Source organism: Nitrospira sp., from assembly GCA_037045225.1.
In the GTDB taxonomy this organism is placed as follows: Bacteria; Nitrospirota; Nitrospiria; order Nitrospirales; family Nitrospiraceae; genus Nitrospira_A.
This window is the reverse complement of the sequence record JBAOHZ010000009.1, coordinates 3,554,695-3,670,037: the sequence shown is the minus strand read 5'-3', so window position 1 is coordinate 3,670,037 and position 115,343 is coordinate 3,554,695. Positions and strand designations below refer to the sequence as shown.

General features: G+C 59.5%; 82 protein-coding genes and 1 tRNA gene (2 of these 83 only partly in view). 38 read left to right on the top strand and 45 right to left on the bottom strand.

The window, feature by feature from the left end; all coding sequences use genetic code 11:
- The 6 genes from V9G17_18105 to V9G17_18080 form a co-directional block, all read right to left on the bottom strand.
- On the bottom strand, positions 1–316 hold the 5' portion of the coding sequence (locus tag V9G17_18105; GenBank protein MEI2754510.1) for a Na-translocating system protein MpsC family protein. It extends 128 nt beyond the left edge of the window; only the first 316 of its 444 coding nucleotides appear in the window; its start codon is at positions 314–316; the stop codon falls past the left edge of the window.
- A 483-nt stretch (positions 317–799) separates the two neighbouring features.
- Positions 800–2,206, bottom strand: coding sequence for a sigma-54 dependent transcriptional regulator (locus tag V9G17_18100; protein ID MEI2754509.1), 1,407 nt, complete (start codon positions 2,204–2,206; stop codon positions 800–802).
- A gap of 1 nt (position 2,207) precedes the next feature.
- Positions 2,208–4,181: a PAS domain S-box protein gene (locus tag V9G17_18095; GenBank protein ID MEI2754508.1), complete on the bottom strand. Its 1,974-nt coding sequence runs from the start codon at positions 4,179–4,181 to the stop codon at positions 2,208–2,210.
- A gap of 116 nt (positions 4,182–4,297) precedes the next feature.
- Positions 4,298–4,621: a P-II family nitrogen regulator gene (locus V9G17_18090; protein ID MEI2754507.1), complete on the bottom strand. Its 324-nt coding sequence runs from the start codon at positions 4,619–4,621 to the stop codon at positions 4,298–4,300.
- Positions 4,622–4,730: 109 nt separating this feature from the next.
- The gene (locus V9G17_18085; GenBank protein ID MEI2754506.1) at positions 4,731–8,060 is read right to left on the bottom strand and encodes a DUF2309 domain-containing protein; all 3,330 of its coding nucleotides are present in this window, start codon (positions 8,058–8,060) and stop codon (positions 4,731–4,733) included.
- Positions 8,050–9,768 carry a proton-conducting transporter membrane subunit gene (locus V9G17_18080; GenBank protein MEI2754505.1) on the bottom strand — a complete coding sequence of 573 codons (1,719 nt, stop codon included), beginning with the start codon at positions 9,766–9,768 and terminating at the stop codon, positions 8,050–8,052. Before V9G17_18080 ends, V9G17_18085 begins: the two co-directional genes overlap by 11 nt.
- Positions 9,769–10,150: 382 nt before the next feature.
- Between V9G17_18080 and V9G17_18075 the strand changes: the two genes are divergently transcribed.
- The 6 genes from V9G17_18075 to V9G17_18050 all read left to right on the top strand — a co-directional run bounded on the left by V9G17_18075 (position 10,151) and on the right by V9G17_18050 (position 17,489).
- Positions 10,151–10,642, top strand: coding sequence for a hypothetical protein (locus V9G17_18075; protein MEI2754504.1), 492 nt, complete (start codon positions 10,151–10,153; stop codon positions 10,640–10,642).
- A 104-nt stretch (positions 10,643–10,746) separates the two neighbouring features.
- A complete protein-coding gene (locus tag V9G17_18070; protein MEI2754503.1) occupies positions 10,747–12,006 on the top strand; it encodes a TolC family protein in 1,260 nt (419 codons plus the stop codon).
- Positions 12,007–12,064: 58 nt separating this feature from the next.
- Entirely contained in the window at positions 12,065–13,237 is a 1,173-nt protein-coding gene (locus V9G17_18065) for an efflux RND transporter periplasmic adaptor subunit (GenBank protein MEI2754502.1), read from the top strand.
- 7 nt (positions 13,238–13,244) lie between these two features.
- Positions 13,245–16,349 (top strand): CusA/CzcA family heavy metal efflux RND transporter, encoded by a 3,105-nt coding sequence (locus V9G17_18060; GenBank protein MEI2754501.1) that lies wholly within the window; start codon positions 13,245–13,247, stop codon positions 16,347–16,349.
- 204 nt (positions 16,350–16,553) lie between these two features.
- Positions 16,554–16,919, top strand: coding sequence for a response regulator (locus tag V9G17_18055; protein ID MEI2754500.1), 366 nt, complete (start codon positions 16,554–16,556; stop codon positions 16,917–16,919).
- 201 nt (positions 16,920–17,120) lie between these two features.
- Positions 17,121–17,489 carry a VanZ family protein gene (locus V9G17_18050; GenBank protein ID MEI2754499.1) on the top strand — a complete coding sequence of 123 codons (369 nt, stop codon included), beginning with the start codon at positions 17,121–17,123 and terminating at the stop codon, positions 17,487–17,489.
- A 2-nt stretch (positions 17,490–17,491) separates the two neighbouring features.
- Here V9G17_18050 and V9G17_18045 read toward each other — a convergent pair whose 3' ends face one another.
- The 6 genes from V9G17_18045 to V9G17_18020 all read right to left on the bottom strand — a co-directional run bounded on the left by V9G17_18045 (position 17,492) and on the right by V9G17_18020 (position 24,649).
- The gene (locus V9G17_18045) at positions 17,492–17,908 is read right to left on the bottom strand and encodes a glycine zipper family protein (GenBank protein ID MEI2754498.1); all 417 of its coding nucleotides are present in this window, start codon (positions 17,906–17,908) and stop codon (positions 17,492–17,494) included.
- An 84-nt stretch (positions 17,909–17,992) separates the two neighbouring features.
- The gene (locus V9G17_18040; protein ID MEI2754497.1) at positions 17,993–18,850 is read right to left on the bottom strand and encodes a hypothetical protein; all 858 of its coding nucleotides are present in this window, start codon (positions 18,848–18,850) and stop codon (positions 17,993–17,995) included.
- Between the two features lie 58 nt (positions 18,851–18,908).
- Complete coding sequence (locus V9G17_18035) at positions 18,909–20,675, bottom strand: SagB/ThcOx family dehydrogenase (protein ID MEI2754496.1); 1,767 nt, start codon at positions 20,673–20,675, stop codon at positions 18,909–18,911.
- 48 nt (positions 20,676–20,723) lie between these two features.
- Complete coding sequence (locus tag V9G17_18030) at positions 20,724–21,419, bottom strand: VIT1/CCC1 transporter family protein (GenBank protein ID MEI2754495.1); 696 nt, start codon at positions 21,417–21,419, stop codon at positions 20,724–20,726.
- A gap of 32 nt (positions 21,420–21,451) precedes the next feature.
- The gene (locus tag V9G17_18025) at positions 21,452–21,709 is read right to left on the bottom strand and encodes a hypothetical protein (GenBank protein MEI2754494.1); all 258 of its coding nucleotides are present in this window, start codon (positions 21,707–21,709) and stop codon (positions 21,452–21,454) included.
- A 450-nt stretch (positions 21,710–22,159) separates the two neighbouring features.
- Positions 22,160–24,649 carry a response regulator gene (locus V9G17_18020; protein ID MEI2754493.1) on the bottom strand — a complete coding sequence of 830 codons (2,490 nt, stop codon included), beginning with the start codon at positions 24,647–24,649 and terminating at the stop codon, positions 22,160–22,162.
- Between the two features lie 647 nt (positions 24,650–25,296).
- Here V9G17_18020 and glgX point away from each other — a divergent pair.
- A complete protein-coding gene (glgX, locus tag V9G17_18015) occupies positions 25,297–27,435 on the top strand; it encodes a glycogen debranching protein GlgX (protein MEI2754492.1) in 2,139 nt (712 codons plus the stop codon).
- Positions 27,436–27,675: 240 nt separating this feature from the next.
- Here the strand turns inward: glgX and V9G17_18010 are convergent, their stop codons facing one another.
- Both V9G17_18010 and V9G17_18005 read right to left on the bottom strand, forming a co-directional pair.
- Positions 27,676–28,533 carry an HDOD domain-containing protein gene (locus tag V9G17_18010; GenBank protein MEI2754491.1) on the bottom strand — a complete coding sequence of 286 codons (858 nt, stop codon included), beginning with the start codon at positions 28,531–28,533 and terminating at the stop codon, positions 27,676–27,678.
- Positions 28,534–28,735: 202 nt separating this feature from the next.
- Positions 28,736–29,305 carry a thioredoxin family protein gene (locus tag V9G17_18005; GenBank protein MEI2754490.1) on the bottom strand — a complete coding sequence of 190 codons (570 nt, stop codon included), beginning with the start codon at positions 29,303–29,305 and terminating at the stop codon, positions 28,736–28,738.
- A 211-nt stretch (positions 29,306–29,516) separates the two neighbouring features.
- Here V9G17_18005 and V9G17_18000 point away from each other — a divergent pair, with 211 nt between their 5' ends.
- From V9G17_18000 to tadA, 8 genes are all read left to right on the top strand, one after another.
- Complete coding sequence (locus V9G17_18000; protein ID MEI2754489.1) at positions 29,517–29,939, top strand: hypothetical protein; 423 nt, start codon at positions 29,517–29,519, stop codon at positions 29,937–29,939.
- Between the two features lie 86 nt (positions 29,940–30,025).
- Complete coding sequence (locus tag V9G17_17995; protein ID MEI2754488.1) at positions 30,026–30,793, top strand: tetratricopeptide repeat protein; 768 nt, start codon at positions 30,026–30,028, stop codon at positions 30,791–30,793.
- A 66-nt stretch (positions 30,794–30,859) separates the two neighbouring features.
- Positions 30,860–31,177, top strand: coding sequence for a tetratricopeptide repeat protein (locus V9G17_17990; GenBank protein MEI2754487.1), 318 nt, complete (start codon positions 30,860–30,862; stop codon positions 31,175–31,177).
- Positions 31,178–31,191: 14 nt separating this feature from the next.
- Positions 31,192–31,392, top strand: a complete 201-nt coding sequence (locus V9G17_17985; GenBank protein ID MEI2754486.1) for a hypothetical protein — start codon at positions 31,192–31,194, stop codon at positions 31,390–31,392.
- Between the two features lie 56 nt (positions 31,393–31,448).
- Positions 31,449–32,528, top strand: a complete 1,080-nt coding sequence (locus V9G17_17980) for a hypothetical protein (GenBank protein ID MEI2754485.1) — start codon at positions 31,449–31,451, stop codon at positions 32,526–32,528.
- A 137-nt stretch (positions 32,529–32,665) separates the two neighbouring features.
- Complete coding sequence (locus V9G17_17975) at positions 32,666–33,319, top strand: sigma-70 family RNA polymerase sigma factor (GenBank protein ID MEI2754484.1); 654 nt, start codon at positions 32,666–32,668, stop codon at positions 33,317–33,319.
- Positions 33,316–34,332, top strand: a complete 1,017-nt coding sequence (locus V9G17_17970) for an anti-sigma factor (protein MEI2754483.1) — start codon at positions 33,316–33,318, stop codon at positions 34,330–34,332. Before V9G17_17975 ends, V9G17_17970 begins: the two co-directional genes overlap by 4 nt.
- A gap of 127 nt (positions 34,333–34,459) precedes the next feature.
- On the top strand, positions 34,460–34,948 hold the full coding sequence (gene tadA / locus V9G17_17965; protein ID MEI2754482.1) for a tRNA adenosine(34) deaminase TadA: 489 nt from the start codon (positions 34,460–34,462) through the stop codon (positions 34,946–34,948).
- On the opposite strand, the gene V9G17_17960 is transcribed toward tadA, so the two are convergent.
- The 3 genes from V9G17_17960 to V9G17_17950 form a co-directional block, all read right to left on the bottom strand.
- The gene (locus tag V9G17_17960; protein MEI2754481.1) at positions 34,945–35,640 is read right to left on the bottom strand and encodes a 4'-phosphopantetheinyl transferase superfamily protein; all 696 of its coding nucleotides are present in this window, start codon (positions 35,638–35,640) and stop codon (positions 34,945–34,947) included. The two genes, tadA and V9G17_17960, sit on opposite strands and share 4 nt — an antisense overlap.
- A gap of 100 nt (positions 35,641–35,740) precedes the next feature.
- On the bottom strand, positions 35,741–37,438 hold the full coding sequence (locus V9G17_17955; protein MEI2754480.1) for a cyclic peptide export ABC transporter: 1,698 nt from the start codon (positions 37,436–37,438) through the stop codon (positions 35,741–35,743).
- Between the two features lie 27 nt (positions 37,439–37,465).
- Complete coding sequence (locus V9G17_17950) at positions 37,466–46,828, bottom strand: amino acid adenylation domain-containing protein (GenBank protein ID MEI2754479.1); 9,363 nt, start codon at positions 46,826–46,828, stop codon at positions 37,466–37,468.
- Positions 46,829–47,104: 276 nt separating this feature from the next.
- Between V9G17_17950 and V9G17_17945 the strand changes: the two genes are divergently transcribed.
- Positions 47,105–47,192, top strand: a tRNA-Ser gene (locus V9G17_17945).
- Positions 47,193–47,355: 163 nt separating this feature from the next.
- Positions 47,356–47,490: a hypothetical protein gene (locus V9G17_17940; protein MEI2754478.1), complete on the top strand. Its 135-nt coding sequence runs from the start codon at positions 47,356–47,358 to the stop codon at positions 47,488–47,490.
- On the opposite strand, the gene V9G17_17935 is transcribed toward V9G17_17940, so the two are convergent.
- Positions 47,487–48,992, bottom strand: coding sequence for a DUF2779 domain-containing protein (locus V9G17_17935; protein MEI2754477.1), 1,506 nt, complete (start codon positions 48,990–48,992; stop codon positions 47,487–47,489). The two genes, V9G17_17940 and V9G17_17935, sit on opposite strands and share 4 nt — an antisense overlap.
- Positions 48,993–49,087: 95 nt before the next feature.
- Here V9G17_17935 and V9G17_17930 point away from each other — a divergent pair, with 95 nt between their 5' ends.
- Positions 49,088–50,425: an MATE family efflux transporter gene (locus V9G17_17930; protein ID MEI2754476.1), complete on the top strand. Its 1,338-nt coding sequence runs from the start codon at positions 49,088–49,090 to the stop codon at positions 50,423–50,425.
- Positions 50,426–50,430: 5 nt separating this feature from the next.
- On the opposite strand, the gene V9G17_17925 is transcribed toward V9G17_17930, so the two are convergent.
- On the bottom strand, positions 50,431–51,798 hold the full coding sequence (locus V9G17_17925; protein MEI2754475.1) for a 2-dehydropantoate 2-reductase: 1,368 nt from the start codon (positions 51,796–51,798) through the stop codon (positions 50,431–50,433).
- 89 nt (positions 51,799–51,887) lie between these two features.
- Between V9G17_17925 and V9G17_17920 the strand changes: the two genes are divergently transcribed.
- Positions 51,888–52,619: an NAD-dependent deacylase gene (locus tag V9G17_17920; GenBank protein MEI2754474.1), complete on the top strand. Its 732-nt coding sequence runs from the start codon at positions 51,888–51,890 to the stop codon at positions 52,617–52,619.
- Here V9G17_17920 and V9G17_17915 read toward each other — a convergent pair.
- Complete coding sequence (locus tag V9G17_17915) at positions 52,605–53,330, bottom strand: HAD-IA family hydrolase (GenBank protein MEI2754473.1); 726 nt, start codon at positions 53,328–53,330, stop codon at positions 52,605–52,607. The genes V9G17_17920 and V9G17_17915 overlap by 15 nt on opposite strands.
- Positions 53,331–53,548: 218 nt before the next feature.
- Between V9G17_17915 and V9G17_17910 the strand changes: the two genes are divergently transcribed.
- The 9 genes from V9G17_17910 (at position 53,549) to V9G17_17870 (ending at position 65,162) form a co-directional block, all read left to right on the top strand.
- A complete protein-coding gene (locus tag V9G17_17910; GenBank protein MEI2754472.1) occupies positions 53,549–54,697 on the top strand; it encodes a response regulator in 1,149 nt (382 codons plus the stop codon).
- Between the two features lie 505 nt (positions 54,698–55,202).
- Complete coding sequence (locus tag V9G17_17905; protein ID MEI2754471.1) at positions 55,203–57,953, top strand: valine--tRNA ligase; 2,751 nt, start codon at positions 55,203–55,205, stop codon at positions 57,951–57,953.
- Positions 57,898–58,821, top strand: coding sequence for a carboxylating nicotinate-nucleotide diphosphorylase (nadC, locus tag V9G17_17900; GenBank protein ID MEI2754470.1), 924 nt, complete (start codon positions 57,898–57,900; stop codon positions 58,819–58,821). The genes V9G17_17905 and nadC overlap by 56 nt, the downstream gene beginning before the upstream one ends.
- A complete protein-coding gene (locus tag V9G17_17895; GenBank protein ID MEI2754469.1) occupies positions 58,805–59,677 on the top strand; it encodes a biotin--[acetyl-CoA-carboxylase] ligase in 873 nt (290 codons plus the stop codon). The genes nadC and V9G17_17895 overlap by 17 nt, the downstream gene beginning before the upstream one ends.
- A gap of 35 nt (positions 59,678–59,712) precedes the next feature.
- Positions 59,713–60,483 (top strand): type III pantothenate kinase, encoded by a 771-nt coding sequence (locus tag V9G17_17890; GenBank protein MEI2754468.1) that lies wholly within the window; start codon positions 59,713–59,715, stop codon positions 60,481–60,483.
- A gap of 134 nt (positions 60,484–60,617) precedes the next feature.
- A complete protein-coding gene (gene grpE, locus V9G17_17885) occupies positions 60,618–61,172 on the top strand; it encodes a nucleotide exchange factor GrpE (protein MEI2754467.1) in 555 nt (184 codons plus the stop codon).
- A gap of 89 nt (positions 61,173–61,261) precedes the next feature.
- The gene (gene dnaK, locus V9G17_17880) at positions 61,262–63,193 is read left to right on the top strand and encodes a molecular chaperone DnaK (protein ID MEI2754466.1); all 1,932 of its coding nucleotides are present in this window, start codon (positions 61,262–61,264) and stop codon (positions 63,191–63,193) included.
- Between the two features lie 82 nt (positions 63,194–63,275).
- The gene (gene dnaJ / locus V9G17_17875; GenBank protein ID MEI2754465.1) at positions 63,276–64,388 is read left to right on the top strand and encodes a molecular chaperone DnaJ; all 1,113 of its coding nucleotides are present in this window, start codon (positions 63,276–63,278) and stop codon (positions 64,386–64,388) included.
- A 36-nt stretch (positions 64,389–64,424) separates the two neighbouring features.
- Entirely contained in the window at positions 64,425–65,162 is a 738-nt protein-coding gene (locus V9G17_17870) for an RsmE family RNA methyltransferase (GenBank protein ID MEI2754464.1), read from the top strand.
- Between the two features lie 24 nt (positions 65,163–65,186).
- On the opposite strand, the gene V9G17_17865 is transcribed toward V9G17_17870, so the two are convergent.
- The 3 genes from V9G17_17865 to V9G17_17855 all read right to left on the bottom strand — a co-directional run bounded on the left by V9G17_17865 (position 65,187) and on the right by V9G17_17855 (position 68,548).
- On the bottom strand, positions 65,187–66,155 hold the full coding sequence (locus V9G17_17865) for a YCF48-related protein (protein ID MEI2754463.1): 969 nt from the start codon (positions 66,153–66,155) through the stop codon (positions 65,187–65,189).
- A gap of 11 nt (positions 66,156–66,166) precedes the next feature.
- Complete coding sequence (locus V9G17_17860) at positions 66,167–67,843, bottom strand: IPT/TIG domain-containing protein (protein MEI2754462.1); 1,677 nt, start codon at positions 67,841–67,843, stop codon at positions 66,167–66,169.
- A gap of 243 nt (positions 67,844–68,086) precedes the next feature.
- Positions 68,087–68,548: a RidA family protein gene (locus tag V9G17_17855; protein ID MEI2754461.1), complete on the bottom strand. Its 462-nt coding sequence runs from the start codon at positions 68,546–68,548 to the stop codon at positions 68,087–68,089.
- A 283-nt stretch (positions 68,549–68,831) separates the two neighbouring features.
- Between V9G17_17855 and V9G17_17850 the strand changes: the two genes are divergently transcribed.
- Positions 68,832–69,113 (top strand): hypothetical protein, encoded by a 282-nt coding sequence (locus tag V9G17_17850; protein MEI2754460.1) that lies wholly within the window; start codon positions 68,832–68,834, stop codon positions 69,111–69,113.
- 2 nt (positions 69,114–69,115) lie between these two features.
- A complete protein-coding gene (locus V9G17_17845) occupies positions 69,116–69,316 on the top strand; it encodes a hypothetical protein (GenBank protein ID MEI2754459.1) in 201 nt (66 codons plus the stop codon).
- Positions 69,317–69,486: 170 nt separating this feature from the next.
- Here V9G17_17845 and V9G17_17840 read toward each other — a convergent pair whose 3' ends face one another.
- The 9 genes from V9G17_17840 to V9G17_17800 all read right to left on the bottom strand — a co-directional run bounded on the left by V9G17_17840 (position 69,487) and on the right by V9G17_17800 (position 79,259).
- Positions 69,487–70,641 (bottom strand): phosphopentomutase, encoded by a 1,155-nt coding sequence (locus V9G17_17840; protein ID MEI2754458.1) that lies wholly within the window; start codon positions 70,639–70,641, stop codon positions 69,487–69,489.
- A 91-nt stretch (positions 70,642–70,732) separates the two neighbouring features.
- Positions 70,733–71,422: a deoxyribose-phosphate aldolase gene (gene deoC, locus V9G17_17835; protein ID MEI2754457.1), complete on the bottom strand. Its 690-nt coding sequence runs from the start codon at positions 71,420–71,422 to the stop codon at positions 70,733–70,735.
- Between the two features lie 74 nt (positions 71,423–71,496).
- Positions 71,497–72,549: an endolytic transglycosylase MltG gene (mltG, locus tag V9G17_17830; protein MEI2754456.1), complete on the bottom strand. Its 1,053-nt coding sequence runs from the start codon at positions 72,547–72,549 to the stop codon at positions 71,497–71,499.
- Entirely contained in the window at positions 72,434–73,045 is a 612-nt protein-coding gene (ruvX, locus tag V9G17_17825; GenBank protein ID MEI2754455.1) for a Holliday junction resolvase RuvX, read from the bottom strand. Before ruvX ends, mltG begins: the two co-directional genes overlap by 116 nt.
- Before the next feature lie 4 nt (positions 73,046–73,049).
- Positions 73,050–75,680 carry an alanine--tRNA ligase gene (alaS, locus tag V9G17_17820; protein ID MEI2754454.1) on the bottom strand — a complete coding sequence of 877 codons (2,631 nt, stop codon included), beginning with the start codon at positions 75,678–75,680 and terminating at the stop codon, positions 73,050–73,052.
- Positions 75,677–76,102 (bottom strand): regulatory protein RecX, encoded by a 426-nt coding sequence (locus V9G17_17815; GenBank protein ID MEI2754453.1) that lies wholly within the window; start codon positions 76,100–76,102, stop codon positions 75,677–75,679. Before V9G17_17815 ends, alaS begins: the two co-directional genes overlap by 4 nt.
- Before the next feature lie 69 nt (positions 76,103–76,171).
- The gene (recA, locus tag V9G17_17810; protein MEI2754452.1) at positions 76,172–77,284 is read right to left on the bottom strand and encodes a recombinase RecA; all 1,113 of its coding nucleotides are present in this window, start codon (positions 77,282–77,284) and stop codon (positions 76,172–76,174) included.
- A gap of 308 nt (positions 77,285–77,592) precedes the next feature.
- Positions 77,593–78,681: a glycosyltransferase gene (locus tag V9G17_17805; GenBank protein MEI2754451.1), complete on the bottom strand. Its 1,089-nt coding sequence runs from the start codon at positions 78,679–78,681 to the stop codon at positions 77,593–77,595.
- 197 nt (positions 78,682–78,878) lie between these two features.
- The gene (locus V9G17_17800; protein MEI2754450.1) at positions 78,879–79,259 is read right to left on the bottom strand and encodes a PilZ domain-containing protein; all 381 of its coding nucleotides are present in this window, start codon (positions 79,257–79,259) and stop codon (positions 78,879–78,881) included.
- A gap of 181 nt (positions 79,260–79,440) precedes the next feature.
- Between V9G17_17800 and V9G17_17795 the strand changes: the two genes are divergently transcribed.
- Positions 79,441–79,974, top strand: coding sequence for a hypothetical protein (locus V9G17_17795; GenBank protein ID MEI2754449.1), 534 nt, complete (start codon positions 79,441–79,443; stop codon positions 79,972–79,974).
- A 180-nt stretch (positions 79,975–80,154) separates the two neighbouring features.
- On the opposite strand, the gene V9G17_17790 is transcribed toward V9G17_17795, so the two are convergent.
- The 5 genes from V9G17_17790 to V9G17_17770 all read right to left on the bottom strand — a co-directional run bounded on the left by V9G17_17790 (position 80,155) and on the right by V9G17_17770 (position 91,267).
- Positions 80,155–81,132 carry a hypothetical protein gene (locus tag V9G17_17790; GenBank protein ID MEI2754448.1) on the bottom strand — a complete coding sequence of 326 codons (978 nt, stop codon included), beginning with the start codon at positions 81,130–81,132 and terminating at the stop codon, positions 80,155–80,157.
- A gap of 12 nt (positions 81,133–81,144) precedes the next feature.
- On the bottom strand, positions 81,145–81,894 hold the full coding sequence (locus V9G17_17785; GenBank protein ID MEI2754447.1) for a hypothetical protein: 750 nt from the start codon (positions 81,892–81,894) through the stop codon (positions 81,145–81,147).
- A gap of 287 nt (positions 81,895–82,181) precedes the next feature.
- Positions 82,182–86,534 carry a hypothetical protein gene (locus tag V9G17_17780; protein MEI2754446.1) on the bottom strand — a complete coding sequence of 1,451 codons (4,353 nt, stop codon included), beginning with the start codon at positions 86,532–86,534 and terminating at the stop codon, positions 82,182–82,184.
- A 24-nt stretch (positions 86,535–86,558) separates the two neighbouring features.
- Positions 86,559–90,248, bottom strand: a complete 3,690-nt coding sequence (locus V9G17_17775) for a patatin-like phospholipase family protein (protein MEI2754445.1) — start codon at positions 90,246–90,248, stop codon at positions 86,559–86,561.
- An 860-nt stretch (positions 90,249–91,108) separates the two neighbouring features.
- Positions 91,109–91,267: a hypothetical protein gene (locus tag V9G17_17770; GenBank protein MEI2754444.1), complete on the bottom strand. Its 159-nt coding sequence runs from the start codon at positions 91,265–91,267 to the stop codon at positions 91,109–91,111.
- Between the two features lie 1,089 nt (positions 91,268–92,356).
- Between V9G17_17770 and V9G17_17765 the strand changes: the two genes are divergently transcribed.
- The 7 genes from V9G17_17765 to V9G17_17735 all read left to right on the top strand — a co-directional run bounded on the left by V9G17_17765 (position 92,357) and on the right by V9G17_17735 (position 109,740).
- Complete coding sequence (locus V9G17_17765) at positions 92,357–93,976, top strand: ShlB/FhaC/HecB family hemolysin secretion/activation protein (GenBank protein ID MEI2754443.1); 1,620 nt, start codon at positions 92,357–92,359, stop codon at positions 93,974–93,976.
- Between the two features lie 251 nt (positions 93,977–94,227).
- Complete coding sequence (locus V9G17_17760; protein MEI2754442.1) at positions 94,228–102,285, top strand: YDG domain-containing protein; 8,058 nt, start codon at positions 94,228–94,230, stop codon at positions 102,283–102,285.
- A 461-nt stretch (positions 102,286–102,746) separates the two neighbouring features.
- Positions 102,747–103,121 (top strand): CZB domain-containing protein, encoded by a 375-nt coding sequence (locus V9G17_17755; GenBank protein MEI2754441.1) that lies wholly within the window; start codon positions 102,747–102,749, stop codon positions 103,119–103,121.
- A gap of 214 nt (positions 103,122–103,335) precedes the next feature.
- Entirely contained in the window at positions 103,336–103,764 is a 429-nt protein-coding gene (locus tag V9G17_17750; GenBank protein MEI2754440.1) for a response regulator, read from the top strand.
- Positions 103,758–107,027 carry an efflux RND transporter permease subunit gene (locus V9G17_17745; protein ID MEI2754439.1) on the top strand — a complete coding sequence of 1,090 codons (3,270 nt, stop codon included), beginning with the start codon at positions 103,758–103,760 and terminating at the stop codon, positions 107,025–107,027. Before V9G17_17750 ends, V9G17_17745 begins: the two co-directional genes overlap by 7 nt.
- Positions 107,027–108,325 (top strand): efflux RND transporter periplasmic adaptor subunit, encoded by a 1,299-nt coding sequence (locus tag V9G17_17740; GenBank protein ID MEI2754438.1) that lies wholly within the window; start codon positions 107,027–107,029, stop codon positions 108,323–108,325. The genes V9G17_17745 and V9G17_17740 overlap by 1 nt, the downstream gene beginning before the upstream one ends.
- Positions 108,322–109,740, top strand: a complete 1,419-nt coding sequence (locus V9G17_17735) for a TolC family protein (protein ID MEI2754437.1) — start codon at positions 108,322–108,324, stop codon at positions 109,738–109,740. The genes V9G17_17740 and V9G17_17735 overlap by 4 nt, the downstream gene beginning before the upstream one ends.
- 142 nt (positions 109,741–109,882) lie before the next feature.
- On the opposite strand, the gene V9G17_17730 is transcribed toward V9G17_17735, so the two are convergent.
- The 8 genes from V9G17_17730 to V9G17_17695 form a co-directional block, all read right to left on the bottom strand.
- A complete protein-coding gene (locus V9G17_17730) occupies positions 109,883–110,566 on the bottom strand; it encodes a hypothetical protein (GenBank protein ID MEI2754436.1) in 684 nt (227 codons plus the stop codon).
- 54 nt (positions 110,567–110,620) lie between these two features.
- Positions 110,621–111,130 carry a peptidylprolyl isomerase gene (locus V9G17_17725; protein MEI2754435.1) on the bottom strand — a complete coding sequence of 170 codons (510 nt, stop codon included), beginning with the start codon at positions 111,128–111,130 and terminating at the stop codon, positions 110,621–110,623.
- A 17-nt stretch (positions 111,131–111,147) separates the two neighbouring features.
- Positions 111,148–112,224 (bottom strand): hypothetical protein, encoded by a 1,077-nt coding sequence (locus V9G17_17720; GenBank protein ID MEI2754434.1) that lies wholly within the window; start codon positions 112,222–112,224, stop codon positions 111,148–111,150.
- Positions 112,225–112,256: 32 nt separating this feature from the next.
- Positions 112,257–113,027 carry a twin-arginine translocase subunit TatC gene (gene tatC, locus V9G17_17715; GenBank protein MEI2754433.1) on the bottom strand — a complete coding sequence of 257 codons (771 nt, stop codon included), beginning with the start codon at positions 113,025–113,027 and terminating at the stop codon, positions 112,257–112,259.
- Positions 113,028–113,132: 105 nt separating this feature from the next.
- Entirely contained in the window at positions 113,133–113,348 is a 216-nt protein-coding gene (locus V9G17_17710; GenBank protein MEI2754432.1) for a YdcH family protein, read from the bottom strand.
- A 68-nt stretch (positions 113,349–113,416) separates the two neighbouring features.
- Positions 113,417–113,917: a ribosomal protein S18-alanine N-acetyltransferase gene (gene rimI, locus V9G17_17705; protein MEI2754431.1), complete on the bottom strand. Its 501-nt coding sequence runs from the start codon at positions 113,915–113,917 to the stop codon at positions 113,417–113,419.
- Between the two features lie 27 nt (positions 113,918–113,944).
- Complete coding sequence (gene tsaB, locus V9G17_17700; protein MEI2754430.1) at positions 113,945–114,769, bottom strand: tRNA (adenosine(37)-N6)-threonylcarbamoyltransferase complex dimerization subunit type 1 TsaB; 825 nt, start codon at positions 114,767–114,769, stop codon at positions 113,945–113,947.
- On the bottom strand, positions 114,766–115,343 hold the 3' portion of the coding sequence (locus V9G17_17695; GenBank protein ID MEI2754429.1) for a hypothetical protein. It continues 226 nt past the right edge of the window; 578 of the gene's 804 nt are visible here — the last part of the coding sequence; its start codon lies beyond the right edge, outside the window; it ends in the stop codon at positions 114,766–114,768. Before V9G17_17695 ends, tsaB begins: the two co-directional genes overlap by 4 nt.

The window sequence follows — 115,343 nt, the reverse complement described above, 5'->3', positions numbered from 1 at the left end:
AGACGGGATCCAAACTCGTCACCATCGCACGCACTCGCTTCCCAACCACCGGCTCAATCCGCGCCTTGAGTACATCCTGACAGGAGAGAAACATGGCCTCATGGACACGACGAAGTAACGCTCGGCCATCCTCTGTTTGAGCCAACCGTGCCTCGGCGGGGATGATGCTGTGCCTGATGAGCGTGGCATCAATGACATCGTCGGCGATCCGCACCTGAACATGCGCATAGTTCGACTTCATGAACTCGGTGTGAAAGTTCAAGATCGCGAGCATCACGGCATATTCAATATCCGCCTGATTCCGGAACTGCGCCATACTGACCTCTCATCATGCAATGCATACCCGATCCCCGCGGTCCTCGCGTTTCCGATAGCTGAGCGTAGACCTCGGCAGACATCGGACGGTGACATCACAGGCAATTCATCTCGTCTCCGTGAGGTATCTCACTGGTGCTGTGCGGCCTGAATTTCTGGAGAAAGACAGTGCAAACCTCAGTCCACAACAGAAGTCGATGTAGCCCGCCTCCTGCGCACTCTGATTTCTCAAGAAAACCAGCGGCTCCCAGCCCTGGTCTCACTGATCGTGCCGGCCCCCCAATTCGGACCAAGCCGATCTCTCTGCACCAATGGTGTGCGCGTGCACAAATGCGCGAGGAGTCGTGCACGGGCACCCACAAACTTGCACTCACGGGCAGTCATGAGCCAAGAGGGAATTTGATGGTTTGAGAGCTGAAAACGACCACGACTGAGGGAACCGGGTGGGATTACATTCGATCCGATCGGGAGATGAAGCAGCGCATCATAACCGGGCTTTGCGACGGCGATCCAACATCCAACGTGTCACCCCCAACTGCCTCGCGGCTAAGGTTTTGTTGCCGCCGGATCGGGCCAGCACCGCTTCGATGATTTGATCCTCCAGATCAGCCAACGATTGGTCTCCGACCCGGAAGCTGATATGGACATCCCCGGAATTCGATGCGCCCGCCGGAGCGCAAGCGGGAGCCATGGTGGCCGTGGCCGGTATTGAAACAGCCCCCTGAACATCAACGGGGAAATTCGCCGTCTCCAGCGTCGTCCCTGCACAGAAGAGGACCGCCCGCTCAATGAGATTGCTGAGCTCACGCACGTTCCCGGGAAGGTGGTAGCCCCGAAGCAAGGCTTGGGCACTTTCACTCAGCGTCCGCACCGGCTTCTTGAGCGCCAGCGCAGAACGGGTCAAAAATTGCTCTGCCAAAGGAATGATGTCCTCCCGCCGGTCGCGAAGCGGCGGCACCGTCAGCGTCACCACATTCAGTCGGAAGTACAAATCCTCCCGAAACTCACCCTTCGCCACGGCTTCCTTTAAATTCCGATTTGTCGCCGCCATCACCCGCACATCGATCGCAAGATTTGACGCGCTACCGACCCGTCGAATCGTACGTTCCTCCAGCACACGCAGCAATTTGGCCTGGAGGGGAAGCGGGAGATCGGCAATCTCGTCGAAAAAGACCGTCCCGCCTTCGGCCATCTCGAGCAATCCGCACTTTCTGCCAGTCGCCCCTGTAAACGATCCCTTCTCATGCCCGAACAGCTCGCTCTCGAAAAGGTCACGCGGAATCGACGGACAGTCCACTTCCACACAGGGTTTGCCCGCGCGTGGGCCGTTGTAGTGGATCACACGCCCCATATATTGCTTGCCTGTCCCCGTTTCGCCCTGCAGAAGAACCGTCACGCGGTCGTTCGTGATGAGTTCCTGCACCTGGGTGAGGAAACTCCTGGTCACGGGACTGTTGGCAATCACACGATCCAGCGCATACCGTGCGGCATCTTGTCCGCTATGCAACTGCACCTGGCGTTGAAGCGTCAAGACCTCCGTCGCCCGGCGCAGCGTATGAAGCAGATCGTCCATATCGATGCTCTTGGCCACAAAATCGAATGCCCCCAGCCTCATGGCCTCCACCGCATCTTTCACCGTGCCTCTCGCCGTCAAGACGATCACCGGCATGGCCGGCGACAGCTGTTTCACACGGGCCAAGACATCCAACCCGGAGAGATTCGGCATCACCAAATCAGCCACCAGCACGTCCGGTTCGAACGATCGGAGCAGACCCAAGGCCTCCTCGCCAGACCCTGCCGTCTGCACCACGTACCCCTGATCGCGCAAACGCAATGCGAACGCCTCCCGAACCGAAGCCTCATCTTCTAACAATAAGAGATGCCAGGGCATGCTACGCCTCGTGTCTCACGGGAAGCCACACATCGACCACCGCGCCACTCCCCGGCGGACTCTGAATGATGAGTTGCCCATGGTGCCGCTCCACGATGTCGCGGGTAATGGTCAACCCGAGCCCGACCCCCTTGGCTTTGCCGTTCGTGAAGAAGGGCTCGTAGATCCGCTTAAGATCTTCGTCGGCAATCCCTTTTCCCGAATCAGAAAACCGCATCAACACTCCTGCGAGACGCCGGATTTCGGGCGTGACCGTCACCTGCACGCTCCCGCCGCCCGGCATCGCATCGATCGCATTCATCGCAATATTGAGACAGACCTGCAGAATATGCGCTCGCGACGCATCGACCGCCGGCAGGTCCGGGGCCATCGAAGACTTGACCAGAATGTGATTCTTCATCAAGTTCGGTCGAAGGAGTGTCCACATATCATCGAGCACCGAGGCAAGATCACAGGGTGCGATATCGAAAGGGCGTGGCCGCAGCTGCCCCAAATGCGATTCCAGGAGTTCATCGATTCGCGCGGCCTCTCTGGCGATCAACCGACAGCGGTCGCGCGCCTCTTGCGGCAGCGAGGCCTGATCGGCCAGATGCGTGGCCAGACTGCCCAGGCCAATGAGCGGATTCCGCACCTCGTGTAATATGCCGCCGGCAAGTTGGCCGACCAGCTTCACCTGCTCGGTGTGGCGCAACGCTTCAAGCATTTGTTCCCGTTCACTGAGATCGGTCAGGATCGCCATGAAGTACTGCGTGGTCCCATCCGAAGCCTTCACCGGGCTGACACGCTCCCACACCAGAAACTCCGACCCGTCTTTCCGTCGATTAACGAACCGTTCGACAAAGGGATGCCCCGAACGGATCGACGCCCACAGACGCTCATAAAACTCGGGGGGATGTTTGCCCGATTTCAGAATCGCCGGGCGCTGGCCCAGCGCCTCCTCGCGCGTCCATCCTGTCATGCGCTCCAGAGCCGGATTCCAGTCCACGATTGTGCCGGTCGTGTCCGTCATCATCACGCCGTCCTGCGCGGATAGGAAGAGGCGATGATAAAAATCCATCTGCGTCTCTTCATGGCGCCGGCGCTCCAATACCGTGCCGATGGTATTCGCCATCGTACAGAGAAACTCCTGTTCCTTTTGGTTGAACGTGCGGACCCGCTTGGAATGGGCAGTCATCACTCCATACACCCGGTCTTCGACCAGCATCGGCACACACATGCCCGCGACCGCACCATGTTCCGTAAGCAATTTAGACGCGGAAAACCGAGTTTCCCGGCGGAAATCGTCGACCACAACCGGAATCCGTTCCCGGATCGCATAGCCGGCCTGAGAATGGGTGCCGCCTTCGATCGTGAGTTTGCCGATGAGATCGCGTTGCAGCCCGATCCCCGCCATGATGTAGAGATGGCCGTCCAGTTCGCGCGGCACCAGAATCTTGCAGAGTTCCACTTCCAGCGCCACCGCCGTTTCCTGAACCGCTTCATTCATCAGTGCCTGGGCCGAGACGCCGCTGACCGCCAGGGTACCGATACGCGCCAGCGCGGACTGAAATCGCGCGACATGCGCCGCGTCCTGCGCAAGCAGCACCCGCTCGGTCACATCCTCCAGCACCATCAACACACCACGGTCTCCACGATAGGGCACCACATTGAACCGGCAGGCGTAGTAGCGCGGCCGGCCATCCTGAGCCTCCAATGTATATTCGATCGTCTTTCTGGTTCCGAGCGCACCTAGGTTCCAGGCAATCGCGTCATCCAGCAGGCGCTTCCTCAGGGCATGCTCTTCCGCTCCCACCTGAGGAGAGGCAGACTCCACCAATTCAGAAAAGTGAGAATTTTCGAAGATGAGAAGGCCGTGGCAGACGAAACAGAGGCCTCCGTGGATACAGTCGCTCAGCCAGGCAAGGACCTCAGCGGCGGCGAGCTCAGACCGAACCGGCCGTGACAGCTTGGAGCGACTACGATGAGAAGAGGCCATGACTGTCGCGCTCGCCGGGAATGACAGATGCTTCGTTCAACATGCGCATGCGCGCAGGGGCAGTATACCCAGCAGGTCCCCACCCGTCGAGAGGGAGTCGCCCGTCCAGACGCCTGCTACGGAATTACGAAATGATCCCGGCGGGTCACCGCAATGTCGCTGACGAACATGGCGCCGGAATGTTTGTGAAAAAGCGGGCCCAGCCCAGCCAGAATCGGCTCAATCAGTTCCTCAGGCACGACGGTGAAAATGATCACCTGGCTGCTGGTGTCGTCGAACAGCAGGTGACCTTCATGGAATCCGTGATGCCCCTTGCCGGAAACATTGTTGATGATCGTATAGCCGGTAGCGCCGACTCGATCGAGCAGATTCGTCACTAACTTGAGGTGCTCTCCCTCGACCACGATGCGGATTTCTTTCATCGGATGCAACGTCAGCATACCCCTGCCCCCTCCCCTCTTCCGTCCCCTGTTCCGTCCCACGCCATCTCGAACTTGTACCTGATCCCGATTCATTCCGCTCTGCCCTACGCTAAGGGCCCGAGGCGGCTTATTCCGCTCTCTCCCGTACCACCCCACCAGCCTCCGGTCGGACGCCCGACTCGGCAGCAGGGTGCCCATCTGAGTGCCCTCGAATGTCCGGGTGCATTTCCAGCTCTTCCGACACCGATTGCCAGCCCCGCATGATGTCGTAATGGTAAAACGCCGCTTCGTTCGGCTCACACACCACCAGTGACACCCACTCGTTCTGGAACAACCGTTCGAGTCCGGGATGTTTCGCAATCACCGACTCGACACGAACACGCGGAGCCTCGATCACCGCCAGCAACCGCATCGGCTCATGATAGGGGACCGGGCCGTCCAGGACGGTCTGGGCCGGCAGGCCCAAGCGAAGGTCGCTGGTCGCTCCACTCATCACACCCACTCGTCCGACGATATTGTGGTAGACCTTGCTCCCGCTGCCGTACACCTCGTTGTCGACGGCGGAGAAATAGTGCTCCATATTGATCCATTGAGCCACGATGAGGGGAGCCGTCATGATCGTCTCCAGGAGTTTCCCCGAGGCATCCTGGCGATAATCGTAGGAGTGCAGAAATGACCGGCCCTGGAGATCCAGCGGCCGCGTGAGCTCCCGACGGCCGATGATGAGCAGGTTGTTCTTCGACAGGCCCCACTCAGGGCGAACCTGTGCCCAGTCAACGCTGCGCCGGTACGCCCGTTGCTGCGGATCGCGGCGGCTCGCTGTCGCCGCCGGTCTCTCCAGCGCCATCCCACGCTCCAACGCCGCCTGCGTCCCCGCTTCCTTGAGATCCTCCAACAACCGCACCAGGTCCTTCCGATGCGTCGGGGGAACATCTTCCAGATCTACGATGCGGACATCGTTCCTGGTCGTGTCATGTAATGCCGCGACAAAATGGGTATCGCCTGGGATTTTGAGCCCACGCGACTCCAGCACCTTTCGGACGGCCTGATTGTTGGCCATCGCCGCAAAGGCGCGGGCGTTGGGGAGGCCGCTGTTGCCGCCGCAGGCGCCGCAATCCAGGGCAGATTCATACGGATTATTATCCGAAGTACTCCCGTGGGAACACATCACCACCAGCCGCGAAAAACCGGACGTGAATCCCATGAGACGGAGTGCCGCTTCGACCCCGTAGGCCTGTTCCGCGACAGAAAACCCATGCAAGGTGATGCGCTGCAGACGAGTCGACATACCCCGCGGTGTGAGGGCCAACTCCCGGCGTAATCGTTCGTTCAACGCATCCGCTGCGGAGGAAGCAATTCCGAGCGCGCTCGCAACCACTTCCCTGCTCTGCTCGTTCTGGTTCTCCAACGCCCTGAGACGGATGGTCTCGATCAATGCCGGCGTGATCGCGGAGCCGAGCGCAGGAAACTCTTGCCGGAGCGAAGCGCGGATGGCCGCACGCTGTTCCGCCGCCACCATTTCCTCCGCCTCTTCTCTGGTCAACTTGTCGATCGTCAGCGTCGTCGCCAACGGCGGCAACCATAACCGCTTCACCCAAGAGGTGACACGGTGATACCAGAGTGGGCAGAGGGTCTTGCCGAAGAAGGGAACACTGAAAAACCACCCCAGCGCTTCGACCATGACATAGGGGGTAATGACGTTTTCCTTGAGATCGTGGAGGAGCTCATGCCCCGCCTTGTTGAGGCGCGAGAACAGGCGGTGCCGGCTCGCCGCCGCACCATGATAACTTCGCGGGATCTCTCTGATATGGTTCTTGGGTTTCAACAGCACGGGCGAATGCGTGACCGGATGTTCTTCGCCGAACGCCTGGTACTTGACGGGAATCCCGAAAAATCCCGCCACCCCCAACGTCTCATACCCTCCACGCTGCTCGAGATGTCGCCGCAACACCTCGGATCGAATATCGATACAAAACACCAGTTGCGCCAGGGGACGTGAAGAGCCACTCGAAGCAACCCGTTCATCAGATTCCCGCAATTGCGTCGCGACCCCGCGCAATTGCCGGACGACGTCCCGGCGGTGACGGGCTTCAAACGCTTCCAGCCACCGTTGACTCTGTTGCCCGGCGGGAAATCCATCCAACCAGTTCAAGACTGTCGACACATCGGACAGCGCCGTTTCCCTGATCTGTTCCGGATCGGCACCCATCGCGGTCGACAGGGCGAGTAGCCGTCGGACATCGTGCTTCACGGTTTCTGAGGCGCGCCACCCGGCGGTCTGTTCATAGAGCTGTTTTCCAATGCCATTCCACTCGTCGGGCGTAGCAGTCCGATGAAGCCGGCTCCAGTCCCGCGCCTGGGCGGCAAATGAAGGGGGCAACCCTTCCTCCATCAATTGACGTCGGAGCCAGTGGGCGTAGGGAGCCTGCTCGATAGAGGCCCGAATGGCATCATAGTGGCCGGGGATGCCCAGCAACCGGCGACAGTGCAACGCCACGAATTCGCGCTCATAAAACAACCGAACCGCCAGGTATTTCACCAGATCGACCGGATACCGCGCCTGCCAGGGATGATGCTGCTCCTCAGACCGCCACTTGATATACCCAGTCCATCCGGGGAGGGCGGACAGATGCAAGGCAAAATACGACTCCCAAGCGGACTTCGGAATGCCCATCACGGCCAGACTGTCGAGTACGGCTTCTTCCGGCCGGTCGCCCAATGCATCAATCTTCGGTGCAACGTCCGCCACACCTAGTAACCGCAGGCTGGCGTCATACCGTACCAGACGTTTCCAGGCGCGATAAAACGTAAGCTGCCGATCCGGCATGGTCCAGGATGCTTCCCCTTCATCCAGAAATGCGCTGCACCATTTGATCATCTGCTCGTTGATATCCGACACCAGCGATGTCCCCAGCGTGCGATCGCACCAGGTCGAGAGGGTCTCGTGAGACAACACCTCGACGGGCGCCCGAGGAATCAACGCCTCCGCCTGGCCGGTTCTCGCCTGCCCCACTACAGTGGCAAGCCACGAGGTCAGCTCATCCGGGTTGCCCTCCGCCGAAACAGAGCGATCGGCCTGCGACGGCAGCGCCTCACCCAGCCCATGCACCATCGAAAGCCGGAGCACGTCCTGATGGGACACCTCACGCCCCGCGAACAGGACCCGCCGCTCGCTGGCCAGCGGGGCGAGCACCTGAGTGAGGTCCTCCGGACAAATTCGACCCTGTTCGAAGAAGCGGCGATACAAGGCGTCGGGCAAATAGCCTTTTCCTCCAAGCAGTTGTTCACCGCGCTTCACCGCTTGATCGAACGGAAGCTCTTCCAACCCATGTAGAGGATTGTGGTGAATAAACGTGCGCATGGGCCAGTAGGATGAAATCGCCTCCCCGGCCAACTCCACATGGGAACGCAACTCCATCCGCTCGGCATCTGTGAAGGTGCGTGTTTTAACCACCATGCCGCCACTCCGTTTTGGTTCGACCACGCGCAGACGGGGGGTACCGGCGAGATGCGATCCGGCCGATCATGCGAATGAGATCTTCAACATAGAGGCCATTGAGGAACGTGACGTAGGCCCGGACACGCAAGGTCTCGGTCCAGGCCGGCATCAGAAGACTGACGCCTTTGGCCTTGCCATAGATCATGCCCCAGGCGCCAACAATCACAATCGCGGCGAGCCCGATGACCACTTCAAAGAAAGAACGATTCCATTCAGCCGCCCGCAGATAGGACTCCGCCATTCCCGGGCTCGGATACAAGAAATGCGTAAACGCCTCACCCGCCCACAGGTACGTGAGCCCGATGAATGCCAGGGTTCCGAGCATGGTCAGCGACACGGCCCAGGAAGCGCCGGTGTGCAACCGATACAAGGTAAACATCGCCTGCGAGGTCGTCACCCATCCGAAGAACAGGAAAATGACCGCCCCTTGCGCATCCTGCAAGGGAATACTGACGACGCCATGCACGACGAGCAGAATCACCAGCGGCAACACCAACGTCGCAACCAATCCGGTGGTCCAGGTCATGGGTGAAAAAGTATGCGCGTCATCCGCGCGGCCGACAGGCGGCAGCTTATATTCTGTCCTCGCCTTATGAATGATGGAGCCGGAATTGAGGAACAGCGTCGCCTTGAACAAGCCATGCGCACAGAGGTGGAACACGGCGAGAGCAAAGGCGCCCAAACCGCACTCCATGACCATATAGCCCATCTGACCCATGGTGGAATAGACCAGCCGGCGTTTCACGCTGGTCTGCGTGAGCATCGCCGTAGCGCCGATCAACGCGGTGATGCCCCCGATGACGAACATTAGATGGAGCGTCGTCGGCGCGAGACCGAACAGAGGCGCCAACCGGTTCACCAGAAAACCGCCGGCATTGACGATCCCCGCGTGCATCAGGGCCGAAACAGGGGTCGGTGCTTCGATGGTGCCGATCAGCCAGAAATGAAACGGAAATTGCGCCGACTTCGTCATGACAGAAAGGAGCAAGAGCAGGGTCACGACGGTCGGCACATCGCAGTCCCATGGCAGGCCCGGCCAGATCGTCAGCGGCGCCGGTCCTGTCTGCAAGCGGGCGAAGAGGTCGGTCATATCCCACGTCCCGTACGATCCGTACAGGACCAGCAAAGCCACCGCAAAAGCCACGTCGCCGAGGCTCTGGACCCAGAAGGTCTTTTGCCCTGCATCCCTGGCGGCGGAGCTCGCAGGATTACACACCAGCAACATCGCTAGTAACCAGGTCACCAGGTGCCAGCAGACAAACATCCACAGCAGGTTGCCGCTGCTGACCAGGCTCAACAACACGAACGTCAGCGCACCGAGCAACGCAAAGAAGCGGACATACCCCGCATCGCCGACCATATACCGCTCGGAATACACATGAATGATCAGGCTGACGAGACTGATGAGGGCCAGCATCACCGCGGCCAAGCGATCAACCAAGATTGTGTAGGTCATGGTGCCTGATGACGTGCCCACCAGGGACAGCCGGATTGTGTCTCCCGACAACACCACCGCCAGTGTGACAAGCGAAGCCAGGGCGGAACACCAGAGCGCAGCGATGCCGAGACGCGCAACCCGTTCCCCCAGGTCCCGCCAGAACAACGCGATCAGGAGCGTACCGAGAAGCGGCGCAAAGATCGTGACCAGAGGAAATATCGCACCCATCACACGAGGATCTCCCACACAAGGCTTACCAAGGCACTGCCAACCTGTTCGAGCTCTTCAGCAAGAACAGAGCCTGGCAGGCGAATCAGGAAAAGATCGCAACATTCATTGAATTGTGATCTGCAACCGACGCAGTGGCCGATTTGATTTCCAAATCCAACGTGCACCGATGCACGAACGTGCATATATGCACAGCATGATTATTGAGGTGACCGAATCGAAGGACGCCACCACAAGAGCATAGTCTCACATCTTGCCCCCAAAGATCAGCAGGTGTGGCAGGTGACTTAGTTGCCCGCGACCTGCAGGGAAGAGTTCGTCCAGCTTCCTGCCCGCTTCTTGATGTGTTTCCCTCGCTGTGATAGCGTCTACTTAGAAGCATATGCACCAGCAGACCACCTACAGCAACCGCCTCCGACTCGACAGGATGCTGCGCGCGTGGGCAGTCGTATGGCTGCTGGCATTCCCGCTCTTCCATATCCATCCCGAAACCGATCCCCATCATGGAGAAGCCGGTCACATCCACGCCGCTGCCGTACACACCGTCTTTTCGGCTGACCTGGAAGGCGAATTCGAGGGCCATCGAGACACGCATCACCATGCGCCGGAGGTAGCATCGTGGCCGGCCCTCTCGATGGAAGGCCCGCATTTCTGGAACGCTGATCCCGAGCTGAGCTTTTCTCTGCTGAACGATGCCACCGACCGCAAGCTCGTGAAACCGCTGCTGCCCCATCTGCTGTTCGTGACTCACAATCTTCTGCCCGTTCCGAAACATCCTGACCAGCCAGCAGAACAGCACACCGTGCCTCTCCCAAGCACAGTCCTCGCACGTGCTCTACCTGCTCGCGCGCCGCCATCCACTCTCCTTAGCTAACCGTCGTCCGTCCTGACATCCTAGATCCTGATCGCACAACGCTCGCAGGTTGAGGTTTGCACCTCGCATCATCGCGAGCCGATTGCGCAGGGAGGAGGCTCCTGATGATTGCTCGTCTTGTCTGTTCCCTAGTCCTGGCGATGGCTACCGCCGGCCCCCTCGCGGGCGGCCCCGTGACCTGGGCAGAAGCGCCACGCACGGCCACGTATTCCTTGCCGGATATTCTGACTCTGGCGGTGCAACACAGCCCCACGCTGGCCGGCGCTGAGGGCGTGGTGAAACAAAGCGAGGGCCAACAGATTGCCGCGGGTGCCTATCCGAACCCCTCCGTTTCCGGCAGCGCCGGGCGTGGCGCCATTCGCGACCCGAGCACCGGCACGCACGTGACCGAGCGCACGTTCATGGTGGAACAACCGCTGGAATGGACCGGCAAGCGGCAGGCCCGCCAGGAAGCGGCCGATGCCGGAGTAGCCGGAGCGACTGCGGCATTCGAGGACACCCGACTCGCCCTGCTCGCCGATGTGAAAGTGGCCTTCTACCATCTACTCTTTGCCCAGCGTGATGTGGAACTCGCCGCACAGAACGTCACCAGTGTGGAAGAAGTCCTACGGACGGTGCACGCGCGCGTCGCGGCCGGCGAAGCAACCTCCTTCGACAGCATGAAAGCCGGCGTGGAAATGCAGAAGGCCAAGAAGGACGTCGCCCGTGCGAACAGTACGCTGTTGGTCGCCAAGGCCCGCTTGAATACTCTGACAGCCGGGTCCCTCGGAAAAGAGTTTTTCATCCAGGGCGATTTTCAATTGCCCAAGCCGGGCGTGAATGCGGAGGCCTTGGCGACGCAAGCCATGGAACAACATCCGTCCATACGCCGACAGAGCAAGTTGGCGGAACAGGCGGAACATACCCTGCGGTATGAGCGAGAAGCCCGCGTTCCCAACATCAGTCTGCTGGGTAGTTATCACCGGGAGGCCGGTGATGAATCGCTCACCGCCGGACTCAGCGTGCCCCTCCCCCTCTGGTACCGGCGACAGGGAGAAATTCAATCCGCGCTGGGTGCCAAACACCGCGCCGATGCGGAACGGCTGCGACAACAGAACGAGCTGGAGCAGGCCATCACTCAATATGCGCAGGAAGTCCGCACGGCGCAGGATCAGTTGCTCGTGTTTGAAACCGGCCTCTTGAAGCAGGCCGAACAGACCTTGACCGTGGCCCGCACGAGTTTCCGGCACGGCGCCGCCAGTCTGTTGGACGTCCTGGATGCACAACGTGTCTATCGGCAAACCCAGCTGGAATATGCGCAGGCACGGGCCGATCTCTCCATTGCGCTGGCCCGGTTGGAGCGGGCATTGGGAGCATCTCTATGAGCACGCCTACGAGCACCCTTGCCTGGTTCGCACATCAGCCCAGGATAGGAGTGAGCCGATGATCGGACGCGGCGTAACGACCGGAATCATCGTGACCATCCTCAGTTGTCTCCCCGGATGCGGAGAGCAGGGAGCGGAACCGCCCAAACCGCCCTCCTCCGCCGAAGTGGCGCCGCATGCAGCCGTACCCCATGCGATTCACCCCCCGCCGGCCGTCCGGGAACGTCTCCGCACCGAGCCCGCCACACGACGTGCCGTTCCGGAACTCGTGACCGCCCCAGGCGAGGTCGCACTCGACTTAAAAAAAGTCGCCAAAATTACCTCCCGCATTGAAGGGCAGATCGAACGTATTCACGTGCAGTTGGGAGACCGGGTCACGCCCAGACAGCCGCTCGCCGCCGTCGGCAGCCTCCAACTGGATCAATTGGTGGAAGAATATCTCGTTGGGAAGGCGCAGGCCGACGTGGCGGAAAACAATCTCAGACGGACAGAGAAGCTGCGCACGGATGACATCGTGCCGGAGCGAAAGCTCATCGAAGACAAGGGGGCCCACTTGGCGACGAAGGCACGCTACCAGCACGTCCGAGAAAAACTGCTGGCCATGGGCATCTCGAAAGCCGAACTCGCCGGGCTCGAACGCGGCGGACATGAAGAAGGCCATCACTACACACTGACGTCTCCCATCGCCGGGACGGTGGTGGCACAGAATGCGGTGCGTGGACAGGGTGTCACGCCTGGGGCGGAACTCTTCGAAGTCGTCGATACCAGCCGTGTCTGGGTCATTGCCAACCTCCCCATCGAGCAGGCCCGCCATTTCAAAGGGGGCGACCTGGGCACGATCACCCCCAAGGGCGGCGAGACGATCACCGCCCCACTCACCTATCTGGCGCCGGTCGCAGATGAGACCACGCGCACCATCCACGTACGCTTCGAGGTGGAGAACCAGCAGGGACAGCTGAAGCCGCACGAATATGTGGAAGTGGCGCTCGCCCTCTCAGGGGTACCGGTGGTGGCGGTTCCTGTGTCTGCTCTCACCACTATCGACAAGACTCGCGGGGTCTTCATAGAAGGCCCGGACGGGTACACCTTCGCGCCGATCGACGCAGGACGTGAAAGCGGCAGCTGGGTCGAAATTCGAACGGGTGTGAAGGAAGGCACCCCGGTCGTGATCGACGGGGTTTTTGATCTGAAAAACGTGCTGCTGAAAGAACAGATCGGATCGGGCGACTAAGGACCTCATGGACCACCTGCTGACATTCTCGCTCCGCTATCGATTCTTTACCCTGGTGGCGATCGCCGTCGTCATAGCCACGGGTATCTGGTCCTTTAGGAACCTCACCATCGACGCCGTCCCCGACCTGACACCGGTGCAAGTCCAAGTGCTCACCCGCGCGCCGTCCCTAGGTCCGGTGGAAGTCGAACAGTTCGTGACGTTCCCCATCGAGGCTTCGTTGAATGGCTTGCCTGCGTTACGGGAGCTGCGCTCCGTGTCACGTTACGGACTTTCCGCCGTGACGGCAATCTTCGACGACCAGACCGACATCTACCGGGCGAGACAGTTCGTGACCGAACGGTTGGCTCAGGCCATGGAACGCATCCCTCCGGAATATGGCCGGCCGGCCATGGGTCCCTTAACCACCGGACTGGGCGAAGTGTATCAGTTCACCGTCAAGGGCCCAGGCTACAGTCCCATGGCCCTCAGAACGCTGTTGCAGTGGGACATCGGAATGAAATTACGCGCTGTGCCCGGCGTGGTCGAGGTCAACATCTGGGGAGGCGAACCGCAACAGTTCCACGTCATCGTGGATCCCTCGAAACTTCTCTCCTTTAAATTGACCATGAAGGAGGTCTTCAACGCACTACAACGGAACAATGCCATCGCCGGGGGTGGGTACATCGAACATCAGCGTGAGCAACTTCTCATTCGGGGGGAAGCGCTCGCCACGCAGGTGAGCGACCTGGCCCGGATCGTCGTGGCCCACGGATCGGGCGGGGTGCCGGTCTACATTGCCGACGTAGCCGAGGTGAAGGAAGGTGCAGGACTCCGGATCGGCGCAGCCACAGCGATGGGCGAAGGCGAGACAGTAATCGGAATGGTCCAGATGCTCGCGGGTGAAAACGCTCAACAGGTCGTGACCCGCGTCAAAGCCCGCGTGCAGGAAATCCAGGCGACCCTGCCGTCCGGTATCACCATCGAACCCTACTACGATCGCACGATTTTTGTTTCCAAAGTCATGACGACCGTGCGCAACAACCTGATTGAAGGCGGCCTGCTCGTCATCGCCGTGCTGTTACTCTTTCTCGGCGACCTGCGGGCCGGCCTGATCGTTGCCTCTGCCATTCCCCTGGCGATGCTGATTGCCTTCATCGGCATGATGCAGGCCGGACTTTCCGGCAATTTGATGAGCCTGGGAGCCATCGACTTCGGTTTATTGGTCGACGGCTCCGTGGTCATGATCGACAACATCCTGCGCCGATTAGCGGACAAGCCCGCACGTACACAGGAAGAGCGACTCGCGACCGTGCTGGCGGCCGGACGGGAAGTCCTGCGTCCCATGACCCTGGCCGTGAGCATCATTATTCTAGTGTATGTACCTATCCTGGCCCTGACCGGAATCGAAGGAAAGATGTTCCGTCCTATGGCAGTCACCGTGATCATGGCCTTGGCCGGATCCCTGGTCCTCGCAGTCACCGTCACGCCGCTGCTGTCGTTCTGGTTTGTACGAGCAGGGAGCCACCAGGAAGAAACCCGAGTCATTCGTGTACTCAGAGGCATCTATGCCCCCTGGGTCCGCAGAGCGGTCGCACGGCCGGTCTGGCCGGTGACGATTGCGGTGGGACTGTTCATCATCAGCCTGGGGGCTGGAAGCAGGCTCGGCATCGAGTTTGTGCCACGACTGGAAGAGGGCGACCTCGCCGTGCAAGTGTGGCGCTTGCCCAGTATCTCGCTGACCGAATCGGTGGCCACCGCACTCGAGATCGAGCGGGTGCTCCGCCATTTTCCCGAAGTCACCCAAGTCGTCACTCGCACAGGCAGCCCTGAAGTGGCGACGGATGTGATGGGGGTCGAGATGTCGGACGTCTTCGTCATTCTCAAACCTCAACGGGACTGGGTCACAGCCGACAACCGCAACGCACTGATCGAGGTCATGAAGCGGCGCATCGATGAACAGGTGCCCGGGGTCGGCCTCGGATTCACTCAACCGATCGAAATGCGGTTCAACGAGTTGATTGCCGGCGTGCGATCGGATCTGGCCGTCAAGATTTTCGGTTCCGACCTGGAGATCCTCAAGCAGCAGGCCGAACGCGCGGCGCGGGCGCTCCAAAACGTGCCGGGCGCGGCAGACGTCAAAGTCGAACAGGTTGCGGGGTTACCGCTGCTCCGCGTCATAGTCGATCGTGCAGAAATCGCGCGGTACGGGATCACCGCCGACGACGTACTCACGCTCATTCAATCGACCCGTGTGGGAACAGTGGTCGGCACTGTGGTGCAGGGCTCTCGTCGGTTCGAGTTGGTCGTGCGGCTGCCCGACCGGGTGTCGCAAGATCCGGCCTCGTTAGGCCGCCTGCTGATCCCGACCATGCATGGCGAACTGGTGCCACTCTCGCGCGTGACCAGTATCACGGTGGATTCAGGCCCGGCGCAGATCAGCCGGGAGCATGTGCAACGGCGGATCGTGGTGGAGTGCAATATTCGAGGTCGAGATCTGGGCGGGTTTGTGGCTGAAGCCCAACAGGCGGTCTCCCGGGCAGTCACACTTCCCGCCGGCTACGAAATGCGCTGGGGTGGACAGTTCGAACACCTGCAGGAAGCCGCTCGCCGGTTGACCATGGTCGTGCCGGTGACGCTGCTGCTGATCCTCGGAATGTTGTCGGTGATCTTCGGTGCGATGCGGCCGGCATTGCTGATTTTTCTCAATGTGCCGCTGGCGCTCTCAGGTGGCATTCTGGCGCTGTGGCTCAGAGGCTTGCCGCTCAGTATCTCCGCCATCATCGGTTTTATCGCGCTCTTCGGGATTGCCGTGCTCAACGCCGTCGTGCTGGTGAGCCATATCCGCCAACTTGAAACGGACGGCGCCTCGACCGACGAGGCGGTGGTGCAGGGGGCCATGGATCGACTCCGCCCGGTACTGATGACAGCCCTGGTGGCGAGCCTGGGATTTCTCCCCATGGCCTTGGCGACCAGCATGGGCGCGGAAGTCCAGCGCCCTCTGGCGACCGTGGTAATCGGAGGCCTTCTGACGTCGACTGCCCTGACATTACTGGTCATTCCGGCCTTGTATCCCTACTTTGTGCGTAGCGAGACAATGGGGCCGCAGCCCGTTGCCACAGAAGAGAAATAGCCGCATCCAGCGCGTAACCTCCTGGCCGATTAAGGTCAACCGATACGGGATCGAATCAACGGCCGGCAGCTTCCGACTCTTTTCTGGACAGACTTTCGTCAGCGCGGTAAGCTTTCACTACGAGCTGAACTGTCTGCAATCGAGCCCGAACACTGCGATTTTCCCCGCTATACGCAGAACCGGCGCCCATGCTGAGGAGTAGTTATGGCGACCATCCTGGTGATCGACGACGAACCATCCATCCGTGGTCTCCTGCGAGACGTGTTGGAGCGCTCAGGACACACGGTCGTCGAAGCCAAGGACGGGCGGGAAGCATTGGACCTCTATCAGAAACACAAGGCCGACCTGCTCATCATGGATCTGCTGATGCCGGTGGTCGATGGACTGGAAGCCACCTTGCAGCTGACCCGCGAGTACATGGACACGAGAATCATCGCAATGACCGGTGCCCAAGGTGATCGAAACTTCCTGGATATCGCAAAACTCTTCGGTGCCCGCCGCACTTTCGCAAAGCCCTTCGACTTGAAGGAAATGCTGAACGCCGTGGAAGAGGAACTGGCCCAAAAATAATCCGCGTCCCCCTGCACTCTGGCCTTTCCTGGAACGCCATTCACGAAGGAAATTCTGCTGGCAACCCCACCGCTGCTTCTGCAAGAATCGACCGATGCAGCGGACAACCACCACCAAACACCCGTGTTGCTAACCCCCACTCGCGCAGGACGTCTCTGGTGCGCATGGAGCCTGCTGATCGTACTCGTAGGCATCCTCCCGTTGCATAACTTTGTCGGCCATGCGCATTGGCAGTACATCCGCTGGGTGCCGACACCGGACCAGCTGAGTTCACCGGCCGTCCTCTTGGATCTCGGCATCGACGCCGTGGCCAACATCATTCTCTTTATCCCGTTCGGCCTGCTCTATACCCTGCGCGGATTGGGTGGGAAATCCTTCTCGCCCGGCCTTCTGATGCTCATGGCCTTCACGCTCTCATTCGGCATTGAGTACTACCAGGTCTATTGCCACAATCGCAGCACGTCGCTGCTTGATCTGCTGGATAACGTCCTCGGCGCGTACATCGGGATGAGACTGGGAGAGATGTATCTCAAAAAGAAGTCGGCGGATGTGATGGAACCCGCAACGTAAACCTACTGCCATCCTGTCGGATCATATCCTCGCTCGCGCAAACAACGATCCACATAGTTCGTAAACGCCCCGCTCGGCGGCGATCTCTTGAACAAGCCACGCAGAAACCCGGCCGTTGCGCCACTGGCTGCGCCGACCATGGCCCCTCTCCCCGGATGTCCCAGAATCGCCCCGCCCACCGCACCGGCGGCCGAGCCGATCGCTCCTCCAGCCACGGTGCCGGTGGCAACCTGGGAGGTCTTCCCTTCGCTGGGAGAGGCCCCGGCTTGCTCGGCCAAGGTCATGCAGTCTTTGATATCCGATTCCGCCGCGTCGGCGCCGACCTGTCGATAATGATCGTTCGGATAGAGAATCGGTTTAGGCCCCGCACAACCGGCAAGAAGCAGACACCCGGCGCAGATGAGGATCGTTGGCTTCATGGCTGACAGGTTTTCTTTCCTACACGAACCACGGCGGACAAGGTTGGCCGGCCGGATCAACCAACGCCTGATGCCTGCTCAGGCTTAGATCCGTCCCCCCAAATCCTTCCGCTGCAACGTTCGCATCATCACTGAATCGTTATAGGCCACTTCGCTCAGGGCATCCAGGATATGCAGCCCTTTGCTCACCGCCAATTCCTTGGCCTTGGTGTAATTCTTCGCACTGAAGCGGGCGACTGCCGGCTGGCCGTTGACGATCTGACAAGCGAGCACTTCTCCGCCGGCCACATCCATCGTCCCCCCCTCCTCCACGAGTTTCTTCGCCTGTGGCACCGTAATCTGGTGCAGCTGTGCAAACTCTTCCAGCCCGCCCGTCTCCACGAGACGCCCGTCAGGCATAATGCAGAGCCGCTTGAAATGAGGCGACCAGTCTTTGCGGAAGTCGATGAACTTGATATCGCCACCCTTCGCGACCGCGCGGTCGAGGGTCCGGTAATCGAGTCCGAGATTCTTTTTCGCCAGCTTGGTTTTTAATTCTTCGGGAAGCGTCCGATAGAACACCTCTGTCGCCGCTTCAACCAACGGCACGGCGCGAGACCGGGCCAATTGCTCCGCCTCGGCGAACTGCATCAGGTCGAGTACCCAGGTCTGCTTCGGCGTGGCGCCGGTGGGGTCGATCCGACAGGCAAAGAGGCCACGGGTCAGCAATCCGCCGACTTGCGGATACACATACACACCGCCCTCCGTGAGCAGCTGTGTCATCTGCCCCAACGGCACGTCGTAACTTTCGGCTAGAATTTTCGCATGCACCGCCAAATCTTCCGGCAGCGTCATGGCGCAGGCCGTCACATTCCCCGGCGCATCGAACTCCGAGTAATCTTCGATCACGTTATACAAAACCGGCGGCTTCGGCTTCTCAAGCTTCTTCTTGATCTTGAACATAATCAGCTCGTTCCTCGTATCTCGTCGTTCGTGTTTCGCTCAGAATGGGCTCCCGCGATCACTTATTCTGGAGATGATGATACGGCGGCAGTGTCATGAGCCGCTGATCGTCCACCGGCCCACCGATCGTAAAATGATACAGCGATTGAATGGACAGATCCTTGATGCCGACGATCTCATGGACCGGATCGTCGAAAAAGCAACCGATCCCAGTGCCCCGCACTCCCGCTGCCTCCGCTTCCAAATAGAGCACCTGCCCGAGCAGGCCGGCCTCCCAGAACAGGCGTGGATACCACCACGCCCCGCCCTGGCGCAAGCGACCTTCGAACTCCGCCAGCATCCCGAGCGAAAAGGCACTGTCTCCGGCAATCCCCTGTTGGCAACTGACTTGCGCCGCCAGACGTTGCGCATTGCCCTGCAACAGCCAAAACAAGGGAAGATCTTCCGGGCAACCGGGCGCCGGTGTCCATTCCAACTCAGGATTCATCGACTGCCGGAGCAACGGTAGCTTCTTCGGGTCACGCGCCAAGATATACAGCCCGGCCTCCAAGCCTTCGACGCGATGCACAAACAGCATGAGATGAATCGCCGGATCCCAGGGAAGGGCATCCCAGGGCATGGGCCGCTGCAATTGCGGTCGCTCCGCACAAGGCATCACACGCCGCAGGATGTGAAAGAATGTGGCGGCTGAAATAGCAGTGCGGCCATCGAAGGAGACGGCGCTGCGGCGCTGCCTGATGATCGCCGCTGCGACACTCGTCGTTTGTGAAGCAGGACGTGTCTCGACCGGGACAGTGCAGGTGCTGGCAAGCGGTACGAACGGGCGCTCCGCTCTGGTCTTCCAGGAGGCTTCAGCTACCTGGTCGATGACATCCCAATGCACGCCATGGTCGCGACTCAGCTCATTGGCCTTTCCATGCCACGGTCCCACAGCCACATCGGAGACGGCTGCCTCATCCAAATACAACGGGAGATCCCGAATGTCGCGCGCCGAGCCCGACGAGGGATGAAGCTCGTCGGCACCCGGCCACATTACCGCGAGACAATCGGGATGCTCCGGCTCCACGCCGCTAAAATCGTCTACGCGATGGGTCCCCAATACTTTCGCGATCTGATTCTGATCGACACCATCCAGCAACACCATCTTCCAACCAAGGGTCGCTGCCGCAAGCCGTGCCGACCCGATCGCGTGACCGACATCGTGGTTGCAGTAGCGAAACGCCCGCTCGCCATACTTCCAGGCTTCCCGCCAATGGACGGAGGTGAGACCGAACAGAAACGCACCCGATGGAAACGGCGTCAGTAGGCGCGAGACGGCAGCCGGTGAACAATCAGCGCGCAACTCCAACCCATGCTCTTTGGGTGCGTAATGATAGAGTCCGGGCTTCACATCGAGCCCATTAATCGACGGCAGAAGGACGTAGCCTTCCGTCGGATGGAGATTGCCGGACGAAGGATTGTTCCGCAACGCCCATTCCGACTCCCCGGCCTTCTTCCAGGCCGAAAGCCCGAGGGCCAGCTCGAAGAACCGTGACAGGGTCCCACTCGTCATCGGCTGCACAGGAACAGCCCCCGGTTCATAGATGTCCTGGTATGAGGGCGAACGTGGCTCGTCGTCCGGCTTCAGCAAGGGCAAACGGACCAGTTCCGCTCCATCAAATCGTCGAAAGGGATTGGGCTGATTCGCCCAGTCCAGATACCCCAACGACCGCGCGTATCGATTGAAATGGTGTTTGGTGCGAACGTGATAGGCAATCACACGATCGACCGAATCGGTTGAAACCGGCTCGGTCGGAATGGCGGAAGACGGCTGTTCAGGTGTCATGGCGGCAGTCTAACGAGGCGGAGGAAGGAAAGTAAACGCGTGGCCGCATCAACCCAGCAGCCGGGCGATGCCAAAGGCAGCCGCTGCGGCGAGGCCGCCGACCAACACGGTTTGGAACCCGCCGCGCCAGGGCGGCACGCCGGTAAACCCACTCTTGACGTAGCCAAACAGAAATAACGCCACGGGAGTAACCGCCACCGACCACCAGAGCGCCGTGTGGATATCGGCGAACAACATGTAGGGGAACAGTGGAATGAGCCCGCCGACCACATAGGACAGCGCGATCGTCCAGGCGCTGATCCGCGCGCGCGTCGGATCCGGTTCATTCAACCCCAACTCGAACCGCATCATAAAATCGACCCACTGCGTCGGATTGGCCTGCAGTGTCTCGATCAAGGGAGCGATCTGATCATCGCGCAAGCCGTAGCCACGAAAAATCTCGGACACTTCCTCGGCCTCCCGCTCCGGAATATGCTGCGTCTCCCGCAACTCCCGCAGACGTTCCGACGCATAATGTTCCAGATCCGTCTTCGCCGCGAGATACCCGCCCAATCCCATGGCAACCGAACCGGCCGCGATTTCAGCCAAGCCCGCCGTGACGACCAAACCAGACGAGGCCACTGCGCCGGACAATCCCGCTGCAAGTGCAAACGGCACGGTCAATCCATCGGCCATGCCGATCACGATATCGCGGACGGTCGCGGTTGCGGTGAAATGTTTTTCAATGTGGGGAGTCACAGGCATGGGTGCACTCTTTTCTGAGAACACATCACCGTTTACGCCTCTTGAATACGCACAAACTCCCGCGCATTGCGCAGATCTTCCTGCGTGCAGAGTTTCAGTTCCAGCAAGAGATGCTCCAAAGCCGCCACCCGGGCGGCTACCTCCGGCAGCACCACATCGATCCGCTCTACGAGATCTTGCAACCGGCGGGTCATCCCGGCCTCACCGCTTTTCGGCGCCGCGCCCTTCCGTTTCTGTCCGACCGAACGATTGCGGCCCGACTGGCGTGGCACTTTTCGTTTAGGTGGCATACGTCCCTCCTGGTTAGGGCGCTTCTCTACGCGCCTTCCTGTCGACAGTCAAGCAGAGGATGGGAATAGTGTGCGTCGGGAGGCAGGACGGATTCTTCCGAATGACACGGCTCCACACGTCCGGGGCATGTCTACTTCTAGTATGGAAGCGGTCGGGGCGAATGGAGCGAACCCATGAGCTGATAGACGCTGTCGCGAAACCTGCTCACCTGGCCCCTACCACGGTGCGCCGGCTGGTTATCGAACGGTCCGACATGCCACAGCACGACGGATCAAAGGAGAGGAGGAGCCCTCTACATCGCTCGAAGGCGGCTTGAGGGAAAGATGCCGGGATCGAAACAAGCCGAGATAACGCGTCATCCGAATACCCCACAGCGTTCTCTCGGATCACCGACGGGGCTCACCACAGGCACGTCGGATGCTTGCTACGGTAGGTATCCTTGAGGATGCTTACTCTTTTAGCGGTGGATGGATGGGAATCCATTTCGCAATGATCGCATCGAGCTCCCCTTTCTTGACCGGCTTGCTCAGAAAATCGTCCATATCGGCCTTCAAGCATTTCTGGTGGTCCTCGATCATGGCGCTCGCCGTCATGGCGATGATCGGAATTCGTCGGCTGCCCTGCTCCCGTTCGCCTTTGCGAATCACGGCCGTAGCCTCAAATCCGTCGAATTCCGGCATTTGGCAATCCATCAGGACCAGTGCGTAGTTGATGCGCGACACCGCCTCCACAGCTTCGAGTCCGTTCGCCACGACATCGGCCCGGTACCCAAGCTTATCCAACTGACAGGCCGCCACTTTTTGGTTCACGATATTGTCTTCTGCCACCAGAATGCGTGGGCGAGTCGACGACTCGACTTCCTTGAGCACGTGGCGAGTCAGCAACGGCTCTTCAGACCGGTTCACGGTGCCGGTTCCGGGGTGATCACCAGGGGACGGTGCCGGCCGATCCAGAATCAAGGACAGGCAATCGTGGAGGTGTGAGCGATGCACAGGTTTGGTCAGGTAGGCGACAATCCCCGAATCCTGTGCCTGCTTTGCCTGCCCTCGAATCCCCATCGAGGTCAGCAAGACGAGGCGCGTCGCCACCAGATTCGGATCCGCGCTGATCGTGCGCCCCAATTCCAGTCCGTCCATCCGAGGCATCTGCAAATCGAGAACCGCCACATCGAATGGCTCTCCCCGCCTGGCCGCATCTCTGAGAAGAGCGAGCGCTTGAAATCCATCCGACGCGCTCGCACTTTGGAGCCCCCACTGCAGGGCATATTGCTCTAGAATGCGCCGGTTGGTTGCGTTGTCATCGACGATGCATATCCGCCGACCCGCGAGCGCCGCTTTCGACATGAAGTGATCTTGTGACTGCGACGGTTGCTTGGCCAGTTTCACCGTAAACCGGAACGTGCTCCCCTGTCCGAGCACACTCTCAATACCGATCTGACCGCCCATCTGTTCCACAAGCTGTTTACAAATGGCGAGGCCCAGCCCCGTGCCGCCGAACTTTCGGGTCGTCGAGGTATCGGCTTGGGAAAACGGCTTGAACAGCACATTCTGTGACGCAGGGGCGATACCAATACCGGTATCGGTCACGGCAAACTCAATGACGGCATGTTCGTCGGTCTCTGCCCCGCGCGTGACGTACACCATCACCTCTCCCTGGTGCGTAAACTTGAGCGCATTGGCGACCAGGTTGACGAGGATTTGCCGCAAGCGGCCGGGATCGCCGCAGAGCGCCATGGGCACATCCGCATGGATGAGGCACCCCAATTCCAACCCCTTGCTCTGCGCCGGCTCGGCAAAGAGATCCAACGCTTCTTCCACCATCGTCCGTAGGTCGAAGTGGATCACCTCCAACGTGAGCTGGCCCGCCTCGAATTTCGAGAAGTCTAAAATGTCGTTGATGATGTCGAGCAACGCATCACTCGACCGCCGCACGGTATCGGCGTAGTCGCGCTGCTCGGGCGTCAAGGGTGTATCCATGAGCAGGCCGGTCATCCCGATGATGCCGTTCATGGGAGTACGAATTTCGTGGCTCATGACGGCGAGAAAGGCAGACTTCGCGCGGGTGGCCGTCTGGGCATCGATCAAGGCCTTGTCCAAACGAGACGCCTGTTCGTGAACAGTGTGTTCATACACATCCATCAACTGCGTATGCACCAGCGCTTCCGACATCAACAGCTCGATGCTCGGCGCGGACGGCACCGGTCGGCTCGTCCCCGAAAAAATCGCGCCGGTTCGGTCGAACGGAAGGAGTGCTGATTTTACGGCCAGCGCACAAGGCGCAAACAACTCCGCCGTGTCATGGGGGATACGAGTTCGACTGAAGAGCACCATGGCAAACAGCTCTCCCGAGGGAAGCAACCCACCGAATCCCAGCACCGACTGGACATGAAATGGGAGGACAAATCCTTCCTGCCCGGGGATATAGGGACTTCCCACGGCCTCAGGAATGTGAAACACGTTATACGTTTTCTGCTCGGCAGCCAGCAGCAGCTCCGGATTCGGTCGCAGAACACAATTCACATCTACCCCGAGCTGGCTGATCAATTGCGAAATCATCGGGATGCTGGCGAGAATCTGTTCACTGGGGAGTGGAATGGCTTGATGCCCACACGACTGCTGCCTGCGGTTCCACTCAGGTTGATCGCCCGCAGTGCCTAACAACACCAGACACTTATGCGCCGGCGATTCCGGTACCGTGCCGAGCAACATTCGAGCCTGACTCTTCAGTTGGTCGTCTAACTTGCCGAATGGCTGGGTGATGAAGAGTCGTACGAGAGGACAGGCGTGTTGGGTCGTTCCTTGGAGAAGAAACCGGTCATACAGATAGCGAACCATTCGATTCGCCGTCTCCTCCATGCTTGCGGCACCGAGACCAAACTTGCGCAAGGTGGTCAAATTCTCTGTCAGTTCCGATAGTGTAAAGTTGGCTAAATCAAACATGGCCTTTCTCCCGAATGTTCAGACGATGATGGTTGTGCTGGGAAACCATTCTTTGCAACGACCGCGGACGTACCACGTCGAGACGCTGAGCCGGCCTCAATGACGCCAGCTCGATCGAACCCTGAGCAGGAGGGACATCAGTTCTGATTTCCAGGAGAAGGACGGGCCGTCGCCATCACGCTCCGCGAATCTACCAATAGATAGAACACGTAGTGTTATGTAGTACATATTGAGTATCATAAATCGATCACCGCCTTACGATGCCATTCTCCGTACAGGAAGTAAAGATTTCGATTAATTCTAAATCCAGCGTGCGCAACTGCCTACGCCATCCTCGAACCGTGGCACTCGTGGAGCGCCACGAGACGGCACATCACGCCGATGTAATGACTGCGCACACGACTTTCATCACACAGGCCGGCAGGCTGCGAAACAACTCTGCTGATGGGCCGGAACGTCGTGCGCCGACACGTCTAGCATCGTAGGCAAACATCCCCACCGGACGCTCACAATGAACAGCCGGTAAGGCTACAATCCGCTCGCCCCCTTGAGCCTCCGGATCTTGTTCGTTGTATGATACGACTCCCGATGCGACCGCCAGAGGCACCCCCTCTGCACCCGTCACGCACAAGGAGCCTGATTACTGCATGCGAATTTGGCCCGGGCATCCCTACCCTCTCGGTGCCACATGGGATGGCGAAGGGGTAAACTTCGCCCTGTTTTCAGAAAATGCGACGGCCGTGGAGCTCTGCTTGTTCAACAGCTCCTGCGCCACCGAAGACTCCCACCGGATCATGGTCGAGGAATGCACCAACCACGTCTGGCATGTGTACCTGCCCGAGGTTCGCCCTGGCCAACATTACGGCTATCGCATTCATGGTCCTTACGAACCGGAGGCCGGGCATCGGTTCAATCCCGCCAAACTGCTGCTGGATCCCTATGCGAAGGCCATAGCCGGCACAATGGATTGGACCGAGGCCTTGTACGGATACCAACTAGGCGCCTCTGAAGCGGATCTCTCACGCAACCACGACGACAGCGCCCGACATATGCCGAAATGCGTGGTCATCGACCAGGCCTTCACATGGGGCGGCGATCAATTGCTGCGGACGTCCTGGGATCGGACCGTGATCTACGAACTGCACGTGAAGGGCTTTACCGCCAAACACCCGGAGGTGCCTGCGAACTTGCGCGGCACCTATGCCGGACTTGCCACGCCGGTCGTGATCGAACATCTGCAAAATCTAGGTGTCACGGCCATTGAATTACTGCCGGTCCATCATTTCGTCCGCGACAAACATCTGATCGATCGTGGCCTCACCAACTACTGGGGCTATAACTCCATCGGATTTTTTGCGCCGGATAGTCAGTATGCCACCACCTCGGACCGGGCCCAGCACGTGTGGGAGTTCAAAACGATGGTGAAGGCGTTCCACAGCGCTGGCATCGAAGTCATTCTCGACGTAGTCTACAACCATACCGGCGAAGGCAGTCACTTGGGACCGACCTTGTCCTTTCGCGGCATCGACAACGCCTCCTACTATCGGCCCATGCCGGACCAGCCGCGTTATTATCTGGACTACACCGGCTGCGGCAACACGCTGAATGTGCGTCATCCGCGGGTGCTGCAACTGATTATGGACAGCCTGCGGTACTGGGTGCTGGAGATGCACGTGGACGGTTTTCGATTCGACCTGGCCTCCACGTTGGCCAGGGAGTTACACGACGTCGACCGGCTCAGCGCATTCTTCGACATCATCCACCAAGATCCGGTGCTCTCGCAGGTAAAATTGATCGCCGAGCCGTGGGATCTGGGTGAAGGCGGTTATCAAGTCGGCAACTTCCCTGCAGGCTGGGCCGAATGGAACGGCCGATATCGTGACACGATCCGACGCTATTGGAAAGGCGACGGAGGCCAGGTGGCGGAACTCGCCTATCGTCTCTCCGGCAGTAACGATCTCTACGAGGGCGACGGCCGGCGGCCCCACGCAAGCATCAATTTTGTGACCGCGCACGACGGCTTCACTCTGCACGATCTCGTTTCCTACAACGACAAGCATAACGAGGCCAACGGCGAGGACAACCACGACGGCACCGACGACAATTTGAGCTGGAACTGCGGGGTGGAAGGACCGACGACAAAACCGTCGCTCATCGCGCTGCGAGAACAGCAGCAACGCAACATGCTGGCCACCTTGCTCTTATCACAAGGCGTGCCGATGCTCTGCGGCGGCGATGAACTGGGACGGACTCAGCACGGCAACAACAACGCCTATTGCCAGGACAATGAGCTCAGCTGGGTCGAGTGGAAGTTAACCAAACATCAACAAACACTCGCGGCCTTCACCAAAGGCCTGATCCAACTGCGGCAGCAGCATCCCGTGTTTCGGCGCCGCCGTTTTTTTCAAGGCCGCCGCATCCGTGGCGCGGAGGTGAAGGATATTTCCTGGCTTCGCCCGGATGGGAAGGAGATGACGGATGAGGACTGGGCCCAGGGATATGTGCGCTGTCTCGGTGTCCGCCTGGCCGGTCACGCCATCGCGGAAAAAGACGCGAAAGGAAAAACCGTCGTAGACGACACCTTCCTGATATTGCTCAATGCACACCATGAACCACGGCCGTTTACGCTGCCCGCGCACAAGCCCGGGGTGCGGTGGCAACCGGTGCTCGACACGGCCATCGCACCGGGTCACGAAAAAACCGTCACGCTGTTAAAGGGAGGACTGCTCTACGATCTGGAGGGCCGCTCACTCGCCCTGCTTCGCCTGCACGAAAAGCATTTCTGAGTTCGCCTGACCAGCCGATTCGCGCGCCTTGTCCGGACCACAGCATCCGATGGCGGTCTTGCGCTACAGGGGATATTCCCAAACCACCCAGTAGGGCAGACAGGTGGGTACCAGCACAGCTCGAAGCCTCTACAGAATCCGTCGGAAGCCGTTCACACAGTCGGTCCAGCCAGGGCCGAGACCTGAAGAAGAAGGAGCGCACAGGTGAGCACGACGACGGCGGATGATCTCAACAGTCTGCTAGGCGGCCCTTGTCAGAGGGGTAAACAGGGCCACCGTTTCCTGCAATTGGTCCTGCGCCTCGTTTAATAAGACCGGCCGCTCGCTGACGTTGAATCGGGTCGACTGCAATGCGGCCGCATGAAACGACAGCTCCTTCGGAGCCACGGAGGGATGTAATTCATGGTGGTCGGCAACCACGCCGGCCAAATGCACGATCGAGGCATGCAGCGCATACTCGCCCGCCTCGCCAGGACACAGCTGATGGCGGATGGCCTGCTCGATTTGAGGCGGCATCCCCCAGGAATGAATCAGTTCCGCGCCCACTTCCGTAAAATCACAGCCGAAGTTGGATTGCTCGACCTCGGCAAGCGGGCTGCCCAGATTGTCGGCCTCGATGAGCGCCGATTGAGCGCGCTCCGGAATGGTCTGATACAACACCAGATGCCCGATGTCTCGCAGCAACCCCTCGATAAAGAACCGCTCACTGTCATCGATGCCGCAGGCCTTGGCAATCTTGCCGGCCATCAAGGCACAGAGGACACTCTTGCGCCAATAGGCGGACAGATCCATGATCTGCACCGTCATGCCACTGAAACTGCGGCCGATGGTGGTCGCCGTCACCAGATCGCGGATCGCCTGCATCCCGAGCAAATTCACCGCACGGGTCACCGTATCCACCTGCTTGGGCACCCCATACAGGGGGCTGTTCACAATCTTCAGCACACGGGCTGAAATGGCCGGATCCATCTTGAGCACCTTCGCCAAATCATCCATGGTCGAGTCCGGGTTATCCACAACATCGCGCACGCGATAGTAAATTTCAGGGAGGGTGAAGACGTTTGAGCAGGATTGGACGAGTTCTTGCGCCGATGCCATGATAGACGATCCTCCTTGGTACGCATCACACATGCGCCCTGTGCAGGGAGCCCCGGCTATCTTTATCGGTTGGAACCGGCCTTTCCTGAAGCGAGGGGGCGGAAGCGTGACGGGACCGGGAGCATTCCCCTCTGAGGCGCATTCGGCCCCACACTCAGAGCAGCGAAAGCCTCACGATAGCTGGGTTCGAGGTCGTATAGGCCTACAACGGGGCGTTCCCCGGCTTCCATTTGATACTGCAGCCGATGCTGGCTTGCTGATTGGGATTCACGGGCGTTTCGCCCAACACGGCATCGATCGCGGCACGGAGGTCTCGACCGGTCACCGGCCGGTGGTTGCCGGGGCGCGACTCGTCCAATCGGCCTCGATACACCAGCTGACGCTGCCGATCGAACAGGAAAGAATCCGGCGTGCAGGCAGCTCGATAGGCCTTCGCCACCTCCTGCGTGTCATCGCAGCAGAAGGGAAAGGTGAAGGCGAGCCGCTCGGCCATTTCCCTCAAACGACGAGGTGCATCGTCGGGGTACGAGTTCGGGTCGTTGCTGCTGATCGCAATTATCCCAAGCCCTGTCTTGTGATAGTCTCGCCCAATCCTGGCGATCTCCTGTTCCACATGTACCACATAGGGACAGTGGCGGCAGATGAACATCACCAACAAGGCAGATGAGCCGGTAAAGGAATGGAGCTCATAGACCTGGCCGCTGACCACATCGCGCAAGGTAAACGACGGCGCACTGGCGCCCAACGGCAGCATGAACGACTCGACGGCCATCTCCACCTCACCAGGCAAAACATCACAGGGGTTTGACTTCGTCTCCTCACCACCCGTTCACTCTACAAGCCTCGCGCCGTCGACTCAAGCGCGAGACCTCATTGACCTGCTTTTCACTCCCCGCGTATGCTGAGGCCAGACGTGCCCGCATCTTCAAGAAAGGCACCACGCCAAATCGATCCACAGCTCACGCTTCAAGAAAGAACCAGTTATGCAATTCGATGCCGCTCTGGCCGCACAAGATACACTCCAGGAATCAGAAACCGAGCTCGGTGCCGATTGGGACCAAGCCATTGAGCTCGAAAGTACTTTTTCTTCCAATGCCGGTTCCACCGCCCGCGAGGCGTACGAGCAATTGCTCGCGTTGGCCGGTCGCCACCCCAACGCCCATCGTTTCCAGGCCTTCTGCATTTACATCACCTGGCAACAGGTCACAGAGGAGACGATCGCTCGTCACTTTCAAACCGGCATGACACTCGCCGAGGCCTATCTCGCCTCACCTGAGGGCAAAGATCCGCGGCACCTCGCCTACGTCACTGAATTACTCGATTCCTTTCGCGCCGGCTTGGGCCTGGATGAAGAGGACGACATCGTGGTGGAATTTCGCAAAGACACGCCCAAGGGCGGCGACTAACCCAAGCCGTGCCACGCCACATGTGAAGCATGACGCGTTTCGAACACGAGGGTCGGGCAACGAAAGGCAACCGACGGTTCTAAGACATGGCTGAAAACGACAAACACCGCGCACGCATTTTTCTCCATCGTGGCGACCTCGTCCAGGCACGCGCCGCCTGGGAAGCGGCCGTCAAGGACGACCGGCTGACCGGAACTCCACGCGAGCTCTCGAACAGCCTCGGCAATCTCGGGAACACCTACGCTCTGGGCGGAGAACTGGAGAAAGCCGACGCCTGTTACAAAGAAGTGCTGTCGATCCAACGCGTCGAACAGGATCCACACGCCATCGCCCACACCCTCGTGAATCTCGGCAACCTGTATATCGGCGCTGATCGGCCTGAAAAGGCCCGTCCCTACTATCTCGAAGCGCTCGACCTGCTGAAACCCCTCAACGACCATCGGGCCCTCGGCATCCTCTACCACAACCTGGCCATGGAAGAGGCCCGGCAGCATCAATGGGATGAGTCCGTCCGGTTGTTCACACAAGCACTGGACTCCCACCGGGTAGTCGGCAACGAAGAGGGACTCGCCGGCACCTACAGTCAGCTGGGGAAGACCTTCCTGGACAGCGGCCGGACGGTCGAAGCCGAACGGTGCTTCAACAACGCCTCCGAACATTTCATCAAACTCGGGAATCCGACCGGCGAAGCGGCGGTGATCCGGGAATTGGCCGATCTCTACGAACAACGGCGGGACACCATCGCAGCCATCCGCTGCGTGGAGCGGCTGCACCATCTGGCGCTGGGAACCGGTCGTGCGCCCGCCGCCGCCGACCGCGAGCGCCTCGCGCGACTGCGCGCCGCCCGTAGCTGAACGAGTAACGGTGATGGTAGAATCCCGCCGCAGCAAGACAGTTCATTACGCTTCATAAGGAGCCTCATGGATATCAGCGCATTTCGCCAAATGGTCGAGAAGAACCCCAAAGGATTCCTGGGCCGCTATGGTCTGGGCAATAAGATTTTGCAAGAAGGCGGCAGCGCCGAAGAAGCGGCCGAACACCTCACCGTCGCTACTCAGCTGGACCCGACCCATGTTGCCTCGCATCTCGCCCTGGGCCGCGCCCTGGTGACGCTGGGCAAGAAGGAAGAGGCGAAACCCGTGTTGAAAGCAGGCATCGACGCCGCCGTCTCCGGCCGATCCAACGGTGGAGTGGATCTGGTGCCGGAGCTGCAACAACTGTTACGGACGCTCGGGTAAGCGTGGGAGGAACGATGAATCTTGACGCAGCCAGACAACGGATCGAGTCAGCGATCACACAATACGGCCAACATGCGGCCATGGCTATCGAACTGGTCATCAATGAAGTGCGCTCCGACATGGGCCGGGAAGCCGTGAACGAATTGATCGACGAGTTCGACCTCGAACTGATGTACAACATCGCCCCGATGGAATCCGACTTCTCGAACAGCTGAGCCGGGATGAAGAACTTCGAGGTCGTGTCGACAGAGTACGTCGTCAGCATCCCACTATGCCGCTGATCTGGTGTTCGATTTCCGGCCACGGCTTCGGGCACGCGGCGCAAGTAGTACCGGTGCTCAACGCATTGGGACGATTGGTGCCCAATCTCAGCGCCGTTCTTCGAACGACGGTACCCGCAGACTTCTTCGAACCTCGTCTCGACGTTCCCTGGCAACTCACGCATGCCCAGCAGGATGTCGGTTGTATCCAGGATGGCCCGCTGACCATTGATGTCGCCAGGACCTGGTCCGCCCATGCTGCGCTGCACACCGACTGGGACAACAAGATCGAGGCGGAAGCCGCACTCATCCGCGAGACTCGCCCCGACTGTGTGCTGTCGGACATCTCACACCTCGGCATCGCTGCGGGAGCAGCCGCAGGCCTCCCCACCATCGCCCTCTGCTCGCTGTCCTGGGATCTTGTCTTGGATCCATTCGTCGATCCCAATCAGCCGGAACACACCGCCATCCTCCAGCAGATCCGGGAGGCGTACGGGAGAGCCGACTGCTTCCTGCGCGTGGCGCCGGCGCTCGCGACGACTGCGTTTCCGAATGTCCGGGAGATCGGTCCCATCGCGGAACCGGCCGCTCCCCAAACCGCCATCCTCCGCACAGCCATCGGCGCGGAGGAATCGGAGCGGGTCGTGCTGGTTGGGTTCGGCGGCATTGCCCTACGACAGCTGCCCTTCGAGCAGATGGAGCTCATGCGCGGCTTTCGCTTTATTGTGGATGGCCCCGTGCCGGCCCACCTCACCCGTGTCCGGTCACTGGCCTCCCTGGGCCTGGCGTTTAAAGCAGTGATCGCGTCCGTAGATCTCATCCTGACCAAACCCGGCTACGGCACCATCGTCGAAGCCGTGGCCCTGGGCACCCCGGTCGTCTACGTTCGCCGATACAATTTCGCCGACGAGCCGCCTCTGCTGACCCACCTGCATCGATATGGTCGCGGGGCGGAGCTTTCACTGGTCGATTTTCGCCGTGGACAATGGGAAGCCGCCATCGAACAGGCCTTCGCACACCCCCTGTCCGAGACACCGCCTCCGCTTTCCGGCGCGCACGAAGCCGCGCAGTTCCTGACACACTACGTATGAACACGCGCTGATCGCCGACCGTCGTGTCGTGGCTGCACACGGTTCAATGTGAGCACGACACCCTCCTGACGGTTGTTTTGCTTCAATCGACCAATTCTCACATCCGATTAGTCGTTTTTCTCGGACAGTGTTATAGTGTGCCCTATTCTGATCTGGAGAATGGTGCCCGCGCCCAGGCCGACTGCATGGAAGCTGCCTCCCGACAAGCTGCATCGACGATCGATCCCAAACTCCTGGCCCGTGTCGCCAAGGGAGATCCACAGGCCTTCGAGCAACTGTACGATCAATCCAGCACCCTGCTCTTCACCCTGTCCTACCGCATTTTGAACGATCGTGATGAAGCCGCGGAGTTGCTCCAGGAAGTCTACCTGGAAGTGTGGCGAAAAATCGCGAAATACGATGTCGGCCGCGGCAGTCCGATCGCCTGGCTCGTGACCCTCACGCGAAGTCGTGCCATCGACCGGCTCCGCTCGCGAGCGTCACGCGGGCAACAGGCCGTGGCCGATTCGTTCGAACATCCTCTGGTCTCGGTCACCCCCGACGTCAGCCCGAACCCCTACGAAGCCCGGGAGGACACGGAACTAAGACAGCTCATGGCGAAAGCCATTCTCGATCTCCCGCTCCCGCAACAACAGGCCATTGAGATGGCCTTCTACCAAGGCCTGACCCATACAGACATCGCCGCCAAATTGAACCAGCCCTTGGGCACGGTGAAGACACGCATCAAACTGGCGATGACCAAGCTCCGCGCGTCGTTGCAACAGACATTGCCGCAGGGTGAGGGGGTATGACCCACGAGGAACTCGAAGAAGCGGTTCCCCTCTATGCGATCGGCGCCCTCGAACGCTCGGAGCGGCAAGCCATCGAAGCGCATTTACTGTCGGGGTGCGCAGCCTGCCATGCCGCGCTGAAGGACTATCAAACCGTGGCGTCCCAGCTGCCATTCGGACTCACACCGACGACACCGCCCAACACGCTCAAAGCCGAGATCATGATGGCGCCGGTGCCGATCCCCGGTGCGATAGAGGCGGATCAAGCCGCGCCACGATCGAGCCTGGAGCCGGGTGAATGGATGAACCATCTATTCCCGCCCATCGCCCCGGCTCGTTCCCTGCCGCTCCGTCTGGCGATGGGATTGGCCGCTGCCGTCATGGTTCTGGGAGGCGGGTATTTCGCCTGGCTCTCCTACACACAGACGACCGAGCGGGCGAGTGAAATCCGGCAACTGGAAGCAGCGGCACAACAAGAGACCGCCCGCGTCGCGGCGCTCCAGTCGGAGCTGCAACAGCGCGAACAGACTATCACCACCCTAAAAACGGGTATGGAACAACGGACGACAGAAATCGCGGATCTACGGGACCAGTTACTTCAACGGGAAGCGGAACTGGACGATGCGCATACCCAGCTGACGAAGAACGATTCTTCGCTCCAGCGGCTTGCCCGTCAAAGCGAGGAGTTCGTCGGGCTGTTCAAAAATCCAGCATCGAAAGTCGTCACGCTGGCCGGTTCAGAGATCGCGAAGTCAGCCGGTGCCTTTCTCCTATTCGACCCGGCAACCGAAAAGGCCTGGCTCTATGCCTATAATCTACCGGCCTTGCCGAGTGGCAAGGTGTATCAACTCTGGGCCATCGACGACAAGCCGGTGAGCCTGAGTGTGTTCGGACTCGATGCCGGCCTCAAGGCCCGCCGGTTCATCAAAAATCTGGCTGAGTTCCCACGAATGAAGAAATTCGCCGTCACCGTGGAGCCCGACGGCGGCCTCCCCGAGCCAACGGGTGCACTCTATTTGATCGGACAAAACTAACCGGCCACTGAATCGACCTGCGCCTGTCTCGCGTCGATGCCCTTTCAGGCAACAATCGTGTTAGCATACCGCCACGTGGCCGACGGCCGGATCCTCCTGCTCATCACCCGAATCGGCCTACGACACCATGCCCTCCCTCAATGATCTCGATATCAGCTTCATGCAGCAAGCCCTGACGCTCGCGCGTGCAGCCCCGCTCATCGGTGAAGTCCCGATCGCCGCACTGTTGGTACACGACGGCACCGTGATCGCGCACGCCCACAATCTCCGAGAAACCAGGCAAGACCCCACGGCCCATGCGGAAGTGCTGGTGATTCAGGACGCAGCTCGTCGGACAGGCAGCTGGCGGCTCATCGACACCACCCTCTATGTCACCCTGGAACCCTGCACCATGTGTATCGGCGCCATCGTGCTCGCGCGCATACCACGGCTCGTATTCGCTGCCACCGACCCCAAAGCCGGCGCCTGTGGATCCATCATGAATATTCCCCCTGAGCCGCAGTTGAACCACCGCGTGGAGGTCATCGGAGGGGTCTGTGCCGAGGAGAGTCAGACGCTCTTGCAGGAATTCTTTCGACAGCTAAGAAAAGACGCTGCCAGGAGAGAGACGGCCTAGCGAGGGAGAGACTGTCCCGAAGCAAACGTGCGTGTTTGCCAGGCATCCCCTTCAACGGCCAAGGCTCCCGATACATGATCGCCCAGCGAGAGAGACTGCACCTGCCAGTTCGTATCGAGAGCGCCGGAGTCGGCCACGCGGACCTGAGCGCGCGGCGACCGCCCGTCAAACAGGATTTCAAATCGATCCAATCCCAGCGACAGCCCAACCCCACGCCCTTTGAGATAGGCCTCCTTCGCCGTCCAGTATCGATAGAACAATCTCGACTGCGCATCACCCCGAGCCTGAGCAATCTGTTGTGATTCCCCTGCCGCAAAAAACCGCTCGGCAAGCTGAAGGGCGTCCACACCCGGCCTGCAGACCTCCACATCCACACCGACGGCCCGACCGGCCGCCACCGCCACCAACGCATACGCCCCTGAATGAGACAGACTGAACTGAATGTCCTGGGCGGCACAGGAATGACCGCTTAGAGCCGGCTTTCCATGTACTCCGGCTGAAAATTCGATCCGTGAGGCGGCTCCCCCGACATACCGGGCCAGAATCGTTCTCAGCAGACCATGCGAGGTGATGAACCGATGGCGATCCCGCTCGAAGGCAAACCGAGCCGCACGCGCCCGTTCCTCGATCGAGAGAAGCGAGGCCAGGGCTGGCCGGTCCCCCTCGTGCAGGACCAGATCGCAGAACCACACATGCACCTCCTGCCGACTGAGCGGTGCTGAGGGTGAGGAATCTGTAGAAAAAGTCTGCAACCCGGACATGATTCGAGTCAGACGATGGGTCGATGCTGCATTAGGCTGAGGTGCGAATCACCGGCTTTAACAGCGGAGCCGTTCGGCGCATGTCACCGGCAGTAGCCCCTTTCGGAGACTCCACGATCTTGCCTTCTTCCAGTTTTAACACGCGATCACCCACATGGAAATACCGGTCGTCGTGGGTCACCACGATAACGCCTTTCCCTCGCGCCCGCAACTCAGGCAACAGTTCCCCGTAGAAGACTTCCTTGTATTGAGGATCCTGATCAGCCGCCCACTCGTCGAACACATAAAAGGGTCGATCTTCCAACATGGCCGTGACTAACGCCAGGCGTTTTCGCTGCCCCTGCGACAGATTGATCGTGGAGTACTGGCCATCCTGGATCGTCACCTTGTGTTGAATCCGGAGTGTCTTCAACCAACCCTCCGCCTGGCGCTGAATCAAGGCCGGATCCAGTCCCAACAGTTTCTTAAAGAGATAGAAATCGGAAAACACCGCCGCAAAATGTTGCCGATACCAGTCCTGGGTTGCGGACACAATCATTTCGCCGTTGAGCGACACCGCTCCCTGTTGGGGAAGATACAACCCCGTCAGCACTTTCACAAAGGTCGATTTCCCGCTCCCATTTCCACCGATGATGAACACCAGTTCTCCGGTCTTGATCGTCACATCCAAGGGCCCGAGGCTGAACGACCGTTCATCCTCACCCTTGGAGTCGTACGAAAAGAGCGCCTTCGAAAACTCCAGCGTGTGTGTGCCAGGCGTGACCGGGCGTTCAGCCCCTCCCTCTCGACTGCCCTCATCCAACGCGAGCCCTAATGATTCGATCTTCTCCAGCGCCACCTGCCCACGACTCAAGGTCGGCACCATTCCAAGCAAACCCCACATGGGGCCGATCATATAAAGCATGGCGAAGGCATACCCCGTCAGAGACTCGCCGGCCAGGGAGAACATCCTCGGAAACAGAAGGAGAATCACGCCGATCAATCCGTAGAAGAGAACTTGCGTCCAGGAATCAGTGGTGAGGTACTGTTTCGTCGTCACCAGATTGTAATGGCGGAGCGCTTCGGCTGCCTGCCGGATATCCGAGTCGACGAACGTTTCACGACGTCCGCGATGCAACATCAACTCCTTCATCCCCTCCGTCAGGCTGCGAAAATGCTCAAAGAGGGCCCCTTTCGCATCACGCACCGCCAGCGACGACCGGAGCACCCGGTTATAGAGGTGCCGATATCCCAGCAACCCGAACACTGCCAAGAGAACCACGCCGAGAAACGCCTGCCAGGAGAGCCACGCGAGATACAGCGAGCAACCCGCCAGGATGGCGACATTGATCGCCAAACCAGGCAGGCCATTGACTGCCCAGGCCATGGCATTGGTGTCCTCTGTCAGAGTCGCCAAAATTTCATGCGCGCCGCGCCGTTCCAATGTGCGATAGGGAGCGCGGACCACTTTCCAGCAGAGATCCATCCCGAGGTTCAGGATCGTTTTCTGTGCGAAGGTGACGAGCAACAATTGAGAAAGGTAGTTCGACAGGACTTTCAGGACCGCCAACCCGATGAAGGCCAGCGCAAACTGCTCGGAGGTCGCCCCGGCTCCGTTGATGAGTTTATTGATGACGGCGAGCAACCCCACGCTCGAAAGGCCGGCCAGCAGACCGGTCAGCACCATCAACACCATCATGGTTCTGGCGCCGCGTAACAGGAACAGGAGGAACCGGTACATTTTTATCATGGTGAGGTGACTGCTGTTTCGCCCGCCTTAGGCGGCTTTAGAGGAAGGCCCTTTCCCCTGCTCATTCGACTTGTTGCGGAACACCGGCAAGGTATCCTCCCAGAACACCTTGAGCTGGTGCGCCAGCTCCTGCACGTGCGGCGCGACAAATAACCGCCCCGAATCTTCGGCCGGCAGATAGATCGTGCGGCTCATTCCCGTCGCAGCCTCGCCGAAAACCAACCGCGTATCCTCACTCGAATTCGTCAACGGGTGTTTGGAGGCGACCACGTTCAACACCTGCCCATGAAACGGTTTCAGATCATACCGCGCCACTGCGTGGAAGGTGGCGTAGGTCACTTGGTCCTTGTACAGAAACTCGTCGTGATGTTCGGCCGCGTCGGTATGGTGCATGAGGTTCCAGAGCCGTTTCAACTTCCCTCTCCAGAATGGCAGCCACTCACGGGCCGGCAGTCGTCGCATGAGGCGAAGGTACGTGGTGATCTTCATCCACACGAATAGGATCGGCCACAGCAAATAGGGCGGCCGACTCCAGTGGGTCAGGTAGGACCGCGGGTGCCAGGATTCCATGACCGTCAGAATCACCTGCTCTCCTTGCGCCGTGAGTTGTTGGGCGATCTCATACGCTGCCAGCCCGCCTGTGCACGTGCCACCGATGAGGTACGGTCCGTGTGGCTGCACCGACCGGATTTCCTCGATGTAGTGCGCGGCCATCTCCTCCACACGCATGAACGGTTTCTCTCTGCCATCGAGACCTCTGGCCTGCAGTCCATAAAACGGCTGGGCTTCCCCGAGCAGCCTGGCCAGGCGGGCAAAAACGAGCACATTCCCACCGACCCCTGGCACGGCAAAGAATGGAGGATTCTTCCCCTCGGGTTGAATAGCCACCAACGACCGCCAGCGCACCGTACAACCCTCATCGGCCAGGACAGCCGCCAACTGCTCGATCGTCGGCGCCTGGAAGAGCATCGCCATCGGCAGGCGGATGCCGACGGTCTGCTCGATGGCGCTGAACATTCGCAGCGCCAGCAACGAATATCCGCCCAGGGCGAAGAAATTGTCTCGCACGCCGATAGGCGCAATTCCCAGAACCTGCTCCCAGATCGCCACCAATTGCAATTCCACTCGTGTCCTAGGCTCAATCGCCTGAGCGCTATCATGCACCGGCTCCGCCGACGGTGCGGGTAAGGCACCACGATCCACCTTCCCGTTCGGTGTCAGGGGAAACGTCTCCAGCGGCACGATCGCGGCCGGCACCATGTAGTCCGGCACCATGTCCTTGAGGGCACGTCGCAGGGCCAGCGGATCGCAGCTGCGGCCCTCTCTCGCCAGCACATACCCCACCAGCCGTTTGTCGCCCGGCACATCTTCCCGCACGATGACGACCGCCTGCCTGACGGTCGGATCATCCGCCAGCAACGTTTCGATTTCTCCGAGTTCGATCCGGAATCCGCGCAGCTTGACCTGATAGTCGATTCGGCCGACATAGTCGAGCCGTCCGTCCGGCAACCACTTGACCTGGTCGCCCGTACGATACAGCCGCTCACCCGCATGGAATGGACTCGGGACAAAACGCTCGGCCGTCAACTGCGGCGCCCCTCGGTATCCGCGCGCCAACCCCATCCCGCCGATATACAATTCGCCCGGAATCCCTACCGGGACCGGCACTCGATTCAGATCCAACACGTAGACGTGGGTATTGGCAATAGGGCGTCCGAGAGAGATCGTGCGCTCGGCGGCACGCACTCGCTCCAACGTCGACCAAATCGTGGTCTCGGTCGGTCCATACACATTCCAGACCGAAGCCGCCCTGGTAAGGAGCTCCTGCGCCAACTCCCGGGACAAGGCTTCTCCTCCGCATAACACTTTCACAGAACGCCCGCCGCGCCATCCCGCCTGCAACACCATTCTCCACGTTGCCGGCGTCGCCTGCATGACCGTGACCGTCCCTCGATCCAGTTCGCGCTGCAGCCACACCCCCTCCATCGCCTCCTGACGGCTCGCGAGAATAATACGCGCCCCGACCAGCAGCGGAAGATAGAGCTCCAAACCGGCGATATCGAACGACAGCGGCGTGAGCGCCAACAGTACGTCCCGGCTGCCGATCCCCGGCTCCTGTTCCATGGAGCGGAGGAAATTCACCAGAGCACGATGTTCAATCTCCACCCCCTTCGGCTGTCCGGTCGATCCCGAAGTGAACAGGACATACACAAGATGATCCGGCCTGGCGAGGGGGACCGGATTATCCTCCGGATACCGCGCCAAGAACTCTGCCTCCTGATCCAGACACACGACACGAAGCTGATGCTGAGGAAGTCCGCCAAGGAGTGTCGAATCCGTGACCAGCACCGCCGCATGACTGGCTTCGATCATGGCCGCCAATCTGCGGATCGGTAATCCAGGAACCAAGGGCAGGTACGCGCCGCCGGCCTTCATGACCGCCAGAAGGCTGATCAGCAATTCGGGAGACCGTTCGAGAAACACCGGCACCACGACATCCGGCCCTACACCCTGTTCCCGCAAGTGGTGCGCCAGCCGATTCGCCCGACGATTCAATTCGGCATACGACAATTCAGTGCCTTCGAATACCACGGCGATCGCATCGGGATTGCGGCCCACCTGCGCTTCAAACAATTGCGGGAAGCAGAGGTCGCGCTCCACCGACCGCTCCGTCGCGTTCCATTCACGAAGCATGCGATGCTGTTCCTGCTCAGTGAGAATCGCCACACGTCCGATCTTCTCCTCAGGATGCTCCGCAATGGACTCCATGAATTGCCGATACTCTGCCAACCACCGCTCTGCCGAGGTGCGATCAAACAGGTCGGTATTGAACTCCAGATAGGCTTTTCGCGAAGCCAGCGGGTCAATGGAAAGACCAAGATCCAATTGAGCCGCGCCTCGGCTCACCTCATAGGGCGTCCATGAGAGCTGCTGAAATTCCGTCCTGGCAAAGGGCGTATTGGCAAAGTTAAATAGCACTTGCACCAGCGGCAACCCGCCCTGGCTCCGGTCTGGGCGCAACTCCTCGACAAGTTTTTCAAACGGAATGTCCTGATGCGCATAGGCATCGAGCGACAGGTCTCTGACCTTTCCCAGCAATTCACGAAAGGTCACCTCTCCCGTGACATCCGTCCGCAATACCAGCGTATTCACGAACGTGCCGATCAGATCCTCGATCTCCAGCCGATTCCGATTCGCAATCGGCGTGCCGATGACCAAGTCCCGCTGTTGCGTAAGGCGATGCAGAAGACCGAAGAATCCCGCCAGGAACACCATATACAACGTGACGCCTTCCCTCACACTGAGCTGCTTGAGGCGATTCACCAGGGACCAGGACAGATCGAGGGAAACCTGGTCTCCCTTGAACGAATGAATCGGCAACCGCGGACGATCGGCCGGCAGGGTCAGCACCGGCAAGTCGGCCAACTTGCGCTTCCAGTGCGCAAGTTGGTCTTCGAGGACGGGGCCAGTCAGCCACGTCCGTTGCCATTGCGCGAAATCGGCATATTGAATCGGGAGATCAGGCTGGATGGGGGCAGGCTTCCCCCCACAGAAGGTGTTGTAGCACTTCACGAGTTCACGCGCGATCACGCCATACGACCATTGGTCGGAAATGATGTGATGCGTGCTGACAACCAACACATGATCCTCTTCACCCAACTGAACCAGCAGAATGCGGAGCAAGGGACCCAGCTCGAGGTTGAATGGAGCACGTGCTTCGGCGGTTGCCAACTCCAACGCCCGCGCCTCACGCATCTCCCGAGGCAACCCCCGCAGATCTTCTTCGACCCAGTGCGGATCCAATGAGGCATGAATGATTTGCCGCGCCTGCCCATCCACCGTGGCGAAGGTCGTACGCAGCGAGTCGTGCCGGCGCACCAGCTCAGCCACACTCCAGCGTAAGGCCTCTCGGTTGAGCGGCCCATGCAAACGCACGCTGGCCGGAATATTGTACGCCGCACCGGTCGGCGATAACTGATAGAGGAACCACATCCGTTCCTGCGCAAACGACAGCGGTAACGGTCCCTCTCCTACCGCCTTGGTCAACCCCTGCCCACCACGGGTCTGTTGCTGCCATCCGCCCGCTTGAGCCTGCGCGATCACCTCTGCCAATGTCGCAATCGTCGGCCGTTCAAAGACTTGCCGCAGCGGCAGGACCACTCGAAACAGGGCTTGGACCCTCGACACCAGCTGCGTTGCCAACAGCGAATGGCCGCCCAGTTCAAAGAAGTTGTCATGGACCCCGACGTCCTTCACGTGAAGGATCTCCCCCCAAATGTCGGCCAACACTTGCTCGGTGGGACTCCGCGGCGCGAGAAACTCAGAGGTGAGATCGACTTTACTGGCGCGACTGTCCGTGGCGACTCGCAGCGCAGCCCGATCTACCTTTCCATTGACAGTCAATGGAAGCGACTCCATTTCGACAAAGGCGGACGGAATCATGTGTGCGGGAAGCTGGCCACGCAATTGTTCACGCAGTTGTACCAGTCCCAGCCGGTTCTGCGGACGCGGGACCATGAAGGCGACGATCCGCTTATCGCCCGGCTGATCCTCCCGTACCTCGACCACCGCACGTTCCAACTCCGGATGCCGATTCAGGACCGCTTCGATTTCCTCTAATTCAATTCGATACCCGCGAATCTTGACCTGGCGATCCACACGGCCGCGATAGTCCAGCTGCCCATCCGGTCGCCAGCGGACCACGTCACCGGTCCGGTACAGCCGGGCTCCCGTACGACCGGAAAACGGATCGGGGATAAACTTTGAATCAGTCAGCTCCGGTCGGCCACGATAACCTCGCGCCACCCCGATTCCGCCGACGTACAGTTCCCCGGCCACTCCGACCGGAACCGGTCGGCGATGCTGATCCAACACATAGACGGAGCAGCGGCGAATCACCCGGCCGATCGGAAGATCTCCACACACCTCACCCTGCAGGCCGAAGCCCGTGAGATCCGACCAGGTGACGGCGACCGTCGTTTCGGTCGGTCCATAGGTGTTCAACAATCGAACGGTGCGACCGACCAATGTCGCCCATCGCTGCACGATCTGGGGAAGCACACGTTCGCCACCGATGATCACCGTCCTCACCGATTCCGGAAAGACGAGCCCTTCGAGTTCCATGCGGGTGACAACTTCATGCCAGTAGGCCGTCGGAAGGTCCAATAGCGTCACGTGCCATTCGCGGCATCGATCCAAGAACCCCGACACCGAATCAAGCATCACCGGCGTGCGCAACACCAGCGTCGCACCGGTCGTCAGGCACGGGAAGATTTCTTCGGCGGCGGTATCAAAACTCATCGAGGCGAATTGCAGCACCCGGTCAGGTCCTGAGACACCGGCGATCTCGGTGATCGCGCGCACATAGTTGGCAATCGATCGATGCTCGATCAGTACCCCCTTAGGTCGGCCGGTCGAACCAGACGTGTAGATCACATACGCCAAATTGTCGGGACTATCCGTGCCCTCGATCACACTGTCCGGAAAACGGGCAATCTGGTCCCATTCGGAATCAAGGCAAATGGTGTGGGGATTCGTCGCGGGGAGCCGGCCCAGTTGATCCTGCTGCGTCACTAACACCTGAACCTGGCTGTCTCGCAGCATATAGTCCAACCGGTCAGTCGGATAGTCCGCATCCAGCGGCAAATAGGCCCCGCCAGATTTCAGAATGCCGAGCATGCCGACGATCAGGTTGAGCGAACGCTCCAGGCAGAGCCCAACCACGACACCAGGCGTGACCCCTCGCCGACGGAGATAGTGCGCGACTCGGTTCGCTCGCGCATCCAACTCTCGGTAAGTCAACAGTTGATCGCCCTGTTGAACCGCAATGGCGTCAGGCGTGCGCACCACCTGCGCTTCGATCAGGCGATGGAGGCAATGATCCGCTTCCATCACGTCCGGAGATTGTCCCCACATCACCACCGTCTCACGCAGCTCCGTCTCCGTCATGAGCGGCAGAGACCCGATTTTCGCGGCAGGCTCGTCGACGAGCCCTTCCAACACACGCACGAAATGCTGGTGCATCCGCGCCACCCGGTCAGGCGAAAACAGTTCTTCCTTGTATTCGAAGTAGCCGGTTACGCCTTGCTCCGATTCCGACAACTCGAGACAGAGGTCAAACTGCCCGCTCTGCTGGGGAATCACATAGGCCTCCCACTCCGGCAGGCGAGATTCCGCCAATGCGGAGGGCGATCGGCCCATCTGCCGGTCGAGCTCCGCCAACAACTTGAACTGTTGCAGCACGAACAGGATTTGCGCCACAGGCGCCCGCTGGCGGTCGCGCGCCGGCCGCAAGTCCGACACGAGCCGCGCATAGGGGTAGTCCTGGTGATCGAGTGCTTCGAGGATGCTGTGCTTAGTCTGCGCCAGAAGTTCGCGGCGGCTGGACTCGGCCTGAACCGATTCCCGCAGCACGAGCATATTCACAAAATCGCCGACGGTCTCGGAAAATCGAGACCGGCTTCGACCGAATACCGGCGTGACAATGGCGGTGTCTTCGACGCTGGTGTAGCGATACAACAGGGCTTGCAGCGCCGTCAGGCAGACGGCGTACAACGTCGTCCCTTCCGCCAGCGCCCACGCCTTCAGTCGCTCGGTCAATACCCGATCAATATGGACCGCCTGCCACGCATACCGGCTTGGCTCCACCGTCGTCGGGGGTCGATCGTAGAGCATGTCATAATTCGGTAGTTCACCCGCGAGGCGCGCCTTCCAATAAGAACCCAGCCGCCGACCTTCCTCGCCGTCCAACAGCCCCCGATGCCAGCGGACGAACTCCTGATAGGGAACCGGCGGGTAGTCGTCTCCGTCTGGGAGATCCTGAACGGTCCCCTCGCCGGAGGTGAAGTGCCGCTTGAGCTCATCCACCAGCTGGATCATCGACCAACCATCCACGGCAATATGGTGTGCGACCAACAGCAGCCACGCCTGGTGTTCGCCCGTAAATACAGCCGCCCTCCACAACGGGCCCTTCGTCAGGTCGAACGGAACCGCCGCAGCCTCCATGATTGCCTGCCGCAAGCGCACCCAATCCCATGTCGCACTATCCACGACGCTCCAGCTCAGAGGCAGCCGATTGTGGATTCGTTGAACCGGCTTATCGTCCTGCATCTCATAGGTCGTGCGAAGGGTCGCGTGCCGCTCACCAAGTCGATCAAGCGCCTGCCGCAACGCGGCTTGATTCATAGTCAAAGGCAGCGGCAGTAGAACGGACACGTTGGCGGCGGAACTCTCCGGCGCCAATTGACTGAGAAACCAGAGCGCGGCCTGATTCTCGGAGAGCTCGCCGACCGGCCTCTCCGAGAAATTCGAACCATCGGTAGGCATGGATTCCGTATATCCCCGGACCATGCCCTCTTCAATGGTTACGGCCAGATCACTAAGCGTCGCACCTCCCAGCAGACGCTGTAACGAGAGCGGCACATGGAAGGACTCCTCCACACGATGCGAGACTTCCGCAGCCATCAATGAATCGAGCCCCAACAGATGAATCGGACGGTCAGGGGTGATGGCCTCTCGGCTGCATCTGAGACGATCGGCAAGTATCCCCTGCACTGCCCGCTCAATCTGCTGCCGCCGTGCATCAGGCGAAAGTAGGCGCAGGTCTTCTAGCTTCACGACTGTTACTTGCGCCGGTAATAAGGACACCGATACGACACTCTTCCCGATGATGGAAAGTTGGCCGGCCAGAAATTGATCTCGGCAGGCCCGCCGTTGGACTTTTCCGCTCGACGTCTTCGGCAAGCTCCCGGCCTTGATGAAGATGATAGTGAACACGTGGAGGTCATGCTGCTCGGATACAGCCGAACGCATCGCGGCGACCAGCTCATCGATGGCCAAGGCCGCTCCCTGACGCTCAACTTCCTGCACGACCACCACGGCTTCTTCTCCAGCCTCTTGCACGGAGAAGACTGCCGCGCCCCCGCCACGAAACAGCCTGTGGCACTGCTCCACGGTTCGCTCAATATCCTGAGGATAGTGATTTCTGCCTCGAACGATGAGCAGATCCTTCAACCGTCCCGTGACAAACACTTCACCGTTACGGACGAATCCGAGATCGCCGGTTCTGAGGAACGGCCCTTCCCCTGTATCACGAAGCGTTGCGCCGAACGTGCGCGCGGTTTCTTCCGGATTGTTCCAATATCCCTGCGTGGCGCTGGCGCCGGCCAACCAGATTTCGCCGACCTGCTGCGCCGCACAGCGAGACAAGGTGTCCGGATGAACGATGACCACCCTCGTATCTCCCACCGGAACACCGCAGCCGACGACCTGCCGTTTCGGAGCCATACCCGCCTGGGCCTCGGACACCAGTCCTCGCTCCAATGCCGTCGGGTCAAGCGCCTCTACGGTTGGTGCCACACCTTCTCGCTTCAACGAGATCAAGAGCGTGTACTCCGCCATCCCGTATGCAGGGAAAAATGCCTCGCGTCGGAACCCGGACGGGGCAAACGCGTCCACAAATCGCTCGATGGTATCGTGAGCGATCGGTTCCGCCCCGCAACTCGCCACCTGCCAACCGGAGAGATCCAACCGTGAACGATCCTCGAGAGCGATGGCCTCCACACAGCGACGATAGGCAAAGTTGGGCGCGCCGCTATGCGTCACCTGATATCGTTGAATCGCTTCAAGCCATCGAAGGGGGCGCTTCAGGAACGTGAGCGGTGACATGAGATACGAGGGGCGACCGATCCAGGCGGGCTGAATAATTCCCTTCACCAAACCGTAATCGTGGAAATGCGGCATCCAGGACAGCGTGACAGAATGGGCATCGTAGCAGCCGGCTTCGGTAATGCACCGACTCTGCGCGGTCAGGTTTCCGTGGCCGACCATGACGCCTTTGGGAGCGGCGGTCGATCCGGACGTATATTGCAGATAGGCTAGCGTAGAAACGAGCGGTTGCGTCGATGTCCATTGAGCCGTCGAGTCCAGAGTGGCAGCATCACACACCAGCCACTGTTCCGACGGAATCGCAAGCTCTTGGGCCCGAACCAGTTCTAGAATCTGGGTGGTGCTCAAGGCTCCGGCCACACCGGCATCCTCGGCAATACGTCGAACGCGCGCGACACCGATCCTTGGGCGAAAAGCATCCGGCGGAGGCACCGGCACGGCAACTAACCCCGCATACAACGCTCCCCAAAAGGATTGAACGAATTCAAGCCCGGGCGGATACACCAGCAGCAGGCGGTCTCCCGACGCGAATCTGGACTGCAGATAACCGGCAATCGAGCGGGCTTTGGTATCGAGATCTTTATAGGTCAGGACGGCATCGGGACTGATCCCATCGCGTAGGAAGACGTATGCTGCTTGGTCGGGCTGGTGTTCGGCCCGCCAACGTAGGATATCGAGAAGAGTCTCGCCGGGAGGAATGCTTACAGGCGGATGTCTGACCACAGAATGCTCAACCCCAGTGAGACGAGAAGCACCAAGAGGTCATGGGTCGTAGACTGATGATGAAACCGCGAAACACTCTGATCACATCACTGTCTCCGGCCGGTCTCAGATACCAGGTGAGTCTACGGCGGAATGTATACATTACAAAACAGAATCACCTTTTCCTCAATCGTGAGATACCCGTAGTGGCGGGAGAAAGTCTCTTCCAAGCATATGATTTCGTTTGAATCTGGAGTGCGACCAAGGTAAGCTGCACCTCTTCGTCGGCCATGGAGCGGAGAGGTGCGAGAGCGGCCGAATCGGACGGTCTCGAAAACCGTTGTCCTGAAAGGGACCGTGGGTTCGAATCCCACCCTCTCCGCCACACGCCATAGAACATCCTAGAACACCCACTCCTCTGCCTATTTCCCTTCTGTCTCAACGACTTATGAATTCCTTACCTACCGAGGCAAGGGACTCCCCCGCGTCTAGTGGTCTGTCAGACTCCGATGGTCCAAGCTACTCTCTGGCCCACACAGGAGGGCTGCATGTTTGAACAAACGGAAGCTGCGGTGGTGATGACGCTGTTGGCGCTGGGGGGAATTGCGTTGATGGCGGATGAGTCGATCGGAACGACGTGCATGCAGATGGTGAAATGGATTCGTACTCGTGGCAGGCGTTAACCGGCTCGTTTCTTCAACTCCCTCCGCAATTCGACCATCGCCAGGGTATCGCGTTCGCAGTACCGCAGAAGTGCCTCTTCGATCTGCGCCTTCTCGATCCAATCACTGACCGTGAAGATCATGCGGGCATATTCACAGGCTGCCACTCCCCCATCCCCGATAGCTAAATCGGCATAATTCAACGACGGCACCACGGCCGGCAGCACGGACTTGATCGAGTAGCTCCCCTCGAAACCTGGATGGTAGTAGTGATCCCTGATGACAATGTGCAGGTCCCACAATCTCGCGATCACCCGCTTCAGGTCCTTTCGCAGTGATGGAAAATCTTCCGCCAACCGCTCCAACACTGAGCGTTCATAACTCGAATACACACAGATACTACCCGCCGATCCCAACGACTCCAATAATGTGACGGTCAGTTCTTCACGCGGATCACGCCCGTCGCGGCAGAGATACTCGCCATGCGTGAGCGTCCCATCGAGGTATTCGATGTGGTTGGACCATTGAGTGGGAATCACCTGATAGGGCCGGGTCCCTACGAATTTGGGCACCGCCGGCATGAATGTCTCGAAATCCAAATGATGCACGGGATACTCGATCTGCTCCAGCGCCGACCGCAAACCCTCGCCAATCCATTCCCGATTGTCCCTTACACGTCGCTGAACCGGCGTCAACGTCACGTGGTCGGGAATGTCGTCGATAGTCTCCACACCCAACTCGCGCAGCTGAACGACCGTCTTGCTGCTCCCGGGCAAATGATAAATCCAGCGAGGCGGCTTCGTCTCTGTGCAATGCGCCCAGAAGGGACATTCATAGGGGCTGTGACAATGTTCATCCGGGGGAATGGCCGGCGCCGACATCTCGCTCAACGCAGCGTGCATCGAGGCCAGACGTGCAGACACGTCCGGCAAGCGCGGACGTATCGTGTCGTTCAGGGAACGGATGCTGAATAATTGGCCCAGGTCGAGTTCCACGCCGTCAAACACATACTGTGTATTCACATGCATGAGACAGATGTCGTCGAGCACCAGACCGGCCCCTTCGAGGACGTAACTCTGGATCGTCAAATCCTCCACGTGGGTCGCCTTCAGTTTGGTGGAAGATTTCACTTCCACCAGCCGCCAGGTGGATTGCCCGGACTCGTTCACTCCGACGCGCTCCAGGACATCGACACGGATCAAGACCTGGTCGAACTGAAACGCGCCTTCGAAGATGGCCGGCACCGTCGAATCCTGGAGCAGCTCCGCCGTCTGCGCCAGAGCCTCCTGCGATTGACGGTACCCGGCCGTGACGAGGCGCCCGCCGGGAAATCGCCGGCGGGCCAGTTCGCCGAGGTCCGTCCCCATGTCGAGAATGGCCTGCGTGGCCGCATCCGGCTTCGTGGCCAGCGCCGGAGCGTGGATTTCCAAATACAGCCGCTTGTGACACTGCAGCCCCGACAGATATCGTGATTTTGACAGCCGATAAGAGGAACGAGCGGCCGGTTCGGGCGTGATCAACATGGATGTTTCCAGGCTACCGAAGCAGTACTCCTCTTGTCCAGTCCCCGGAGAAGGACCTCCTCGCCCGCAACCGAGTTCTGATAGGATGACGCCCCATGGCCAACGGCGTCGCACAAATCAGACGATCAGTCATGACCCTCGCGCTCCCGGTCACGGTCAGCAGCCTGCTGCAACGAACCGAGGGCATTGTCGCGGTCTTTCTCGTGGGAGGGTTGGGCGCGATTTCCATCGCCGCCGTCGGGTTAGGACAACTGCTTGCCTTCATCGCGACGACGCTCGTCTCGGGCCTCTCGGTCGGAACCAACGTCATCATCGCGCAACAGTGGGGCGCCCGCCGGTATGACGAAGCCGGCCAGGCTGCCCGGCATTTTCTCGGCTTGTCGGTGTTGGTATCCTTCGGCCTGGCTCTGCTCGGCCTCTCGGCGAACTGGCTCATCATGCAGCTTCTCGGTGCCCAGCCGGAGGTCATTGCCCTCGCACTGCCCTATTCAAACCTGATCTTCCTGGTCATCCCCTTCACCGTGCTTCTCGCGGTGCTCTCGTCGATTCTCCAGGGCACCGGTGACACCAAGACACCGATGTACGCCATGATCCTGGTCAATGTGTTGCACATCGCCATTGCCTATCCGCTGATCTATGGTCGATGGGGACTCCCCGCATTCGGCATCAAGGGCGCTGCCGTGGCCGTGGGGATTGCAGAGGCAACGGGAGCGGTCTATCTCCTTGCCCGCTGCCGAACAATTCTCAAACCGTCGAACCGACTCAGATGGGATCTGATCCGCACCATGTGGCAGGTAGGCGCGCCGGTATCGGGCGAACGGATCGTGCAACAGGCCGGCATTCTGCTCTACACCAAAATCGTGTTGCTCTACGGCACGGTCTCCTACGCGGCGCACCAGGTCGGACTCTCGATCGAATCGCTCTCATTCCTACCGGGTTATGGCTTTGCCATCGCCGCCGCGACGATGGTCGGACAAAGTATCGGCGCCGGCAAATACACCAGGGCCAAGCTCGAAAACTGGGAAGCGAACCGGTTGGCCACCTTCATCATGTCCCTCATGGGCCTCGTTTTTTTCTTTTTTCCCTACGCCCTGCTGCGCGCCTTCACCAGCGATGAAGCAGTCATCGAGCTAGGTACCGTGTTTCTCAAGATCGTGGCATTGCTGCAAGTGCCGTTGGCCCTGACCATGGTGTTGGCCGGTTCATTACGCGGCGCGGGCGACACACGATTCATCATGATTGCCACGATGATCGGGATGTGGGGCGTACGCATTCCCCTCGCGCTTGTCGCAGGTTACTGGCTCACGATGGGGGTCGTCTACGTGTGGCTGGCGATGATCGCAGACTGGACCCTGCGCATGGCGCTCATGCTCTGGCGGTATCGGTCGGAGCGTTGGAAATCAATCCGGGTGCTCCGTTCCTCGACGACGTAGCCCGCTTAACGCTGGCCTTCGGTCGAACATTCCGGAGGCCTGACAGACGGCCGCGTATCCTTGCCCGATCCGGCCCGCACTTCGATCCGCCCGACGCCTTTCACATTGGCGCACAGATCACCCAACCCCGGCGTCACCAATCGGTAGGGACCACCCTTGCCGTCCGGCAGCGGCTGGCCGTCGAGTTCATACAGCAACAAGCCGAAATCCTGCGCCTGCTGCAGGGTGAGCGTCGCCGCATATTTGCCATCGACGGAATGAAACGTGACATGGTCGGCATCGACCGCGAGGGCTGGAATATCCAACAGGCCTTTGACGCGAATCGCCCGGCCCCGCATCGACGGCATCAGCTGACTGATATCTTCGACATGTTGTTCCTGGGGAAGTTGCGTCAGCGCCGTGCGCGTCAGGGAAACCGGTTGGACGACCGCGCCGTCGATCCGGACGACGCCTGGACCCGACGGTTCCCGCTCCGTGATGGCTTTCACCATCGCCGTTAACGCCTCGTTGACCGGTGTAGGAATGCCCAACTCCCGCCCCGTACGGACAATGTAGCCGTTCAGATAATCGATCTCCGTCGGGCGTTTCGCTTTCCAGTCATCGTACATCGAGGTATGGATGTCACGCAGTTCCTGGGTCCACTTCACCACCTTCTCGGCCATGTCCGGCGCCAAAGGCACCTTCACCGCCGCCGACACCGCCATCACTTCGCCCACGATCTGCCGGATCACACCCGCCATCTCCGGGTGATCCAGCGCCTTCGCCACCTTGTCGTCGATCACCACCGTGAGGGGATTAAAGACACAGTTCCAGCACATCTTTTCCCATTTGCTCTTCCGAATATCGTCGCTGAGCTGGCAGGGGAGGCCCGCCTGTTTGAAAATCTCCGCGATCTGCAACACACGGTCGCTCTTGTGACCCATGAGTTCGCCGATGGCCACGCCGCCCCGCTTGTAATGCTCGATGACGCCAGGTTCAACGATCTTCGAATAGATGAATGCCACGCCGCCGACCACACAATCACGGTGCACCCGGGCAATGATGCGATCCTCCGTATCGATACCGTTCTGAAGCGTGAGAATGACCGTACGGTCGGTCATCACCGGCTCCAGCTGCGCCATCACCTCGTCGAGGTCGTAGGCCTTCACGGCAAGAATAATGAGGTCGGGCTGCGCCAGCTGTCGCGGATCGGAGGCCGCCGGCGGATGCACGGTAAAATTACCCTTGGCGCTCTTGATCATCAAGCCATGGCGCTTCACGGCCTCCAGGGTGCGGGGGCGGAGCAGAAACGAGACGTTCGGATTATTGTTCGCGAGATGCGCCCCGAAGAAACCGCCGACGGAACCGGCCCCGACTACCATGATCTGCTTCATGAAATCCCTCACTCGTTGCGTTCGAAAAGACGGTACTATAGCATGTGGCCGCGCGCCTGAAACAGTGATCGCACCTCGCAATGAGGCCTATGGGAACCGGATCCACGCTCGGTTTAATTCGACACAAGCTGGCCTCGGCACGGTCGGTGACCGTGCTCACCGGCGCCGGGATCTCCGCCGACAGCGGGGTACCGACCTTTCGCGGAGCCGACGGACTCTGGCGAAATTTTCGACCGGAGGAGCTCGCAACCCCCGAGGCCTTCGCGCGTGATCCTCGCCTGGTATGGGAATGGTACAACTGGAGGCGTGAACTCATCGCGACCAAACGGCCTAATCCAGCGCACGAAGCTGTGGCTCAGATGGAGCAACGGTTCGAGCGGTTTTGGCTCATCACGCAAAATGTGGACGGATTGCACCGCGACGCCGGCTCACGCCGGTTATCCGAGATTCACGGTAACATCTGGATGGTGCGTTGCACACAGTGCCGGCGCGTGACTGACAATCGCGACGTGCCGATTACGATTCTGCCCCTGTGCGGCAGCTGTAACGGTCTGCTCCGCCCGCACATCGTCTGGTTTGGCGAATCACTCGCCGCGCAGGATCTCGAGGCCAGCGAGGCCGCGCTGCAATCCAGTGACTTGTGCCTGATTATCGGCACCTCCGGCCTGGTGTATCCGGCTGCAGGTTTTGGTTCGATTGCAAAACAGGCGGGCGCGTTTGTCGCGGAAATCAATCTCGACTCCACCGCGCAATCGGGCATTGTCGATGCGGCGCTCCAGGGACGCGCCAAAGACATCGTGCCGTTGTTATTGCAGGCGTAAGAGTAGCGGCAGCAATTCGTTGAGGGTGGAGATCGTCGTCCCGCTCGAGGGATGCGCGACCTCCCCTCGCGCCAGTAACACCCCCGTCAGTCCGACACCCTGCGCCCCCTTCACATCATCACGCTCACTATCCCCGACATGCAGCGCCTCCTCCGGATCGACCGCATGTTTCTCCAACGCGTGCTGAAAGATACGTGCGGATGGTTTGGCCGCATGCGCTAAACTCGAAATGGTGACCGTATCGAATAGATCGGCAATCCCTAAGCCACGCAGCACGGTAAACAACCGCGAGTCGAAGTTCGAAATGATGCCCAGCTCGAATCCCTGTCCCTTCAGAGTCTTGAGCACATCAACCGTCTCGGGGAAGAGACGCCAGGACTCCGGTTGCTCAAACCGCGCGAACACCTCTTCAAAAAACTCGTCGAAGGCCTCAAACATGCCCACGCGATAAAACACATTGTGCACGATGTCGAACCACCACAACCGCTCAGACTGTTTGATCGCGGCCGGTTCCGTCGCGGCGAACACCGGCGGCGGGGCGTCACGGAACGAACGGGCGAACGCAGATTTAATCGCGACCAATGAGTCGGGAGTTTTCCTGAAGCCATGTTGTTCCGCATGCTGCAGGTAAATTTCAGCCACGGACCCGTGAATATGGAACAGGGTATCGGCCGCATCGAAAAAGACGACTTGAATTCGGCTCTGCGTCATGGTGTGTACTCACTCCTCTGCTCGACCATCCTGACGGCGAGTAGGCCATCCGGCAAGCCGGCCGGATTCTACAGGATGGCACAGAGCACCGCCAGCCTCCAGTGCATCTCCCGTGGCGCAGCCAATGCCCCCGAGCAGACGGCTAATTTCGGCGTTTCCTTTGACAGGGTGCAAGGCCTTTGTTAGCTTCGGCTGAGTTACACACAAGAGGTACCGAGATGGGGTCCACGGTGTTTGTCGTCGATAGCAACCCCGACGTGCGTCGCATGGTGGAGCAACTCTCCCCCCCCGACGGCTATACCCTCGTGGGGTTTTCGGACGGCCCCTCTGCGCTCGACGCGGCTCGCGTCTCCAGTCCCGCACTGATTCTCGCCGACATTCATCTCGAGAAAATGACATTTTCCGGCTTCTGCAATGCGATCAGCCGGCAAGACCATTTAGCGGAAACGCTCATCGTCTCCCTTGTGGATGCAACCGACCGCTTCGACGAGGACAAATTGCGTTCGCTCGGAGTTCGGGCCGTCCTGAAGAAACCGTTTCAGAGCGAGCAATTGCTCTGCACCATCAATGGCATCCTCCGCGCCCCTATCGAGAAGCCGAGTACCGTAAAACCGACCAAAACACGGACGTGGCCCCCGGTCTCCACGGGAACGGACGATGGAGACGACGAATCGCCGGACGATGCGTCCCTCGATATGGAGAAGGAGCATACCCCCATGTCCTCAGCACCAACCCACGCGGCTGCGAAGGCCACATCATCGCCGACCTCAAGCGGGTCGAGCGGGGAGGCCTTAATGAAGGGGTTGTTCGATCACCTGTTGCACTCAGTCACAGAGCAGGCCGACCGGAAAATCAGCGAGCTACTTCCCTCGGCCATGGCCAAGGAAGTTGCGGGACAGGTGGGTCTTGCCGTAGGCAGGGCCGTCCAATCAGAAGTGGCAAAACAACTCACGGAAGCACTCGCACCGGAACGCCTGCAGGCTGCCATGCGCGAGTTGATTCAAGAGGAACTCACACGCCAGGCCCAGACACAACTTGCCGGCGTCGAGACTGCGGTGCGCCAGGCCGTCACGGAGTTGGCCCCTGCGCTTCTGGAGCAGTCAGCCCCCAAAAACCTGGGCGACCTCACGGAAGCCGGCGTGAAGCAACACCTGCCGGAGGCCTTGAAAGCACACCTGGGAATGATCGACCAGCTGGTGAAAAAGGAAGTCGCGCAAGTGGCCGCGAACTGCGCGCGAGAGGCAGCCGATGAAATTGTGCACGAATTGGCAAAAGATCCGATCCAGCAGGCGGTGCAGCGGATCGTTCCAGACGTGGCGGAAACTCAGATACGAGCGGAGATCAAACGACTGAGCTCGCCCGATTAACGTCCCGTTCGCCTATCCTCGCTTGACCTTCTTGGCCGCCGCACGGCGGGTCTTGACCAATCCCTTCATACGCTCCACGTTCTTCCGGTGCTTCTTGCGAGTCTTGCGATCCTTCTCTCGTCCCCTCGGCATAATCTCTCCTTCAACGGTGATGGGCTCTCAAACCGGCGATCTCGATCAACCGGCTGAACCGCCGGATGTATATCACAGGGCTTCAGTCCGCTACAACCTTTAGAACGATCCCGGACGCGCGTCCATTACCTTGTGAGCCCACACGGCACGTGTTAAGATGCGCCCGCGTCGCGCCCCTGGCGCATGAAGACAGCTGGAACCACGCAGAATATTTCCGCAGGATACTCAAAATGGCCGTCCTCATAGTCCATCTTTCATGAAACACCTCTCGTCCCCCGGTACAGCACGGTGGCCGTCCTTGACGGGAGACGCGGCACGCTCCATGGCTGTCGAGAGCTAGACTGGCCGGCTTTTTCAGCATCCTGGTAACACCATGTCCACACCACAACTCGACAAAACCTACAGCCCGCACGCCGTCGAAGACCGCTGGTACCAGCGCTGGATCGACGCCGGCCTGTTTCATGCCGACCCGGCCCATTCCGGGCAACCCTACTCGATGGTGATCCCTCCCCCGAACGTCACGGGATCGCTGCACGTCGGCCATGCGCTGAACAATACCCTGCAGGACATTCTGATTCGTTGGCGCCGCATGCAGGGCTACAATGTGCTCTGGATGCCCGGCACGGACCACGCGGGAATTGCCACCCAGAACGTGGTGGAACGGCAGCTCCAGACCGAAGGCACCACGCGGGAAGCACTCGGACGCGAAGAGTTTCTCAAACGGGTGTGGCAGTGGAAAGAAAAATCCGGCGGCACGATTATCTCCCAGCTCAAACGGCTTGGCGCCTCCTGCGATTGGGAGCGTGAACGCTTCACGATGGACGAGGGACTCTCGGAAGCCGTCCGCGAGGTTTTCGTGCGCCTGCATGCAGATGGGTTGCTCTATCGCGGCGAGCGCCTGATCAACTGGTGCCCACGCTGCCTGACGGCCCTGTCCGACATCGAAGTCGAACATGAAGAGATCACCGGCAAACTTTATACGATTCGTTATGCCCTGGTTGACGATCCCACTCAGGTGCTGTTTGTGGCGACGACACGACCTGAAACGCTGTTCGGTGACACGGCGGTGGCCGTGCACCCGGAGGATGAACGCTATCGTCACCTCATCGGCAAACAGATTCAGCTCCCCCTGACGACACGCGCGATTCCAATCGTCGGGGACTCGATCCTGGTCGACCGTGAATTCGGCACCGGCGCCGTCAAGATCACACCCGCCCATGACTTCAATGACTTTGAAGCAGGAGAACGCCATGGGCTCCGGCGCATCAAAATCCTGGACATCCATGCCAACCTTCGCTTGGAAGGCTCCCTGGCGGAGGCTGGAGTGGCGCAGGCCGTCGAGGGCCTTCCCGTTGCCAAGGCCAGACCGAAGATCGAACAACTGCTGACGGATCAGGGCTTGTTGGAAAAATCCGAGCCCCACAAAATGGCGCTCGGCAAATGCTACCGCTGCAAGACGGTTGTCGAACCCCTGTTGTCGGATCAATGGTTCGTCAAGATCAAGCCGCTCGCTGAGCCGGCGATTCAGGCGGTCGAGGATGGTCGGGTGAGGATCATTCCCGAGGCCTGGAAAAACAACTATCTCGGCTGGATGCGAGACATCAAAGACTGGTGCGTCTCCCGGCAAATCTGGTGGGGCCATCAGATTCCAGCCTGGTACTGCGAAACCTGTTACGGAAGCCCGTTTCTGCGCCGCTCCTCAGACGGGGCACCGCTGATTCCATCGGATGCAGCCGTCATCGTGGCAAAGACCACACCGACCACCTGTCCGAAGGGCCACTCGGGCGCATTGGTGCAAGACCCCGACGTGCTCGACACCTGGTTCTCCTCCGCCCTCTGGCCCTTTTCCACCTTGGGATGGCCGAAGCAGACGCCGGAGTTGAAAACCTTCTACCCGACATCCACCCTGGTCACCGGCCTCGACATTCTGTTTTTCTGGGTCGCGCGCATGATCATGATGGGCCTGAAGTTCATGGGCGAAGTGCCCTTCCGTGACGTGTATATCCATGCCCTGGTCCGCGATGCCGAAGGCCAGAAGATGAGTAAGTCCAAGGGCAACGTCATCGATCCCTTGCATGTGATGGAACAGTTCGGAACCGACGCCTTGCGTTTCACCATGGCCGCAATGGCTTCGCCGGGACGCGACGTCAAGCTGGCGGAAGAGCGAATCGAGGGTTACCGGAACTTCACGAACAAAATCTGGAACGCGGCCCGGTTCCTCCTCATGCACCTGGACGGCGAACGGGTTGAGGTTCCGCCGGCGCAGCGGTCGTTTCCCGACCGATGGATTCTGAGTCGCCTGAACGCCACCATCGGCACCGTCACGCAGGAATTGGAACAGTATCGATTCGACCGCGCATCGAGCGCCGTGTATCAATTCATCTGGCATGAGTACTGCGACAAGTACATTGAGATGATCAAGCCGGCGCTCAAGGATCAGGCGTCCGAACAAGCCAAGACTACGCGTCAGACCCTCGCTGAGACCTTCGAGACCATGATGCGATTGTTACATCCCTTCATGCCGTTTATTTCGGAAGAGATCTGGCAAACCCTGCCCCACGAAGGTGCCAGCATCGTCCGGCAACCCTACCCGACTGTCCGCGCCGACTGGGCTTCCCAAGAAGCCGAGCAGGAGTTCGCCCTGCTGGAGGAGTGCCGAGCCCTGATGAACCAGGAACGCGCGATCCTGAATTATCCCGCCGGCAAACGTCTCCCTTTCAAAGTGCACGGGAAGACGGACCAAGCCGCGGCAACCTTCCAGAAACATCGCGAACTGATCGAGTACATGGAAAACGTCGAGGATCTGTTTGTCGGAAGCACCTCGGACGTCACGGCTCCTCACCTGCTGACCCTGACGAGCGGCTCGGCCGAAGTCGGCACATCAATGGAGGGCGCCGATCTCCAGAAGGCCAAGGACAATGTGCTCAAGCAGATCGCGCTGCTTCAAAAAGAGGTGGCACGCACGCAGCAGAAACTGGGCAATCCCGATTTCGTGGCCAAGGCGCCGCCGGACGTCCTGACCGATCACCATGATCGACTGGCGCGTGAATCCCGCATGATCCAATTGTTTGAACAGGCGCTCCACCAGATCATCAGCGAGCAGAAACAAAATCAAGGCGCTTAACCAACAGACCATCCGCAACGCGGTCCAGCTGGCCCTCGACGAAGATCTCGCCCACGGCGACGTCACCACGAGCGCACTGTTTCCCCGCGCGATTCAGGCCCAGGCCGCCATCGTGGCGCACCAGCCTATGACCGTTGCCGGAGTCGCCGTCGCGCAGGAAGTCTTCCTCGCGGTGGACCGCTCGTTGCGCATCATCAAGACCATCAAAGACGGGACCACCGTCAAGTCGGACACGGAGGTCATCGTTGTACGAGGCGATGTACGGTCGTTGTTGACGGCGGAACGCGTGGCCGTCAATTTCCTCCAACATCTTTCTGGTATCGCCACGCTGACCGCGAAGTTTTGCGCTGCAGTCCGAAATACAGCGACCGCCATTCTCGATACCAGGAAGACCACACCGGGCCTGCGGGCGCTCGAAAAATGGGCGGTGCATTTAGGCGGTGGAAGAAACCATCGCTTCTCTTTGGGCGACGGCATCCTGATCAAAGACAATCATCTCGCCGTGTTGCGCTCCGCCGGCATCGACGTGGCCGAGGCCTGCCGGTTGGCACGCGCCCAAGCTCCGCACGGCCTTCGCATCGAGGTGGAAGCCAAGACGTTACAGGAAGTGAAAGAAGCGCTCGCCGGACGAGCCGACATCATTCTGCTCGACAATATGTCCCCGACCCTCGTGCAAAAAGCCGTAGCCCTCATCAAGAAACGCGCCCTGGTCGAAGTTTCAGGCGGCATCACTCTGCAGACGGTTGCCGACATGGCTCGAGCCGGCGTGGATTACATCTCCGTCGGCGCCCTGACGCATTCCGCACCAGCAGCCGACCTCAGCATGGACCTCACCGGCTATCGAGGGAGCCGTGGGCGAACCCGGTAAGGATCCGCCTCCAGCCGATCGGCTGGACATTGACCGCCTCCAAGCCTCCCTGCAGACACGGGCCTTCGGACGATCGCTCCGATATGCCCCATCAACCGCATCGACCAACGCAGACGCATTGGCATACCTGCAACAAGTGACCGACCCAGCGGCTCCACACGGAACCGTGATGCTGACCGACTGCCAAACAGCCGGTCGAGGCCGCCGTGGGCGCACCTGGCACTCTCCCCCTCAAGGCAACCTCTACATGTCTGTCATTGTCGTGCCTGAGCCAGGCGCCAAACGCGTAGGCCCCTGGCTCTCCTGGATCCCATTGTTTTCCGCCCTCGCGTCGGCCGACTGCCTGGTCAGCTGCACAAGACTTCCCGTCTCGGTGAAGTGGCCGAACGATCTGTTGATCGGCGACAAGAAAGTCGGTGGCATCCTCTGCGAACAAACCACCACCGCTGATAAAACTCTGGCGGTCGTCATCGGCATTGGACTCAACATCAATGCGGCACGCGACAGTTTTCCGGAGGAACTCAGAGCCGGCGTAACCACTCTGGCGGTAGAGGCCGGCCATCAGCTCGACCGCGTGGCGATCCTGACAGATCTCCTACTCCGGCTCGAGCAACGCATGGATCGGTTGTTCCACGACGGACCATCCGGCATGATCGATGAATTCACGCGGCGCTGCTCCACACTCGGCACAACTGTCCGTGTGACCCTGGAAGAAAACGGAATCGTCCAGGGGATCGCGGAGTCGATCGGCCCCGATGGATGCCTCTGTGTACGCGTGACCTCCGACCCCTCCCCCACTCTGCCGCACCGGCTCCTGGAAGTCAGAAGCGCAGAAGTCATCCATGTGCGGGGATGAAATTAGGCCACCTGTTGGGGTAGAGTGGGAACACGATGCTGCTGACCATCGACATCGGGAATACCAACGTGGTGTGGGGCCTGTTCGAGGATTCTACCTTGCGCGGTCATTGGCGCCTCGCGACCGAATCACGGCGAACCGACGATGAATACGGCATTCTCCTGCTCAATCTCTTAGACAACGCCGGCTTCAGCCCGGAACAGATCACCGGCTGTATCCTCTCCAGCGTCGTGCCCGCACTGACCGCCACCTTCGATTCCCTCGTGCAGACCTATTTCCACCAAACGCCCGTGATCGTCGGACCGGATACCGACTCCGGACTCACGTTACGGTATGCGAACCCGAAGGAGATCGGCAGTGACCGCATCGTCAACGCTGCGGCCGCCTATGCGCGGTACCAGTCCGATCTCATTATCGTCGACTTCGGCACCGCCACGACCTTCTGCGCCGTGACCAAATCCGCCGAGTATCTCGGCGGCGTCATCGCGCCAGGTCTTGGGATTTCAGCCGATGCCCTGTTCTCCAGGACCGCCAAGCTTCCCAAGGTGGAAATTATCCGGCCTAAGACCGTCATCGGGACCGATACGATCAGCGGCATTCAAAGCGGTCTCCTCTTTGGCTATGTCGGCTTGGTCGACGGCATCGTCCGACGCATGGAGCGGGAGCTCGGACGGACATCCACCGTCATCGCCACCGGAGGGCTTGCAACCGTCATTGCACAGGAAACCGAAACGATCCAAGAAGTCCTCCCCTTCCTGACACTCGAAGGGTTAGAATTCTTGTACCATCGAAACCGCCTGACGTAGGCCTGGCTCCCCACGAGTTGGCGTGACCTCTCGCCTCAAACCCTTAGGAACCTGAAAAGTCGATGTTTTCTTTCTATTCCCCGTTGACTTCCGTTTGTGGGTGGCTATCTCACTTTCCAGCAAAGGTGTAATCAATGTCTAAAGACGACAAGAATATTCACAGTATCGACAACTTAGACGGTTTTAGCGACGCATCGTTCGGCACGACTGAGGGGGGCAATGACCTTCAGAAGGTGCTGGATGCCAAGTCCGACGAATGCACAGCCCTCAACGAAAAATATTTGCGGCTGGCGGCAGAGTTCGACAACTACAAACGACTGGCCCAGCGCGACCAACGGGATCAAATCAAGTTCGGCAACGAACAGATTCTCAAAGAACTTTTACCCGTTGTGGACAATCTTGAGCGTGCCATTAAATCGTCGAAGGAAGCGCGGTCCGTCGATACCCTCACGGAGGGTGTGGAATTGACGCTGAAGCAACTCGTGAGTGCGCTGACGAAGTTCGGTGTCAAAGCAGTGGAGAGCGTCGGCTTGGCGTTCGACCCGGCCACGCAACAGGCAGTCGCCCAGGTAGCGTCGGATACGGTCCCTGAAAACCATGTCGTGGAAGAATACCAAAAGGGATATCTCCTCCAAGATCGCATCCTCCGCGCCGCCATGGTCACCGTGTCGACCGGAGCCGCAAACTAGGGCCGAATCATTGGTGTGAAGAACAGGTTTCACGAGCACAGCTGACACAATTGTTCACGTATTGATATTTTTTGCGAAGGAGCCAACCCATGGGCAAAGTTATCGGAATCGACCTCGGCACGACGAACTCCTGCGTCGCCATCATGAGCGGTGGAGACCCGGTTGTCATCGCCAATGCGGAAGGAAGTCGCACCACTCCGTCAGTGGTGGCCATCACGGATAAGAACGAACGCTTGGTCGGGCAGATCGCCAAGCGGCAGGCCATCACCAATCCGGAAAACACCATTTTCTCCGTCAAGCGCCTCATGGGACGTAAGTTCCGCAGCAAAGAAGTGCAGGAAGCCATGAAGCGACTCCCCTACAAGGTGGTCGAGGCGGATAACGGCGATGCGCACGTCGAGTTGCGCGGGAAGCGTTATAGCCCGCCGGAAGTCTCCGCCATGATCCTGCAGAAAATGCGACAGACCGCCGAAGATTACCTGGGCGAGAAGGTCACCGAAGCAGTGGTGACAGTCCCGGCCTATTTCGACGACAGCCAGCGCCAGGCCACCAAGGATGCGGGGCAGATCGCCGGATTGAACGTTCTGCGCATCATCAACGAACCGACGGCGGCCTCACTGGCCTATGGTCTTGATAAGAAAAAAGACGAGCGCATCGTCGTCTACGATCTCGGCGGCGGTACCTTTGACGTGTCCATCCTCGAAATCGGCGACGGAGTATTCGAGGTCAAGTCCACGAACGGCGACACCTATCTCGGTGGCGACGACTTCGATGAGCGCGTGATGGACTGGCTCGTCGAGGAGTTTAAGAAGGATCAAGGCATCGACCTGCGCAAAGACCGGATGGCCTTGCAGCGCCTCAAGGAATCGGCGGAACGGGCCAAGATCGAACTCTCCTCGTCACAGGAAACCGAAATCAACCTGCCGTTTATTACGGCAGATGCCAGCGGTCCGAAGCACATGGTCACGAAATTGACCCGTGCGAAGCTGGAACAACTCGTCGGCGACCTCGTCCAACGCACCATCGAGCCCTGCCGGAAAGCCTTGGCGGATGCCGGTGTGAGCGCAAAGGACATCCAGGAAGTCGTGTTGGTCGGCGGTATGACCCGCATGCCGAAAGTCATTCAAGTCGTGAAGGAGTTCTTCGGCAAAGAACCGCATCGCGGCGTAAACCCGGACGAAGTCGTGGCGATTGGAGCCGGCGTCCAGGGCGGCGTGCTCAAGGGAGAAGTCAAGGACGTGCTGCTGTTGGATGTCACGCCCTTGTCGCTCGGTATCGAAACCCTCGGCGGCGTTTTCACGAAGTTGATCGAGCGCAACACCACAATTCCCACGAAGAAGAGCCAGGTGTTCTCGACCGCTGCCGACAACCAGACCGCCGTCACCATTCGCGTGTTCCAGGGCGAACGTGAAATGGCAAACGACAACAAGTTGTTGGGGCAATTCGATCTCGTCGGCATTCCTCCCGCTCCGCGCGGAATGCCCCAGGTCGAAGTCTCCTTCGACATCGATGCCAACGGTATCGTGCACGTCGCGGCCAAAGACCTGGCCACGCAGAAGGAACAGTCCATCAAGATTACGGCCTCAAGCGGACTCAGCAAGGACGAAGTCGATAAGCTCGTCAAGGACGCCCAGTCGCACACCGAGGACGACAAGAAACGCCGTCGGGTAGCTGAAGCTCGGAACCAGGCCGACTCGTTGCTGTATAGCACCGAAAAGAACCTGACCGAACATGGCGACAAGATTGGTGAAGACGATAAGACCAAGATCACCGAAGCCATCGCCGGACTCCGTAAGGCGATGGAAGGCGACGATCCCGCCGCCATCGAAACAGCCACTCAGACGCTGACCACGGCTTCCCATAAGTTGGCTGAGGAGATGTACAAGAAAGCCTCCGCCGAAGCCGGTGCGGCTCCCGGTGCGGACGCATCCGCTTCATCCGGAGACGGCGGCGCCCAGGCCAAGACGGATGAAAAGGTCGTGGACGCGGAGTTCGAAGAAGTCGACAAGGACAAGAAGTAACACCCTCACTGATTGCACGACCGAGCTTCATCTCTTGATGAAGCTCGGTCGTGTTGCACATTTAACCGGGTAAAAATCTTCCGTGGCTAAGCGCGACTACTACGAAACTCTCGGCATCGAGCGAACCGCATCCGACGACGAGATCAAGAAGGCATTCCGAAAACTAGCCCGCCAACACCACCCCGATCTTCACACGTCGCCCGAGCAGAAAAAGTCTGCAGAAGAAAAATTCAAAGAACTCAACGAAGCCTACGAGGTCATCAGCGACCAGGAAAAACGGCGACGGTACGATGCCTTCGGCCACGCAGGCGGACCACAGGGGGCGGAGGGCTTCGACTTCGGCGGACAAGGCGGGTTCGGCGATATCTTCAACGATATTTTCGAAGACTTCTTCGGCCAGCCTCGCGGGCGGGGCCGCGCGGAGCGCGGCAACGACCTGCAATACAATCTTGAAGTGACCTTTGAAGAGTCGGTGTTCGGGAAGGAAGCGAAACTCAAAATCCCCCGGTGGGAAACATGCGCGGATTGCAAAGGCACCGGCGCTCGATCCGCCGCGGCCATCAAGATGTGCCCGGCCTGTAAAGGACAGGGCCAGCTCCGCTTCCAACAGGGATTCTTCAGCGTCAGCCGGCCTTGCGGTCAGTGCGAGGGAGTCGGACAAATCATCACCGAACCGTGCCAAGCCTGCGGTGGGCGGCAGCGTATCCGAAAGGAACGCATGCTCTCCGTGCAAATACCCGGCGGAATTGAAACCGGCATGCGCCTGCGCCTCGCCAATGAGGGGGAGCATGGCGCGCAAGGCGGTCCCCAGGGGGACCTGTATGTCGCCATCACAGTGAAGCCCCATCCTCATTTCCGCCGCGAGGCTCAGGATATTGTGTCAGACCTTCCCGTGAATCTCGTCACCGCGATCCTCGGCGGCCGGGTGGAAGTACCGACGCTCAAGGGCAATACTTTTATGAAGATTCCTGCCGGCACCCAACCGGACAAGATTCTCAAACTGAAAGGCCTTGGGTTTCCGAACCTCAAGGGCGGCCATACCGGCGATCAATTGTTCCACGTCAAAGTCGAGATTCCAACCAAGCTTACCTCGAAGCAAAAAGAGCTGCTGGAGGAGTTTGCCAAGGAAAGCGGGTACACCAAAGACACCGAGGGCGAAGGATTTCTAGACAAGATGAAAACGTTCTTCGAATAGACCGATCACCGTCCCCCGCCTGATCCGCCGACCACCATGCCGGCATTTTTCGTTGCCTCATCAGACATTCATGGAGCAGAGATCACCCTGACGGGCGACCTCTGCCATCATTTGAGGGCCAGCCTGCGCGTCAAACCGGGAGAATCTCTGTGGCTCACTGATGATCAACGCCGCCGGTATCGTGTACGGGTCACGCTGGTCGCCCAGCAGGCGCTCACGGCAGAGATTCTCGAGCAGCGGCAGGGACCCATCGAAACCGCCCCCCCTCTCTTGCTCGCACAGGCGCTGCTCAAAGGCGACCATATGGATTGGGTCGTGCAGAAGGCGAGTGAATTGGGCGTGCGGACGATCCTTCCCCTGATCTCACGCCATGGCGTCGTCCGACCGCAGTCAGACAGGATCACGTCTCAAGTGGCGCGCTGGCAGCGCATCGCCACTGAAGCGGCGCAACAATCGGAACAATGGCAGTCTCCGCAGGTATTGGTACCGCTGGAGTCGAGCCGCTTTTTCTCACGCCACCAGGGGACCTGCTCGCTCCTCCTGGCAGAACGCCACAAGGCGGTCGCTTTGGCCAGCGTGCCGCTGCCGAACCTCCCCTCGGAGCAACTCACCGTGATCATCGGACCTGAAGGGGGATGGGCTGAAGACGAGATCGCGTTGGCCCTGGCGCAACAGTGCCAGGCCGTGAGCCTCGGCGAGTGTATTCTCCGCGCGGATACCGCAGCCGTCACTGCTCTCAGCATTGTGCAGAGTCGATTGGGCTGCTTGGGGTAAACTGGCGATTTTAAATAACGACCGCTACCGGCGACCGGGGCTGATCGAAATGATGATGCCGCCCTCACCTGCCGCCCACCCGGCGGTGGTGTGCGGAAAACTCAGGGCCATCAGGGAGCGTTTCACGGGGCTGGTTTCTTCCACCCAATTAAATCCTGCATCGGTGGTTCGCAAGATCTGGCCATGCTCACCCACGATCCAGCCTTGTTGTGCGTCGGTAAAGCGAATACGAATCAGATCGGTCAGCTTGTTACAGGTCCGGCCGCACGGTAACGTTCGATCAATCCAATGCGTGCCGCCGTCGGTCGTTTGAAACAACGCCCCGGCATTGCCGACCGCCCAACCGTTCGCTTCATCAGCGAAGGCCACATCAAAAAACGTCGCCGAACTCTGGCTGACTTGCGTTGTCCAGGTCACGCCGCCGTCGGATGTCGTGAGAATCGTACCCAGCGCCCCGACGATCGTCCCATGCTGCTGATTGGTCAGCACAATGGAATACAACGCGGCGCTCGTGCCGCTGGCTTGATCCGTCCAATTCTCTCCACCGTCGGTCGTCTGCAGAATGGTGCCGTTCCCGCCGACCAACCAACCCTTCTGAGGCGTCACGAACGCAATTCCATAGAGTGGCGCCTGCGTGGACACGAAAACAATACTCCAGGTTTCTCCGCCGTCCCGACTGGTCCGTACGGTGCCATTGGCACCCACGACCCATCCATGACGAGCATCCTGAAAATAGACGGCCGTCAACAGCGACGTGGTGCCGCTGGAGAGCTTCTTCCATTTACGGCCGCCATCGGTCGTCTTGAGGATCGTTCCACCGGACCCCACGGCCCAGCCGAGCTGAGGATCGTGAAAAAACATCCCCAGCAACGTGGCTTCAGAGCCGCTCTTCTGCATGACCACGTTGGCCCGGACCTCCGGGGAAGCCGCCTCAGTCGTGCCGACGCACAGGAGAGCGATGAACAACCACGATGCAACTGCCAGGATATGCACGGTACGACGCCTCATTGTTGGTGGTGAGTATTCTCTGAACTCGGATTGCGCCAGTAGCTCGCATCCGGCAATCCCGTCGATTGAATGGTAAAGGTACCGGCCTCGAGCGTGACCCACTTCTTCGGCGTGCAGCAGGATCCGTCCGGTAGTAGATCCCATGATCCACGGCGAACGACGAGCGGCCCCGACGTCAGATCGGGATTAAATTCGCCAAGTTTGCCGACTCCATAAGAATGGCGATGAGGAATCTTGACGGTGATCTCCGTGTCCGTCCAGGACTGGACGATTGCGCCGACACCATTGAACAATACCTCGGTCCGGGACACATTCTCCCCCAACTCGGGAGAGGTCCGCGCGTAGACACTGTCCGTAATGACCTTGCTGGGCTCAGCCGTCTTCAGGAACTTCCCGAATCCACTCCCCTTGATCGTCACCACCTCATCCAATCCCCCGGTGGTGGGACTGTAGGACTCGATATTGGGCGTGGTTAGGGTAAATATGCCGACCTCCGTTTCGAGCACCTTCCTGTCGGCGCAACAGCTACCGTCGGGCTTCGGGGAATTCGCGGCACGTTTCACCACCACCGGCCCACTTTTGGCACTGTACGGGACCCACACGTCGATCCGGTCGTTGCCCCACCGATAGACGATCGCCTGAACCCCGCCGATCTCGACGGTATTTTCGCTGAGTGAAAAATCGAGATAGTTATAAGGCGTTGCACCGGCCTCAGAATAGAAGCCGAAGTTATCACCGGTGATCTTCAGCAAGGTTCCGATGGGCGCCTGAGTCGGGGTGAGACCGGTTGCCTGAGGCGTCTGTACCGTATACGTTCCGACGGTACGCTCCTGGCCGCCTCGCTTCATCACCACGGGGCCGGTCTGCGCATCCAGCGGCACGTGCACCACAACAGCCGTATCGCTCCATTGCGACACCGTCGCCAGGCGCCCGCCAAACGAGACCCCATCCTCAGGGTTCCTCGTCGCACCGAATCCCTTGCCGAACAGCACGACCTTCGTACCCACCGGACCACTCATCGGATCCACCCGCACCGACGCCAACACTCGCACCGGCATGGTATTACTCACCACCTGTTTCACCGGTGCGCAGCAGGAACCATCAGGCAGCGGATCGGAAGAGGCCATGCGAACCACGACATCGCCCGTCTGCACATTGGCCGGCAATTCAACCTCGATCTTGTCGTCACGCCACTTGCGCACACGAACGGTCACGTCGCCCACGGCCACACTGTTGACGCCGAAAATGGTGTTCGGATCACGCGGCCCGGCGGTGTTGCCGAAATGTTCACCCGTGATCTCTAGAATTGTTCCTGGTTCGGCCTCAGCCGGAGACAAAGAATGAATGGCAGGCTGTAAACGAGTAAACGATCCGGCCTTCAGGTGCTTCTTCCCGATAACGATATCGACCGGTCCATCGGCCGCCTGCGACGGGACTCGCACTTCAATGAGATCGGACTCCCAGCGTTGAACCAACGCCGGCACACCCTGGAACGTCACCTGATTAAACTTCGTCGATTTATAGGGACCGAACCCCTTCCCGCTGATCGAGAGGGTAGCTCCAGGTACGGCCGCAGCAGGATGAAGGGCCGGCGCCTCCGCCCGGACTTCTCCCGAAACGACCGGCCCCGAGAACAGGGCAACGACGAGCATGACACGAGCGATGTATTTCATGGGATGGCACTCCCTACCGGCAACCTCGGCGTGAGCCTGACCAGCAGGCCTGGGCGAGGCTGAAATGATGACCTACCAGACGAACACCCCGTACGTGGCACAGAAACCCCACGCAACTGAGGCAGCGAGGCCGGATGGGGGGCACGGCAATAAACGAAGGGGCTCACGGACTATAACAAGCGGATTTTTTTGATGTCAAGGCAAGCGGGTGAGGCAGGAAGGGAGTAGACGCAGGAAAGTTTTTTATGGTCGAACCTGAACCAGCAATTCGAGTTCAATCGCCGCGTGCAAGGGCAACTCTGCCGCGCCCAACGCGACCCGAGCGTGGCGCCCCGCTTCGCCGAACACCTGCACCAAGAGGTCGGAGGCGCCGTTGATGACGGCCGGCTGCTGCACAAACCCGGCGGCTGACGCAACATGACCCACCACCCGCACAATCCGCAGTACACGGTCCAACGAACCGAGCTCCTGCCGGATCACCGCTAAAGCGTTCAGCAGTGCCAATCTCGCCGCCTCCGCCCCGCGTTCGACCGTGACCTCCTGGCCGAGCTTCCCGGTGATGACGACTTGGCCGTCTCGAAACGGCAACATGCCGCTGAGATAGAGCAAGTCACCCACAAGGACTGCGGGCACATAACTCGCCACCGGCTTGGGAGGCGCCGGAAGCGTGAAACCGAGGCTGCTGAGTTTCTCGTCAATCGACATAGTCGCGTCCTTTCTGACTACAGGCTCGACCGACCGTCAGGCATGCAAGAGTCAACCATCCAATCATGCCAAGCACGTGGGAGAGCTCGAATGCTCACTCGTACGTATACGTCATCTGAGTGCCCATGGGCAATGGTCAAACCAGCAGGCATGGGCCCACAGCAAAATGGAGCCGGAGTCTGTTATCGTGAGTCCTGGCACGACTCCCGATCCTATACCAATCGACAGCCAATTCTTCCCTATGATATATATCACCTATATATCCGAGTAAGGGAGGCCCTCAATGGCATCCACGATGGTCCAAGTCCCCATCCTCATGAGCCCCAGCCAGAAACGTCGGCTGGCACAAAAGGCGAAAGCCGCCAATCTCACCATGGCAGAACTGCTTCGAGAAGGGGGTGAGCGGTACGTTCCGACCGATGATCCGTCGCTCTTGGATCACATGGCCAAGCAAGTCATCCGGGAGACGAAGAAAACCGTTCGCGCCATCGACAAAACCCTCGCCCTCGTGGCGGAGTCGGAAGCGCGCATGCACGCGCTCTCCAAGACCCGCAAGAAAGGGTGACGATGGGACTCACCGAGCGTGTGTGGGATGCCTTCGCCAATACCATCAAACTGAACGACAAAGTGGACCAACTCAACACCACGGTCGCCAAGCAGCAATCCCATATTGAAGACCTGAACGCACGCGTGATTCGCCTCGAAGCCGCGCTGGAATTTGCCCTCCACGCCAAACGTTCCCGGCGCCTGCCCCCATCACCTCGCTAGTGCGCTTCCACATCTGGTAGGCCCACCGCGTTTGAACTGGTTCCTGGCATCCTTCAGACAATGCTCGCCCGTCTGGATAGGAAAGGATGTGAAGCGCTCGGTGATCAACCAAACACGTGGTGGCAAGCTATCGAAGGGGCTAGCCGACTGAGCGATTCCCAAACTGCCCGTTACCGCGACTGCAACGCGTCCAAGAAACTATCGCCCCAGGGCAATCTGGTTGCACCCAACGCCTCGCCGATCGTTTGGCCCAAGTCCGCAGCAGTTGCCCTGGTCCCAAGGTTCACACCGCGCGCAAGCCGCGGCCCGGTGACAAGACATGGCACATACTCACGCGAGTGACCCGGATTCGGCCTGGCACAATCGAACCCATGATCGCCGGTGATGATCAACACGTCCCCGACCTTGAGGCACTCCTGCAAATCGCGCAGCCGACGATCGATCTGCTGCAGCGTGGACACTGTGGTCTGGAGATCCGGATGGATGACCGGAAGACTCGCATAGATCAAGCCGCGTGGCACCTTGCTGAACATACCCACGACCTCATCCATGACGGCTTCAGCCTGAAACAGCGGCACCGATCTCGTAACCCCGCGCCCGCTGAACAGGTCGCCGACCTTTCCCACCCCGATGACGAGTTGACTGGCGCGACTTAAGTGGTCCAGCAAGGTGAGCCCTGGAGGCTCCACCGCAAAATCCCGCCGCCGCTCCGTCGCAGCAAAAGTGCCTGCCTGCCCGACGAACGGACAGGCGACCACGCGCACGATCGGCACCATGGTCTTGAGCAGCTTCCGCGCTTCACGGGCCAGACGATACAGTTCCTCAGGCGGCACGACCTGCTCGTGCGCCGCCAGAAAAATCGTGCCTGCCATGTCGATCCAGGCGATGGGCATGCCAGATTTCTGATGGGCGCTACCGAACTCGGCGATCGGCTCCTGCGTGACCGCGCGGCAATTACCCAGGGTCTTCTGTCCCAGCGCAGTCTCGAGCGCAGTCGACAGCTCGGTCGTGAAGGCTTCACAGGGGCGCTCGCCTTCTTCGATCACGTATCCGGCGATTTCCCAATGTCCGGAGAGAGAGTTTTTTCCCTTGGTTGAAAACCCGAGAGTCCCGTAGCAGCCTTCCGGCTGGGCCATGGGGCGGATACCTTGAAACTGGCCGAGATGTCCAAGGCCGAGTTGTTCAAAGTTCGGCAGGGCGAGCCCTTTGGAAATGGCGGCCAGCCGTTGCAGAGTATTGCAGCCCGCATCGCCATACAGCTCAGCATCCGGCAAGGCGCCGATACCGAATCCATCCAGCACCAACAACACAATTCGCGTCATCATGGCCGCACTATACCAAATCCACCGGAACGAGCAAGACTTTCACGCCACGCCGGCGCGAAGGTCACGACCTTTGGCAGAGACGTCTGGCGACTCACCGGACTGCCACCCGCGCGGCACGCCATTCGCCGAGGATCTTCAGACTCGCACTGGTGCCGATCCGATCGGCACCGGCTTCCAGCAACTCACGCGTGGCTTTCCAATCTCTGATGCCGCCAGACGCCTTCACCTTCGCCCGTCCGGCCACGGCCTCTTTCATCAAGCGAACGTCTTCCACGGTCGCACCGGCCTGATTGAATCCGGTCGAGGTCTTCACGTAGTCCATCCCGGCCTCGACGGCCAGATGGCACGCGGCGACCTTTTCTTCTCTTGTCAGCAAGCAGGTTTCCAGGATCACCTTGTGATTCACCCCAGGGGTCGCCTGAACGACGGCGGCCATATCGCTCCGTACCAGATCGTAGTCGCCGGATTTCAAGCGGCTGATATTAATGACCATATCGAGGACCCGCGCACCATGCGCGACAGCCTCGATGGCTTCCGTCACCTTCGCATGGGTGGAATGCCCGCCGAGGGGAAACCCGATCGGGATGCCGACCTGAACCTCGCTCCCTGCAACGGCCGACACGGCCTCATCCACATAGCAGGGCGGCACAAAAATCACGACGAACCCCTGCTCCCTGGCTTCCACGCAGAGGCGGAGCACATCGGCCTTGGTCGCCTCCGGACGCAGCACCGTATGATCCAGGTACCGCGGCAACGATTCATTCCACGACATCACACCCATACGAATATCCCTTTCAAACGCTCTGATTCATGGGAAAATGAGGCTCGGCGCGCAGAAACTGGCGCTCGCAACAATCACGCACCGTGGGCAACGAGGTTGCCTCTGGCACGTTTGCGGAAATACTGTTTCTGATATTTCTCCACCGCTTGATTGTGCTCGGCTAGTGTGGAGGAAAACTGATGGGTACCATCATTACGCGAAACAAAATAGAGGTACGATGCCTGGGCAGGAAAGAGCGCCGCGCGCAGTGACTGGGCTCCCGGGCTGGCGATCGGTCCCGGCGGCAGGCCCTGCACACGATACGTGTTGTAGGGGCTCGGGACGGAAAGATCGCGCTTGTGAATGTTGCCGTCGAACGCCGGCAATCCGTAGATCACCGTCGGATCGCTCTGCAGCGGAATCTTTTTCCGCAACCGGTTATGAAACACCGCGGCGATCAATTCCCGCTCATCCTTCGCTCCCGTTTCCTTTTCAATGACGGACGCCAAGGTCAACACCTGATGCAGGGACAATTTCATGCGAGCCGCCTGTTCTTGCAGTTCGGCACCCCAGACACGATGCAGGCCATCGACCATCGCTTTGATGACCTCCTTCGCCTTTGTTTGACGTGGGAAGGAATAGGTTTCCGGAAATAGATAACCTTCCAGGGAATCGGCCTCGATGCCGAGGCTCGAGATAAACGTCCGGTCACGCACAAGCTTGGTGAAGTCTTTCGTATCCGTCACCTGCTGTGCCGCCAGCACCTCGGCAATCTGCGTCAGGCTGTACCCTTCCGGGATCGTGACGGGATGCAGTACGACCCGCCCGGCCAGCAGCTTCGCCAGGATATCCTGCGGCGACATACTGGCATCCAATTCATATTCACCAGGGCGGATCTTTCGATCGATGTCCCGGGTCTTGCCCAGCAGGAGGAACGCGGAGCGGCTGCGGATCAGCTGCTCCTGTTTGAGAATGTTGGCGACCTGCTGAAAGGTGCTGCCTTCCGGGATGAGGACAATGTGGGAGGGAGGCTTAGGAAGTCCGCTCGCGGCGGGACTTTGAGCCCAGCGCAGCACCAGGTACCCCGTAAGGGCCGCCAGCATCACTGCCGCCAGGACCAGGCCCATGATCGCTTTCTTCTGCATCATCGACTCGTGGTTCGTCAAAGGCCCAGGGATCGGTCTCCTCTGGTGCGTTCAGATCATTCGCCGAACCAGTGGCCGGCTGTTCCAAACTCGCCAGATAACTCTGCAGGAGAATCGCCGCGGCAATGCGGTCGACAATCCCCTTTCGCTTCCGGCGGCCGACATCCGCCGCGATCAGCAGATCTTCCGCCGCACAGGTCGTCATCCGCTCATCCCAGGTAATGACCGGAACCGAGAGCGCTGGCTCCAATAACTGGATAAACTCTGCGACGACCTTGGCCGCGGGACCGATCTCGCCATCCAATCGAAACGGCATGCCGACCAGAACCTGTCCGACCTCATGCTCACGAACCAGGTCCTGAATATGCCGGATGTCGGCCTCGGGATTTCGACGGTAAAACGTCTCCAGCGGCTGGGCCGTCCAGCCGAGCTCATCGCTCAGAGCAAACCCGATCCGCTTGGAGCCGTGATCGATGGCGAGAATCCGTTGGCCTTTCATCAGTCTACCCTTCGAGGGCCTTCTGGACCAACCCAAAAACTTTTTCCAACGCGGGGCCGAGTCCGTCGGGATTTTTTCCTCCGGCCTGCGCCATCTCAGGACGTCCTCCCCCGGTCCCGCCCACTTCCACTGCCATTTCCTTAATGAGTTCGCCCGCTTTCAAACGACCCACCAGATCCTTCGTCACCACGACGAGCAGCGATACTTTGCCGTCATTCGCCGCCCCGAGCGCGACGACTCCGCTGCGCAGTTTGTCGCGCAATTGATCGGCCAGCGCTCGCATGCCGTTCACATCGAGGCCATCCGTGCGTTGCGCGTGGACCTGCACACCCTTGATCTCACGGACCTGCGCATCGCCGGAGGAGGTACTTGCCATCTTGAGCTTCACCTCCGCGAGCTCCCGTTCCTTTTCCTTCAGTTGCTCGCTCAACCTGCGGGTCCGGGTGACGACTTCACCCGGCGCCACTTTCAGGAGATCGGACAGTTCACGCACATCCGCGTCCAATCGCTTGAGTGAATCAAACGCACCGCTGCCGGTCAGACATTCGATCCGGCGCACACCGGCGGCGACCCCCGATTCAGACACGATGCGGAACAGGCCGATTTCGCCCGTGCGCCGGCAGTGCGTGCCTCCGCACAATTCCTTGCTGAAGGTGTCGATGTGGACCACCCGCACCTGATCGCCATACTTGTCGCCGAAAAATGCCAGCGCTCCACCCGCCACGGCTTCCTGCACACCCATCACATCGGTTTGCACCGGCTGATCCTGGCGCACCTGCTCATTGACGATCGCCTCGATCTCGTCGATGTCGCGTGACGCGAGGGGACGGAAATGCGCGAAGTCGAACCGCAGGCGATTCGGCGTTACCAGCGAACCGTACTGTTTGACATGTGGCCCCAGCAGATCCCGTAGGGCGGCATGCACCAGATGGGTCGCCGTATGATTGCGGGCTGCATCGTGACGAGTGCGACTATTCACCGACAGTTGCAGCCGCTCGCCTTCACGGATCGAACCGGACGTGACCACGCCTTTATGCACGATCAAGGTCGGCACCGGCCTGGTGGTTTCACGGATCTCCACACGGCCATCGGGGCCGGTCAGGAGCCCTTGATCGCCGGCCTGTCCGCCGCCTTCTGCGTAGAACGGCGTGACATCCAACACCACTTCGATGTCGTCACCTTCACGCGCTTCCTTCACCGGCCCATCACCTTTGAGCAATGCCTGCACGATCCCCTCCGACGTCAACTGCTCGTACCCGACGAAAGCCGTGGTGCCGACACGAGCGGCCAGTTCACTCAAAGCGGGGCGGGCCGTTTCACTCTCGAAGCCGCCCGTTTTCCTAGCGCGCGTGCGCTGTTCTTCGATGGCGGCTTCAAATCCCGTCTCATCGAGTCGGATATCCTGTTCACGGCAGGCTTCCGCAATGAGGTCCATAGGAAAGCCATACGTGTCATACAACTTAAACATGTCGGTGCCCGAGAGCAGGTTCTGACCAGAGGCTCGCACCTTGCTCAGCATATCGTTGAGAATCGGCAACCCTTGGTCGAGTGTCGCGATAAACCGTTCTTCTTCGCCCCGTGTCGCTTCCGCCACCGTACCGGCTGCGGGACGCAACTCGTGATACGCCTCGCCCATGTGATTCACGACCGTCGCCGTCAGTTCATGCAGGAACGGTTCGGTAATCCCCAGCAACCGACCATGGCGAGCCGCACGACGAAGAATCCGGCGGAGCACATAACCCCGTCCCTCGTTCGACGGCAAGACTCCGTCGGCCATGAGGAAGGTGATCGCACGCAAGTGATCGGCAATGACGCGCATGGAACGGTCGGCCTGCTCAGCCGCACCGTACTGCGCCCCGGCCCTGCCACCGATGGCCGCCAGCAAGGGCGCGAACAAATCGCTGTCGTAGTTGCTGAGCCGCCCCTGCGCCACCGCCGTCAACCGCTCCAACCCCATGCCGGTATCGATGCTCGGTTTCGGAAGCGGATTCAGGGTGCCTGCACTGTCACGATTGAACTGCATGAACACCAGGTTCCAGATCTCGATGACCCGGTCACCTTCACCGTTCGGAGTAGCGTCGCCCGGCACAGAAGGGCCTTGGTCGAAGTGGAGTTCGGAGCAGGGACCGCAAGGGCCCGTATCCGCCATTTGCCAGAAATTATCCTTCTCGCCGCAACGCACGATACGGCTCGGAGACACGCCGATCTTTTTCCATAAACGGTCGGCTTCGTCGTCCTCACGAAAGATCGTGATCCACATCCGGTCTTTCGGGAGCCCGACGACGGAAGTCAAAAACTCCCACCCGAACCGGATGGCGTCTTCCTTGAAATAGTCGCCGAAAGAGAAATTCCCGAGCATTTCGAAAAAGGTGTGGTGCCGCCTCGTATACCCCACGTTTTCGAGATCGTTGTGCTTGCCGCCGGCGCGCAGACACTTCTGCACGGTCACCGCCCGGTTATACGTACGCGTCTCCTCGCCCAGGAACACCCGTTTAAATTGATTCATGCCGGCGTTCGTAAACAGCAGCGTCGGGTCTGCCTGCGGAATCAAGGGAGCGCTCGGCACGGCCCGATGTCCCTGCTGTTCAAAGTACCGGATAAAGGCTCGTCGCAGATCGTGTACACTTTGGCTCATAACTCGTCCAACCCCGTCTCCAAATCTACTTGAGTGACTTGCTGAATCGTGTCGTCATCGAACCCACGTTGTCGCAGAAACCGGACCCATTGCACTGGGCGCGTCCGGCTCGCACGCCCTTCGAGTGCCTGGCACGCTAACTCCTGCTCGGAAATCGAACGATAGGCCTGCCGCAACGCTCGCTCAGTGACGCTGGCTTCAAAGCCGCGGTGAAGCAATTCGGCCTTGAGCCGTTCGCGGCCCATCGGATATCGCGACAGTCTCGTTTCCGCCCATCGGGTCGCATAGGCCTGATCGTTGAGGTACCCGCGCTGCTGTAGCTCACGAACAATTGCGCGCCCCTCTGCCCGGCTCGCCCCTTTCTCCTGCACATACCGCTCAACCTGGGCCGCAGTTCGATCGGTTCGTGCGAGATACCTCATGGCCAGCACGAGGTAGTCCGGCGTTGACTTACGCTGCCGGGGGCTGCGTCCTGTCGGCACTGGCACCACCTATGTCGTGACCCTCGCGCTATGGCCGCGCTTCTCGTCCTGGCGACTCTCGGTTTTCCGTTCTGGCTTCTCGTCCTTGGCTTCCTTCGCCTCGACCTTCTTGTCGGTACCGCGGGAAGGCAGACCCGCCAGATCGCGCACCTTGCCCTCGATCTCTTTGGCAATGACAGGATTGGCCTTGAGGAAATCGCGAACAGCCTCACGCCCCTGCCCCAATCGTTCCCCTTTATAGGAGTACCAGGCGCCGGCCTTCTCAACCACCCGCTTTTCCACCCCGATATCAACCATTTCGCCGGATTTCGAAATCCCTTCGGCAAACATGATATCGAACTCCGCCTGTTTAAACGGCGGCGCCATTTTGTTCTTCACGACCTTGACCCGCACGCGACTTCCCGTCACATCCTGACCATCCTTGATCGACTCGATCCGGCGGATGTCGAGGCGCACCGAGGAGTAAAACTTCAGCGCGTTGCCGCCGGTTGTGGTTTCTGGATTACCGAACATGACGCCGATCTTCATACGGATCTGGTTGATGAAGATCAGAGTGGTCTGCGACTTGGAGATCGCCGCCGTCAGCTTTCGGAGGGCCTGTGACATCAGCCGCGCCTGCAATCCCATATGGGCATCGCCCATTTCACCTTCGATTTCCGCACGCGGCACCAGGGCCGCCACGGAGTCGACCACAATCACGTCGATCGCGCCGCTACGCACCAGGGTTTCCGCAATTTCGAGCGCCTGCTCGCCGGTATCCGGCTGCGACACAAGGAGATCGTCCGTCTGCACCCCGAGTTTCTTGGCATAGGTCAGATCCAACGCATGTTCCGCATCGATGAACGCCGCCACACCGCCGGCTTTTTGCGCCTCGGCAATGGCATGCAGAGTCAACGTCGTTTTACCGGACGACTCCGGGCCGAAAATCTCGATCACGCGCCCGCGAGGAAATCCCCCCACACCAAGCGCAATATCCAACCCTAATGAACCACTGGAGATCGCCGGGACATCGGCGGGCCGGTTGTCGGCACCGAGCTTCATCACCGCACCCTTGCCATACTGCTTTTCAATCTGAGCCAGGGCCAGGTCCAACGCGCGCTTTTTGTCTTCTTTTTCAGTCATTTCAAACTCCTTCTCGAAGCGTGACTCGTGAAGCGGTTCTGATATCGAACGCTGTGGGAGACAACGCACCAGCCAACGCTGAGTTGACCGAACGCGAACTGGACCGGGGTCAGTCTCTCAGAACGAAATGAATTGCGCATTATACCGGAGTTAGCAGGGAGAAACCTAGCCCGCAGGAGCGTACGCCTGACCGGGCAGAAAGCGCTGCCCGCAGCGGCCTAGCCCGCCCCAAGCAAGGGGGGAACGGGGGCCTCGCCAGGCACAACCATGAATCGTTCAACCGGATGAATCGCTCTTGGCGGGAGGGTTCAGCAGGTGTGAGCCGCTGCCTGAAAACCGAATTGTGTGCGAATGGTCGTGGCGAGAAACCGATACTGCTCAGCAACCGTGAGAAGGTACTGCTTCCTGGTTCCATCCGGCGTGCGTTCGACCGCCTGGAGGTGTGTGCGCGCGGCGCTTTCGTACACGAGGGCCAAGGCCGACTGAATCTGGAGTTGCCGAGACCGGCGGACACGAATCTGGCCTGACAGCGGTGCCGTGGCGACCACCTGCAAAATCGCCTGCGCCCGATGCAAACTCGTGTGGCAGGCCATCACCGCCTCATACCCCTGCCGTGCGACCGCATCTCGTTCGGCCGGGTGGCCGCAGTAATACTCGACGAGGTCGATCACCTGCTCCACGTTGCCTCTGTCATAGAGGGCGCAATGGATCCGATCCTGGAACAACTCGTTGAATCCATTTCCAATCCGCTCGCCGACCAGCAGCGCCCCGCAAGCCATGGCTTGGAAGGTGCGGAAATTGACGTCATTGGCTGCCGATTGATTCAGTACCATCAAGGAACGATTGAACGGCTCACGATACGCACCCGCCCCCACTGCAATGGGATACCGTCGTTGCAGTCCCTCGATCAATGCGACACGCTCAGGATTCCACTGCCGGTTGAGTGTACCGACAAACGAGAGCGGCGTGTCCCGTAGGCAGCCCGAATCACCATCATCGGGCACATGGCAAAACAGAGGCTGCCACGACACAATCTGCCGGTCCGGATCCACTCGATACCGAGACACCCAATCTCGTTGCGCCACACAGATAACATCGAACACCGCCGCATACTGCTGATGCCAACTGGCATGAAGATGGGAATCGATCGCATACCACACCAGCGGCACATCGAGCGCTTCCAGCCCCAACAACTTCGGTGGCCCGCTATCGTCCCCCACCACAACCAAGTCGGGAGACCATCGTGCCGGAAACTGCACGGAAAGACTATGCATGCTTTCCACGTACGGACTCAGGACGAAGTCCGCCGTGGGATCGTAGGCGGCCCATTTCACATCGTGGCCGAGCTGCCTGAAATCCTGCAGAAAGAACGGATTCCCAAGATGAAGAATGTTCATACCAATACCGGCCTACCCTGTAGGTTCCATTCCATACATCGGTGTATCGGGCTGATAACTTGATGAAATCTTGAAATCGGAAGGGAAACAGGAAGGTTGTCGCGGAGGGCTCACTGGCGACAGTGTCGTGCCGACCAGCATTCCTAGGAATGTTCTTTCACCAACGATGCGTTGCGCACGACGAGAGACCGTCGGCGCTAGGCGTCTTGCTCGGATGCTCCCGACCCATCACCGCCGGCCTGTCGTTTCTGCAACCATTCGATCAGCTCAATGCGAAGCGTGCGATGAAGACGTTGTTGGGACTCAAGAGGCAGGCGAATAAACTCCACACCGAACTGACGACCGTTTACCCACTTAATCGTGCCAAGGTCGATGGGCAGCGACGGTGGTTGATGGTCGAGCAGAACACTCACGCGCACATCACTGCCGCAAAGGACCTCACGATCGCAGGTCACCGAACAGCCCTTCAGCGACAGGTTGGTCAGGACCCCTTCGCCGACGAACGGCGCCCCAGCGAAAATGACGGGGTACTCGAGTGGAAACCGGTAGTACGTTCGAACATACCGACGAGGTGCCATCACATCCTCCCTGTGGGCGGATGGTACCGAGACCGGCCCTGCGATCGATATCCCACCTTGGGAGGGTGAGACAACAAGTCACGCCCGTGCCCCACCTTGTTTTGCCATCCGGATCTGAGTAGGCTTCGGGCCGAACACTCGAATCGAAGTCAGGGCGTTTGCTCCAGAGAGAAAGGGCGCTATGCGCAAGTCTCGACAGATTGTGATCTGGTTGGCCGTAGCCATGATGTTGCAGGGTTGCGTCGGGTTCGGGGCGTGGACGCTGGGTAGCCGGAGTGAATCCAGTGCCCGTCCCAAGATCGATCAACACAGAGGTGCCATCGACCTGCGCACAGGCCAACCCGACGGAACACCCAAGACGGCTGCGGAACTACGCGCACAGTGGGGCGAGCCAGACCGTATCGAATCGAGTGAACCAGGCACAGAAGAATGGATGTACAAGACCGATGGCCTGCGATGGTCAGGGCTCGTATTGTACGTCGTGATTATTCCCCTCCCCGCCATGATTCCCGTCGGCTCACAATATGTGTCGTTCCTCATCCATGACGGTCAGATCGAGAACGCCACACGGAGAGATTGGGCGTTCAAGGCCGGTGCCTATTGTGGATTCTTCGGGATGATGTACGGAGGATGGGGCTGCGGAACGGGCACGTTTGAAGAAGAAAAGAATCCTGGACATCTGCAGTCACTCTCGCCTGGCCCTAGCAAGGGGTAGGGCCGGATGTAGCGTGTCGGCAGGTTCAAAAGGCCCCTTGCCGCAGCGCAAGGAGCAGCATTGGAGAAGAGAACGGCTGCCCGATACAGACATACCAGTTAGCCGACCATGTGGTCGGGCAGGAATCTCGATAGATCGTGCGCAAATAAGACGGAACGGAAAACAGACCGGAGTCCGCCGCTAGAACCCGAGCTCTTTTTCGAGGTCGGCCTTCTTCTTATCGAACTTCTTTTGTTCCGCCTGGCTCTGCTCCGCGAAAGCCCCCTTCACTCTCTCACCGGACTTTTCCAACGCACGACTGGACTCTTCCATCTTCTTTTTGACCTGCGCCAGTTTGTCTTTTGACTTTGGAGAACCGGCGAACTCGTAATACATGACGGCATTCGTCTGAGTGAACGTCGAATCGGGACGTGCCGTGATCGTATCGCCACGCTGCTCGGCCCGTTCCCGCGCCATCTTGTCGCCGGCCGGTAAGAACTTCATCCACCCAGCCGCGGTTCTGAGTTTCTCAAGAGACTGGGCCGTCGCCGTGGCCACTGCAACCGCGCCGCCTGAAAGCCCCTTCGCATCCTGCTCTTCCGCTTTCATCAGCCGATCGGCCGTGGCCGACGCCATCTTCTGCAAGTCCTGACGATAGGCCGAGGGTGAGACGTAGGGTTGCCGCTCACCGGTTTTCGGGTCCGGCGCGCCAGAACGCCCCTGATCCACCCCCCAGGCCGCCGTAAAGAGCGGGAGATCGTCCGGTTTCGCCTGCAGTGCTTTCATCATCACACGATTCGCATCGGCATAATCGCCGATCGCGTCATAATAGCGAAACGCTGAGGTCTGGCCATCGCCCCGAACCGGATCGGCGGAGTACCAGAGCCCTTTCGCTTCGGCGGCCTTCGCCAAATCACGCCCTAATTTCGGCACGCCTACTTTGGCCCGGGCCAGGGCGGTTTTGTCGTAGCGATCGAGACACTCGTTGCCAAGGATGAATCGATAGGCGACAAACAGCTCGGCCGGCCGGCCGGCCTGTTCGGCCTTCGTCAGCACGGCGACCGCCGCCTTAGCACTCTTCTCCTCTTCATCCCCTAAGCAGATATCATCGGCGCGAACCGGAGACACCGTCACAGCAAGCAGCAGTAGGACACAACCAAGAATGTTGATCGCACGCATCCCGCACCTCCCCTATCGGCCGAAGAGACCTTTGAGCATCTTGTTCACTTCAGCCGCAGGCGTCTCGCTCTCCTGGCTCTTGCTCCCGCTGCTGCTCTTAGACGACCGTTTCTCCTTCGCCCGTTCCTGCCCGGCCTGTTTCATCATCTCTTCCATATTCGGCATGCCGCCCTGCCCCATCATCGCACCCATATCGTTTTTCGTCGCGCCGGCAGGCACTTCAAACAGCGCCGGATCCTGCTTCCCGATTTTCAGGTTGGTCAACTCACTGGCCATCCGCATCTTCCTGTCTCCGTCCTTCGCAAGGAGATCCATTTTCACCGTGACCCCGTCTTTCGTGGTCCAGAAAAAACCGCCGAATTTCGACCCGTCGGGTTTCGTCGCGATGATCTTCGTTTTCGTGGTCTTCATCCCGTTGACGGTTTCTTCCCCGACTTCGGTCTGCTCCTGAATGTCGAAGCCGCCCATGTCGGACGCGTTCGACTGATCCATAGGCATCTCCATATACATGTCGCCCATCACCTGCCAGACGACCTTCTTGTCCTTGCGGATGATGGTCACACTGCCGCCCGCCCCGCCCATTTCCATTCGCTGCTTCATGGGAGCGTGATAGACGCGAGACTTCATCATCATCCCACCTTCGGTTTCCATCGTGCTGTCCGCCGAATATTCCACCGTCGGCTCCGGTGGCGGGGCAGCCGCGACCGTCAGGGGCACAAGGACCAACGAGACCAACATTACGGCAGATCGAAAGAGCGACATGGCCTAACCTCCTGGTGAACCGGGTGATTGTCTGGCGGGGACAGAGGCTAGCGGGGATTTAGGGGGGAGTCAATATGGGGGGAGGGGGCTGTCCAGCCACTTTAGAAATGTTCGCTTCATCAAATGGCCTCGAAAGGCCGAGCGGTCGCGAGTGGTCCGACCCGATTTCACGGATGATCGGACCTCGGCTTGACCAACGGCTGTGGACCACGGTCCGGCCAGCGGGGCCGCAAGGCCAGCACAACCCGCGCGTCCATGCCGACCGGGAAGGTGTGGTGGTTTCGATCTCACACTTCCCTAGAAATAGCGGCTCGAATGTTTCCACCGATCAACCGCGGAATTTCGATAAGGAACGCCGGAAGGACGGGCACGAGCGCAATGATCACATCACGAACGTTCTCCTGAGTCACGGCAAGGAAAATGACCGCGGAAAGGAGTCCCAGTAGCAGGGGCCTCGACAGCTTTGCCCAGGTGCTGGGCTTGAGGTCATCCCGCAGGAAGGCCAATTCATCACGGTCTCCAACCTGCTTCACGAAGAGGTGGAAACTCTTGCTGCGAAGCTTGATGTCAGGAGACAGCTTGAGCAGGCCTTTCCAGAGCAAGGGATACAATTTGGAATTGCCGGCGTGCAAGAATCGATCGTTCACCACATGCCAGAGGGCCAGCTTTTCGCTCGGCGTGCAGTCGGCCCACCAATATTCGTACCGACAACGCAACACTCCTAAGGCGTAACGGGCCTTGCTCTCAACCTGCTGATCCGGCGATTGTCCCTTCCCCTCAGTCGTCGTCTTATGAACCCAATTAATCCAGAGTGAGGATTGTGAGTTATTTGGTTCGAGCACCGCCGGCTCTCTCAAAATCGTTTCGACCATCGGGAGATGATCATCAAAATCTTCGAACCCTGAGTAGGGAATGACCGTAAAATCCTTGAAGGCCGCCGCCCAGCGGTCGCGACTCAAGACAAAGGAACGATCTTGCACCGGAATATCGCTTGATTCGAAGGACACAATTTCTGGATCGAAGGGGTGGCGGTGTGAAATCACCAATATCTTGCGGTCATTCTCCAAGGCTAGATGTTCCATGAGTTTCAGCATGTTGATCGCTTGACGACGCTCAGACAAGCGATGGTCAAACCACAAAATGGCCAGGGGGGTTGGTATATCCTTCCCAATACGGGAATCGTTCAATATGCCTTCACGTTCATAATCTCTTAGAAGCGCTGCTATGTTCACTACAGTCCACTTGTCTTGTATCAATTTATCTTCTACCCACTGAGCACCATGCGTCGGAGGGAGCACTAGGAGAACTCGTTTGCTAGCAACCAGTTGGCGGTAACCACTTTTTATCAACGGCTCGGCAAAATCCATCAAGAATAAATAGTGGCTCACAAGCCGCTGACATCCGTAGGTGGTGGCTGTTAACAACGCGCAGCCGATCCCGAGGTGAAAGGCAAACCCGGCAAGCTGCCAAGTGGGCGATGTTCCAGGGTCCTCGGAACGCCACAGCAATACGGCAAATCCGACTATGCCTACGCCAATAGCCAGACTGATCACCCATTTCTTTTTTCCCCGCATCTCTTCGCACAGGCGCATATACAGCAATATGGCGGCGATACCAACGAGGGCAGTACCCGTGAAAACCCAAGGCAGGCTGCCCGTCGCAGCAAACAGGAGAAAGCGCGACGTCCCTCCCATATTGTCCACCGAATGACCAATCCAGCCTCCGAGTTGTCTACCCGGCGCCCACATCCACAAATGTAGAAGCGAACGAGTCCGCTCCATGAACCATTCCGGCGGTTGAGCTGTCAGGTTTACTGTTCCTGATTTCTGAGCCGTGGAGGTCCAATCACAGTTAAACAAAAATTGCCAGTATTCAATGCCAGCAAGAGGCGAGTCGTTGAATCGATCTTTTCCAAGAATGTGTTGATGCCAACGAAAGCTCTCTTCCTTACGCTTCCCAATTTGCATATGAAACTCGTTCGCAGCATAGGACTCATACACGGAAAGGGCCCGTTGAAACCCCACAGTCAAAAATACCCCGGAGGGCATCGCCGACATGAGTAAGATAGCGGTGGTGGCAAGACCAGAGTAGGCCCACCTCGTATGCGGCGACAATGCTCCCCGCTCGCCACGAATCTCGCTCAAGCCCACTTGTTTGTTGGCGGGGTTAGTCCTGAGGCACCACACCATGATGCCCATAGCAATACAGGATATAACCACAGCTCCTAACAACACGCGCACAGGGTGGTCCTCACTACACAAATAAACGACCAATATGATAACCAGTAGGAACAGAATGTTGACGACCATCAGTTTTTCATAGATGCCAAACCGTTGCTGTGCCGGCCACAGCCAGCCCCCCTCCCCGCTGTTGACCGATTGGAAGATCACAATGACGAACAGTCCGCCCAGCAAAATGACAAAGCTGTAGATCGTGAAGAGCGCCACGCCGAAAAACAACGCCTGGTCGGTGACCCAATCCAACCAGCGCGTGTCTCGGTAGACGACCAGGGTCCAAGATAAGGGCTCGAGGAGTCTGCTCACGTTCACGACATGAGCACGGCCGCGATAGTTCACCCGGAAGGTGCCGGTCGTTTGAGCACGGACCAGGCTGGTGAATCGAGGGTCGTTGTCGGTTTCGCTGAACAGATTTTCACGCAGATTCCTGCTCATGTCGGATGCGTAGAGCACCGTGCCATCTGTATCGATGACGGCATAGCCATACCCGACAGGGACCACCGTATTCACCAATGATTGCATGCGAGTCCGAATCGCCAGAACATACTCGCCGGCTGAATACTCTTTAGTTTCGACGGATTCGCCTAATCGAATCCTCGCTTTCGGCACCTCGTCCGGCATCACTTTCGTGGCCAACATGGTGCCGAATTCACCATCATCCCAGGCATAAATCGGCTGAATCGAGAAACCCATCTCATGGTCTGATTCGAGATGTAGCAACCTTCCGGCCCACACATCCTTCACATAGCCACGTTCCCGTATATTCGTCGTCAGAAGGGAAGTGCGCCGAATGGTCTCCAGATGTCTGATCTCGCCAAGGGGATCAATCCAGATGGTCGTCAAGATTAACGGATCACTTAGAGACACCCCGATGGGCATACCAAAACAGACGCCATACTGCTTGGATTTATGACAATTACCCCCCAAAGAGCTCATTGGCTTCTTACGGAGATCCTTCAGTTTTTCCACAAGACTCTTAAGTTCTTTTTTAAAGTTAACTCTCACAGCCTCGGCGGCGACTTTAAGCTTTACGTCCGCCGCGGACTTCACCTGGTCATGTAACGTCCATGAGCCGATGGTGAAGGTGAGCAGCGCGGTCCCCATCATGGAGAACAACATGCACCCGAGGGCGTCGGTGAGGCCGAGCCGGTCCCGCGGCCCCATGGTCGCCAGCTTGATCAACGGCAGCGTAAACGTCAGGGCAAAAGACATGAAAATGAGCGTCAGCGACACGCCATGCGGAATGACCAGGGCCGACCACAACACCTCGCTGACCGGCACCAGACCGGCCACGATCAGTTTCAGCCGACCGGCATCTCCGTGCGGCAGAATTCCGTTGGGGGATCTGGAATCGATGGGAACTGCCTGCGCATACAGATAATAGTCGCTATCCCCAAGCCGAACCGTCTTGCGCAACGGCAGTTGCTCCCACAGAGGGCGTTTCTGCTGGTCAACTGGCGCGGAAGTACCCTGCACAATTGGAGCAGGATCTCCGCGCAGCAGTCCTGCAAGTTGCTCGAAACGTGTATCGTTCGACCGCTCCTTGTCCGCCCGATGTACGATGACATTGCCCTGCTCGTCCGCGACGAACAGGTCCGCAAAGGTGTCAGGCGGAACCAACTCGTCCAACACCGGCTGTAGATCGAAGCGCGCATGGAGTGTCAGTCTGCAATCGGAACACGTGAATTTCTTATTCCCCCATTTAGGAGGCTTGCCCAACCCCTTCTCTAGCTTGAGGCCACGCCTCCCATTAAGTTCCGGCGTGACGCGATAGGCTTTTGAGTCTCGCTCAAAATCGTCTGGAGGAGGGGTCAGTTTCAGAATATCCCTGCCTAGTGCCTTGAACTCATACCCTTCATCCAGGGCTAATTTGAGAGTCTGGTTGACCTTCTCCTTTTGGAAATGACGCAAGTCAACTGCTACAGGAGGTTGGATATCGAGCGAGAGCCCCACGTCGTGCAATTTGGAACTGGCACAGAGATAGGCGAAGGTTGGGGCGAGCCTCCGTAACCAGTCAGTGGCTGCCTCCTTCGCCGGCAAGGATCCCCTGACCTTCACAAATGGTTCCGAAAAGCAGCGCTGATCCTGAGGCAACGATGAGGGCAGTTGTGGAAAGCTGAGGCCAGCTTCGCTACCTCCCCCTATCACATTCTCATAAGCCTTCGTCGCCTCCGAAAGATTCCGCCCGATGGTTTCGAGGTTGCGAAAATGTCGTTTGGTCAGCGAGGCCTCTTGGCCCTTCACATAGGTGTAATAGAGTACGCCTCCCGCGATCAGGAACCCCACGGACAATAGAAGAGTGGTCAACGCGGTCCAGCTGGAAGATCTTTTCAGTCGAATGGCAATCTTCCCCGCTCGCCCACCATCATTTTTTCGCCGTCCTGAAGAACCCGGTTCCGTCATAGGTCGCCTCCACGCAACGGACGCCTAGCTCAACCGCTCATGCGTCTCCGGCCTTCGGCAATATTCGTGAATCATGGGCAACACACGGGCCGTTTCCTGGAGAAAGGGTGGGTTATCAGGATCTGCTGCGCCCCTATTGGCCGCAGCGATGGCTTCGACACTGAACGGACAAGTGCTTTCACGGCGGAACCAGCAGGCACCAGGCTTGCCTTTAATGGCATCCCTATTAAGTCTATGAAGGAAATCTGCGTTGATGCGGCCTTCGACAAAGGCCCCTTCATGTGATTTGACTGCGTCGCCATACCCCCCGCCACTCAAGGTCGCAAAGGTCATGGCGCATCCATGGGCAATACTGGCAGCCTGCTTGTAATAGCGGAACCCGAGCATGCCGTGAAAGGCGAATGTGCCGCACAGCCATTTCGGGACCACTGTCAAGACGTTCAGATCCAGAGGCTGCCAAGACGATCGTTGAGGCATTCCGAAAGTAGACACAATCTTCCGGAAATGCGCTTGCGCCCCTTCGAACATGTCGATCTTGCGATTGTAGTGCAATTCTTTCACGCGCCGAGCCACCTCGTGCCAATCGCGTTGACATACCTCGGCATTCCCCGACTGCGCTTTCGGTTCGAGTGAGGCCGTCAAGAGGAGATGGCGCACTGTGCCCCCCTTTGGCCTTCTCGCGAGCAGCCCCTGCTGTGCGCGTTTGTGCAGAAAAGTCACCACATGATCGAGCGGTAGATTGTCCAGGAGGCCGCCGTCGACAAACCTGGTCGCGACCTCCGCCGATGGATCGGCATCGCACGGATAAACCTCGGAATACCTTCGAGGACGAAATACAGCCGGGAACGCACTGCTCGCCAGCAAGGCTTCCACGAGCAGGGCGTTGCACGGCTTGCCTTCCTGCGCTTCCCGACCGAACACATGAAGTTCGCCTTTCGTGACGTTGGTCGATGTCGCCAACAGAAATTTGTCGTGATGTGTGCGAAAATAATCGAATGGCGTGGAGGAGGGATTGTCCCCGTACGGCGCTTCCAGGTCGGTGAGGATGTGCTCCGCGATCAGCAACCTAAGTGGTTCCGCCCCCAGAAGTTCTAAGCCTGCGCCATAGCGCTCGAAGAAATAGGCAGTGTACCGTCGGAACAATTCCGCCGCTTCTTGGTACCGCTCGTCATGGACGGCACGAACAAGATCCAGCGACTCGAAGGGGCTGATGAATAAAAGGCGTGCGATACCCGCCAACACTGTTCTCGCATTCTCGTTATAGTCTCCCGCCACTTGCAGGTCGAATCGCCGAAGGAACTGGTCGAGGTTCTTCGGCGAAATGCGCACGTCGTTCGCCCGCACCATGAAACGCCGAACAAAATCGGCGAACCGATCCGTCACGACCAGGCGGTCCAGCGAGAGAAAGGTTGCGGCCAAGCGTTGGAGCGCGAGGGTACCGTCTTCGATTGTGAAGAGCCGGGCCGCCATGGCGGCCATAATAGAGCCCACAGAAGCGCCCGCGAACAGCCGAGGTTTGATGGAGGCTTGATGCACGGCGGCGAGCACGCCGATCTGGAAGACGCCCCTGAAGACACCGCCACTCAAGACGAGCGTGACCCAAGGTTCGTCGGGAACGGTCAATGACGAGTCGGTTCTGGCGAGCGTAACGGATGGCTTCGAGGGAGAATCACGGTTTTTCTTGTCACCGTTACGATGCGGCCAGAGCGGAGACGGTTGCGCGGAATCGACCAACCGTAAGGCCTGTTGTTTCGGATTCGCGTGCTGAGAAACCGCCTGATTTGGTTCAGACAGTCGGCAATGTCTGCAGACTTCAGGCAGTCCGGGACCTGGAGAGAGCCCCACACCGGCCATCATCGAGCTGGGATGCCCTTCTCGCTCGAGCAGCCCCCAGACAACATCACGACAGTTGGCGATCGCCGCATTGTCCGCGTGGCGTACGATCTCTTGCTCAAGGATGGTTTCCATAGTCCTACGGCATCCCATGGCCACGGCTTCCAGGACCATCTCTCCCTGCGCCGACGGTGATTCCGCGCTAAAGATGCGTTCGTTGAGATTCAGAGCCCGGCTTGCGTCAATGGAATGAAGATTGGCGGCGATGAAGACATCATCCCCTATCTTTGAGACGGCCTTTGGAAGAAGCTGGTTATACAGCTTGATGAGTCGATGCTCCAACCTGGTATGTTGAGCGCGCTGCAACTCCAGCGCCCGTTCAGCGAAATCCACCACAGAATCTATCGATTTCGCCAAAGGTACCGGTGCATCTCCCGACGGAACCACTCGAACCGGGTAGAGAAATATCGCGGGCACATCCGGATGGGCATGCGCTTTCAAATATTTGATAAGCACCGACACCGGCGCATCGGTCACCGGCGCAGCATCGATGTACCCGTCCCCGCCTTTGTCTCGCCCGAAGAGTTCGTCGTGTGTGATCGGCTGGAACAGAACTGGAATCGCATTGGCCGCCAGCAAGCCGTCGATGACTTGAGCTTCCATCGGAAGGACATCCACGTTGAGGCTGGAGATGTTGGCAGCCACCGGTGCCACATGGATAGCTGGTTCCCCCTTGAGATAATCGACAAACTTTTTAGGGTTCTCCTTCTCGCGAGTGGCTGCCGAGTCTTTCTGTCGAATCGACTGCTCAATCACGCTCGACAGTTTGCATTGGCCATAGTACTGAACCGGGTCCAGCAGTCGGATCAGGAGTTGTTTGAGTGGATATTGGTGCGACAATTGATCTAGAAGATCGTACCGAGACAGGAGTCTTCTTGTGAAACTCTTTCGGATGAAGGTCTTCAGCCTTCCTATAGTGGAAGATGGCCTCAACGGCGGAGTGGGCCGCACCTTGCCCCATGCAGTGCGAATCTCGTCCCAGATCGCGCCACAGAGAGAAATCACAGTCGCGCCCAGCAGAAAGAGGAGGAGGAACGCGTAGAGGACATACAGGAGTGCGAAGCTAGCCACCAAGGTGACTTTGCGTCCCGTTCCGCTAGCACGGTTACGCCAGACGCTAATCAACCTGCTCGCTGATTGTCCTTTGAGTACGCCCTTCGGTCGCAGGCATGTGGCCATAAATGGCGTAAGTCGCCAGAGATTGAAGAAGGCACCGAACAGGACACCAGCAAAATTGATAGTCGTACACCACCACCGTTTGATCGCTGAGGATTGGTTTCCAGCGCCTGCAAGGTTGAGCCATCGATAAAGAGCCTGTACGAGATAGTGAACGTCCACATGCAGAGAGAGAAGATCGTTGATCAGATTGGTCAACCCTGAGAGCGACTGCAAGTACCGCTGGCGATCGTTTCTCTCCACGTTGCAATGGAGCGGAGAATTCATGGTTGCGAGAGGCGCACGACCAGTGAGTTCGAACAGATCCGGCATGAATGCACGACGAAGCTCGCCGGGCGCATCGCGATAGGCATTCAAGAATTCACGAAACCTAGCGACCCGTGCCTCGACAATTTTCTGCGGCGAGGAGAGGTTCGACCCTGCCCGAAGGACTTCTGCCAATGCTGTTGCCGCCAGAGCCCCTGCCGATACCCCTAGCACAATGTCCGGGGCTCGGCGTTCGCTCACCAGCAGCGCATGCACCACGCCTAGATACATCGTGGTATCGAAGGCGCCTCCCCCGAAGGCGAATCCATAGATAGGCTGATCAGGTAGCCCAATTTTAGGGAGATTGGTTCCTTCCTTGAGTCGAGCATTATCCATCATCCTCCTCCAACTTGAGCCAACAGGCACAACCTTGTAACGCCTATAACTACGTAGCCGCAATAGATCTGAATGGCCCTACCAGCTATTGAAATACCACCATTCCAAAAACACATTACGTATGAACACGCGTCCAACATCTGAGCAGAAATGTCGATTTCCATCCATAATCCGCGAAGCGACATAAGGATTTGTCTCAAGATAAGTGGTCGATCATCTTAGCCTGCTAGCCACATCTCTCTTGGATTTCAGTCCGTCCACTCGTTAAGAGTCCATGTATCGTCCACGTTCTGTCACGTTGGATGTACCCACTGCATGATGTTTTGAACGACACCTTCAGTGCAGGCCGCAAAGCATGTGCCAGAAAGGCTCCGAAAGATTCTTCCCTATATTCTTCAGGTGATACGAATGGCCGTATTTTTTGGGGAGGAGAGATCGTTGATGAACTGTATTCAAAAGAATTGCAGGCAGTATCGGAATAGATACGAGCGAGCGATAAAAGTTATCGAAAATATTCGAGGTGAGAGTAGAAGGGAAGGCTAACCTTCTGCTGCAAATCGCATACTGCTCATGAAAAGATTGGACCCATTGCCTTTCTGCCTAGCCCATCTCCTGCACAGGACCAGCTAGCTGCCCGGCAGCTTCACAGCTAGCCCGCATTTTTCATGAGCACTTCTGCTGCAATCGCCGATTCACTGCTACGACGGGCTTTCGGCCGGCGGGCTCGCCCCTCGGTCCGGCCGCCTCACCGACTCGGCGCTTTCGCGACGAACCGTCATGAATAATGCGGGCAGAGATGCAATTTCAGATGAAAGTCGAAATCGGATAGTGGGTTGGTCTTGGCATCTCGCCCGATACAGGCGTCACGGTTTCTTTGCCACCACCTTGCCGTTCTCCCACACATAGATGGGTATGCCGTACATGCGAGCGGTCTTCCGGGCAACCTTGGCCGCCCGGCGCAGCGCGGCACCGACCTGTTCAGCACCAACGCTCGGTTTCGCTTTCCTTCGAGTGACTTTCACGGTTCCTCCTCCTGCAGTCTCGGCATCGGTTCGGAATTGTCGTAGAGGTCCCACTTATCTGCAAGATCCTGATATAGCATCTGAAAATTCCTCAGGCTCCGACGAAATCGACGCACGACATCGGCTCGTGGGACATCATGCCCGCCCCGACGCACCCGCACGGCGATCCGCTGGAGTGCCAGCGCGACGGAAGGCAGGGAGAGACAAGTCGGCAATTGCAGGTCACATATCTGCCTTGCCAATTTTAACGACACCCATCTTCTTCCCAAACCATACACTCCCCCCTACCGGGACGTACTTCACTCCCTCGATCCCACAGACGGCAAACCGCCGATGGTCATGCCGACGACGACGATTCCTAAGCGGCCTTGCCCGTCGGTCTGTTTTTTTCAACGACAGCCTGATCGAGGCTGCGAGCGTACCGACACCCAATGCGAACTACACTCAGCCCAATTGCACGGGCCCACCTTGGAGAAACTCCTTAGCATAGACCGGTAAGATGAAGAAGAAGGCGCTCACATCAAGATTGTACGGCGATGAAATACTGACCCCGTTCGAGAAGGAGTGAGTACCGGCGAGTGCTCCATATCCTCACACTAGGAAAATCATACCAGGCACATCCCTCTAGCCCGGCAGAATTATCTCGCCCCCTTATTGTCACGCGCTCTAAGTACTGCGTGTTTTTCAAGTGTTCTAAGTACTGCACGGCCCATCCCCGCATCACGACTCGCAATTAATCAAATCGTTGGGTGGCCACAGTCCGTTCCCGTGACTCGGCAAAAAATGCCCACTGGTTGTTCATCAGCTGCGATTTCCTGATGGCAACCTAACAGACATGGGTGAAGACGAGGTCGCAGGCAACTTGATGGCGGACGCATCCCGATTCAGACCGTTGCCTTAAGATTCTGTCGGTTGAGGCCGATACTAGACGTGCCCCTACGTATACGCCTTACGCATCTCAACAATGCTCGCGCGAAATCCATGGCACGAAGAGAGGTCTTGAAGAGCTTGCGGCGTTTAACTCGACATAGCAAGCCATGGCCGGTAGCAATCCTGTTGGCCACTGGGATCCTGATGGGTGCGCCTTCGTTGGGTCGACCGCAAACCATTCCGGATGCGGGCGTTCTACAACAACAGCCACAACAGCACATCGAACAAGAACGACGGGAACGTCTCCCAGCCCAAGCTCCCAGTCCTGCTCCTGTTCCCCCCATACATGAACCGTCGCCTCAGGCCGAGACGGTGTGGGTGAACGATTATCGGTTTGAAGGCAATACGCTGCTGACCGATGAGCAGCTCCAGTCGGTGGTTGCGCTCTATGCCGGTCGCCGAGCCGATCTGACGCTGCTGCGGGAAGCGGCTGCCGCGGTGGCCGACCGTTACCGGAAGGCCGAGTGGATCGTACGAGCCTATCTTCCCCAGCAGGATGTGAGCGACGGGCACATTCTCATCGCGATCGTAGAGGCCAGGGTCGGAGAGGTGGCGCTCGACGATCCCCCACCCACCAGGGTCCGGCCCGAACATGTGCTGGGGCCAGTACAGCGCAGCCTGACACCTGGTCACTATCTGAACACCACGGCGCTTGATCGAGGATTACTCCTGGCCGGCGATCTGGCCGGCGTCCGTGTCTCAGGAGCCCTCGAAGCCGGCGCACAACAGGCAGAGACGAATGTGCACGTCACAGCAGCCAATCAACGGCCCGTTCACGGCGAGTTCTCCGTCAACAATGCCGGTCTACGCGCCACCGGCCCGATTCAGGGTCTGGCAAACGTGAGAATTGAGAGTCCGTTTCATCGGGGGGATCGACTGGCCCTCACCGGCCTGTTTTCTGAGGGGAGCCAGTACGGACGTGTCGGCTACACGCGTCCGGTGGGGTATGACGGATGGCAAGTCGGCGCCAGTGCGTCCTGGTTGGGCTACAACCTCGTCGCACCGGAATTCGCATCGTTGAATGCAACGGGCAATGCCCAGAGTCTGGGGCTCGAAGCCCTCTATCCCGTGATTCGAGCCCGCAACTACAATTTGCAATGGTTGATGAACTACGACTATCGACGGTTCTCCAACCATGCGGCGAACGTGCAGCAGTCGAACTACCAGATTCATGAAGGCACGGTCGGGATGAGCGGCAACTGGTTCGAAGAAGTCCTAGGAACGCCAGGGGTGACGTCCGGCAGCCTCAGTCTGGTTACCGGTCAGGTGGATCAGGGGAACCGCCAGGTTGGAGAAAATCCCGCAGTGGCCGGTGCCTTCACGAAATTGCGATGGTACGTCAGCCGGCAGCAACAACTCATTCCCTGGCTCTCCCTGTTCGGGTCGTTCCTTGGTCAAAAATCGTTCAGCACGATGGACTCGGCAGAACGATTCTATCTCGGTGGGCCACAAAACGTGCGGGCCTTTCCCGTCAACGAGGCGAGTGGGTCGACCGGCTGGCTGGCGACGGCCGAGGTGCGGGGGCAGCTGCCCTGGGGATTCGATCTCACCGGTTTTTTTGACACGGGCTACGTCGAGAACTCGGCGACCATCGGTCCAAGTTATACCTTGAAAGGTGGCGGCTTCTCCGTCAGTTGGCATAGTCCCTGGGGAATTGCGTTGAATGCAACCTGGGCGCATCGGCTGGGCGACAATCCGAACCCGACCGCGACCGGCAAAGATCAGGATGGCTCGTTCATGCGAGACCGTGTCTGGTTGTCCGCGAGTTATGCCTTTTAGGCTAGACCGCCGCACCCCCTGATCCTGCAACACGTACGTTCGTTCTCGAAGACCGACCATATCGAGAAGGCCTTTTAAAACATGGCGACGCGTCGACAAGTTCAGTACGAACGGCACAGCATCCCGATGCCCATCACGGATTCATTCTGCTCTCAGCCAGTCACACGGCGCAGGCGCTCGAAGAATTCTTACGGCCGAGTCCGACACCTCCAAGCAGAGTTGTGTCGGTCGTTATTATTGGGAGACGGTTTATGATCTCGCCCACGACTCCGATGAAAGTCGCTAGCCCAGACCACGCAGATCGACGGAATGGATGGTTCGGTTACGCGGGACATCTCACGGGCCTGCTGATGGTCGCACTGGTCGCCGGACATGGTACTGGACTCGCCGAGCCACCGGCGCCGACCCAATTGCCGACAGGAGAACAGGTGGTAGGTGGCGCCGCGACCATCAGCCGGCAGCAGGCCACCATGACCATCAATCAGAGTACCTCCCGGGCCGCCATCGATTGGCACACCTTTGATATCGGCAGCCAGGCCCACGTCAATATCCGGCAACCGTCGACCGATAGTGTCCTCTTCAACCGCATCCAAGGCAACAATCCGAGCCAGATTTTCGGTGGACTGACCGCCAATGGACAAGTGTACCTTTCCAATCCGAGCGGGTTTTATTTTGCGCCGAGTGCGTCCGTCAACGTCGGCGGACTCGTCGCCACCACACACCAACTCAGTCTTGATGAATTCATGGCCGGGCGCGATCGTTTCAGCCGCAACGGGTCCACCGGCGGCATCCTCAACGAAGGCCAACTGAAAGCGGCCTTGGGTGGTTACATCGCCCTGCTGGCTCCCGAGGTTCGTAATCACGGCGTCATCATGGCCGAACTCGGTACCGTCGCACTGGCGGCAGGCGAAGCCTACGAATTGCGTTTCGATCCGGCACGACGCCTGGAGGGTCTTCGTGTCGAGCCCGCCCAGATTCGAACGCTGGTCGAAAACAAACAGGCAGTGCTGGCTCCAGGCGGATTGATTGTGCTCTCGGCACAGGGAGCCAGTCAGCTCCAAGGGAGCGTCGTCCGTCATGATGGAACGCTCGAAGCCTCCAGCTTGGTCAGCAAGGGCGGGCGCATCATGTTGGAAGGAGATGCCATTACCCTGGGGGCACATTCGACCATTGCGGCCTCAGGGGCGACCGGCGGCGGAGAAGTGTTAGTCGGCGGCGGGTGGCAAGGCTCCGGCGAGATGCGACAGGCGACCACCGTGACGATGGCATCCGACTCGCACATTGATGTCAGCGCCACACAACGCGGCGACGGAGGCACAGCCGTCCTCTGGAGCGATGTACGGAACCCAGCCGGCAGCACACGCGTGGCGGGCAGTATTCTCGCCAATGGCGGCCCCGAAGGAGGAGATGGAGGCCGTGTCGAAACATCCGGCTACCACCTTGATGTTGACCAGGCACAGGTGACGGCCGGCGCACCGCGCGGCCAGGGAGGCCGGTGGTTGCTGGACCCGGTTGGTAACACCACCTTATCCGATGCCAGCAGCATCGTCAGTTCACTCAACAGCGGCACCAGCGTCGAGTACTTTGTCGACAACGGTCACCTGACGATGGCCACCAACATCAACAAGACCAGCGGTGGCGACGCCACGCTCACGATAAAGGCCGACGGCAACATCGCCTTCATCAACCAAAACCAGTCGATCACGTCCACCTCCGGCCGGTTGAACACACTGCTGTGGGCCGATCAAGACAGTTCTGTCGGCGGCTGGTTGCTGTTGAATCCCGGCACCAGCATCCAAACCAACGGCGGCGGCCTCTGGATGGGCGGTGGCAGCGGCACCATGAGCTGGACGCCGTATGCCGGCGGCTCCCCAATCACCGTGGGCAGCGGTGCGGCCACCGCGTTCGGCTCGGCCGATATCTATCGTTATGGAGGGATCAACTTGAGCGGCGGCGGCGGGTCCAGCATCAGGCTGAACGCCGGGGCAGGCAACGTGTATCTGAGTGGCACCAACATCTCCACCGCAGACAGTTACCTGACCGGTACGCGCCTCTTCAACACGCAGATTACCGGCGCCGGGGTGACCTTGATCGGCAGCGGCAGCGCCGGGAACAGCACCTTTGCCAATCATTGGGGGGTCAGCCTGGAGTCAGCCTCCAGTATCACCGCGTCCGGAACCGTGACGCTCAACGGCACGGGCGGTGGCAGCAGCGCCAGCGGCGGTAACCATTATGGCGTGTTGCTGGATAACTCGACGATCAGCACCACGAGCAACCCCATCACCATCACCGGTACCGGCGGCAGTTCCGTCGGCGCCAACAACCATGGCGTCAGGCTCAGTGGTACCGCGTCGGTTCACGCCACTTCAGGCCAGATCAGCATCACAGGCACGGGAGGTGGTTCGGGTGGTTCCAGCAACAACGATGGTGTGGCCATCGAGGGCAGCGGGGGCTCGGTGTACACCACCGGCAGCAGCACCGTAGCGCTGACCGGTACCAAAGGGCTCGGCGCAAACTCCGAAGGCATTGCGACCAACCTATCCGTCGGCGGGACGGCAACGTTGGGCCATGCCAGGCAAACCGGTAACCTCGACCTGGTGGCCTCCAATATCTCCTTTGGCAGCACCGGCACCAGCCAGATACTGGGCACCGGTGCGGCGAGCATTACGCCACTGAACGCGACGAGCGCGTTCACCGCCGCCGGCGACTTCAGCAACCTGGCGCTGAGCAGCAGCCTGACAGGCCTGACCATCGGCAACAGGGTGAACACGGCGGACATCACGCTGGGGAGGGTAACCAGCATCGACGGGCCGGTCAACCTGTACGGCGGCAACGTCAACCTCAACGCCAACCTCTCCACCACCAACGCGACCACAGGGGATGTGAGCATCACCGCCAGCACCGGCCTCACCGGCAGCAGCGGCATCACCTTGGCCAATGGACGCACACTCACCGTCACGCAAAGCGGCAATACAACCTACAACGGGGTGATCAGCGGGAGCGGAGCCGGCTTGACCAAACTGGGTATCGGCGATCTCAGTCTCGGCGGCGCCAGCACCTATACTGGTGCGACCACGGTGAGCGGCGGCATCCTGTCGCTGGCCGCGGCCGACCGCCTGCCCGACAGCACCGCTCTCACTGTGGACGCCGGCGCCACCTTCAGCCTGAACGGCTTCAACGAGACGGTGGGCTCCATCGCCGGCAACGGCCTCATCGTCAACGGCGCTGTGGTGCGCGACGGCCTGGTGTTGTGGCTGGACGCGGGCAACACCTCCTCGTACAACGGAACTGGCAACACGTGGTATGACCTGAGCGGCAATGGGTACCACAGCACGATCTACGGGAGTCCTACCTATTCCAGCGCCAATAGTCTCTTCACGTTTGCCAATAACAGTCAGTACGTGCGCCTCTCAACACTTCCGGCCAATTTTCTCGGTAGTACGGTCACTGGCATAACGATATTCAGCGTGGCCAACTTCGGCGCCACCGCCGAGAACTGGGAACGTGTGGTCGATTTGGGCAATGCCGGCGCAGGTGGCAATGCCCCCAACCACAACATCATCCTGTCACGCGCCGGCACTGCCAGCCGGCTGAACTTCGAGATTTACACCGACACGAACTCGGCCAACCCTCACGCAGTCGGCACCAACAGCGCCATTACCAACGGCAAGTCCAGCTATGCCGGCACGGCTGACGGCACCAATTTCAAGATCTTCAAGGACGGGACACTCAACACCACCACCGCCCAAACCGCGCTACCCACCGCCGTGACACGCAACGACAACTTCATCGGCAAGAGCAACTGGACAGGGGACGATACATTCCGCGGAGACATCGGCACCCTGATGGTTTACAACCGTGCCCTCTCAGCGGCCGAGATCGCCAAGAATCACCAGTTGCTGTTCAACCGCAGTGAAGCCACGCTGACGGTGGGAGGGAACAATGCCAGCAGCACCTTCAGTGGTCAGATTGAAAACGGCGTGGGGACGTTGAATCTTGTGAAACAAGGCAGTGGCACACTCACGCTCACCGGTGCCAACAGCTATGCCGGCACGACCACGGTGTCCGCTGGTACGCTGGCAGTGGGCAATGGGGGCAGCACGGGGACATTGGGCAGCGGCGTGGTGACGAGCAATGCGGCATTGGTGTTCAACCGCTCGGGCAACGTGGCACTCAGTACGATGGCCTCAAACGCCGGCGGCATCGGGGGCACCGGCAGCGTCAGCGCCACCGCGTCCGGCGACCTCACGATCGATCGATCCATCAGCGTCGGTGGGCCGGTCACGCTGACGGCCAGCAACGGCAATCTCGCTATCAGCAGTGCGGTTTCCACGCCCGCCAGTACGATCACGCTGAGTGCCGGCAGCGGTGGTACTGTGACCCAGGGGGTCAGCGGCTCGCTGAGCGCAACGAACCTGGCTCTGTTGGGCGGCAACGTCACGCTTGAACACAGCGCCAATGCCATCTCAACCTTAGCGGCCAGTGGCGTCACGACGTTGACCTATGCCGATAACAATGCGTTGACCATCGGCACGGTCGGTGCGACCACCGGCATCAACGCAACGGGGCCTGTCCGCATCGAAACCTTGAGTGGTGACTTGACGGTCGCCCAGAATATCGCCACCACCAACACAGGAACCTCCGCACTGATCCTCAATGCCGGGAAAGCCACGGCTGCTGGGACCGCGACCGGCGGGAACCTGCTGATTAGTGGGGCGCCGACGATGACGATTGGCTCGGGAGGTCGTGCCACGTTGTATTCCGGGAGCATCAGCGGCAGCACCGGACTCACCGGCCTAGTCGGGAGCGGCAGCGGCCGCTTCCGATATAACAGCGACGAATCCACCACGAACTACACGTTAGCGCTCGGCAGTGGGCTGCATGGCATCTACCGAGAAAATCCCACCGTCAGTGTCGCGGTAGAGAATAAGACGATGACCTACGGAGACGCGCTGCCGACGTGGACCTATACCACCAGCGGCATGGTCAACGGCGACCAATTAGCACAGGCGTTTGCGAGTCCGAGTGTGTCAGTCGGTGGGACCACCTCGACCAGTGGTCGCTATACCGCGGGCAACCATACGCTGACCGCATCGGGTATGACGAGCAGCCAACTTGGGTATGCAGTCGGTACGCTCACAACCGGCACAATGACCGTCAATACCAAGTCGGCCACCCTCAGCGGCCTGACCGCCGCCGATAAAGTCTACGACGGGACGACGGCGGCCACGGTCGCGCACAGCGGCGCCAGTTTCAGCGGCCTCGTGGCCGGCGATACCGTCACGGCCTCAGGCACCACCGGCACCTTCGCCACCAAGCAGGTCGGCACCGGCAAGACCGTCACCTTGACCGGCACCACCTACGGTGGCGCCGATGCCGGCAACTACACGTTCACCGACCAGAGCAGCACCACCGCGGCCATCACGGCCAAGGCGGCCACCCTCAGCGGCCTGACCGCCGCCGATAAAGTCTACGACGGGACGACGACGGCCACGGTCGCCCACAGCGGCGCCAGTTTCAGCGGCCTCGTGGCCGGCGATACCGTCACGGCCTCAGGCACCACCGGCACCTTCGCCACCAAGCAGGTCGGCACCGGCAAGACCGTCACCTTGACCGGCACCACCTACGGCGGCGCCGATGCCGGCAACTATACGTTCACCGACCAGAGCAGCACCACCGCAGCCATCACGGCCAAGGCGGCCACCCTCAGCGGCCTGACCGCCGCCGATAAAGTCTACGACGGGACGACGGCGGCCACGGTCGCGCACAGCGGCGCCAGCTTCAGCGGCCTCGTCGCCGGCGATACCGTCACGGCCTCAGGCACCACCGGCACCTTCGCCACCAAGCAGGTCGGCACCGGCAAGACCGTCACCTTGACCGGCACCACCTACGGCGGCGCCGATGCCGGCAACTACACGTTCACCGACCAGAGCAGCACCACCGCAGCCATCACGGCCAAGGCGGCCGCCCTCAGCGGCCTGACCGCCGCCGATAAAGTCTACGACGGGACGACGGCGGCCACGGTCGCACACAGCGGCGCCAGTTTCAGCGGCCTCGTCGCCGGCGATACCGTCACGGCCTCAGGCACCACCGGCACCTTCGCCACCAAGCAGGTCGGCACCGGCAAGACCGTCACCTTGACCGGCACCACCTACGGCGGCGCCGATGCCGGCAACTATACGTTCACCGACCAGAGCAGCACCACCGCAGCCATCACGGCCAAGGCGGCCACCCTCAGCGGCCTGACCGCCGCCGATAAAGTCTACGACGGGACGACGGCGGCCACGGTCGCGCACAGCGGCGCCAGCTTCAGCGGCCTCGTCGCCGGCGATACCGTCACGGCCTCAGGCACCACCGGCACCTTCGCCACCAAGCAGGTCGGCACCGGCAAGACCGTCACCTTGACCGGCACCACCTACGGCGGCGCCGATGCCGGCAACTATACGTTCACCGACCAGAGCAGCACCACCGCAGCCATCACGGCCAAGGCGGCCACCCTCAGCGGCCTGACCGCCGCCGATAAAGTCTACGACGGGACGACGGCGGCCACGGTCGCGCACAGCGGCGCCAGCTTCAGCGGCCTCGTCGCCGGCGATACCGTCACGGCCTCAGGCACCACCGGCACCTTCGCCACCAAGCAGGTCGGCACCGGCAAGACCGTCACCTTGACCGGCACCACCTACGGCGGCGCCGATGCCGGCAACTACACGTTCACCGACCAGAGCAGCACCACCGCAGCCATCACGGCCAAGGCGGCCGCCCTCAGCGGCCTGACCGCCGCCGATAAAGTCTACGACGGGACGACGGCGGCCACGGTCGCACACAGCGGCGCCAGTTTCAGCGGCCTCGTCGCCGGCGATACCGTCACGGCCTCAGGCACCACCGGCACCTTCGCCACCAAGCAGGTCGGCACCGGCAAGACCGTCACCTTGACCGGCACCACCTACGGCGGCGCCGATGCCGGCAACTATACGTTCACCGACCAGAGCAGCACCACCGCAGCCATCACGGCCAAGGCGGCCACCCTCAGCGGCCTGACCGCCGCCGATAAAGTCTACGACGGGACGACGGCGGCCACGGTCGCGCACAGCGGCGCCAGCTTCAGCGGCCTCGTCGCCGGCGATACCGTCACGGCCTCAGGCACCACCGGCACCTTCGCCACCAAGCAGGTCGGCACCGGCAAGACCGTCACCTTGACCGGCACCACCTACGGCGGCGCCGATGCCGGCAACTATACGTTCACCGACCAGAGCAGCACCACCGCAGCCATCACGGCCAAGGCACTCGCGATCGATCTGCAAGGGCAGGGAACCCGTGTCTATGATGGTACGACGACGATCCTCCTCAACAGTGTCACTCCGAGCCTTACGGGAGTGGTTAGCGGCGACACGGTCAACGTTGCCACCGGCAATGTCACTGGTTTTCTCGATAAGAATGCCGGCACAAACAAGGCGGTGATCTACAGCGGGTTCGGTCTCAGCGGAGCCGATGCGGGAAATTATGAACTCTCTACCGGCAGTGCGTCCTCGACCGCCTCGATCACTCCGAAAGCCGTGACCGTGAGCGGCCTGACCGCGGCCAATAAAGTCTACGATGGCACGACGAGTGCCACGGTCGCCCACAGCGGCGCCACCTTCACCGGCCTGGTCGCCGGCGATACCGTCACGGCCAGTGGGACGATCGGAATATTTGCCGATGCATTGGTCGGCGTTGCCAAGCCCGTGACCTTAACCGGCACCGTCTACGGCGGAGCCGATGCGGGGAACTATGCCTTTACACACCAGACCGCCACAAGCGCTTCCATCGTGGCTCGGAACACGTCGTCACAATTCCAGCAGTACCTTGGGGGCATCACGCAATTAAGCCAAAACTACAAGCCCGTTCCTGGCTCTTCCTCCACTCTGCCGCCACAGAGCCTACCCCTTGTGAGTGACATACGTGCATCCACCGGAGGAGCCGGCACGGCAGGGTTGGCCACGCTCTTCCCAATCGATGGACTCATCGTGAACTGGATTCGCGAGCACTCAGTCGATGGCACCCGCATCGTCACTGTCTCGATTCCACAATCCATCATTGCACGCGGAGACATGATTTCGTTCGAACTACCGGAAGACCTCATTACGGCACTGACTACCACGCCAAATCTATTTGCCCAGACAAACGGGAATCCGTTACCGGTGTGGTTGGAATACAACGAGACGAAAGGACAATTCCGAATTGCGGAACCAGCCACCATCTCTTCCTTGCCTTACGAAGTGGTCGCGAACCTGGATCAGTCGCGCGTCCTGGTGAGGATTGATACGCGTTAGAATTGATGGCGGCCGCACGGATGTGAATATCGCGTACGCTGGCTCTTGGCAATGTAGAGCTTGTGGTGATTCGCACATCAAATTCTGTCATACAGGTCAGGTCTTGTATTCGAACAATCCCGACGACCGGTAAGTGCTCGCCTCAGCAGTCGAGGGATCCGCAGATCTGCTCCTAACGGAAGTGCACGAGCAGTTGGCTGGCCCATCACGCCCCGCTCACACTCGTCGATCCTCGCGGTTGCTGGCCTTAGAGAGACTATCCGTCCTTCCGGTCTGGAATCCGCGGTCCCACAGCAAGACCTAGTTACGCCTCACATGCGCGCGTCGGACAAAGGCCTACATAGGCCGCGCGTTCTGTGTGCAGGAGGACGACCAGGCCGCGCGCCTTACCCCTCAAGACATCCCCTCCTCACTCCGATACAGAAACAGGAAACCCTGTTCCTCATTTCCCAGGAGGTCGCATGTCCAACATCATCGAACAAATCGACAAGGCCATCGGTGCGCATGGAGCGTGGAAGGTGAAGCTGCGGCAAAACATCGATGGGACGCTGGCGCTGGTCCCGGCTGAGGTCGGGGTGGACAACCGTTGCGAATTCGGCAAGTGGCTATACAGTCTGACCGGCACCCCCACTGCCACAGACCCCTACTACAAAGAGATCCTCGAACTACACAAGTCATTCCACAAGATCGCGGCGACAGTCGTCACCAAAGTGCAATCGGGGGATAAACCCGGCGCCGAAGCGTCGATCGGCTTGAAGGGCGACTACACGATCGCGTCGTCCAAATTGACGGCCAAGATGGTGGAGTGGAAGAAAACAGCCGCAAAGGCAGCCTGATTGAGCGCGGTCTCACTCGGGAGAAACTCCCTGGAACCTAGGGAGTTTCTCCCGAACCGTACCGGCGCCATCCGGCATTCATTACTCATTCGTTCGAGACACTCTTCCTTCGAGTGCTTGTTTTTGCTGGCACGTTCATCACTTCAGACATCATCGCTCCGCACGGCACGATCCCTGCTCTGTGCTGCTTTAGAATCAACCGGACAGAGACACTATGCCCTCATCCATCCTGCTCATCGACGACAGCCCCGGCGAATGTGAACTTTTTCGCCAGGCCCTGACGCAGTCCGGATACAAGGGACGCTTGGAGATCACCGATGGCAGCCATACGGCAATGACCTATCTTCACGATCACGTGCCCAGCGATGAACCGGGCTTGATCCTGCTCGACCTCAAGTTGAAGGGGGAACGCGGGGTGGATCTGCTGACACGCTTGAAACAGGATGCGCGATTTGCACCGATTCCAGTGGTGATCCTCACCAGCTCCGACGACGCCATGGATGTGCGGGCCTGCTACCAGGCCGGGGCCAACGGCTACGTGGTCAAGCCGGGGCAATTCGATGACCTTGTGAGCCTTTCCCTCCACCTCTGGAAATTCTGGCTCGAACACAACTGCACCCGACGGATGGCCACCTCATGCTGACCCGCGCCGCCCTCAAAAATCCCTACGCCGTCTTTGCGCTCTGCATGATCGCGCTGATCCTAGGCGCCGTCTCCTATCAGAAGATGCGCGTGGACATCTTTCCCGAGATCAAACTGCCCTCGATTCTCGTCACGACGTTCTATCGCGGATTGAGCCCCAGCGAAATGGAAGGGGCGATCACGCTCAAGATGGAGCAACGCTTCGTCGAGGCCAGTTATGTCGAACACATCGAATCCCAGTCGCTCTCCGGGATGAGTTACATCAAGGTGTTCTTCCAGCCGGACTATGGGATCGATGCGGCCCAATCGGAGTTGACCAGTCTGGCCTACAGCATCATCCGTCTGCTGCCGCCCGGCGTCTACCCGCCCTCCGTCTATAAGTTTGGCGTATCCAGTCTGCCGGTCGGATACCTCTCCATCTCCAGCGACACACTCGGCCCCAAGGAAATCCGAGACCTGGCATACTTCAACGTACGCCAACAGATCGCGACTATTCCCGGCATTTCCTTCGGCCCTCCGCTGGGCGGCAAGGTCCGGCAAATCACCGTCTTTCTCGACCAACAACGACTGCTTGCGCGCGGCGTGTCTCCGTCCGAAGTGGTCAATGCACTCAATGCGCAGAGCGCCATCATCCCGGCGGGCAACATCAAAATCGGCGACCTCGACTACTACGTCTACTCCAACAGCCTCATTGACGTGGTGGACAAGATCAACGACATTCCCATCAAGATCGTGAACGGCACTCCGGTGTTGATCCGCGACATCGGCACCGCCGCCGATAGCGCCGCCGTGCAGACCTCGATCGTGCGGGTGAACGGCCGCGAAGCAACCTATATTCCGATCACCAGGCAGGAGGGCGCCAACACCCTGGAAGTCACCGACGGCATTCGTGCGAAGCTCTCAAAGCTCACGGAGATTCCGTCCGGGACAACCATCAAGTTTATCTACGACCAATCACTCTACATTCGCCAGGCCATTGCCAATTTGCAGAAAGAAGGCCTCCTCGGTGCCGGACTGGCCGGCCTCATGATTTTCATTTTCCTGGCGAGTGTCAAAGCGGCACTCGTCGTCGGGCTGGCCATTCCTCTGTCGTTGACCGCCGCGCTGGTGGCGCTCTACCTCACCGGGCAAAGCGTGAACTTGATGACGCTGGGCGGGCTCGCCCTGGTGATCGGCACCCTGCTGGACAACAACATCGTCGTGCAGGAGAATCTGCACCGGCATTTGGAGATGGGCAAGGACGGGCGTTCGGCGGCGGAGGACAGCGCGATGGAGCTGACGCTACCGATCCTGGTTGCGACGATCTGCATCCTCATCGTCTATCTGCCCATCATGTTTTTTACCGGCATCGTGAAGTATCTCTTCGTGCCGCTGGCCATGACGGTGGCCTTTGCCATGTTGGCCGACTATGTCGTCTCCATGTCGGTAACGCCGGTCGTCTTGGCTTGGCTCTACCAAGCCGGGCATGCCAAGTCGTCCGATCATGAGGCATCGGCCGACGAGGGGTGGTTCCGGTATGTGTTGGCCATCTACGAACCGTTGCTCATGGCCGGCGTACGATTCAAACCCGTCGTGATCGGCTTGGCTGCGCTCGCCCTGGTCGCCACCGCAGTCTTTCTGTTGCCTCGTCTCCATACCGAGTTCTTTCCCAAGGTGGATGCAGGCAATTTCACGATGCTGGTGGTGGCGCCGGAAGGTTCACGAATCGAAAAGACCACGGCCATCGTGGGTCAAATCGAACAACTCGTGCACGACACGATCCCGAAAGACGACCTGGAAGAAGTCATCTCAAACACCGGGCTGTACTATGGCGATGCCGCTCGTTTCGCGCCGAACACGGGCAACCATACCGCCTTCGTGCTCGTGAACCTGGTCACCGGCCACAAGGGCCACACGGAAGACTACATTACGGACCTACGCAAACAGTTTAAGACTTCGTTGCCCGGCGTCGAGATCGCCTTCCAAACCGGCGGCATCATCAGCGATGTGTTGAACTTCGGCCTCAAAGCCCCCATCGACATCCAGGTCAAGGGTCCCAACCTCGACATCGTCAGGCCGGTGGCGGAGCAAATCCAGCAACGGATCGCGCAGGTGCCTAACACAGTTGACGTGCGGATCAAGCAGGGCAAGAGTTATCCCGAACTGCATATCGATGTGGATCGTACCAAAGCCGCCTACTACGGCATCAACCAGAACCGCGTCGTGGTCGACGTAGTGACCGGCATCAGCTCCAACCTCGCCCTCTCTCCCAATTATTGGCTGGATCCCAAGACCGCCAACGGCTATTTCCTGCTGGCGCAGTACCCTGAGCAGTCGCTCACCACCACGGAAAACCTGCTCAACATCCCGATCATCGGTGCGCGCACGCCGCTGCTACCAACCGCCAGCCTCACGGGCGGCGGCATGCAAGGCTCCACGTTGGCACTGCAGAACACGCCGTTTGCTGGACGGCAGATGGAGATGACAAGCGGGTACTACGCCTCGGGAGACGACCGGCGTGGACCGCCCGTCCTGCTGCGGGATGTGGCCTCTCTAAAATTCAAGACCGGTCCCGATTCGATCGATCACTATGACCTCTCGCGATTGATCAACGTGCTGGTGACGCCGGTGGGAAACGATCTCGGCCGCGTGGCGAAGGATATCGAAAAGGCGTTGGCCGGCGTTCCCCTGCCAAAAGACGTCACGGTGCACTTGCGCGGCGAAGTGGCCAACATGCGCGGCGCGATCCAGAACTTCGCCCTGGCCCTCCCGCTCGCCGTGGTGCTGATCTATCTCGTGATGGTGGCCTTGTTCCGGTCGTTCATCGATCCCCTCATCATCCTGGTGGCCGTGCCGCTCGGATGGATCGGCACGGTGCTGACCCTGCACCTCACGAATACCTCGGTCAATGTTGAATCCATGATCGGCACGTTGATGATGATGGGCATCGTGGTCTCGAACAGTATTCTGCTCGTCGATTTTGCCAATCGTATGGTCCGCCACGGATCAACCGCCGAACATGCCGTACTGGAAGCCGGCCGGCGGCGCATCCGGCCGATTCTCATGACGGCCCTCGCAACGATCCTCGGCCTACTGCCGCTGGCCCTCGGCTTCGGAGAAGGCAATGAAACCATGGTGCCCCTGGCCCGTGCGGTGGTCGGCGGCCTGGCGGTCAGCACGATCATGACCCTCTTGGTGGTCCCGGTCATGCACTCCTTGGTGTTGATTCGCCGGGAACGTCCCCCTGTGTCTTCGACCGCACCCGCGACTCTGGAGGAAATTTAATGACCGAACAGGTAGTTCCACCCCCTCTCGTCCAGCGATCCAACCGTACGCCACTCTGGATTGGGACCGCCGTGCTCCTGGTCCTGGCGATCGGCGGCTATCTCTCTTGGCAGAGTGACGAACCGGCTGACCCCTCGGCTCCGGCAAAACCGGCTGCGACGGCGCAATCGGACAAGTCAGCCGCCCCGACTCCCTCAGAGTTGGATTCGACGCCGGTCGATGTGCAGGTCACGAAACCGACCCGTCGAGACCTGGTCTATACGATCAAGCTCCCAGCCAATGTATCGCCGCTCTACCAGACGACGCTCTACGCCAAGGTCTCCGGTTATCTGAAATGGATCGGCCCCGACAAGGGCGATGCCGTCAAAAAGAACCAAGTCGTCGCCGTGATCGACGCCCCGGAAGTCGAAGAGCAGTACCAGCAGGCGGTGTCGGATTACAAAATCAAACAATTGACCTACGAGCGGCTCGCCAAGGTGTGGAAGGAATCGCCGGACGTGATTGCGAAACAGGATGTGGACGTGGCGGAAGCGTCCTATCAAGGGGCTCGACACCTCATGGAGCAACGTGTCGCGATGCGGGACTACACCAAAGTCCGCGCGCCCTATGACGGCATCGTCACCGCGCGTTTTGCCGACCCCGGCTCATTGATTCAGATCGCCACCTCGTCGGCCACCAGTGCCATTCCGCTGTTTACGATCATGGACCTCAACACGGTTCGTGTTTATGCAAATGTCCCGCAGGACGACAGCCCCTGGATCGTGCCCGGCACAACCAGCGCAACTGTGAAAGTCACGGAGCTGCCCAACCGCACATTCAGTGGCGTGGTCACGCGCTCCACGCTGGCGCTTGATCCCGCGACGCGAAGCCTCCTGATTGAGATCGATCTGCCCAATGCAGACCATGCGCTCCGTCCAGGAACCTTCGCCGAAGTGGCACTCGGGTTGCGGGAAATTCCCCAGGCTCTCGTCGTTCCACCACAGGCAGTCATCAGCACACCCAAAGGTAAATCGGTCTTCATCGTCGAAGAGGGCAAAGCCAAATCGGTCGTGGTACAGACCGGCATCAGCGATGGCCGCTGGATCGAAATCACCTCCGGTTTGCAGGGCCACGAAGAGGTCGTCGCGGTCGGTAAACGCCGTCTGCTGGACGGTATGCCGGTTCAAGGCTCGCCGTTTAATCTGCCTGACGCCAAACTATCCCAACAGAAATTTGAGCGTCGCGTTCCCGGGGGCACGCCCCCGCCGCCGACCTCCGCACCGAACGGGACCTCGCAGAAACAGGGAGAACGCCCATGAGACGCTTGTCGCGCCATACGGTCCTTCTGACACTGACAACACTGGCCTTGACCGCGCTGTTGACCTCTGCCTCGCAGGCCGAGGAGACAGAACCGCCCCTGACGTTGCCCCACGGCAGCTTTCTGGGCGTACAGCGCGCCGTCGATATTGCGGTGAAAAACCACCCCATGCTGCTCGAAGGCGCGGCGAATCTGAAAGCCTCGGAAGCGCGCACCGAACAGGCTCGCTCCCTCTACTACCCGCAAGTCTATGCGAACGCCAACACGATAGCAGGCGCCGGGGTGAGCAACCCGCGCTTCATGGTCGGCGGTGGATTGCTCCGTGAAAACCAGTCCACCTTCACCGGCGGCGTGATCGCCAACCAACGCATCTACGACTTCGGCTACACGAGCAATCTGGTGGAGTCGAGCAAACTCGCCGAACGCGCACAGGGACAAGATGTCAGTGCTCGCCGCGCCCTGGTGTTGCTGTATGTGCAACGAGCCTACCTGAATAGTCTCAAGCGGAAGCGGCTGGTCCAGATTGCGGAAGAAACCGTCCGAGAGCGCGGGATCATCGCCGGGCAGATCGAAACCCTCTATCGCCAACAACTGAAATCGAAGCTCGACTTCGATCTGGCGCATGTGGAGCTGGTCAATGCGCAATCGCTTCTGGTGCGCAGCCGCAACGATTTGAAAGCCAGCTATGCCGATTTGAACCGGACCATGGGCATTGTCGGAGCCGACGACTACGTTCTCGAAGATATTTCCGTGGAGGTGCGACCGCAGAAGACACTGGAGAGCCTGATCAACGAAAGCCTGTCGCATCCGGAAGTGAAACGCGCGAAGGAACAGACTGCATCAGCCGATGCGAGGCTGACCGCGACCAAACGCCAGTACCTGCCGACGGTCTCGGCGATCGCCAGTGGCGGCACCTTCGATCCTTTCGATGCCCGCCAGAACCAGCAGACCGGCGGCTGGTGGATGGCCGGCGCGATGGTGTCGATGCCCCTCTTCACCGGATTTCTGATCGAGAATCAGGTCGTGGAGGCCAACGCCAATCGTCAGGCCGCCTCCGCTGCAACCAGCAACATCGAACAGGCGTTGACGCAACAGGTGACCAACGCCTACCTCGACACCCTGACCTTCGCGCAACAAATTACCCTGGCTGAAGAACAGGTCAAGACGGCGCAGGAAGCCTTGCAGCTTTCAAAGCAACGCTACAAACTGGGGCTAGGCACGGTGGTGGAAGTGACCCAATCCGAAGTGGCGGTGACGGCGGCACAAACCCGGCTCGCAGAAACTCAATTCGACTACAAGATCGCGGAAGTCACGCTGGCCTATACCTCGCAAGGCGACGACACAGGGCACGCGCTGTTATTAAGTCGCGTCAGCCCCCCTTCACCGGATGCCGTGGGCCCGCACCCAGCCAATTAGCCAACGGGTGAGTCCGTAGCCGGAGCAGGTCTCCTCATTCGTGAAGCGTCGTTCACCTCTCCTGTCTTCAGCAATGAGCCGGGAGTGATCGGCTTGTAAGGCGCTTCACAAGAGAGGCTTCACGATCGACGCGGCGTTCCGTTTATACTCGTTCCCCCGGAAAGACTCTGGCAAGATCGATCACCAATTCATCTTTCGAGTTGGCGAGGAGCCAGTCCCAAATGCTGGTGCTCTGATGCACCATCGCTTCGTCGAGATCAAAAAACAGATCGAACCCCTTCGAGGCGATAGGGTTCATCGGGTAGCGGCGATCGTAAATCATCCCGTAGGCCGGAATGCCGTAGACGGTCTGCCAATTCCCCAAAATAAAATGGAGCTCGGTGCCCCTGACGTAGAGTCCGCCGGACGTGATGATCCGTTTGATCGACGTCTGCGGGTGGCTCAGGTAATAGGTAACCCGCTCATTCTCCCGCGCCAATCGTAACGCTTCGACCAACTGCGGTACCAATATCGCGATCTCTCCGTCCCGAAACATCGGCAAACGGATCGAGTCTCCCCCGATCCAGCGCTGAATCGACACGCGGTGCTCCTGCACCGTAAGCCCCATCAGCACGCGGCGCACCTGCTCGTGGGAGAACTGGGCCGGATGCGTGAAATGACCCGGCGGCCACTCCGGCAGCACATTGGCATCCAACTCCAAGCGGACAAAATTGACGGGATCTTCGTAGACGGTCCGCGAGGGAACTTGAGGGATGGCACATCCGGCGGCAAGCATACAGAGCACCGCCAACCGGGACACGTGAAACGTGAAGCGCAAAAATCGCATCGGCCCCCTGGCTGAAACTATGGTCTTCTTGCGCTTCACGAACAACGCTTGAGACTACTCGGTAATCGTCACGGTCATTTCAACGCGCTCCAGCGGATTGTCCCGCCCGTCGCGCTTGGCGCCGACCACCTTATCGACCACTTCCAGCCCGCTCTGCACTTCACCGAATGCCGTATACTGCCAGTCTAAAAAGTTGGCATCGTTGACGCAGATGAAAAACTGGGAACCCGCGCTGTCCGGATCGTTGGCGCGCGCCATGGAGAGGGTGCCGCGCTTGTGCGGCTTGCTGTTGAACTCCGCCTTCACGTTGTGCCCGGGACCACCCATCCCGTGCGAGGCACGGTCCGGATTCTTGCTGTTGGGATCGCCGCCCTGAATCATGAACCCGGGGATGACCCGGTGAAAGGTCGTGCCGTTGTAGAAGCCTTTTTTGGCCAGATCCACGAAATTCTTCACGTGATTGGGCGCCACGTCCGGAAACAAGCGCAGCACGATCTCGCCCCATGCTTCGCCCTTGGATGTTACGGAAATGGTCGCGACTGGTGAACCTGCTTGTGCCGTCATCTCGTATCCTTTCCTCCTTAATTAAACTTGAAGGGCGCGATACTCTCCCCTTCCAATCCTTGGCTGACCGCCGTCCAGGTGAGGCCATCGTCATCGCTGCGAAAGACCCCAGAACTGGTGCCGGCGTAAAAGCCCCCTTTGTCACCTTCGATCAACACTTGCACCGACAGATTGCTAAGCCCTTTGTTCAAGGGCACCCATTGCCGGCCCTTGTCGACGGTCTTGAAAATGCCCCGCCCCGTGGCGACATAGACACCGCGGTCGTTGCTGATCAAACCGCGAATCGAATCGTTCGGCAAGGCCCGGCTGATCGGCAACCAGGTCTTTCCTGCGTCGCCGCTACGAAAGACGCCCCCGTCGAACGTGCCGGCATAAACGCCCTGTTCTTTATCCACGGCCAGCACGCGAATAAAATTCTCCACCAATCCTTCGTGATCACGGAGGCCCTGTCGCAAACGTGTCCATCCCGCCGCCCGCTCCTTGTAACTATGCACGCCTTTCCCGGACGTACCTGCGTAGAGGGTTCCGTCGTCGGTACGCGCCAAGGCGTGAACCAGAATCTCATCCAGACCGGTTGAGACAGCCTTCCATTGGTCTTGCGCGGCATTCAAGAGATAGACGCCGTCGCCGGTCCCGGCATAGAGCCCTTTGGCATCCATCATCAAGGCTTTGATCTCCAACCGTTTGAGGCCCTTGTTGATCGGCTGCCAACTCTTGCCGCCGTCACGCGAACGAAAGACGCCACCGCGAAACGTGCCCGCATAAATCGCACCATCTTTGCCGGTGGTGAGGCAGAGCACGAACGGATCGGTCACTCCCTGGTTGGCCGACGTCCAGGACCCGCCGCGATCAGCGCTTCGAAAAATACCCATACCGAAAGACCCGGCATAGATCACCCCCCCGGTACCGACCGTTAACGCCTGAATACTCGTATTGCCGATATCGGCGGTAGCGCCGGGCTCCTGAGCCGGGTGCGCCTGTTCCAGATTCAGCGGAGACCCGCCCTCGCTGCCGCCCGAAAAGGAGGCCGCCTGTGCGCCCGCCTGCAGGCTCCCGAGTGCAAACACCGCCAACATCAGCATATGACGCAGCATAGCGTGACCATCCTTCCCACTGTGTGTGCGGATCACCGCACGCGATGACCGGCTGTGCCGATGGGTATATCCGGGTCGAGCGGTAGATTCATGTCAGGCGACGGCCCTGCGGCCCGCCCGAAAATCTTGGCGCCGATAATCCCGATTTCATAGAGTACCATGAGCGGGACGGCCATCAGCAACATGGTGAAGAGCGTAGCATCCGGGGTCACGATAGCCGAAATGATGAGCGCCGCCATGATGGCATGTTTGCGATAGTGGGCCAACACCGCAGCCGACACGACACCCACACGCGAGAGCAGGGTCAACACCAGCGGCAGTTCAAAGGCGCAGCCGAAGATCAGGAGAAATTTGACGTTGAAGTCGATATAGGTCCCCACACCGAGCGCAGGGGTGATGTCCCGATCCATTCCGAAGCTGACGAAGAAGTCGATGACCAGCGGCAGGATCACGAGATTGCAAAAAATCAGGCCGAGCGCGAACAGCAGCGCCGCGAGCAGGAGCAAGGGGATCGCCCAGCGCTGCTCCTTCGGGAGCAACGCTGGCTCGATAAACTTCCAACACTGATAGAAGACCATCGGCAGGCTGAGGATAATACCTGCCAGAAACGACACTTTGATGGATGCGAACAGCGCTTCCGTCGGTCCGTAGAACACCAGCTGATTGGGAAACGGACGATTGAGCCAGGCGACCATCTCGGAGGAGTAGGCAAACGCCGTGGCAAACGCGACCGCCAAGGTCACCACGATGATCAGAAGCCGCTTCTTGAGCGACTGAATATGGGCGGCCAGTGGTGCGAGCATTGCCTGTCTGAACCAACGACCCGATCCTGTATTTGCTCCGATGCCGCCACCGGCTGAAATCGAGCACGGCGGGAAGCGGCCGGAACGGAGGACAGGAGATCCTCGCTAACGCGACAATCGGATGAGTTCGGCTATCTTATCCTTAGTGGCCAACTTCTCTTTTTGTAACTGTTTCTTCAACACTTCTTCCGCCGGCGTGAGCACATGTCGCCGCTGCAAATCGGACAACTCGGCATCGAGGCGATGGTGAGATTCTTCCAGCTCGCGGAATTCTGTGTTGGACTGCCGTAACCGTTCAGTAATCGCCGTCTCCGTCTGCATGTCGCACCTCCTGGTTGACTACACACGTTCGTGGATGACTGTCCTGTTGCCCGGCTCCCGGAATCGCCCTACGGCTGCTCGCACAAAGGCCCCAACCGGAGCGGCGTCATTTCCATGAGCACCGCATCTTCGTCGGGATTCACATAATAGCGCGACCGCACGGCAATCTGACGAAACCCCAACCGATCATAGAGCGTCAATGCCCCCTGATTCGACGCCCGCACCTCCAACATCGCCCGACTGGCCCCCCGCGTCAGTCCGGCCTGCAATGCGGTACAGACCAGCCGCCGCCCGATACCCTGCCGGCGAAACGCAGGAAGTACGGCCAGGTTCATCAAGCGCACTTCCTCGAACACGATCCAAAAACAAAAATACCCGGCAATCACGAGGGCGCCTGACCGGGGGTCAGGACACTTCGCGATGAGGAACTGCGCAAATTGATTACCGGACAACTCGGCTGCTAACATTTTGCGCGACCAGGGGGCCGAGAAGCAAGCCTGTTCAATGGCCAACACCTCATCGAGCACCGCAGCGGTCGCCGGTACAATCACCACCGAATCGGACGCCATGTCGGACTCAATTTCCAATTTAGTGGCCTACTTCCGAGCTCGTGGATCGGCCTCTTTTCGACCACGTGCCCGCCGACCCTGCGCCAATTTGCTGGCAACCCGTTGTCGGCGCCGTTCGAGGGCCGACACCCCCTGCTGCTCATCGAACTTCACCTCGGCTTCCGTGCGTTGCACATAGCGAGGCACCAACTGCTGCCCCTCAACGTGTCCTGCCCCCAAGCGCTGCTGGCCTGCGAGGCCGACACTCACGGCCGAAGGACGTTGCTGTTCCGGCCTGACTTCCCGCACCTGCCCGCCTGCCGCGTCAATAGCCTCCCGTATGTCCTTTTCATAGGCTTGCCAACCGTCGCCAAACACCGTGCAGGCCTTGGCGCCCTGTAACGCCCGAGCCACCGAAGCAGGAGGCCCCACCTGCTCCGCGATATGGGTACGTAAACCCGTTCCCGGCAGCCATTCATAGACGGCCCAATAGACTTCATTGTGCCGACTCTTGAGAACCGGCACCAGCAGCCCCTTGACGTCGCGCAGGTTCCAGGCCAGCGCTTCCAACGTCGGCACCGTCACGATGGGAGTCCCCATCACGGCGCGAAACCCCAACAGAGTGGCCAGCCCCACACGGAGACCCGTGAACGACCCCGGTCCGATGGACACGGCCAGGCCTTGCAGGTCCTTCAACGTGACTCCGGCTTCGCGTAATGCGCGATCAATTGCACCCATCAAGGACCGTGCATGGGAGCCTTGAGCATCCTGTTCGACGAGAGCCAACACCTGGTCATGCTGAAGCAGCGCGACAGTCTGCCAGGCTGTCGCCGTATCGATTGCCAGCACATACTGCACTGATTGTGTCTTCATACTCGACCCAGCTCGCCGGGCTTGATCGGTTCGTTCGGCACCAATTCGTGAAACGTCACCTGCAAACTACCCGATCCCTGTCCATCCGTCATCTTAATGGCAAAGGGGCGCATAATCCGTGTCCCGGCGACTGGGGCCTGACCATTCGACGCCGGTAGGGCCTCTGCCACCCCGCCCACAGCACGGTAGTCGTCGAACTGCATCGTGGCTTCGACCTCACCGGACGGCGACAGACGTTCCTCTTGTACGACCAGCAAATTCCGACGATCAAACCAAATCCGCCTGACCACGAATGGAGCGGTACCATTGCTGCCCGGTGCGGTCGACACATCAAGCCGATACCGATTGCCGTCTTCCGTCAATCGCACTGACTCATCCGGACCCACCGCTTGTGTTCCAATAATCCCGCTCATCGCCCAGACGCTCAGCTGAAAGGGACGCGTGAGTTGGCCGAGTTGGTCGGCCTCCGATGGGCGGCCGCTCACCTCACGCCCCATGGTCGGCAGCCGGAGTTTGAATTGATCTTCGATCTGCACGAACTCGAATATTTCACTGCCCACCGCGGAGAAACCGC

Coding starts and splice junctions, on each gene's coding strand:
- V9G17_18100 (MEI2754509.1), bottom strand. CDS start 2,206: ATGCCCTGGCATCTCTTATTGTTAGAAGATGAGGCTTCGGTTCGGGAG.
- V9G17_18095 (MEI2754508.1), bottom strand. CDS start 4,181: ATGGCCTCTTCTCATCGTAGTCGCTCCAAGCTGTCACGGCCGGTTCGG.
- V9G17_18090 (MEI2754507.1), bottom strand. CDS start 4,621: ATGCTGACGTTGCATCCGATGAAAGAAATCCGCATCGTGGTCGAGGGA.
- V9G17_18085 (MEI2754506.1), bottom strand. CDS start 8,060: ATGGTGGTTAAAACACGCACCTTCACAGATGCCGAGCGGATGGAGTTG.
- V9G17_18080 (MEI2754505.1), bottom strand. CDS start 9,768: ATGGGTGCGATATTTCCTCTGGTCACGATCTTTGCGCCGCTTCTCGGT.
- V9G17_18075 (MEI2754504.1), top strand. CDS start 10,151: ATGCACCAGCAGACCACCTACAGCAACCGCCTCCGACTCGACAGGATG.
- V9G17_18070 (MEI2754503.1), top strand. CDS start 10,747: ATGATTGCTCGTCTTGTCTGTTCCCTAGTCCTGGCGATGGCTACCGCC.
- V9G17_18065 (MEI2754502.1), top strand. CDS start 12,065: ATGATCGGACGCGGCGTAACGACCGGAATCATCGTGACCATCCTCAGT.
- V9G17_18060 (MEI2754501.1), top strand. CDS start 13,245: ATGGACCACCTGCTGACATTCTCGCTCCGCTATCGATTCTTTACCCTG.
- V9G17_18055 (MEI2754500.1), top strand. CDS start 16,554: ATGGCGACCATCCTGGTGATCGACGACGAACCATCCATCCGTGGTCTC.
- V9G17_18045 (MEI2754498.1), bottom strand. CDS start 17,908: ATGAAGCCAACGATCCTCATCTGCGCCGGGTGTCTGCTTCTTGCCGGT.
- V9G17_18040 (MEI2754497.1), bottom strand. CDS start 18,850: ATGTTCAAGATCAAGAAGAAGCTTGAGAAGCCGAAGCCGCCGGTTTTG.
- V9G17_18035 (MEI2754496.1), bottom strand. CDS start 20,675: ATGACACCTGAACAGCCGTCTTCCGCCATTCCGACCGAGCCGGTTTCA.
- V9G17_18030 (MEI2754495.1), bottom strand. CDS start 21,419: ATGCCTGTGACTCCCCACATTGAAAAACATTTCACCGCAACCGCGACC.
- V9G17_18025 (MEI2754494.1), bottom strand. CDS start 21,709: ATGCCACCTAAACGAAAAGTGCCACGCCAGTCGGGCCGCAATCGTTCG.
- V9G17_18020 (MEI2754493.1), bottom strand. CDS start 24,649: ATGTTTGATTTAGCCAACTTTACACTATCGGAACTGACAGAGAATTTG.
- glgX (MEI2754492.1), top strand. CDS start 25,297: ATGCGAATTTGGCCCGGGCATCCCTACCCTCTCGGTGCCACATGGGAT.
- V9G17_18010 (MEI2754491.1), bottom strand. CDS start 28,533: ATGGCATCGGCGCAAGAACTCGTCCAATCCTGCTCAAACGTCTTCACC.
- V9G17_18005 (MEI2754490.1), bottom strand. CDS start 29,305: ATGGCCGTCGAGTCGTTCATGCTGCCGTTGGGCGCCAGTGCGCCGTCG.
- V9G17_18000 (MEI2754489.1), top strand. CDS start 29,517: ATGCAATTCGATGCCGCTCTGGCCGCACAAGATACACTCCAGGAATCA.
- V9G17_17995 (MEI2754488.1), top strand. CDS start 30,026: ATGGCTGAAAACGACAAACACCGCGCACGCATTTTTCTCCATCGTGGC.
- V9G17_17990 (MEI2754487.1), top strand. CDS start 30,860: ATGGATATCAGCGCATTTCGCCAAATGGTCGAGAAGAACCCCAAAGGA.
- V9G17_17985 (MEI2754486.1), top strand. CDS start 31,192: ATGAATCTTGACGCAGCCAGACAACGGATCGAGTCAGCGATCACACAA.
- V9G17_17980 (MEI2754485.1), top strand. CDS start 31,449: ATGCCGCTGATCTGGTGTTCGATTTCCGGCCACGGCTTCGGGCACGCG.
- V9G17_17970 (MEI2754483.1), top strand. CDS start 33,316: ATGACCCACGAGGAACTCGAAGAAGCGGTTCCCCTCTATGCGATCGGC.
- tadA (MEI2754482.1), top strand. CDS start 34,460: ATGCCCTCCCTCAATGATCTCGATATCAGCTTCATGCAGCAAGCCCTG.
- V9G17_17955 (MEI2754480.1), bottom strand. CDS start 37,438: ATGATAAAAATGTACCGGTTCCTCCTGTTCCTGTTACGCGGCGCCAGA.
- V9G17_17940 (MEI2754478.1), top strand. CDS start 47,356: ATGTTTGAACAAACGGAAGCTGCGGTGGTGATGACGCTGTTGGCGCTG.
- V9G17_17935 (MEI2754477.1), bottom strand. CDS start 48,992: ATGTTGATCACGCCCGAACCGGCCGCTCGTTCCTCTTATCGGCTGTCA.
- V9G17_17930 (MEI2754476.1), top strand. CDS start 49,088: ATGGCCAACGGCGTCGCACAAATCAGACGATCAGTCATGACCCTCGCG.
- V9G17_17925 (MEI2754475.1), bottom strand. CDS start 51,798: ATGAAGCAGATCATGGTAGTCGGGGCCGGTTCCGTCGGCGGTTTCTTC.
- V9G17_17920 (MEI2754474.1), top strand. CDS start 51,888: ATGGGAACCGGATCCACGCTCGGTTTAATTCGACACAAGCTGGCCTCG.
- V9G17_17915 (MEI2754473.1), bottom strand. CDS start 53,330: ATGACGCAGAGCCGAATTCAAGTCGTCTTTTTCGATGCGGCCGATACC.
- V9G17_17910 (MEI2754472.1), top strand. CDS start 53,549: ATGGGGTCCACGGTGTTTGTCGTCGATAGCAACCCCGACGTGCGTCGC.
- V9G17_17905 (MEI2754471.1), top strand. CDS start 55,203: ATGTCCACACCACAACTCGACAAAACCTACAGCCCGCACGCCGTCGAA.
- V9G17_17890 (MEI2754468.1), top strand. CDS start 59,713: ATGCTGCTGACCATCGACATCGGGAATACCAACGTGGTGTGGGGCCTG.
- grpE (MEI2754467.1), top strand. CDS start 60,618: ATGTCTAAAGACGACAAGAATATTCACAGTATCGACAACTTAGACGGT.
- dnaK (MEI2754466.1), top strand. CDS start 61,262: ATGGGCAAAGTTATCGGAATCGACCTCGGCACGACGAACTCCTGCGTC.
- V9G17_17870 (MEI2754464.1), top strand. CDS start 64,425: ATGCCGGCATTTTTCGTTGCCTCATCAGACATTCATGGAGCAGAGATC.
- V9G17_17860 (MEI2754462.1), bottom strand. CDS start 67,843: ATGAAATACATCGCTCGTGTCATGCTCGTCGTTGCCCTGTTCTCGGGG.
- V9G17_17855 (MEI2754461.1), bottom strand. CDS start 68,548: ATGTCGATTGACGAGAAACTCAGCAGCCTCGGTTTCACGCTTCCGGCG.
- V9G17_17850 (MEI2754460.1), top strand. CDS start 68,832: ATGGCATCCACGATGGTCCAAGTCCCCATCCTCATGAGCCCCAGCCAG.
- V9G17_17845 (MEI2754459.1), top strand. CDS start 69,116: ATGGGACTCACCGAGCGTGTGTGGGATGCCTTCGCCAATACCATCAAA.
- V9G17_17840 (MEI2754458.1), bottom strand. CDS start 70,641: ATGATGACGCGAATTGTGTTGTTGGTGCTGGATGGATTCGGTATCGGC.
- deoC (MEI2754457.1), bottom strand. CDS start 71,422: ATGGGTGTGATGTCGTGGAATGAATCGTTGCCGCGGTACCTGGATCAT.
- mltG (MEI2754456.1), bottom strand. CDS start 72,549: ATGATGCAGAAGAAAGCGATCATGGGCCTGGTCCTGGCGGCAGTGATG.
- ruvX (MEI2754455.1), bottom strand. CDS start 73,045: ATGAAAGGCCAACGGATTCTCGCCATCGATCACGGCTCCAAGCGGATC.
- alaS (MEI2754454.1), bottom strand. CDS start 75,680: ATGAGCCAAAGTGTACACGATCTGCGACGAGCCTTTATCCGGTACTTT.
- V9G17_17815 (MEI2754453.1), bottom strand. CDS start 76,102: ATGAGGTATCTCGCACGAACCGATCGAACTGCGGCCCAGGTTGAGCGG.
- recA (MEI2754452.1), bottom strand. CDS start 77,284: ATGACTGAAAAAGAAGACAAAAAGCGCGCGTTGGACCTGGCCCTGGCT.
- V9G17_17805 (MEI2754451.1), bottom strand. CDS start 78,681: ATGAACATTCTTCATCTTGGGAATCCGTTCTTTCTGCAGGATTTCAGG.
- V9G17_17800 (MEI2754450.1), bottom strand. CDS start 79,259: ATGGCACCTCGTCGGTATGTTCGAACGTACTACCGGTTTCCACTCGAG.
- V9G17_17795 (MEI2754449.1), top strand. CDS start 79,441: ATGCGCAAGTCTCGACAGATTGTGATCTGGTTGGCCGTAGCCATGATG.
- V9G17_17790 (MEI2754448.1), bottom strand. CDS start 81,132: ATGCGTGCGATCAACATTCTTGGTTGTGTCCTACTGCTGCTTGCTGTG.
- V9G17_17785 (MEI2754447.1), bottom strand. CDS start 81,894: ATGTCGCTCTTTCGATCTGCCGTAATGTTGGTCTCGTTGGTCCTTGTG.
- V9G17_17780 (MEI2754446.1), bottom strand. CDS start 86,534: ATGACGGAACCGGGTTCTTCAGGACGGCGAAAAAATGATGGTGGGCGA.
- V9G17_17775 (MEI2754445.1), bottom strand. CDS start 90,248: ATGATGGATAATGCTCGACTCAAGGAAGGAACCAATCTCCCTAAAATT.
- V9G17_17760 (MEI2754442.1), top strand. CDS start 94,228: ATGATCTCGCCCACGACTCCGATGAAAGTCGCTAGCCCAGACCACGCA.
- V9G17_17755 (MEI2754441.1), top strand. CDS start 102,747: ATGTCCAACATCATCGAACAAATCGACAAGGCCATCGGTGCGCATGGA.
- V9G17_17750 (MEI2754440.1), top strand. CDS start 103,336: ATGCCCTCATCCATCCTGCTCATCGACGACAGCCCCGGCGAATGTGAA.
- V9G17_17745 (MEI2754439.1), top strand. CDS start 103,758: ATGCTGACCCGCGCCGCCCTCAAAAATCCCTACGCCGTCTTTGCGCTC.
- V9G17_17740 (MEI2754438.1), top strand. CDS start 107,027: ATGACCGAACAGGTAGTTCCACCCCCTCTCGTCCAGCGATCCAACCGT.
- V9G17_17735 (MEI2754437.1), top strand. CDS start 108,322: ATGAGACGCTTGTCGCGCCATACGGTCCTTCTGACACTGACAACACTG.
- V9G17_17730 (MEI2754436.1), bottom strand. CDS start 110,566: ATGCGATTTTTGCGCTTCACGTTTCACGTGTCCCGGTTGGCGGTGCTC.
- V9G17_17725 (MEI2754435.1), bottom strand. CDS start 111,130: ATGACGGCACAAGCAGGTTCACCAGTCGCGACCATTTCCGTAACATCC.
- V9G17_17720 (MEI2754434.1), bottom strand. CDS start 112,224: ATGCTGCGTCATATGCTGATGTTGGCGGTGTTTGCACTCGGGAGCCTG.
- tatC (MEI2754433.1), bottom strand. CDS start 113,027: ATGCTCGCACCACTGGCCGCCCATATTCAGTCGCTCAAGAAGCGGCTT.
- V9G17_17710 (MEI2754432.1), bottom strand. CDS start 113,348: ATGCAGACGGAGACGGCGATTACTGAACGGTTACGGCAGTCCAACACA.
- rimI (MEI2754431.1), bottom strand. CDS start 113,917: ATGGCGTCCGATTCGGTGGTGATTGTACCGGCGACCGCTGCGGTGCTC.
- tsaB (MEI2754430.1), bottom strand. CDS start 114,769: ATGAAGACACAATCAGTGCAGTATGTGCTGGCAATCGATACGGCGACA.